101 protein-coding genes, 7 tRNA genes and 2 pseudogenes (2 of these 110 only partly in view) are annotated in these 115,343 nt (G+C 72.5%); 87 read left to right on the top strand and 23 right to left on the bottom strand.

Annotated elements, in window-relative coordinates; translation table 11 throughout:
* The 10 genes from AB0D49_RS10235 to AB0D49_RS10190 form a co-directional block, all read left to right on the top strand.
* Window positions 1–906, top strand: partial view of an aldo/keto reductase gene (locus AB0D49_RS10235; protein ID WP_362753856.1) — the 3' portion only. 66 nt of this gene lie to the left of the window's left edge; only the last 906 of its 972 coding nucleotides appear in the window; its start codon lies beyond the left edge, outside the window; it ends in the stop codon at window positions 904–906.
* 100 nt (window positions 907–1,006) lie between these two features.
* Window positions 1,007–1,558 carry a helix-turn-helix domain-containing protein gene (locus tag AB0D49_RS10230; protein ID WP_362753852.1) on the top strand — a complete coding sequence of 184 codons (552 nt, stop codon included), beginning with the start codon at window positions 1,007–1,009 and terminating at the stop codon, window positions 1,556–1,558.
* Complete coding sequence (locus AB0D49_RS10225) at window positions 1,555–3,084, top strand: MFS transporter (protein WP_362753849.1); 1,530 nt, start codon at window positions 1,555–1,557, stop codon at window positions 3,082–3,084. The genes AB0D49_RS10230 and AB0D49_RS10225 overlap by 4 nt, the downstream gene beginning before the upstream one ends.
* A gap of 312 nt (window positions 3,085–3,396) precedes the next feature.
* A complete protein-coding gene (locus AB0D49_RS10220) occupies window positions 3,397–3,693 on the top strand; it encodes a hypothetical protein (RefSeq protein ID WP_362753846.1) in 297 nt (98 codons plus the stop codon).
* Window positions 3,690–4,673 carry an AAA family ATPase gene (locus AB0D49_RS10215; RefSeq protein ID WP_362753843.1) on the top strand — a complete coding sequence of 328 codons (984 nt, stop codon included), beginning with the start codon at window positions 3,690–3,692 and terminating at the stop codon, window positions 4,671–4,673. Before AB0D49_RS10220 ends, AB0D49_RS10215 begins: the two co-directional genes overlap by 4 nt.
* On the top strand, window positions 4,670–5,581 hold the full coding sequence (locus tag AB0D49_RS10210) for a DUF58 domain-containing protein (RefSeq protein WP_362753840.1): 912 nt from the start codon (window positions 4,670–4,672) through the stop codon (window positions 5,579–5,581). The genes AB0D49_RS10215 and AB0D49_RS10210 overlap by 4 nt, the downstream gene beginning before the upstream one ends.
* Window positions 5,582–5,672: 91 nt before the next feature.
* Entirely contained in the window at window positions 5,673–6,623 is a 951-nt protein-coding gene (locus AB0D49_RS10205; protein WP_362753837.1) for a VWA domain-containing protein, read from the top strand.
* A 455-nt stretch (window positions 6,624–7,078) separates the two neighbouring features.
* Window positions 7,079–8,242 (top strand): trypsin-like peptidase domain-containing protein, encoded by a 1,164-nt coding sequence (locus tag AB0D49_RS10200; RefSeq protein WP_362753834.1) that lies wholly within the window; start codon window positions 7,079–7,081, stop codon window positions 8,240–8,242.
* Window positions 8,243–8,309: 67 nt separating this feature from the next.
* The gene (locus AB0D49_RS10195) at window positions 8,310–8,978 is read left to right on the top strand and encodes a response regulator transcription factor (protein WP_362753831.1); all 669 of its coding nucleotides are present in this window, start codon (window positions 8,310–8,312) and stop codon (window positions 8,976–8,978) included.
* Window positions 8,975–10,231 carry a HAMP domain-containing sensor histidine kinase gene (locus AB0D49_RS10190; RefSeq protein WP_362753828.1) on the top strand — a complete coding sequence of 419 codons (1,257 nt, stop codon included), beginning with the start codon at window positions 8,975–8,977 and terminating at the stop codon, window positions 10,229–10,231. The genes AB0D49_RS10195 and AB0D49_RS10190 overlap by 4 nt, the downstream gene beginning before the upstream one ends.
* Before the next feature lie 16 nt (window positions 10,232–10,247).
* Here the strand turns inward: AB0D49_RS10190 and AB0D49_RS10185 are convergent, their stop codons facing one another.
* Window positions 10,248–10,928 carry a lysophospholipid acyltransferase family protein gene (locus AB0D49_RS10185; RefSeq protein WP_362753825.1) on the bottom strand — a complete coding sequence of 227 codons (681 nt, stop codon included), beginning with the start codon at window positions 10,926–10,928 and terminating at the stop codon, window positions 10,248–10,250.
* Window positions 10,929–11,341: 413 nt separating this feature from the next.
* Between AB0D49_RS10185 and AB0D49_RS10180 the strand changes: the two genes are divergently transcribed.
* The 3 genes and pseudogenes from AB0D49_RS10180 (at window position 11,342) to AB0D49_RS10170 (ending at window position 13,204) form a co-directional block, all read left to right on the top strand.
* Complete coding sequence (locus AB0D49_RS10180; protein WP_362753823.1) at window positions 11,342–12,514, top strand: glycerophosphodiester phosphodiesterase; 1,173 nt, start codon at window positions 11,342–11,344, stop codon at window positions 12,512–12,514.
* A gap of 25 nt (window positions 12,515–12,539) precedes the next feature.
* Window positions 12,540–12,662, top strand: a pseudogene (locus AB0D49_RS10175) (sigma-70 family RNA polymerase sigma factor); the annotation flags it as partial.
* 44 nt (window positions 12,663–12,706) lie between these two features.
* The gene (locus tag AB0D49_RS10170) at window positions 12,707–13,204 is read left to right on the top strand and encodes a GNAT family N-acetyltransferase (protein WP_362753820.1); all 498 of its coding nucleotides are present in this window, start codon (window positions 12,707–12,709) and stop codon (window positions 13,202–13,204) included.
* A gap of 67 nt (window positions 13,205–13,271) precedes the next feature.
* On the opposite strand, the gene AB0D49_RS10165 is transcribed toward AB0D49_RS10170, so the two are convergent.
* Both AB0D49_RS10165 and AB0D49_RS10160 read right to left on the bottom strand, forming a co-directional pair.
* Window positions 13,272–13,706, bottom strand: coding sequence for a hypothetical protein (locus AB0D49_RS10165; protein ID WP_362753817.1), 435 nt, complete (start codon window positions 13,704–13,706; stop codon window positions 13,272–13,274).
* Window positions 13,687–14,046: a hypothetical protein gene (locus tag AB0D49_RS10160; RefSeq protein WP_362753814.1), complete on the bottom strand. Its 360-nt coding sequence runs from the start codon at window positions 14,044–14,046 to the stop codon at window positions 13,687–13,689. Before AB0D49_RS10160 ends, AB0D49_RS10165 begins: the two co-directional genes overlap by 20 nt.
* Window positions 14,047–14,717: 671 nt before the next feature.
* On the opposite strand from AB0D49_RS10160, the gene AB0D49_RS10155 reads away from it, so the two are divergent.
* The 9 genes from AB0D49_RS10155 (at window position 14,718) to AB0D49_RS10115 (ending at window position 27,038) form a co-directional block, all read left to right on the top strand.
* Window positions 14,718–15,767 (top strand): ATP-binding cassette domain-containing protein, encoded by a 1,050-nt coding sequence (locus AB0D49_RS10155; protein WP_362753810.1) that lies wholly within the window; start codon window positions 14,718–14,720, stop codon window positions 15,765–15,767.
* Window positions 15,764–16,501, top strand: a complete 738-nt coding sequence (locus AB0D49_RS10150; protein WP_362753807.1) for a methionine ABC transporter permease — start codon at window positions 15,764–15,766, stop codon at window positions 16,499–16,501. Before AB0D49_RS10155 ends, AB0D49_RS10150 begins: the two co-directional genes overlap by 4 nt.
* A gap of 90 nt (window positions 16,502–16,591) precedes the next feature.
* The gene (locus tag AB0D49_RS10145; protein WP_362753804.1) at window positions 16,592–17,428 is read left to right on the top strand and encodes a MetQ/NlpA family ABC transporter substrate-binding protein; all 837 of its coding nucleotides are present in this window, start codon (window positions 16,592–16,594) and stop codon (window positions 17,426–17,428) included.
* Between the two features lie 20 nt (window positions 17,429–17,448).
* On the top strand, window positions 17,449–18,285 hold the full coding sequence (locus tag AB0D49_RS10140) for a MetQ/NlpA family ABC transporter substrate-binding protein (protein WP_362753801.1): 837 nt from the start codon (window positions 17,449–17,451) through the stop codon (window positions 18,283–18,285).
* Window positions 18,286–18,443: 158 nt separating this feature from the next.
* On the top strand, window positions 18,444–19,082 hold the full coding sequence (locus AB0D49_RS10135) for a GNAT family N-acetyltransferase (RefSeq protein ID WP_362754576.1): 639 nt from the start codon (window positions 18,444–18,446) through the stop codon (window positions 19,080–19,082).
* Between the two features lie 154 nt (window positions 19,083–19,236).
* Window positions 19,237–20,445, top strand: coding sequence for a precorrin-6y C5,15-methyltransferase (decarboxylating) subunit CbiE (gene cbiE / locus AB0D49_RS10130; protein WP_362753798.1), 1,209 nt, complete (start codon window positions 19,237–19,239; stop codon window positions 20,443–20,445).
* Between the two features lie 393 nt (window positions 20,446–20,838).
* Window positions 20,839–24,738 (top strand): nicotinate-nucleotide--dimethylbenzimidazole phosphoribosyltransferase, encoded by a 3,900-nt coding sequence (gene cobT, locus AB0D49_RS10125; protein ID WP_362753795.1) that lies wholly within the window; start codon window positions 20,839–20,841, stop codon window positions 24,736–24,738.
* A 164-nt stretch (window positions 24,739–24,902) separates the two neighbouring features.
* Window positions 24,903–26,156, top strand: coding sequence for a uroporphyrinogen-III C-methyltransferase (gene cobA, locus AB0D49_RS10120; protein WP_362753792.1), 1,254 nt, complete (start codon window positions 24,903–24,905; stop codon window positions 26,154–26,156).
* Between the two features lie 63 nt (window positions 26,157–26,219).
* Entirely contained in the window at window positions 26,220–27,038 is an 819-nt protein-coding gene (locus tag AB0D49_RS10115) for an RNA methyltransferase (RefSeq protein ID WP_362753789.1), read from the top strand.
* Window positions 27,039–27,236: 198 nt separating this feature from the next.
* Here the strand turns inward: AB0D49_RS10115 and AB0D49_RS10110 are convergent, their stop codons facing one another.
* Window positions 27,237–28,553 (bottom strand): serine/threonine-protein kinase, encoded by a 1,317-nt coding sequence (locus tag AB0D49_RS10110; RefSeq protein ID WP_362754573.1) that lies wholly within the window; start codon window positions 28,551–28,553, stop codon window positions 27,237–27,239.
* Window positions 28,554–28,749: 196 nt separating this feature from the next.
* Between AB0D49_RS10110 and AB0D49_RS10105 the strand changes: the two genes are divergently transcribed.
* From AB0D49_RS10105 to AB0D49_RS10090, 4 genes are all read left to right on the top strand, one after another.
* Window positions 28,750–29,025: a hypothetical protein gene (locus tag AB0D49_RS10105; protein WP_362753786.1), complete on the top strand. Its 276-nt coding sequence runs from the start codon at window positions 28,750–28,752 to the stop codon at window positions 29,023–29,025.
* Between the two features lie 210 nt (window positions 29,026–29,235).
* Window positions 29,236–29,421 carry a hypothetical protein gene (locus AB0D49_RS10100; RefSeq protein ID WP_362753783.1) on the top strand — a complete coding sequence of 62 codons (186 nt, stop codon included), beginning with the start codon at window positions 29,236–29,238 and terminating at the stop codon, window positions 29,419–29,421.
* Window positions 29,422–29,653: 232 nt separating this feature from the next.
* A complete protein-coding gene (locus AB0D49_RS10095) occupies window positions 29,654–30,634 on the top strand; it encodes an aminoglycoside phosphotransferase family protein (RefSeq protein ID WP_362753780.1) in 981 nt (326 codons plus the stop codon).
* Window positions 30,635–30,714: 80 nt separating this feature from the next.
* Window positions 30,715–31,014 carry a zf-TFIIB domain-containing protein gene (locus AB0D49_RS10090; protein ID WP_362753777.1) on the top strand — a complete coding sequence of 100 codons (300 nt, stop codon included), beginning with the start codon at window positions 30,715–30,717 and terminating at the stop codon, window positions 31,012–31,014.
* A 64-nt stretch (window positions 31,015–31,078) separates the two neighbouring features.
* On the opposite strand, the gene AB0D49_RS10085 is transcribed toward AB0D49_RS10090, so the two are convergent.
* From AB0D49_RS10085 to AB0D49_RS10065, 5 genes are all read right to left on the bottom strand, one after another.
* A tRNA-Val gene (locus AB0D49_RS10085) sits at window positions 31,079–31,150 on the bottom strand.
* Between the two features lie 61 nt (window positions 31,151–31,211).
* Window positions 31,212–31,283: transfer RNA gene (locus tag AB0D49_RS10080), tRNA-Val, on the bottom strand.
* 23 nt (window positions 31,284–31,306) lie between these two features.
* Window positions 31,307–31,378, bottom strand: a tRNA-Val gene (locus tag AB0D49_RS10075).
* Between the two features lies 1 nt (window position 31,379).
* Window positions 31,380–31,453: transfer RNA gene (locus AB0D49_RS10070), tRNA-Cys, on the bottom strand.
* Window positions 31,454–31,490: 37 nt separating this feature from the next.
* A tRNA-Gly gene (locus AB0D49_RS10065) sits at window positions 31,491–31,563 on the bottom strand.
* A gap of 179 nt (window positions 31,564–31,742) precedes the next feature.
* Between AB0D49_RS10065 and AB0D49_RS10060 the strand changes: the two genes are divergently transcribed.
* The 3 genes from AB0D49_RS10060 to AB0D49_RS10050 all read left to right on the top strand — a co-directional run bounded on the left by AB0D49_RS10060 (window position 31,743) and on the right by AB0D49_RS10050 (window position 34,531).
* Entirely contained in the window at window positions 31,743–32,813 is a 1,071-nt protein-coding gene (locus AB0D49_RS10060; RefSeq protein WP_362753774.1) for a chorismate-binding protein, read from the top strand.
* A gap of 6 nt (window positions 32,814–32,819) precedes the next feature.
* A complete protein-coding gene (locus tag AB0D49_RS10055; protein WP_362753771.1) occupies window positions 32,820–33,641 on the top strand; it encodes an aminodeoxychorismate lyase in 822 nt (273 codons plus the stop codon).
* Window positions 33,642–33,706: 65 nt separating this feature from the next.
* Complete coding sequence (locus tag AB0D49_RS10050; protein WP_362753768.1) at window positions 33,707–34,531, top strand: GNAT family N-acetyltransferase; 825 nt, start codon at window positions 33,707–33,709, stop codon at window positions 34,529–34,531.
* Between the two features lie 9 nt (window positions 34,532–34,540).
* Here AB0D49_RS10050 and AB0D49_RS10045 read toward each other — a convergent pair whose 3' ends face one another.
* On the bottom strand, window positions 34,541–35,062 hold the full coding sequence (locus AB0D49_RS10045) for a DsbA family protein (RefSeq protein WP_362753764.1): 522 nt from the start codon (window positions 35,060–35,062) through the stop codon (window positions 34,541–34,543).
* A 210-nt stretch (window positions 35,063–35,272) separates the two neighbouring features.
* On the opposite strand from AB0D49_RS10045, the gene AB0D49_RS10040 reads away from it, so the two are divergent.
* Together AB0D49_RS10040 and AB0D49_RS10035 are read left to right on the top strand one after the other, a co-directional pair.
* A complete protein-coding gene (locus AB0D49_RS10040; RefSeq protein WP_362753761.1) occupies window positions 35,273–35,719 on the top strand; it encodes a hypothetical protein in 447 nt (148 codons plus the stop codon).
* Between the two features lie 611 nt (window positions 35,720–36,330).
* A complete protein-coding gene (locus AB0D49_RS10035) occupies window positions 36,331–36,483 on the top strand; it encodes a hypothetical protein (RefSeq protein ID WP_362753758.1) in 153 nt (50 codons plus the stop codon).
* Window positions 36,484–36,695: 212 nt separating this feature from the next.
* Here AB0D49_RS10035 and AB0D49_RS10030 read toward each other — a convergent pair whose 3' ends face one another.
* Window positions 36,696–37,256: a CGNR zinc finger domain-containing protein gene (locus AB0D49_RS10030; RefSeq protein WP_362753755.1), complete on the bottom strand. Its 561-nt coding sequence runs from the start codon at window positions 37,254–37,256 to the stop codon at window positions 36,696–36,698.
* A gap of 314 nt (window positions 37,257–37,570) precedes the next feature.
* Window positions 37,571–37,984 (bottom strand): SsgA family sporulation/cell division regulator, encoded by a 414-nt coding sequence (locus AB0D49_RS10025; RefSeq protein WP_004002642.1) that lies wholly within the window; start codon window positions 37,982–37,984, stop codon window positions 37,571–37,573.
* Between the two features lie 191 nt (window positions 37,985–38,175).
* On the opposite strand from AB0D49_RS10025, the gene AB0D49_RS10020 reads away from it, so the two are divergent.
* Window positions 38,176–38,640: a TIGR02611 family protein gene (locus tag AB0D49_RS10020; protein ID WP_362753752.1), complete on the top strand. Its 465-nt coding sequence runs from the start codon at window positions 38,176–38,178 to the stop codon at window positions 38,638–38,640.
* A 99-nt stretch (window positions 38,641–38,739) separates the two neighbouring features.
* A tRNA-Val gene (locus tag AB0D49_RS10015) sits at window positions 38,740–38,811 on the top strand.
* 277 nt (window positions 38,812–39,088) lie between these two features.
* On the opposite strand, the gene AB0D49_RS10010 is transcribed toward AB0D49_RS10015, so the two are convergent.
* Window positions 39,089–41,479 (bottom strand): hypothetical protein, encoded by a 2,391-nt coding sequence (locus AB0D49_RS10010; protein WP_362753749.1) that lies wholly within the window; start codon window positions 41,477–41,479, stop codon window positions 39,089–39,091.
* A gap of 214 nt (window positions 41,480–41,693) precedes the next feature.
* On the opposite strand from AB0D49_RS10010, the gene AB0D49_RS10005 reads away from it, so the two are divergent.
* Together AB0D49_RS10005 and AB0D49_RS10000 are read left to right on the top strand one after the other, a co-directional pair.
* A complete protein-coding gene (locus AB0D49_RS10005) occupies window positions 41,694–42,152 on the top strand; it encodes an SRPBCC family protein (protein ID WP_362754570.1) in 459 nt (152 codons plus the stop codon).
* Window positions 42,153–42,191: 39 nt separating this feature from the next.
* Window positions 42,192–42,263 (top strand) — tRNA-Val (locus AB0D49_RS10000).
* A gap of 69 nt (window positions 42,264–42,332) precedes the next feature.
* Here AB0D49_RS10000 and AB0D49_RS09995 read toward each other — a convergent pair.
* Window positions 42,333–43,058 (bottom strand): 3'-5' exonuclease, encoded by a 726-nt coding sequence (locus AB0D49_RS09995; RefSeq protein ID WP_362753746.1) that lies wholly within the window; start codon window positions 43,056–43,058, stop codon window positions 42,333–42,335.
* Window positions 43,059–43,300: 242 nt separating this feature from the next.
* On the opposite strand from AB0D49_RS09995, the gene AB0D49_RS09990 reads away from it, so the two are divergent.
* From AB0D49_RS09990 to thrS, 3 genes are all read left to right on the top strand, one after another.
* The gene (locus AB0D49_RS09990; RefSeq protein ID WP_362753744.1) at window positions 43,301–43,867 is read left to right on the top strand and encodes a DUF4365 domain-containing protein; all 567 of its coding nucleotides are present in this window, start codon (window positions 43,301–43,303) and stop codon (window positions 43,865–43,867) included.
* Entirely contained in the window at window positions 43,864–45,090 is a 1,227-nt protein-coding gene (locus AB0D49_RS09985; protein ID WP_362753741.1) for a hypothetical protein, read from the top strand. Before AB0D49_RS09990 ends, AB0D49_RS09985 begins: the two co-directional genes overlap by 4 nt.
* A gap of 425 nt (window positions 45,091–45,515) precedes the next feature.
* Window positions 45,516–47,492 (top strand): threonine--tRNA ligase, encoded by a 1,977-nt coding sequence (gene thrS, locus AB0D49_RS09980; RefSeq protein ID WP_362753738.1) that lies wholly within the window; start codon window positions 45,516–45,518, stop codon window positions 47,490–47,492.
* 128 nt (window positions 47,493–47,620) lie between these two features.
* Here thrS and AB0D49_RS09975 read toward each other — a convergent pair whose 3' ends face one another.
* The gene (locus tag AB0D49_RS09975; protein WP_362753735.1) at window positions 47,621–48,283 is read right to left on the bottom strand and encodes a potassium channel family protein; all 663 of its coding nucleotides are present in this window, start codon (window positions 48,281–48,283) and stop codon (window positions 47,621–47,623) included.
* An 85-nt stretch (window positions 48,284–48,368) separates the two neighbouring features.
* On the opposite strand from AB0D49_RS09975, the gene AB0D49_RS09970 reads away from it, so the two are divergent.
* Window positions 48,369–48,929, top strand: coding sequence for an HIT domain-containing protein (locus AB0D49_RS09970; RefSeq protein ID WP_362753732.1), 561 nt, complete (start codon window positions 48,369–48,371; stop codon window positions 48,927–48,929).
* Between the two features lie 71 nt (window positions 48,930–49,000).
* Here AB0D49_RS09970 and AB0D49_RS09965 read toward each other — a convergent pair whose 3' ends face one another.
* Both AB0D49_RS09965 and AB0D49_RS09960 read right to left on the bottom strand, forming a co-directional pair.
* The gene (locus AB0D49_RS09965; RefSeq protein WP_362753729.1) at window positions 49,001–50,656 is read right to left on the bottom strand and encodes a hypothetical protein; all 1,656 of its coding nucleotides are present in this window, start codon (window positions 50,654–50,656) and stop codon (window positions 49,001–49,003) included.
* A 221-nt stretch (window positions 50,657–50,877) separates the two neighbouring features.
* The gene (locus tag AB0D49_RS09960) at window positions 50,878–53,073 is read right to left on the bottom strand and encodes an elongation factor G-like protein EF-G2 (RefSeq protein ID WP_362753726.1); all 2,196 of its coding nucleotides are present in this window, start codon (window positions 53,071–53,073) and stop codon (window positions 50,878–50,880) included.
* Between the two features lie 223 nt (window positions 53,074–53,296).
* Between AB0D49_RS09960 and pgsA the strand changes: the two genes are divergently transcribed.
* The 15 genes and pseudogenes from pgsA to AB0D49_RS09885 all read left to right on the top strand — a co-directional run bounded on the left by pgsA (window position 53,297) and on the right by AB0D49_RS09885 (window position 70,330).
* On the top strand, window positions 53,297–54,058 hold the full coding sequence (pgsA, locus tag AB0D49_RS09955) for a phosphatidylinositol phosphate synthase (RefSeq protein ID WP_362754567.1): 762 nt from the start codon (window positions 53,297–53,299) through the stop codon (window positions 54,056–54,058).
* The gene (locus tag AB0D49_RS09950) at window positions 54,055–54,972 is read left to right on the top strand and encodes a phosphatidylinositol mannoside acyltransferase (RefSeq protein WP_362753723.1); all 918 of its coding nucleotides are present in this window, start codon (window positions 54,055–54,057) and stop codon (window positions 54,970–54,972) included. Before pgsA ends, AB0D49_RS09950 begins: the two co-directional genes overlap by 4 nt.
* Window positions 54,969–56,090 (top strand): annotated as a pseudogene (locus tag AB0D49_RS09945) (glycosyltransferase family 4 protein); the annotation flags it as partial. The gene AB0D49_RS09950 and the pseudogene AB0D49_RS09945, both read left to right, overlap by 4 nt.
* Before the next feature lie 174 nt (window positions 56,091–56,264).
* A complete protein-coding gene (locus AB0D49_RS09940) occupies window positions 56,265–56,807 on the top strand; it encodes a hypothetical protein (RefSeq protein ID WP_362753720.1) in 543 nt (180 codons plus the stop codon).
* A 602-nt stretch (window positions 56,808–57,409) separates the two neighbouring features.
* Window positions 57,410–58,258: a pyridoxal 5'-phosphate synthase lyase subunit PdxS gene (pdxS, locus tag AB0D49_RS09935; protein WP_232029896.1), complete on the top strand. Its 849-nt coding sequence runs from the start codon at window positions 57,410–57,412 to the stop codon at window positions 58,256–58,258.
* Window positions 58,259–58,264: 6 nt separating this feature from the next.
* Entirely contained in the window at window positions 58,265–58,870 is a 606-nt protein-coding gene (gene pdxT, locus AB0D49_RS09930) for a pyridoxal 5'-phosphate synthase glutaminase subunit PdxT (RefSeq protein ID WP_362753717.1), read from the top strand.
* A 47-nt stretch (window positions 58,871–58,917) separates the two neighbouring features.
* Window positions 58,918–59,670, top strand: a complete 753-nt coding sequence (locus tag AB0D49_RS09925; protein WP_362753714.1) for a YebC/PmpR family DNA-binding transcriptional regulator — start codon at window positions 58,918–58,920, stop codon at window positions 59,668–59,670.
* 147 nt (window positions 59,671–59,817) lie between these two features.
* The gene (gene ruvC, locus AB0D49_RS09920; protein WP_362754562.1) at window positions 59,818–60,387 is read left to right on the top strand and encodes a crossover junction endodeoxyribonuclease RuvC; all 570 of its coding nucleotides are present in this window, start codon (window positions 59,818–59,820) and stop codon (window positions 60,385–60,387) included.
* Entirely contained in the window at window positions 60,384–60,989 is a 606-nt protein-coding gene (gene ruvA, locus AB0D49_RS09915; protein WP_362753711.1) for a Holliday junction branch migration protein RuvA, read from the top strand. The genes ruvC and ruvA overlap by 4 nt, the downstream gene beginning before the upstream one ends.
* 1,001 nt (window positions 60,990–61,990) lie before the next feature.
* A complete protein-coding gene (gene ruvB / locus AB0D49_RS09910) occupies window positions 61,991–63,085 on the top strand; it encodes a Holliday junction branch migration DNA helicase RuvB (RefSeq protein ID WP_362753708.1) in 1,095 nt (364 codons plus the stop codon).
* A gap of 163 nt (window positions 63,086–63,248) precedes the next feature.
* On the top strand, window positions 63,249–63,743 hold the full coding sequence (yajC, locus tag AB0D49_RS09905; protein WP_362753704.1) for a preprotein translocase subunit YajC: 495 nt from the start codon (window positions 63,249–63,251) through the stop codon (window positions 63,741–63,743).
* A 132-nt stretch (window positions 63,744–63,875) separates the two neighbouring features.
* The gene (secD, locus tag AB0D49_RS09900) at window positions 63,876–65,663 is read left to right on the top strand and encodes a protein translocase subunit SecD (RefSeq protein WP_362753701.1); all 1,788 of its coding nucleotides are present in this window, start codon (window positions 63,876–63,878) and stop codon (window positions 65,661–65,663) included.
* Window position 65,664: 1 nt separating this feature from the next.
* On the top strand, window positions 65,665–66,783 hold the full coding sequence (gene secF / locus AB0D49_RS09895; RefSeq protein WP_362753698.1) for a protein translocase subunit SecF: 1,119 nt from the start codon (window positions 65,665–65,667) through the stop codon (window positions 66,781–66,783).
* The gene (locus AB0D49_RS09890) at window positions 66,780–67,319 is read left to right on the top strand and encodes an adenine phosphoribosyltransferase (protein ID WP_362753695.1); all 540 of its coding nucleotides are present in this window, start codon (window positions 66,780–66,782) and stop codon (window positions 67,317–67,319) included. The genes secF and AB0D49_RS09890 overlap by 4 nt, the downstream gene beginning before the upstream one ends.
* Window positions 67,320–67,765: 446 nt before the next feature.
* Window positions 67,766–70,330: a RelA/SpoT family protein gene (locus AB0D49_RS09885; protein WP_362753692.1), complete on the top strand. Its 2,565-nt coding sequence runs from the start codon at window positions 67,766–67,768 to the stop codon at window positions 70,328–70,330.
* A 220-nt stretch (window positions 70,331–70,550) separates the two neighbouring features.
* Here AB0D49_RS09885 and AB0D49_RS09880 read toward each other — a convergent pair whose 3' ends face one another.
* Entirely contained in the window at window positions 70,551–71,780 is a 1,230-nt protein-coding gene (locus tag AB0D49_RS09880) for a DUF349 domain-containing protein (RefSeq protein ID WP_362753689.1), read from the bottom strand.
* A gap of 143 nt (window positions 71,781–71,923) precedes the next feature.
* Window positions 71,924–72,760 carry a peptidylprolyl isomerase gene (locus AB0D49_RS09875; protein ID WP_362753686.1) on the bottom strand — a complete coding sequence of 279 codons (837 nt, stop codon included), beginning with the start codon at window positions 72,758–72,760 and terminating at the stop codon, window positions 71,924–71,926.
* A 203-nt stretch (window positions 72,761–72,963) separates the two neighbouring features.
* Here AB0D49_RS09875 and AB0D49_RS09870 point away from each other — a divergent pair, with 203 nt between their 5' ends.
* From AB0D49_RS09870 to rpsD, 5 genes are all read left to right on the top strand, one after another.
* Window positions 72,964–73,671 carry an MBL fold metallo-hydrolase gene (locus AB0D49_RS09870; RefSeq protein ID WP_362753683.1) on the top strand — a complete coding sequence of 236 codons (708 nt, stop codon included), beginning with the start codon at window positions 72,964–72,966 and terminating at the stop codon, window positions 73,669–73,671.
* A gap of 13 nt (window positions 73,672–73,684) precedes the next feature.
* Complete coding sequence (gene hisS, locus AB0D49_RS09865; protein WP_362753680.1) at window positions 73,685–74,947, top strand: histidine--tRNA ligase; 1,263 nt, start codon at window positions 73,685–73,687, stop codon at window positions 74,945–74,947.
* Window positions 74,948–75,214: 267 nt separating this feature from the next.
* Window positions 75,215–75,874 (top strand): vitamin K epoxide reductase family protein, encoded by a 660-nt coding sequence (locus tag AB0D49_RS09860; RefSeq protein WP_362753677.1) that lies wholly within the window; start codon window positions 75,215–75,217, stop codon window positions 75,872–75,874.
* A 56-nt stretch (window positions 75,875–75,930) separates the two neighbouring features.
* A complete protein-coding gene (locus AB0D49_RS09855; RefSeq protein WP_362753674.1) occupies window positions 75,931–77,286 on the top strand; it encodes a replication-associated recombination protein A in 1,356 nt (451 codons plus the stop codon).
* A 307-nt stretch (window positions 77,287–77,593) separates the two neighbouring features.
* Window positions 77,594–78,208 (top strand): 30S ribosomal protein S4, encoded by a 615-nt coding sequence (gene rpsD, locus AB0D49_RS09850; protein WP_355733093.1) that lies wholly within the window; start codon window positions 77,594–77,596, stop codon window positions 78,206–78,208.
* Window positions 78,209–78,233: 25 nt separating this feature from the next.
* Here rpsD and AB0D49_RS09845 read toward each other — a convergent pair whose 3' ends face one another.
* Window positions 78,234–80,381 (bottom strand): tetratricopeptide repeat protein, encoded by a 2,148-nt coding sequence (locus AB0D49_RS09845; RefSeq protein WP_362753671.1) that lies wholly within the window; start codon window positions 80,379–80,381, stop codon window positions 78,234–78,236.
* 254 nt (window positions 80,382–80,635) lie between these two features.
* Between AB0D49_RS09845 and AB0D49_RS09840 the strand changes: the two genes are divergently transcribed.
* The 13 genes from AB0D49_RS09840 (at window position 80,636) to nusB (ending at window position 94,171) form a co-directional block, all read left to right on the top strand.
* Entirely contained in the window at window positions 80,636–81,061 is a 426-nt protein-coding gene (locus AB0D49_RS09840; protein WP_362753668.1) for a DUF948 domain-containing protein, read from the top strand.
* Window positions 81,062–81,076: 15 nt separating this feature from the next.
* Complete coding sequence (locus tag AB0D49_RS09835; RefSeq protein WP_362753665.1) at window positions 81,077–81,442, top strand: hypothetical protein; 366 nt, start codon at window positions 81,077–81,079, stop codon at window positions 81,440–81,442.
* Window positions 81,442–84,114 carry an alanine--tRNA ligase gene (gene alaS, locus AB0D49_RS09830; RefSeq protein ID WP_362753662.1) on the top strand — a complete coding sequence of 891 codons (2,673 nt, stop codon included), beginning with the start codon at window positions 81,442–81,444 and terminating at the stop codon, window positions 84,112–84,114. The genes AB0D49_RS09835 and alaS overlap by 1 nt, the downstream gene beginning before the upstream one ends.
* Entirely contained in the window at window positions 84,114–84,578 is a 465-nt protein-coding gene (ruvX, locus tag AB0D49_RS09825; RefSeq protein ID WP_362753659.1) for a Holliday junction resolvase RuvX, read from the top strand. The genes alaS and ruvX overlap by 1 nt, the downstream gene beginning before the upstream one ends.
* 121 nt (window positions 84,579–84,699) lie before the next feature.
* Entirely contained in the window at window positions 84,700–86,394 is a 1,695-nt protein-coding gene (gene mltG / locus AB0D49_RS09820; protein ID WP_362753656.1) for an endolytic transglycosylase MltG, read from the top strand.
* A complete protein-coding gene (locus tag AB0D49_RS09815) occupies window positions 86,394–87,248 on the top strand; it encodes a shikimate dehydrogenase (protein ID WP_362753653.1) in 855 nt (284 codons plus the stop codon). The genes mltG and AB0D49_RS09815 overlap by 1 nt, the downstream gene beginning before the upstream one ends.
* Before the next feature lie 57 nt (window positions 87,249–87,305).
* Window positions 87,306–87,686, top strand: coding sequence for a hypothetical protein (locus tag AB0D49_RS09810; RefSeq protein ID WP_362753650.1), 381 nt, complete (start codon window positions 87,306–87,308; stop codon window positions 87,684–87,686).
* Window positions 87,687–87,867: 181 nt separating this feature from the next.
* Window positions 87,868–89,052: a chorismate synthase gene (aroC, locus tag AB0D49_RS09805; RefSeq protein ID WP_362753647.1), complete on the top strand. Its 1,185-nt coding sequence runs from the start codon at window positions 87,868–87,870 to the stop codon at window positions 89,050–89,052.
* On the top strand, window positions 89,049–90,692 hold the full coding sequence (aroB, locus tag AB0D49_RS09800) for a 3-dehydroquinate synthase (protein ID WP_362753644.1): 1,644 nt from the start codon (window positions 89,049–89,051) through the stop codon (window positions 90,690–90,692). The genes aroC and aroB overlap by 4 nt, the downstream gene beginning before the upstream one ends.
* 220 nt (window positions 90,693–90,912) lie before the next feature.
* Window positions 90,913–91,731 (top strand): AAA family ATPase, encoded by an 819-nt coding sequence (locus AB0D49_RS09795; RefSeq protein ID WP_362753641.1) that lies wholly within the window; start codon window positions 90,913–90,915, stop codon window positions 91,729–91,731.
* 281 nt (window positions 91,732–92,012) lie between these two features.
* A complete protein-coding gene (locus tag AB0D49_RS09790) occupies window positions 92,013–93,119 on the top strand; it encodes an aminopeptidase P family protein (RefSeq protein WP_362753638.1) in 1,107 nt (368 codons plus the stop codon).
* A 48-nt stretch (window positions 93,120–93,167) separates the two neighbouring features.
* Window positions 93,168–93,734, top strand: coding sequence for an elongation factor P (efp, locus tag AB0D49_RS09785; protein ID WP_362753635.1), 567 nt, complete (start codon window positions 93,168–93,170; stop codon window positions 93,732–93,734).
* A gap of 2 nt (window positions 93,735–93,736) precedes the next feature.
* A complete protein-coding gene (gene nusB / locus AB0D49_RS09780; protein WP_362753632.1) occupies window positions 93,737–94,171 on the top strand; it encodes a transcription antitermination factor NusB in 435 nt (144 codons plus the stop codon).
* Window positions 94,172–94,756: 585 nt separating this feature from the next.
* Here nusB and bldD read toward each other — a convergent pair.
* On the bottom strand, window positions 94,757–95,260 hold the full coding sequence (bldD, locus tag AB0D49_RS09775; protein ID WP_355733130.1) for a transcriptional regulator BldD: 504 nt from the start codon (window positions 95,258–95,260) through the stop codon (window positions 94,757–94,759).
* Window positions 95,261–95,559: 299 nt separating this feature from the next.
* Between bldD and pyrR the strand changes: the two genes are divergently transcribed.
* The 13 genes from pyrR to metK all read left to right on the top strand — a co-directional run bounded on the left by pyrR (window position 95,560) and on the right by metK (window position 110,133).
* A complete protein-coding gene (gene pyrR / locus AB0D49_RS09770) occupies window positions 95,560–96,207 on the top strand; it encodes a bifunctional pyr operon transcriptional regulator/uracil phosphoribosyltransferase PyrR (RefSeq protein ID WP_362753627.1) in 648 nt (215 codons plus the stop codon).
* Between the two features lie 104 nt (window positions 96,208–96,311).
* Window positions 96,312–97,325, top strand: a complete 1,014-nt coding sequence (locus AB0D49_RS09765; protein WP_362753624.1) for an aspartate carbamoyltransferase catalytic subunit — start codon at window positions 96,312–96,314, stop codon at window positions 97,323–97,325.
* 5 nt (window positions 97,326–97,330) lie between these two features.
* A complete protein-coding gene (locus AB0D49_RS09760) occupies window positions 97,331–98,617 on the top strand; it encodes a dihydroorotase (protein WP_362753621.1) in 1,287 nt (428 codons plus the stop codon).
* On the top strand, window positions 98,614–99,198 hold the full coding sequence (locus AB0D49_RS09755) for a hypothetical protein (protein ID WP_362753618.1): 585 nt from the start codon (window positions 98,614–98,616) through the stop codon (window positions 99,196–99,198). Before AB0D49_RS09760 ends, AB0D49_RS09755 begins: the two co-directional genes overlap by 4 nt.
* Window positions 99,195–100,352: a glutamine-hydrolyzing carbamoyl-phosphate synthase small subunit gene (gene carA / locus AB0D49_RS09750; protein ID WP_362753614.1), complete on the top strand. Its 1,158-nt coding sequence runs from the start codon at window positions 99,195–99,197 to the stop codon at window positions 100,350–100,352. Before AB0D49_RS09755 ends, carA begins: the two co-directional genes overlap by 4 nt.
* The gene (gene carB, locus AB0D49_RS09745; protein ID WP_362753610.1) at window positions 100,345–103,653 is read left to right on the top strand and encodes a carbamoyl-phosphate synthase large subunit; all 3,309 of its coding nucleotides are present in this window, start codon (window positions 100,345–100,347) and stop codon (window positions 103,651–103,653) included. The genes carA and carB overlap by 8 nt, the downstream gene beginning before the upstream one ends.
* A gap of 92 nt (window positions 103,654–103,745) precedes the next feature.
* The gene (locus AB0D49_RS09740; protein WP_362753608.1) at window positions 103,746–104,852 is read left to right on the top strand and encodes a quinone-dependent dihydroorotate dehydrogenase; all 1,107 of its coding nucleotides are present in this window, start codon (window positions 103,746–103,748) and stop codon (window positions 104,850–104,852) included.
* Window positions 104,849–105,751, top strand: coding sequence for an orotidine-5'-phosphate decarboxylase (gene pyrF, locus AB0D49_RS09735; protein ID WP_362753605.1), 903 nt, complete (start codon window positions 104,849–104,851; stop codon window positions 105,749–105,751). Before AB0D49_RS09740 ends, pyrF begins: the two co-directional genes overlap by 4 nt.
* 288 nt (window positions 105,752–106,039) lie before the next feature.
* On the top strand, window positions 106,040–106,363 hold the full coding sequence (locus AB0D49_RS09730; protein WP_003977346.1) for an integration host factor: 324 nt from the start codon (window positions 106,040–106,042) through the stop codon (window positions 106,361–106,363).
* Between the two features lie 37 nt (window positions 106,364–106,400).
* Window positions 106,401–106,958: a guanylate kinase gene (gene gmk, locus AB0D49_RS09725; protein WP_362753602.1), complete on the top strand. Its 558-nt coding sequence runs from the start codon at window positions 106,401–106,403 to the stop codon at window positions 106,956–106,958.
* 101 nt (window positions 106,959–107,059) lie between these two features.
* The gene (gene rpoZ, locus AB0D49_RS09720; RefSeq protein WP_003988945.1) at window positions 107,060–107,332 is read left to right on the top strand and encodes a DNA-directed RNA polymerase subunit omega; all 273 of its coding nucleotides are present in this window, start codon (window positions 107,060–107,062) and stop codon (window positions 107,330–107,332) included.
* A 148-nt stretch (window positions 107,333–107,480) separates the two neighbouring features.
* Entirely contained in the window at window positions 107,481–108,683 is a 1,203-nt protein-coding gene (gene coaBC / locus AB0D49_RS09715) for a bifunctional phosphopantothenoylcysteine decarboxylase/phosphopantothenate--cysteine ligase CoaBC (protein ID WP_362754559.1), read from the top strand.
* A gap of 241 nt (window positions 108,684–108,924) precedes the next feature.
* Window positions 108,925–110,133 (top strand): methionine adenosyltransferase, encoded by a 1,209-nt coding sequence (gene metK, locus AB0D49_RS09710; protein ID WP_362753599.1) that lies wholly within the window; start codon window positions 108,925–108,927, stop codon window positions 110,131–110,133.
* 316 nt (window positions 110,134–110,449) lie between these two features.
* On the opposite strand, the gene AB0D49_RS09705 is transcribed toward metK, so the two are convergent.
* Window positions 110,450–111,337, bottom strand: a complete 888-nt coding sequence (locus tag AB0D49_RS09705; protein WP_362753596.1) for a S1 RNA-binding domain-containing protein — start codon at window positions 111,335–111,337, stop codon at window positions 110,450–110,452.
* A gap of 76 nt (window positions 111,338–111,413) precedes the next feature.
* Here AB0D49_RS09705 and AB0D49_RS09700 point away from each other — a divergent pair, with 76 nt between their 5' ends.
* Window positions 111,414–113,579 (top strand): primosomal protein N', encoded by a 2,166-nt coding sequence (locus AB0D49_RS09700; protein WP_362753593.1) that lies wholly within the window; start codon window positions 111,414–111,416, stop codon window positions 113,577–113,579.
* A 532-nt stretch (window positions 113,580–114,111) separates the two neighbouring features.
* Here the strand turns inward: AB0D49_RS09700 and AB0D49_RS09695 are convergent.
* Complete coding sequence (locus tag AB0D49_RS09695; protein ID WP_362753590.1) at window positions 114,112–114,645, bottom strand: hypothetical protein; 534 nt, start codon at window positions 114,643–114,645, stop codon at window positions 114,112–114,114.
* A 300-nt stretch (window positions 114,646–114,945) separates the two neighbouring features.
* Here AB0D49_RS09695 and fmt point away from each other — a divergent pair, with 300 nt between their 5' ends.
* On the top strand, window positions 114,946–115,343 hold the start of the coding sequence (gene fmt / locus AB0D49_RS09690) for a methionyl-tRNA formyltransferase (protein WP_362753587.1). Its footprint extends 535 nt past the window's final position; the window shows 398 of its 933 coding nt (coding positions 1–398); it begins with the start codon at window positions 114,946–114,948; its stop codon lies beyond the right edge, outside the window.

The following is a 115,343-nucleotide window of genomic DNA, read 5'->3' as shown; positions in this document are numbered from 1 at the left end:
GTGGGCCGCCCCGGCTACCTCACCCTCGACCGCGAAGAAGCCCTCGGCGAGCACCGCAGCCCCGAAGACCTCCGCACCCGCGCCCACGACCTCCTCACCGCCGCCTACGCCCAAGGCGTCCGCTACTTCGACACGGCCCGCTCCTACGGCCGCGCAGAGGAGTTCCTCGCCGCCTGGCTCACCGCGAACCCGGGGATCGACGACGTCGTCATCGGCAGCAAATGGGGCTACACCTACACCGCCGACTGGTCCGTCGACGCCGAGCAGCACGAGGTCAAGGACCACTCCCTCGCCACCTACGAACGCCAGCGCCGCGAAACCGCCGCGCTGCTCGGCGACCGTCTCGACCTCTACCAGATCCACTCCGTGACCCCGGACAGCCCCGCGCTCACCGACAAGGCCCTGCACGCCGAGCTGGCGAAGGCCGCCGCCGAGGGCGTCACCGTCGGCTTCTCCACCAGCGGCCCCGCCCAGGCGGACGCCATCCGCGCCGCCCTCGCCGTCACGGTCGACGGCGAGCCCCTCTTCCGTACCGTCCAGTCGACGTACAACGCGCTGGAGACCTCCGCCGGGCCCGCGCTCGCGGAGGCGCACGACGCCGGTCTGACGGTGATCGTCAAGGAGGCGATGGCCAACGGCCGCCTCGCGGACCCGCACGCGCCGGACGCGCTGGCCGCCGTCGCCCGGGAGACCGGTCAGGGCGCCGACGCCGTCGCGCTCGCCCTGGTGCTGCGCGAGCCCTGGGCCGGAGTGGTGCTCTCCGGCGCCGCGACCGTCACCCAGCTCGCCGCCAATCTGCACGCGGCGGTCGTCGACCTGGACGACGATCAGCTGACCCGGCTCGGCGCGCTCGCCGAGGACCCCGGGACGTACTGGGACCACCGCGCCCACCTGCCCTGGCACTGACCCCTCTGACCTGCGCGTTCAGTCTTCTCACTCACCCGTGACATGAATCACGCACGCCCAGGGTGAGACATCACTGTCTCAAATGGGTTATCGTCGTCTCATGGCAGTCGATCGTGACCAGGTGCTGCGCTCCGCCGCGGCGCTGCTCACCCACAAATCCACCGCGACCATGGACGAGGTCGCCAAGGCGGCGGGCATCAGCCGCGCCACCCTGCACCGGCACTTCGCCGGGCGGGACGCCCTGATCCGGGCCCTGGAGGCGCTGGGCATCGCCGAGTGCGAGGCCGCCCTCGAACGGGCCCGGCTCGACGAGGGCGCCGCGGCCGGCGCCGTCCGCAGGCTCGTCCGTGAGATCGAGCCGTCCGCCGCCCTGCTCGCCTTCCTCTACACCGAGAACCAGCTGTTCGAGGGCGAGGAGCGGGACGCGGGCTGGCAGCGCCTGGACGACCGGATGACCGCGCTGTTCCGGCGCGGTCAGGACAGCGGTGAGTTCCGCATCGACCTGACCCCCGTCTGGCTCACCGAGGCGCTCTACGGCCTGGTGGGCGCCGCGGCCTGGGCCGTGCAGGACGGCCGGGTCGCCGCCAAGGACTTCGAGACCATGATCGTCGAGCTGCTGCTCGGCGGAGCGATACGGAGAGAGGAATCATGAGCAGCACCGTGCGGGTGGCGGCCCCGACCGAGGTGGTCAAGCGTCCCGGCCGCTGGCTGGCGCTGGCCGTCCTGGTCCTCGCCGTCCTGCTGGTGGCCGTCGACGCGACCGTCCTCGGCCTGGCCACGCCGTACATCAGCGAGGACCTCGACCCCACCGGGACCCAGCTGCTGTGGATCGGTGACGTCTACTCCTTCGTCATCGCCGGTCTGCTGGTCTCCATGGGCAGCCTCGGTGACCGGATCGGCCGCAAGCGCATCCTGCTGATCGGCGCGACCGCGTTCGGCGCGGTCTCCGTGCTCAACGCCTACGCGACGACGCCGGAGCTGATGATCGTGGCCCGTGCGCTGCTCGGTGTGGCGGTTGCCACGCTGATGCCGGCCACGCTGGCGCTGATCCGCAACCTCTTCCACGACCCGCGCGAGCGCAGCCTCGCCATCGGCATCTGGGGCGCCACCGCGTCCGCGGGTGCCGCGATAGGCCCGATCATGGGCGGCTTCCTGCTGGAGCACTTCTGGTGGGGCTCGGTCTTCCTGATCAACCTGCCCGTGATGGCGGTGCTCGTCGTGGTCGGCGCCAAGCTGCTGCCCGAGTCCCGCAACCCGCAGCGCGGTCCCTGGGACCTGATCAGCGTCCTGCTGTCGCTGGTCGGCATGATCGCCGTGGTGTACGCCATCAAGGAGGCGGCCAGCCATGGCTTCGCGTGGGCCACGCTCGGCGCGGCGGTCCTCGGCGCGGCGGCGCTGTACGGGTTCGTCCGCCGCCAGTTCACCCTTCCCGCGCCGCTGCTGGACGTCCGGCTGTTCCGCAACCGGGGCTTCAGCGGCGCCGTGCTCGCCGATCTGCTGACCATCCTCGGGCTGTCCGGGCTGGTGTTCTTCCTGTCCCAGTACTTCCAGCTGGTGCAGGGCAGGCGTCCGCTGGAGGCCGGGCTCGCCGAGCTGCCGGCCGCGATCGGCGCGGTGAGCGCGGGTCTGCTCGCCGGTGTGGCGGCCCGCCGCTTCTCGGTGCGGTCCGTGGTCACCGGCGGACTCGCCGCGGTCGGTCTGGCGCTGGGCGCGCTGACCTTCATGGACCAGTCCACCGGCTATCCGCTGCTCGGCGCCGCCCTGCTGGTCGTCGGCCTCGGCGCGGGCTTCGCGTTCACCGTCACGGCGGACGTCATCCTGGCCGCCGTACCGAAGGAGCAGGCGGGCGCCGCCTCGGCGGTCTCGGAGACGGCCTACGAACTCGGCGCCGCGCTCGGCATCGCCCTGCTCGGCTCCATCGTCACCGGCGTCTACCGGGGCTTCGCCGCCCCGCCGGGGACACCGCAGTCGGCCCATGAGTCGCTGGGCGGCGCGGTGGAGGCGGCGTCCGGGATGCCCGCCCAGCAGGGCGCGCAGATGCTGGACGCGGCCCGCGAGTCGTTCGTCAGCGGTCTGACCACGGCGGCGGGCATCGGCTCCGCGGTGCTGCTCGCCGCGGCGGTCGCGGCCTGGTTCCTGCTGCGCGGGCAGCGGCTGGAGAGCGCCGCCACGGCGTAGGGCTCCTCTGGGGGCGGCCTCTGCGGGGGCCGTCCCTTTGGAGCGGGTTCAGGGAGGCCGCCGCTTGGGGACCGTGGTCACGGAAGCCGCCTCGTGGGGGCCGCGTCCACGGGAAGCCGCCCGCTAGGGACTGCCTCCACGGGAAGCCGCCCTAAAGGGACCGCCTCCACGGAAGCCGCCCTATGGGCACCGCCTCCGCGTAGGGCGCCGATATGTAGGGGTCGCGTCTCCGCTTTAAGTCCCTTTTCGCGTCCACCTGATGGTCTTGACTCCGTCACCGTCGTCAGCACACGACAGAAGGAGTCACCGACCATGACCCGACGCATCCGCCTCCTGGTCACCCTGGGCGCCGTGCTCACCGCCGGTCTCTCCGCCGGCGGTGCCACCTGGGCCGGTCACGGCGAGCCCGCCGAGGACCGGATCAGCTATGTCATCCGGGAGACCGACGAGAACGCCGTCGGCACCGCCGCCGACGCGTACGACGACTGCCCGTGGTGGGACGGCCCCGGCTCGGCCACCGGCCCCTCCGGGACGCCGTCCGAAGCCCCGTCCGAAGCCCCGTCCGACACTCCGTCCGACGCCCCGGCCGACGTGGCCTCCACGCTGTGACCGTCTCCGAGGGCAAGCTCCTCGAAGAGGCGCTCTTCGAGGTCAAGCGGGTGATCGTGGGCCAGGACCGCATGGTGGAGCGGATGTTCACCGCGATCCTGGCCCGGGGCCACTGTCTGCTGGAGGGCGTCCCCGGCGTCGCCAAGACCCTCGCGGCCAAGACCCTCGCCCAGGTGGTCGGCGGACGCTTCGCCCGGGTCCAGTTCACCCCCGACCTGGTCCCCTCCGACATCACCGGCACCCGGATCTACCGCCCGTCACAGGAGACCTTCGACATCGAGCCCGGCCCCGTGATGGCCAATGTGGTGCTCGCCGACGAGATCAACCGCGCCCCCGCCAAGGTGCAGTCCGCCCTGCTGGAGGTCATGGGCGAACACCAGGTCTCGATCGGCGGCACCACCCTGTCGGTGCCCGAGCCGTTCCTCGTCCTCGCCACCCAGAACCCCATCGAGTCCGAGGGCGTCTACCAGCTCCCCGAGGCCCAGCGCGACCGGTTCCTGCTGAAGGTGGACGTCGAGGCGCCCAGCGAGTCCGAGGAACTCGCCATCCTCTACCGGATGAGCGTCGACCCGCCCCGCGCGCGTCCCGTCCTCACCCCGGAGACCCTGGTCGCCCTCCAGCGCGCCGCCGACGACGTCTTCGTCCACCACGCCGTCGCCGAGTACGCCGTACGGCTCGTCGTCGCCACCCGGGACCTCGCCGGGCCCGGCAGCAGGCTCGCGCACGGCGCCGGACCGCGCGCCACCCTCGGCCTGGTCGCCGCCGCCCGCGCCCTCGCCCTGCTGCGCGGCCGGGCCTACGTCCTGCCCGAGGACGTCCACGACCTCGCCCACGAGGTCGTCGCGCACCGGCTGGTGCTGTCCTTCGACGCGCTCGCCGACGGCGTCGACGCCGGACAGATCGTCGACGAGGTGCTCGCCGCCGTCGAACGGCCCCGCGTCAGCCCGCGCCGTGAGGTCGGGGAGGAGGCGGTCGCATGAGCGCGCCGACCCTGCGCGACCTCACCCCCGAACAGGCGCTCCGGCATCTGGAACTCCTCTTCACCCGCCGCCCCGACGGACTGCTCCAGGGCGACCACGCCTCCGCCGTCCCGGGACCCGGCAGCGAGACCGCCGAGACCAGGCCGTACCTCATCGGCGACGACGTGCGGATGATGGACTGGAACGCCACCGCCCGCACCACCGTCCCGCACGTCCGGCGCACCCTCGCCGACCGCGAACTGACCATCTGGCTCGTCCTCGACGCCTCCGCCAGCATGGACTTCGGCACCGCGCGGATGGAGAAGCGGGACCTCGCGGTCGGCGCCGCCGCGGCCGTCGCCTTCCTCACCGAACGCGCGGGCAACCGGCTCGGCGCCCAGCTCACCGGCCCCGACGGCATCCGCCGTATCCCGCCGCGCGGAGGCCGCCGCCATCTGCTGTCCATCCTGTACGCCGCGCTGGACCGGCCCCGGGTCGAACCCGGCGTCCCCGAGCACAGCCTCGGCGAGGCGCTGCACGCCCTGCGCGAACTGCCCGCGCGCGGCATGGTCGCGGTGGTCTCCGACTTCCTGGAGACCGGCTGGGAACAGCCGCTGCGGGTCGCCGCCCGCCGCCACCAGGTCCTCGCCATCGAGACCGTCGACCCGCGCGAGCTGGAACTGCCCGCCGTCGGTCTGCTCACCCTCGTCGACCCGGAGACCGGCCGCCGCCGCGAGGTCCCCACCCACTCCCGGCGGCTGCGTGAGCGCTACGCGCAGGCCGCGCTGGAGCAGCGGGCCCTCATCCGGCAGTCCATCCGCGCCTCGGGCGCCGCCCATCTGCGGCTGCGCACCGACCGCGACTGGGTACGGGACGTGGCCCGCCATGTCGAGGCCCAGCGCCGCAGGTCCGGCGGGGGCGCCGCGTGAGCGCCCGCGAGGAGACCCAGAAGCCCCATGAGCCTCCTGGAGGAGACCCCGCGAGCCTCCTGGCCCCCGCGAGCTGCCGGGAGGAGACCCCATGAGCCTGATATCGCCCGGCTGGCTGGCGCTGCTGCTGCCGCTGCTCGCCCTGATCGCCGCCTATGCGGTGGTGCAGCGCCGGCGCACCCGCTACGCCGTCCGGTTCACCAATCTCGATCTGCTGGACAAGGTCGCCCCCCACCGCCCCGGGCGGCGGCGCCACATCCCGGCCGCGGCCTTCTGCGCCGCGCTCGCCCTGCTGGTCGTGGGGTTCGCCCGGCCCACCACCGAGGTCCAGGTGCCCCGGGAGCGGGCCACCATCGTCATCGCCTTCGACGTCTCGGTCTCCATGGAGGCCACCGACATCGCCCCGAACCGCTTCGAGGCCGCCCGGGAGGCCGCCCTCGCGTTCGTGGACCAGCTCCCCGAGCGGTTCAACGCCGGGCTCGTCCCGTTCAGCGGCTCGGCGACCGTCGCGGTCGCGCCGACCACCGATCGGGCGGCGCTGCGCACCGCCATCGAGTGGCTCAGCACCGGCCAGGGCACCGCCATCGGCGACGCGGTGATCGCCGCCCGGGGCGCGATCCGGGCGCTGGACGCACGGGCCGAGACCGAGCCCCCGCCCGCCCACATCGTGCTGCTCTCCGACGGCTCCAGCACCACCGGCCGCTCGGTGGAGGAGGCCGCGCGGGAGGCCGCCGCCGAGCAGATCCCGGTCTCCACGATCGCCTACGGCACCGACGAGGGCACGATCACCCTCGACACCGGCGACACCGTCCCGGTCCCGGCCGACGGCCCCGCCCTGGAGGGCCTCGCCGAGGCCACCGGCGGCGACTTCCACGAGGCCGCCACCGGCGAGGAACTCCAGGCGGTCTACGAGGACATCGGCAGCTCCGTCGGCTACCGCACCGAGGAGCGCGAGATCTGGGCGTGGTTCGTGGCCGCGGGCCTGATCGCCGCGCTGGCCGCCGCCGCGACGTCCCTCCTCTGGTTCTCCCGACTGCCATGAACGCCGCCTACCTGCCGCCGCCGGCACCGGCTGGCATGAGCGCCCTTGACCGGCCGCCGCCGATACCGGCTGTCGTGAACGCCGCCTACCTGCCGCCGCCGACATCGGCTGCCGTGAACGCCCTTGACCGGCCGCCGCCGATACCGGCTGCCGTGAACGCCCTTGATCTGCCGCTGCCGGTACCGGCTGCCGTGAACGCCCTTGACCTGCCGCCGCCGACATCGGCTGCCGTGAACGCCCTTGACCTGTCGCTGCCGGTACCGGCTGTCGTGAACGCCGCCTACCTGCCGCCGCCGACACCGGCTGCCATGAGCGCCCCCGACCGGCCGCCGCCACCGACACCGGCCGCCGTGAACGCCCCCGACCCACCCCCGTCGACACCGGCTCCCCGCCGCCCCGACCGCCCCGACCGCCCCTTCTGGCTTGCCCATCACCCCCGCCCAAGGAGACAGCCCATGACCGACGACGGCCGGCCCGGCCCCGGCGACCGACTGGAGACGCCCGGACCGTACGGCGCCCGCCCCGTCCCGCCCGGCGTCCCGGCGGTCGACAACGGTCTGCTGCCCGCGCACCCCGTGGCCCGCGCCAACGGCTACCTCGGCGACCGGGGCGGCACCCTCCCCCCGCCCACCGACCCCGCCCCCGACCGGCAGGACACCCCGCCCCCGCCGTACACCGCCCCCGCCCCGCACGCCCCCGCCTCGCACGCCTCCTCCCCGCACGCCCCCCTCCCCGGTCTCGGCGCCCCCCGCGGCCCCGGCTTCCTCGCCGGGCGCCCGCCCGAGCCCCCGCCCCACGCCGCCGCACCCGAATCCCCGTCCCCGTTTCCGTCACCGAACCCCGCCCCCTACGCCACCTTCCGGCACCCCCAGCCCCGCCCGGCGCCGCGGCCCCCCGCCGGGCCCGGCTCGCGGTTCGCCGCCACCCTGGCCGTCCTGCTGGCCGCGGTCCTCGCGGGCGGGGCCGCCGGATACGGCGCCGCGGGCTTCGCCGGCGACGACCCCGCGGACGCGCCCGTCCAGGCGGGCGACCTGGAGGCGGTCGCCGCACGGGTGCTGCCCAGCGTGGTGTCGGTGGAGACGGACGATGGCCAGGGCTCCGGCTTCGTCTTCGACGACCGCGGCCGGGTCCTCACCAACGCCCATGTGGTGTCCGGCAGCTCCCGGGTCACCCTGGAGCTCCAGGACGGCCGCAGACTGGACGCCGAGGTGGTCGGCGAGGACCCCGCCAACGACGTGGCCGTGCTGGAGCCGGAGACCGCCCGGGGCCTCGCCGCCGCCGACCTGGCCACCGGAGTGCCGCCCGCCGTCGGGGACACCGTCCTCGCGATCGGCTCGCCGCTCGGCCTCAGCGGAACGGTGACCTCGGGTATCGTCAGCGCACTCGACCGGGACGTCCGGCTGGGCGACGGCGGCCGGCGCAGGGCGCTCCAGACCGACGCGTCGATCAACCCCGGCAACTCCGGCGGACCGCTGGTCGACGACGCGGGCCGGGTCATAGGGATCAATACGGCCATCGCCACGTTGAACCAGGAGACGGGCGGCTCCATAGGCATCGGCTTCGCGATTCCCGTGGCCGACGCCCTGGCCGCCGCCGAGACCATCATCGACGGGGGCTGACCATGACGCCGACCCTGACGTCGACCCCCACCACCCCCCACAGCACAGCGCCGCACCGGAGGCCGAGATGAGACTGCTCGTGGTCGAGGACGAGGAGGACCTGGTCGCCGCCCTGCGCGTCGGCCTGGTCCGCGCCGGATACGCCGTCGATGTCGCCCCCGACGTGGACACGGCCGGTGAGAAGCTCGCCGTCAACGACTACGACCTGGTGCTCCTCGACCTCAATCTGCCCGACGGCGACGGATTCGCCGTCTGCCGGTCCATCCGGGCCAGCCCCGGCGGCCCCCGCATCCTGATGCTCACCGCCCGTGACCGCCTCGCCGACCGGGTGCGCGGCCTGGACGAGGGCGCCGACGACTACCTGGTCAAGCCGTTCGCGCTGCCCGAGCTGCTCGCCCGGATCCGCGCCCTGCTGCGCCGCGAGGACGGCGGCACGGCGGTCGTCGAGGTCGGTGAGCTGCGCCTGGACACCGCGCGCTTCGAGGCGTACCGGGGACCGCGGCGGCTGCGGCTCACCCCGAAGGAGTTCGGCGTGCTGCACTATCTGATGACCCGCCCCGGCCAGGTCGTCCCCGCCGAGGAACTCCTGGAACACGTCTGGGACGAGCACGCGGACCCGTTCACCAACACCGTGCGGGTCACCGTCGGCTCCCTGCGCCGGAAGATCACCGGCGAGGACGAACCCCTGATCGAGACGGTGATCCGGCAGGGCTACCGGCTCAAGGACACACCATGAGATTCCTGCGCAGGCTCCGTGCCGTGGTCCGCGCCCTGGGCGCCCGGCTGCCGGCCTTCACCCACACCATCCGGTTCCGTCTGACGGTCCTGTACTCCGGGCTGATCTTCCTGCTCACCGCCCTGGTCCTCGGCGCGGCGTACGTCGCCGTCGAGCGCAGCGGCGAGGCCCACCCGGTCAGCAAGGAGTTCAGCTCGGCGAAGTACGTCAACGACGTGTACGTCGGCGAGGTCGACGTGGTGAAGGTCCAGGAGGTCGAGGCGGCCGTCAACTACGAGACGCTCGGCAATCTGCGCAACTTCTCGCTCGCCGTCCTGGTGCTGCTGGCCATCGCGAGCCCGCTGATCGGCTGGGTCCTCTCCGGCCGGGTGCTGCGCCCGGTGCGTTCGATCTCCCGTACGGCCGCCGACATACAGGCCACCGACCTGTCCCAGCGCATCCGGCTGACCGGCCCCAAGGACGAGCTGCGCGAGCTGGCCGACACCGTCGACCGGATGTTGGACCGGCTGGACGAGGCGTTCCGCGCCCAGCGCCAGCTGATCGACGACGCCTCGCACGAACTGCGCAGCCCGCTGGCGATCATCCGCGCCAATCTGGACGCCGTGCTCACCGCGGAGGAGTCGGACGAGGCGGAGCGGCGGGCCGCCGCCGACAGCGTCGACCGGGCCACGACCCGGATGACCCGCCTGGTCGAGGACCTCCTCGCCACCGCCCGGCGCAACGCGCCCGCCCTGTCGGACTGCGATGTCGATCTCGCCGCGGTCGCCCGTGAGGCGGCCGAGGAGTTCGCGCCGCTGGCCGCCGAACGCGGGCTGATCGTGCGGCGCAGACTGGCGGGCGCGCTGACCGTGATAGGCGATCACGACGCCCTGCGCCGCGCGGTCGGCAACCTGCTCTCCAACGCCGTACGGCTGTCCCCGCCCGCCACCCGCATCACGGTCGCGGCGGGCCGCGAGGGGGGCTGGGTGTGGACGGCGGTGCAGGACGAGGGCCCCGGCATCCTGGACCACGACCAGGCCCGGGTCTTCGACCGCTTCTGGCGGGCCAAGGAGGGCCCGGCCGACGCCCGTGACCGGCACGCCGGTCTTGGCCTCGCCATCGTCCGCCAGATCGTGGAGTCCCACGGTGGCCAGATCCGGCTCTTCTCCAAGGTGGGCGAGGGCTCGACGTTCGTCCTCTGGTTCCCCGCGCCCGGCGAGGAGACCCCCCAGAGCCCCCCGGAGGAGACCCCGTTCCCCGCCCCGCACCGCTAGGGCGGGGTGCCGGTGGCTACGCCGCGTCCTTCGCCTTGGTGGCGTACATGTCCACGTACTCCTGCCCCGACAGCCGCATGACCTCGGTCATCACGGAGTCCGTCACGGCCCGCAGCACATAACGGTCCCGGTCCATGCCCTCGTACCGGGAGAACTCCAGGGCCTCGCCGAACCGTACGGTCACCCGGACCCGGCCGATCCGCGGCATACCCGCACCGCCCGGCTGGATCTTGTCGGTGCCGATCATCGCGAACGGCACCACCGGCGCCCCCGTCATCAGCGTCAGCCGGGCGATCCCGGTCCGCCCCCGGTACAGCCGCCCGTCGGGGGAGCGGGTGCCCTCGGGATAGATGCCGAAGACCTTGCCCTCCTCCAGGATCCGGCGCCCGGTCATCAGCGCGGCGACCCCGCCCTTGCCGCCGTCCCGGTCCACCGGGATCATCCCGACACCGGTGAAGAACCACGCCATGGCCCGGCCCTTGAGCCCCTTGCCGGTGACGTACTCGTCCTTCCCGATGAAGAGCACCTGACGGTCGCAGACCAGCGGCAGGAGCATCGAGTCGATGAACGTGAGGTGGTTCCCGGCCAGAATGACCGGACCGTCGCCGGGGATGTGCTCCACTCCCTCCACCCGGGGGCGGAACATCAGGCGCATGATCGGTCCGAGCACTGCCTTGATGAGCGCGAAGCGGGACAACAGGCCCTCCGGTGTCAAGGGTTCGAAACGGGCGGTATGTGTCTGTGCAGGTGAGGACGATACTCGCGGTCCGACGCCGGACGCACATCGGGTTCACCGAGGTATTACGCCCCGTTGACCCACGTTCACCTGCGCGGCGGTTCCGCCCGACGCTTGTAACCCGCGCGTGACGATGTGACCGACGTCGCGGGGACCGCCCGCCGTACGCCTGCCCCCGGTCCGCCCCGCCAGTCCGACGGACCGTCATGAGGCCGTGGGCGCAGGTCGGCCACCGTCATCCATCGTCAGCCAGGTGTTCGGGTCGAGGCCCCCCTTCCGTCACGTCCACCGCTCTACGATCGGCGCGCACCACCCGGCGCCCGGCCGGAGGGACGCGCCCCCGGGGCGCGGAGCGGACGGCGAGGAGGCCGCTGATGGGATCGCAGGACCCGAACGAGCAGACGACGAACCAGGCGCACACGGGACGGCGGGCGCTGCTCGGGGCGGCCGTGCTCGGGGCCGGCGGAGCCGTCCTCGGGCTGCCCGGGACGGCGGGCGCGGACGCCCGGCAGACAGGCGGCGGCGTGAAGAACCTGCCCCGGCCCACGATCATCGGCCACCGCGGGGCCAGCGGCTACCGCCCCGAGCACACCCTCGGCGCCTACCAGCTGGCCCTGGACCTGGGCGCGGACATCGTGGAGGCCGGTGACCTGGTCCCCACCAGGGACGGCCATCTGGTGTGCCGTCATGAGCCGGAGATCGGCGGCACCACGGACGTGGCGCGCCACCCCGAGTTCGCCGACCGCAGGAAGACCAAGCTGCTGGACGGCGTCGCCACCACCGGCTGGTTCACCGAGGACTTCACCCTCGCCGAGCTGAAGACCCTGCGGGCCGTGGAGCGCATCCCGGCCAACCGCCCGCACAACACCCTCTACGACGGCCGCTGGGAGATCCCCACGTTCGAAGAGGTGCTGAAGTGGCAGGACGAGCAGACCCGCAGGCGTGGCAAGCAGGTCTGGATCTACCCCGAGCTGAAGCACCCCACCTACTTCCGCAAGCAGGGCCTCGCCCTGGAGGAGCGGGTCGCGAAGGTGCTGCGCAAGCACGGCCGCGCCAAGTGGAACGCGCCGGTCATCCTCCAGTCCTTCGAACCGACCAGCATCCAGCGCCTGAACAAGCTGGTCGACAACCCGCTGGTGGTGCTGCTCTCCGGCGCGAGCACCCGCCCGTACGACTTCGTCGACTCCGGTGACCCGCGCACCGTCGCCGACCTGGTCAAGCCCGCCGGGCTGCGGGAGATCGCCTCCTACGCGAACGGCATCGGCCCGACGCTGGACCTGGTCGTCCCGAAGGACGCGTCGGGCAATCTGACCCAGCCGTCCACGCTGGTCGCCGACGCGCACAAGGTGGGCCTGATCCTCCACCCGTACACCCTGCGCAACGAGAACCCGTTCCTGCCCCCGGCGTTCCGCAAGGGCACCGACGCCGACGGGTACGGCGATGTCCTCGGCCTCTACCAGGTGTACTTCGCCACCGGTATCGACGGGGTCTTCACCGACCAGCCGGACACCGGTCTGCTGGCCCGCGCGGACTTCACCGGCCACTGATCCCGCCGCCGACTCCCTCGCGTAGCGGGTGATCGCGGGGGAGTTGGGTATCTCACAGGGCGATCCCCGCCCGGAACATTCCAGATGCCCGGGATGTCTGCGCCGATTGCCCGCCCCGGAGGTTGCGGCCTGTGGAGCACGGGGATAGGAGTGAGGGACAACAGGCGACAGGTGAGCGGGAGGCATGCACACATGGGCATGAGCGTGGTCATCTCCGAGGCGGCGGAGCACGACGCCGAGCAGATCTTCAAGCTGCAGTACCTGTGCTTCCAGAGCGAGGCCGCGCTGTACGGCAACTACCGCATCGACCCGCTGGTCGAGACCCTCGACTCGGTCCGCGCGGAGATCGCCGACGACTGTGTGTACGTGGCCCGGCTCGGCGACGAGGTGATCGGCGCGGTGCGCGGCTCGGTCGCCGAGGACGGCTCCGCCGCCATCGGCCGCCTCTGTGTCCATCCCCGGCTCCAGGGCCACGGCATCGGCGCCCGGCTGCTCAGGGCCGCCGAGTCCGCCCTGGCCGACCGGCACGGCGCCAAGCGCTTCCGGCTGCACACCGGCCACCGCAGCGAGACCAACCTCCGGCTCTACCGCAAGGTCGGCTACGAGACGGTGGGCACCGAGCAGGGCAAGGACGGCGTCCCGATGATCGTCCTGGAGAAACCGGCCGAGGCGTTCGTCCAGACGGCCTGACGGGACGGGGGTGCCGGGGGCGCCGGGAGGTGGGTGACATGCGCGCGCTCGCCTCCGTGACCCCGGCTCAGCCGGTCCGCGCGCCCCGCGCCTTGCGCAGCCAGTACATCGCGGTCAGCGGCAGCAGCACCGGGATGAACAGATAGCCCATCCCGAAGTCCGACCACACCGTCGAGTCGGGGAACGCGGAGGGCTCGGCCAGCGTCCAGGCGCCCACGCCCAGCACCCCGGCCAGCTCCACCGCACAGCACACGAACGCCGCCCGCCGGGCCCGCTCACCGCCGCGCACCAGCGAGTACGTGATGAATCCGTACACCACCCCGGCGAGCGCGGACAGTGTGTACGCGAGCGGCGCCCGGTCGAACTGGGTGGCGATCTGCACGGCCGAGCGCGAGACCGCGCCGACGACCATCACCCCGTACAGCCACACCAGCAGGATGCCGGGCCCGCCGATCAGCCGGGTCCGGGGTGCCGTGGTCACCTCAGCCTCCCCAGATGTCATGGAGCCGCACCTCCAGAACGGCCAGGACCACACCGCCGGCGGCCACCGTCACCGACCCCCACTTGGTCCGCTCGGCCAGCGACATGAACCCGGCGGCCGGGACGCACGCGAACGCCCCGATCAGATACGCCACGAAGACGGTCGTGCTCTGCTCCGGCTGCTCGCCCCGCGCCAGCAGCACGATCCCCACGACCAGCTGGACCAGCGCCAGCACCGACACCACGGCCATCCCGATGAAGTGCCAGTCCTTCGTCGGCTGGTCCCGGTACGCCGCCCAGCCGCACCACGCGGCCAGCAGCAGCGCGGCGACCGCGGTCGCCAAGGTCAGGGCTACAAACATGCCGCCGACCCTATTACGCCCGCTGCCGCCGCCCCCGAGGGGGTTGCGGCAGCGGGCGGCACGCCAGGCCACGCGGTCCGCGCCGGGACGGCGGCCGTGGCGTTGGCCACAGCCCGTACCGCCGCGTCACCCGGACCCGAGCCGATGACCTGAGACCAACGCGGCCCATCGGCGCCCCATTTACGCAGGTCACAGCGGTGCGGGCGCAGCCCCGGGCCATCGGCCGCCACCGTCCCGACCGGTGTCCACGGCCGTCCAGTATCCGGACAGCGGTCACCGGTAAGGACCATTCGTCTGCTTTACTGCTCGCATGACCACGACGAGCAGCCGCATCCCCGCGACCGAGGCGCCCATGCCGCCCGGTGCTCGCTGTATGTGTCGAATGTGCGCCTTCTAGAGGGCCCCCGCACCACCCGCGTCTCGCGCCCCGAAGCGAGACCGCTCCGCTCCGCGCCCGTCCCGCCGCCCTGACCGGCGGCCCCCACGGGACCGGGGAGCGAGCACGCCCCGCGCACATGTTTCTCCCCGGAGCCTCCGGGTCCCGGCACGCCGCACCACGGCCTCCGGGCCCGCGGCCCGTCGCCACCGCGAGAACCGTGTCGCGTTCCCGACCATCTGCACCCGTGCCCGGCGCGTCCGCGCGCCCGCACTCGACAGTGACGGAAACCCCAGTGATCACGACAACGGACCTGACCAAGGTCTACCGCTCACGCGGCCGTGAGATCACCGCCCTGGACGGCGTCGATCTGCATGTGCGCGAAGGCGAGGTGTTCGGCGTCATCGGCCAGTCCGGCGCCGGAAAGTCCTCGCTCATCCGCTGCGTCAACCTCCTGGAGCGCCCCACCTCCGGCACGGTCACCGTGGCCGGTCAGGACCTCACCGCGCTGGCCGGGCGCGGCCCGCGGGCGGGCAAGGAGCTGCGGCGGGCGCGCAGCACCATCGGCATGGTCTTCCAGCACTTCAACCTGCTGTCCACCCGGACCGTGCAGGACAACGTGGAACTGCCCCTGGAGATCCTCGGCCAGTCGGGTCGCCAGCGCTCCGCCAAGGCGCGCGAACTCCTCGACCTGGTCGGCCTCGCCGACAAGGCCAAGTCCTACCCCGCCCAGCTCTCCGGCGGCCAGAAGCAGCGCGTCGGCATCGCCCGCGCCCTGGCCGGGGACCCCAAGGTGCTGCTCTCCGACGAGGCCACCAGCGCCCTCGACCCGGAGACCACCCGCTCCATCCTCCAGCTGCTGCGCGACCTCAACCGGCAGCTCGGGCTGACCGTGCTGCTCATCACGCACGAGATGGACGTGGTCAAGAGCGTCTGCGACTCGGCCGCCCTGATGGAGCAGGGCCGGATCGTGGAGTCCGGCACGGTCAGCGAACTGCTCGCCGCCCCCGGCTCGGAACTCGCCGCCGCGCTCTTCCCGGTCACCGGCGACGCCTCCGCCGACGACCGGACCGTCCTCGACATCACCTTCCACGGCGAGGCCGCCACCCAGCCGGTCATCTCCCAGCTCTCGCGGACCTACAACATCGACATCTCCATCCTCGGCGCCGCCATCGACACCGTCGGCGGCCTCCAGGTCGGCCGGATGCGCATCGAGCTGCCCGGCCGCTACGAGGACAACGTCGTCCCCATCGGCTTCCTGCGCGAGCAGGGACTCCAGATCGACCCCGTGACCGGCGACCCGGCCGGCGAGCGGCCCGCCCTGATCGAGGAAGGTGCCAAATGACCTGGTCCGAGATGTGGCCGCTGCTGGAACAGGCGTGTACGGAGACCCTGGTCATGGTCGGCTGGTCCACCGCGATCGCGGTCGCCCTGGGGCTGCCCCTGGGCGTGCTCCTGGTGCTCACCGACCGCGGCGGGCTGCTCCAGAGCACCCTGCTGAACAAGGTCATCGGGCAGGTCGTGAACATCGGCCGCTCGATGCCGTTCATCATCCTGATGGTCGCCCTGATGGGCTTCACCCGCTGGGTCACCGGCACCACCATCGGCAGCGAGGCGGCCATCGTCCCGCTCGCCATCGGCGGCATCCCGTTCTTCGCCAGGCTGGTCGAGACCGCCGTGCGCGAGGTCGACCACGGACTGGTCGAGGCCGTGCAGTCGATGGGCGGCAACACCTGGACCATCGTCCGCAAGGTGCTGGTCCCCGAGGCGCTGCCCTCGCTGATCGCCTCCACCACGACCACCGTGATCGCGCTCATCGGCTACTCCGCGATGGCCGGCACGGTCGGCGGCGGCGGCCTCGGCGACCTCGCCATCCGCTATGGCTACCAGCGCTTCGAGACCGGGCTGATGTGGATCACCGTGGCGGTCCTCGCCGTGGGGATCTCCCTGATCCAGTTCGCCGGTGACACCGCCGCCCGCTCCCTGCACCGGCGCGGCGGACGCTCCGGCCCGATGCCCCGCCTCGCCCTGCTGCGGGCGAAGGAGACCGGCACCGCGGAGATCGGCAAGGCCATCTGACGCGCTCTTCGGCCACCGGACGCCGCGTCACCCACCAGACTCCCCGCACACCACCGCGGGGCGCACCACCCCACAGGAAAGGCACTTTTCGTGCGTAACACCGCCAAGATCACCACCGCTGTCCTCGCCGTCGGAGCCCTCACCCTCGGGCTCTCCGCCTGCGGCTCGGAGGACGACTCCGCCTCCGCCGAGGCGAGCGGACCGCTCACCATCGCCGCCACCGCCACTCCGCAGGGCCAGATCCTCACCTACGTGAAGGACAACCTCGCCAAGGACGCCGGACTGGAACTGGAGGTCAAGGAGTTCACCGACTACGTGACCCCCAACACCGCCGTCCAGCAGGGCGAGGTCGACGCCAACTACTTCCAGCACCAGCCGTACCTGGACGACTTCAACAAGAAGAACGGCACCGACATCGTCGCCGTGCCCGGCGCCACCGTCCACCTGGAGCCGCTCGGCGTCTACTCCGACAGCGCCAAGAGCCTGGACGACCTCAAGAAGGGCGCCACGGTCGCCGTCCCCAACGACACGACCAACGAGGCCCGCGCGCTGAAGCTGCTGGAGGCCAACGGCCTCATCACCCTGAAGCCCGGCACCGGCTACGAGGCCACGCCCAAGGACATCGCGACCAACCCCAAGGAACTGAAGTTCAAGGAGCTGGAGGCGGCCCAGCTGCCGCGCTCCCTCGCCGATGTCGACGCGGCCGTGATCAACGGCAACTACGCCCTGGAGGCCGACCTCAGCCCCGCGAAGGACGCCCTGGTCGCCGAGTCCCCCACGGACAACCCGTACGGCAACTTCCTCGCCGTCAAGAAGGGCGACGAGAACGACCCGCGCATCCAGCGGCTCGCCAAGCTGCTCACCTCGCCCGAGGTCAAGAAGTTCATCGACGACACCTACGACGGCTCCGTCGTCGCCGCCTTCTGAGCACCGGCGGACACCGCACCATGAAGACCCGCCCCGCACTGCTCACCGCCGCCGCCGTCGCCCTGGCCCTCGGACTCACCGCGTGCGGCTCCGGCTCCGGCGCGGACTCCGGCACCGCCGACGACGGGGGCACCCTCGTCGTCGGCGCGACCGCCGTCCCGGCCGGTGAGGTCCTGACCCACATCAAGGACCACCTGGCCGCCGACGCCGGGCTCTCCCTGGAGATCCGCGAGTTCACCGACTACGTCGTGCCCAACACCGCCCTCCAGGAGGGCTCGCTGGACGCGAACCTGTACCAGAACAAGCCCTACCTGGACGACTTCAACCAGGCCAAGGGCACCGACCTGGTCCCGGTCGCCGACGCCTACCTGCCGCCCATGGGCGTGTACTCCAAGCAGGTCGAGGACGTCGGCGCGCTGCCCGACGGGGCCACCGTCGCCGTCCCCAACGACACCACCAACGAGGGCCGCGCCCTGCGTCTGCTGGCCGCCGAGGGCGTCATCACGCTCAAGGACGGGGCCGGTACGGACGCGTCCCCCGCGGACATCACGGCCAATCCGAAGAACCTGACCATCAAGGAACTGGAACCGGCCCAGCTGCCCCGCTCGCTGGACGACGTGGACGCCGCGGTCATCAACAACAACTTCGCGCAGGACGCCGGCCTCAGCCCGGCCAAGGACGCGATCCTGCTGGAGTCGGCGAAGGACAACCCCTACGCCAACATCCTCGCCGTCAAACGCGGCGACGAGGACGATCCCCGGGTCGCGAAGCTGGTGAAGCTGCTGGCCTCCGCCGAGGTGAAGAAGTTCATCGAGGACACCTACCAGGGCTCGGTCCTGCCGGTGACCACCGGCTGACCCCGTCCGCCGTCCGCACCACGGGGTGCGCCCCCCGCCACGGGGCGCACCCCGTGGTGCGTTCCGCTCCCGCGATGCTGCATGCTGGGCAGTTCAGCAGCGACCTGACGCAGGACCTGACGGTCGAGAAGGTCACACCGACGGTTACGGAGCGGCGCATGAAGAGCACCTTCCCCACCATCTCCATCAGCACGGAGCGGTTGGTGCTGCGTCCCCTGGAGGACGACGACGTGCCCGCGCTGACCGACATGATGAACGACGAGCAGGTCATCGCCTGGACCGATGTACGGCACCCGTTCTCCGAGGCCGACGCCCGCGCCTGGATCACCCGCGGCGCCCCCGCCGAACGGGCCGCCGGACACGGACTCGCCCTGGCCGTCACCGAGTTCCTCACCCAGCGGCTGGTCGGCGTCGTCCGCCTGGACAAGACGGACTGGCACGTCCGCTCCACCGAACTGATGTACGTCGTCGCCCCCTGGGCCCGCGGCGAGGGCTACGCCTGCGAGGCCGCCCTCGCCACCGCCCGCTGGCTCTTCCACGACCAGCGCTTCGAACGGATCGAACTGCGCACCGCCGCCGACAACACCGCCGCCCAGCAGGTCGCCCAGAAGATCGGCTCCATCAGCGAGGGCGTCCTGCGCGGCGCCTGCATAGCGCGGGTCCGCGCCGAGAACGGCACCTGGAGCGAGGCCCGCACCGACTACATCGTCTGGAGCCTCCTCCCGGAGGACCTGGAGGGCACCGGGGGACGGTACGCGGACACCGGCGGCTTCAGCTCGTACCCCGACTGGAACTGACCTCCGACCGGAACGCCGGCGCGCGCCGCGGCGGCGATCGGCCCCCACCGGACGCGCTGCCGCACTCCCCGCCGGCCCCGGGGTAGGCTCACGGGGCCCGCGCCCGGCGCGAGCACACCCCCCGACCTGTGTGAACCCCTGGAGACTGACGACCATGGCCGACCGGGTCACGGTGATCGGCTGGGACGGCTCGCCGCTGACCGCCGCCGCCCGCTCCGCCCTCGCCGCCGCCACTCTCGTGGCCGGTGCCGCCCACCACCTGGCCCTGCCCGAGCTGCCCGCCGCCGCCGAACGCGTCCGCCTCGGCAGCCTCCCCCTCGCCGCCCGCCGGATCGCCGCCCACCGCGGCACGGCGGTCGTCCTCGCCGACGGCGACCCCGGCTTCTTCGGCGTCGTCCGCACCCTCCGGGCGCCCGAGCACGGCCTGGAGGTCGAGGTCGTCCCCGCCGTCTCGTCCGTCGCCGCCGCGTTCGCCCGCGCCGGGATGCCCTGGGACGACGCCGAAGTGGTCGTCGCCCACCGCCGCACCCTGCGCCGCGCGGTCAATGTGTGCCGTGCCCACAGCAAGGTCGCCGTCCTCACCTCACCCGGCGCGGGCCCCGCCGAACTCGGCCTCCTGCTCGACGGCGTGCACCGCACCTTCGTGGTCTGCGAGGAACTCGGCACCGGCCGCGAACAGGTCTCCGTCGTCACCTCCGACAAGGCCGCCGACCACACCTGGCGCGACCCCAACGTGGTCATCGTCATCGGCGGACCCGTCGGCCCGGCCCCCGAGGACGGCGGCTGGATCGCGGGCCGCGACCCGGCCGCCGGACCCCGTGGCTGGACCCGCCCCGCCGAGGCGTACGGCGGTGAACTCGCCGAGGGCGAACGGGAGATGCTGCGCGCCGCCCAGCTCGCCCGTCTCGGCCCGCGCGTCGGCGACCTCGTCTGGGACATCGGCTGCGGCGCCGGGGCCTTCGCCACCGAGGCCGCCGCCGCGGGGGCCGCCGTCATCGCCGTCGACCGCGACCCCCGCGCCTGTGCCCGCGCCGACGCCGCCGCCCGGCGCTTCGGCGTCCACCTCCAGATCGTCCACGGCACCGCCCCGCACGCCCTGGAGACCCTCCCCGAACCCGATGTCGTCCGGGTCGGCGGCGGGGGAGCGGCGGTCGTCCAGGCCGTCGCCGACCGCCGCCCGCAGCGGATCGTCACCCACGCCGCGACCCGGGACGCCGCCGAGCGCATCGGCCGCGATCTGACCGAGCACGGCTACCGCGTCGAGTGCGCCCTGCTCCAGTCCGTCCAACTCGACACGCGCGCCTGGACGGAGACCGAACGCAGTGTCGCCTTCCTGATCAGCGGCGAGCTGGGCCGGGCCTGACGAAGGGCGGCAGAGCCGGACATAAGGGCGCCCGGAAAGGCTCCCGGTGATCCGCTTGTCGTACTGCGCGCGGTAGGCTGGCCGACCGTCGCACCGCAGCCGGACACCCGTCGAACCGTCGGTCAATGTCCGGAAAACCCGACCCTTTTGGGACGGGTGTGGTACGGCGGAGAGCGGGGGACGCGCAACGTGGCGTAGTCCACAGCGGGCCGTCATGGATCGAGCTGCCATGGCGGGTGATCGGCCGCGACAATGCCACCGTATGGCTTTGTCGTCTTTTCCGGCGGGTCGTTCGTGCCGCTCGGCACGCCCGCTCGTTCTTCACGGCGGGGCGGTCGGCGCGCCGTTCCGGGTGAGCTGGCAGGAGCACTAACCGATGGGCGAGGGGTACGCATGACCGACACCGGCCAGATCCCGGGCGAGGGGCTGCCGGAGTACGCGGGCACGGCGGAGCAGCCCCCCGTGTACGGCTACCTCTCCGAGAGCCCCGCCGAGGACGAGGACCTGCTGCTGCCGGGCGCCCAGGGCGCCTGGGGCAACGAGGTCGCGCCGCCCGCGCCCGAGCCGGTGGTCGAGGCCGTGCACCAGCCCGGCCCCCACGAGACCGCGGGCCGCGACAGCGGCCACGTCGATCTGTCCGGCGTCGACCTGACGGGCGCCCGTGTGGTGGGGGGGACCCCGCCGGGCGCGACGCCGCCGGGGGGGACGGTCATCGGGGGTGTGGTTGCGGGGGGGCCGGTTTCTGGTGGTCCGGTGACGGGTGGTGTGGCTCCTGGTGGTGCGGTTCCTGGTGGTCCGGTGACGAGTGGTGTGGTTCCGGGCGATGCGGTGACGGGCGGTGTGGTTCCGGGTGCCGCGGTTCCTGGTGGTCCGGTGACCGGTGGTCCTGTGCCGGGCGATCCGGTGTTGTCGACGGCTTCCGTGCCGGATTTCGCTGTGCCGCCGGGTGGTTCCGTGCCGGACGGCCCCGTGCCGGGAGGTACGCCCGCCGGGGGTACGCCGGTGGCCGGGGCGACCCCGGCCGCGGGTACGCCGGTGGGGGCCACGCCTCCTGGCGGCACCCCCGTCGCCACCGCGACCCCGCCCGCCGGTACGCCCGTCCCCGGGGCCACGCCCGCCGCCGGGACGCCGGTGGCGCCGCGCCGCCCGCTGCACCTCGGTCCGCCCACGCCCGACGCCTCCGCCAGCCCGGTCCGCTCCCTCGCCGACCGTGGCCCCGCGGGCGTACCGGCCCGCCGCCCCGCCACCCCGGCGACCGGCCCCGAGTACCTGGACGTCCCCCGCGAGGCGGCCCCGCAGAGCGCGGCGCCCTGGGGAGCGGCGGCACCGGTCGCCGTAGCCGCCCCGGCGCCCATCCCGGCGCCCGCCCCTGAACCCGTGGCGGCGACGGCCCCGACGCCCGCGCCGGAGCCCGAGGAGCCGATCGCTCCCCAGGCCGTCCCCGCCGCCGCGAACCCTGCGGAAACGGTTGGCCCGGCGGTCGTGGCGACACCGGAGCCGGTGGTGGAGGAAGAGGGGACGGTCCCTGCGGAGCCGGTCGCCGAGCCGATCGCCGGGCCCGCGGTGACAGCCACCGTCGCCGAGCCCGTCCCCGTCCCCGCTCCGGTTACCGTGCCGGAAGCACCGGCCGAGGAGCCCGCGCCCATCGCCGAAGCGGCAGCCGAGGCGCCCGCGCCGACCCCTCTGACGGAAGCGGCAGCCGAAGCACCCGCGCCGCCCCCCGCCGCCGAAGCGCCGGCCGAGACGCCCGCCCCCGTTCCCGTCCCCGCCCCGGCAGCCGAGGCGCCCGCGCCGGAGCCGACGCCCGCACCAGTGGCCGAAGACCCCGCTACCCAGCAGCCGGTGCCGGACGCCCCCGCCCTGGCCCCCATACAGACCACCCTCCCGGCGACTTCTGAGGCCCCGCCCGCACCCGCCCCGGACCCCGTCCAAGTCCCCCAACTCCCGCAACCCGTAGGGGAGTTCGTCCCCGTGGACGGCCAGGCGCCCACCACCCCGCACCTGACCCCCACTCCGCCGCACCCGCTCCCCGTACCGCCGGAAGCGGCGGTCGCCGTACCGTCCGAAGCCGTCCCCGTCCCGCCGGAGACCGTCCCGCCGGAGACCGCCCCGTCGGCCGCCCAGCCCCCGGCATCCGCGCCCCCGGCATCCGCGCCCCCGGCGTCAGCGCTTCCCGCTCCGCCGGAACCCGTCGTCCCCGCCCCCCGCGAGGCCGAGCAGGACCTCCCGGTGGTGGCGGAGCCGGACGCCGGACTCGTCCAGCACGCCGACGAGCTGGACACCCGCGCCGCCGACCAGGAGGACGAGGAGCCCGCCCCCGCCGTGGCGGAGACCCCGCCCGCGCAGCCCGTCGAAGCGGCACCGCAGGACCCGCCGAGCCCCGTGCCCCCGGCGACGACAGACCTACCGGAACCACCACAACCGCAGACAGCAGACGCACCACCCGTGACAGAAACGACCGCCGCACCACAACAGCCCGTACCCCCCGCCGAGACCCCCGAGCCCACCCCGCTCCCGCTCCCGGCGGAGCCCGCCGTGGAGTCCCCCGCCCCGGACCTCCCCCCGCCCGCGCCCGCCTACGACGACGCCGAGCGCGAGGCCGTGCTGAAGGTGATGCGGGAGCGCCGGGACATCCGCAACGGCTTCCGCGCGGACCCCATCCCGCACGAGGTGCTGCTCCGGGTCCTGGAGGCCGCGCACACCGCGCCCTCCGTGGGCCACTCGCAGCCCTGGGACTTCGTGGTGATCCGGTCCACCGAGACCCGCCGCGCGATGCACGAGCTGGCCACCCGCCAGCGCGACGCCTACGCCAAGTCGCTGCCGAAGGGCCGGGCGAAGCAGTTCAAGGAACTGAAGATCGAGGCGATCCTCGACACCCCGGTCAACATCGTCGTCACCGCCGATCCCACGCGCGGCGGGCGCCACACCCTCGGCCGCCACACCCAGCCGCAGATGGCCCCGTACTCCTCCGCGCTCGCCGTGGAGAACCTCTGGCTCGCCGCCCGCGCGGAGGGCCTCGGCGTCGGCTGGGTCTCCTTCTTCGACGAGCGCGAGATGGTCCGCGCCCTCGGCCTGCCCGAACACCTGGAGGTCGTGGCGTACCTGTGCGTGGGATACGTCGACGAGTTCCCGGACGAGCCCGAGCTGGCCCAGTCGGGCTGGTCCCGCCGCCGCCCGCTGTCCTGGGTGGTGCACGAGGAGACGTACGGCCGTCGCGCGCTGCCCGGTGAGCAGCCGCACGATCTGCTGGGCGAGACCGTCGCCCAGATCCGCCCGCTGGACGCCAAGGCGCTCGGCGAGGCGTGGGAGCGGCAGAAGCGGATGACGAAACCGGCCGGTGCGCTCGGAATGCTGGAGATCATCTCCGCCCAGCTCGCCGGGCTGTCCCGGCAGTGCCCGCCGCCGATCCCGGAGCCCGCGGCCGTCGCTATCTTCGCCGGTGACCACGGGGTGCACGCCCAGGGCGTGACACCGTGGCCGCAGGAGGTCACCGCCCAGATGGTGGCCAACTTCCTCGGCGGCGGCGCGGTCTGCAACGCGTTCGCGGCGCAGGTCGGCGCCGAGGTGTGCGTGGTGGACGTGGGCGTGGCCTGCGACCTTCCGGCGACGCCGGGGCTGCTGCCGCGCAAGGTCCGCGCGGGCACCGCCGACATGACCACCGGTCCGGCGATGACCCGCGAGGAGGTCAAGGCGGCCATCGAGGTGGGCATCGAGACCGCCCGCGATCTGGTCGCCGCCGGGAACAAGGCGCTGCTGACCGGCGAGATGGGCATCGCGAACACCACCGCGTCCGCCGCGCTGATCTCGGTCTTCACGGACACCGACCCCTCCGAGGTCACCGGCCGGGGCACCGGGATCAACGACGAGACCCTCGCCCGCAAGACGGAGGTGGTCCGCCGGGCCATCGAACTCCATCAGCCCGACCCGTCCGACCCCATCGGGGTGCTCGCGGCGGTCGGCGGTCTGGAGCACGCGGCGATGGTCGGTCTGCTGCTGGGCGGCGCGTCGCTGCGGACGCCGGTGATCCTGGACGGGGTGAGCGCGGGCGCGGCGGCCCTGGTCGCGCGGGCCATCGCCCCCGAGGTGCTGGCCGCCTGCATCGCCGGGCACCGCAGCGCGGAGCCGGGTCATGTGGCCGCCCTCAACAAGCTCGGTCTGCGTCCGCTGGTCGACCTGGACCTGCGCCTCGGCGAGGGCACGGGCGCGCTGCTGGCCCTCCCGATGGTCCAGAGCACGGCGCGGGCGATGCACGAGGTGGCGACCTTCGACTCGGCGGGAGTCACCGAGAAGTAGCCTCCCGGGGCCGGAGCCCCCGCCCGGCATAAGATCCGACCGTCACGGCGTCCCTGGGGACAGTCACTGTCCCCAGGGACTGTCCCCAGGAACGTCACGCCGCACCACGCCGTACCACCACGCCGCACCACCCCGCACCGCCGCCCGCGCAAGGAGCCCGACCCATGGCAGAACACCCCGCCTACCCGGTAGGACTCCGCCTGGCCGGCCGCGAGGTCGTCGTGCTCGGCGCGGGCCAGGTGGCCCAGCGCCGCCTGCCCGCCCTGGTCGCCGCGGGCGCCCGCGTCCTGCTGATCTCCCCGGAGGCCACCCCGTCCGTCGAGGCCATGGCCGACGCCGGGGAGATCACCTGGCAGCGACGCCGGTACGCGGACGGCGACCTCGCCGACGCCTGGTACGCCCTGATCGCCACCAGCGACCCCGCCGCCAACACCGCCGCCTCGGCCGAGGCGGAACGGCACCGGGTGTGGGCGGTCCGCGCGGACGACGCCGACCGGGCCACCGCCTGGACCCCGGCGACCGGGCACAGCGAGGGCGTGACGGTCGCGATCCTCACCACCGACTCCAGGTCCCGCGACCCCCGCCACACCGCCGCCGTCCGGGACGCGGTGGTCGAGGGCCTGCGCGACGGCACCCTCGTCGCCCCGCACCACCGCACCCGCGTCCCCGGAGTCGCCCTGGTCGGCGGCGGCCCCGGCGACCCGGACCTGATCACCGTGCGCGGCAGGCGGCTGCTCGCCGAGGCCGATGTCGTCGTCACCGACCGGCTCGGCCCCCGCGATCTGCTCGCCGAACTCCCGCCGCATGTGGAGGTGATCGACGCGGCGAAGATCCCCTACGGCCGCTTCATGGCCCAGGAGGCGATCAACAACACCCTGATCGAACACGCCCGCCGGGGCAGATCGGTGGTCCGCCTCAAGGGCGGCGACCCGTACGTGTACGGCCGGGGCATGGAGGAGGTGCGGGCGCTCGCCGAGGCCGGTGTCCCCTGCACGGTCGTCCCCGGGATCTCCTCCGCGATCTCGGTGCCCGGCGCGGCCGGTATCCCCGTCACCCACCGGGGCGTGGCCCATGAGTTCACCGTGGTCAGCGGCCATATCGCACCGGACGACCCGAACTGCCTGGTCGACTGGGCGTCCCTCGCCAAGCTCTTCGGCACACTGGTGGTCCTGATGGGCGTCGACAAGATCGGTGCGATCGCCGACACCCTGATGGCGCACGGCAAGTCCCCGGACACGCCGGTCGCCCTGGTCCAGGAGGGCACCACCGCCGCCCAGCGCCGGGTGGACACGACCCTCGCCGCGGTCGCGGAGACGGTCCGCGCGCACGAGGTGAAGCCCCCGACGGTGATCGTCATGGGCGCCGTCGTGAACGTCGGCCCGCCCCCGCCCCCCGCATCAGGGCCACTCCCCGAGTAACCCCCGGTAACACAACCGTCCCGAGCCGTTGGCACCGCACGTACGACAAGGCAGTATCACCCTGTGGCCGATCTCATCACCGTCGACGACCCCGACGACCCGCGCCTGAGCGACTACACGGGCCTGACCGACGTCGAACTGCGGCGCAAGCGCGAACCCGCCGAGGGCCTGTTCATCGCCGAGGGCGAGAAGGTGATCCGCCGCGCCAAGGACGCGGGCTACGAGATGCGCTCCATGCTGCTCTCCGCGAAGTGGGTCGACGTCATGCGCGATGTGATCGACGAACTGCCCGCCCCGGTCTACGCGGTCAGCCCCGAACTCGCCGAGCGGGTCACCGGCTACCACGTCCACCGCGGCGCCCTCGCCTCCATGCAGCGCAAGCCGCTCCCGACCGCCGCCGACCTGCTGCGCACGGCCCGCCGGGTGGTCGTCATGGAGTCGGTCAACGACCACACCAACATCGGCGCGATCTTCCGCTCCGCAGCGGCCCTCGGCATGGACGCGGTCCTGCTGTCCCCCGACTGCGCCGACCCCCTGTACCGCCGCAGCGTGAAGGTCTCCATGGGCGCGGTCTTCTCCGTCCCGTACGCCCGTCTCGGCACCTGGCCCAAGGGGCTGGACTCGGTCCGCGAGGCGGGCTTCACCCTGCTCGCCCTCACCCCCGACGAGAAGGCCAGCTCCCTCGACGAGGCGGCGCCGCACCGCATGGACCGGGTGGCCTTGATGCTGGGCGCCGAGGGCGACGGCCTCTCCACCCAGGCCCTGGTCGCCGCCGACGAATGGGTCCGCATCCCGATGGCCCACGGAGTCGACTCCCTCAACGTGGGCGCGGCGGCGGCGGTCGCCTTCTACGCGGTGGCGACGGGCCGCCCGAACCTCTGACCGGCACTGGACGGGCTCCCCGGGGCGGGCACGACCCAGGCGACCCCATCTATCGGCGACCACGTATGGCGACCATGAACGGCGACCCCCTACGACGGCCATGTATGGCGGCCACGTATGACGACCGCCTATAGGGGGCGTTCTCGCGAACGACGGCCCTAAGGGGGGCCCTCAGCGACGACCGCCCCCAGGCGCCCGTCAGCCCGAGAGCCCCTGCACCAGCGCGATCCCCAGCGCCACGATCAGCGTCACCACCACGAACACGAAGATCCGCTGACGCAGCAGCCGGGGGTTGGCGGGCCGCAGCCGGGTCGCCGTCCCGCGCGGGGGCTGCCGCCGCGGCGCGGGCCTGGTGCCGGACCCGGTGGAGTTCCGCGCGGCGGGCGTGGGCCTGGCTCCCTGCCGTGCGGTGCCCGTGCCGGTCCCGTTCGTCCGGGAGGCCCCGGTGCCGGTCCCGTTCGGCCGGGACGCGCCGCCGCCCCGCGAGGGCGCGTTGCCCCGCACGGGGCCCGCTCCGCGCGAAGGCATCCCCCCGCGCGGCGGGGGAGTGGTCCCCCGCTGCCCCGGAGCCGTCCCCTGGGGCCGCCGCTGCGTCCGCTGCGGCTCCGGGTAGGTGTCGGCGAGGCGCCCGGTGGGCCGGTCCGCCTCCGCGGCGCGCGGCGCGGGCGGACGGCCGTCGTACAGGTCCTGCGCCTCCCGCGCGGCGATCTCCTTGAGCCGCAGCGACAGATCCAGCGTGCTGGGCCGGTCCTCGGGGTCCTTCGCCAGACACGCCCGGACGAGCGGCGCCAGCGCGTCCGGGACGCCGTGCAGATGCGCCTCCTCATGCACGACCCGGTACAGCATCACCTCGGAACTGCCGTGCCCGAACGGCGAGTCCGCGGTCGAGGCGTACGCCAGCGTGGCGCCCAGCGAGAACACATCGGTCGCCGGGGTGACCAGCGCCCCGCGCACCTGCTCCGGGGCGAGGAAGCCGGGCGAGCCGACCGCCGTACCGACATGGGTGAGCGTGGACGCGCCGGTGGCCCAGGCGATCCCGAAGTCGATGATCCGGGGCCCCTTGGGCGACAGCAGGATGTTGGACGGCTTGAGGTCCCGGTGGACCACCCCGGCCTCGTGCACCGCGACCAGTCCCTCGGACAGCGCGGCGCCCACCATGGCGACCTCGGCCGCGCTGAGCGCGCCCTGGTCGGCCACCTTGTCGTGCAGCGAGGGGCCGGGCACGTACTGCGTGGCGAACCACGGGCGCTCCGCCTCCAGGTCCGCCGCCACCAGCCGCGCCGTACAGCCGCCGCGAATCCGCCGGGCGGCGGACACCTCCCGCGCGAACCGGGAGCGGAACTCCTGGTCCTCCGCCAGATCCGGCCGGATCACCTTCAGCGCGACCCGCTGGCCCTTCTTGTCCGAGCCCAGATAGACCACGCCCATGCCGCCCGCGCCGAGCCGTCTGTGGAGCTTGAACGAGCCGACCACGCGCGGGTCCTCGCGCCTCAGGCGCATCATCGCCATGTTCATCCCCGCTGCCCGGTCCGTATGACGAGCCACAGCTTACGTTTACCCGGCCGCCCGCGCGCAGAGGCCGCGCCCTCTGGGCCCGGCGGATTGTCAGTGCCGGGTGGGAGACTTGAAGCGTGGTCAGAGAGCGTGCAATCAGGGCGGCTTGGCCCCGCCCTCGATCCCAACGGACCGACGTCGAAGGGAGATTGGCCGCGTGAAGGGTGACCGGGTGGAGATAGTCGTGGACGCGGGGGACACGACCCGTACGTACGAGGTGGTGGCGAGCCGCGCCGGCCGCCGGGTGGAGACGGCGGTCCGCAGAGGCGTCGTCGAAGTGAGCGAAGTCACTCGCACCGGGGCCGTGGTGCGCACGGCCCGCTTCATGGCGACGCGGGTCCTGGCCCTCGTCGAGCAGCCGGTCCCCCGGGCGGACGGCTCGGAAAAGTCCGGACAGACCGGACGCCCCCTCCGGGAAGACCCGGAGACGTAGGCCGAGGCGTAGGACCTGTTCTCCACCCAGGGGAGTACGCACCTGCAAGGGGCTCATCCTCCGGGAGGCCCGCCAATCGGTACGAGGGCATGACGCCCACCGCTCGCCGCGCCCCTAGATTTGAGGTCAAGCGGCGGGTGGCAGCACTCGTCCCCCGAGGTCAGACACCCGCCGCTGCCAAACGACACTGATTCGGTCAGGAGAGGGACCATGGCCTACACGGCACCGCGGAGCATCGTCCGCGAACGTGAGCGACAGCACCGTACGGGCCGCCGCCACCCCCTGGTGGCGACGATCATGGCCCTTCCCCTGGCGGTCCTGCTCCTCGTCGTCTTCGACGGCTGGGAGACAGTGGCCACACAGGCGTCGTCCGTGGGCGTGATGCTGGGGCGCTGAGCGGCGACCCCAGGCCCGGAAGAGCGGTCCGGGCGGGGACATCCACCCATAACCCCGTGGGGACGGGGGTGCGGCGGACGGCATGATGCCGGCGTAGCTGGGGAGCTACGCCGGCATCGCTTTGCCCTTTTCCGGGCCGGAGCGCCAGGCGGTCCCGACCCGCCCCGCCACCCGGCGGACCCCTCCCGTACCCTCCACCCGAACCACCTCTCCCCATCCTCCGAAGGCCGCCGTGACCACCCTTCTCTCCGCGCTCACCGCGCAGGCCACCACCGCGGCGCACCCCCGCCCCGGCGCCCCCGGCGAGGCGCCCTGCGTCTGCGGCTCCGGCACCCTCGCCGACCGGCCCGACGCCACCGTCGTCCGGCACGCGGCCACCGTCGCGAAGGCGCACGCCCCCGGCAGCGACCCGGCCCGCCTCACCGCCCGGCTCGCCCTCGCGGCCCGCCTCCCGGGCGTCTTCGTCCCCCCGCTCCGCGCGGACCCGGTCCCCCTCCACGGTCGCCTGGTCACCTTCTGGCCCTACGGCACCCCCGTCGACCCGGACGACCCGGACGCCGCCCCCTGGGAAGCCGCCGCCGGCCTCCTCGCCGACCTCCACCGCACGCCCGCCCCAGATCCCGCGCTCCCCCCGATGCGCGGCCCGGAGAAGGCGGCCCGCGCCGTCGCCCGGCTCCGCGCCACCGGCACCGCGCACCCCGCCGCGGCCCCCGTGCTGCGCGCCTGGGCCACCCTCCCCGCCTGGGCCCGCGCCGACGCCCCCATGCCGTCCGGCGCCACCGCCGTCTGCCACGGCGATCTGCACCTCGGCCAACTCGTCCGCCACCCCGCCCCGGACGGCCCGTGGCGCCTCATAGACGTCGACGACCTCGGCGTCGGAGCCCCCGCCTGGGACCTCGCCCGCCCCGCCGCCTGGTACGCCTGCGGTCTGCTCGCCCCCGACGAGTGGACCCGTTTCCTCACCGCCTACCGCGCCGCCGGGGGCCCCGCCGTCCCGCCCACCGGCGACCCCTGGCCCGCCCTCGACGTCCCGGCCCGCGCGCTCACCGTCCAGACCGCCGCCACCACCCTCACCAAGGCCCTCGCCGCGCACCGCGCCCTGGACGAGGTCGAGCAGTCCGTGATCGACGCGGCGGCCCGCATAGCGGCCCTGCCCCAGCCCCAGCGATCCGCACGTACACCCGGGGAGTGGGAACGGACGCTCCCGAAGTAGGGTGCAACCGACCGCCGCCGGACAGTGTCTGTCCTGGCGAAACGTGAAGCAGGACCGACCGGCGAGGAGTTGAGCCAACGATGCAGTGTCCGAAGTGCCCTGGACAGATGCAGACGTACAACCGCAATGGCGTTCAGATCGAGCAGTGCAACAACTGTCGGGGGATCTTCCTGGACTACGGCGAGCTGGAAGCGCTGACCCGACTGGAGTCGCAGTGGGCCCAGCCCGGCCCGCCGCCCCCGCCGGCCGCCCCGCAGTACCCCGCCGCTCCCGCCCCGCCCGCCCCCGCCTGGGGCGCTCCGCACGGCGGCGGCCACGGCGGTCACTACGGCCACGGACACCGCCAGAAGAGCTTCGGCCGCATGTTGTTCTCCAGCTGACACGGACAGCGGAAACACGACGAAACCCCCGGCCGTACGCGACGGCCGGGGGCTCCGGACTGTGTGGACGATACTGGGATTGAACCAGTGACCTCTTCCGTGTCAGGGAAGCGCTCTCCCGCTGAGCTAATCGTCCTCGGGACCAGGACCGGAATCTCGTACGGAATCACCGTGCGAAACCGGTCATGGGCACTGCGTGCGCGATACTGGGATTGAACCAGTGACCTCTTCCGTGTCAGGGAAGCGCTCTCCCGCTGAGCTAATCGCGCGGGTCGAAGCCGAACGGCTTCAGTGGACGATACTGGGATTGAACCAGTGACCTCTTCCGTGTCAGGGAAGCGCTCTCCCGCTGAGCTAATCGTCCTTGGAGGTGGAGACGGGATTTGAACCCGTGTAGACGGCTTTGCAGGCCGTTGCCTCGCCTCTCGGCCACTCCACCAGGAGTGTAGGGGACCGCGAGGACCCCTGTTTCTGCGAGCGGACGACGAGGTTCGAACTCGCGACCTCAACCTTGGCAAGGTTGCGCTCTACCAACTGAGCTACGTCCGCCTGTCGTTTCGGTCGGCTTGCGCGTCCCGGGCGACGTGGTGAACTCTAGCGGATTCCGGGGCCAGTACAAAAACGCGTTTGTGCAGCGTGCTGCCCTGCGCCGATGCGCACACCGGCCATGACCACCTGCGACGGGACGGCCGGGCCGCCCGTCGGACACCCGTCCTAGACTCGGCGGCGTGCTCGACCTGTCTCCCCTCGCCCGCTTCGGTGACCGCCTCGCCACCGGTCTCCTCGATGTGACCAGCGATCCCGCGGCCCTGGACTCCCGTGGCTTCTGGGCCGTCTGTGCCGACTTCGAGGGCGGGCTGACCTGCGCCCGCTTCGCCGAGGTCCATGAGCGGCCGGTGCCCGCCCCGGTGCCGGGCGCCTGGCGGGGACCGGCCGTCACCGACTGGACGACCTCCCTCGACCAGGCCGCGTACATGACGGGCGTACGCCGGATACGCGCCCATATCGCTGCCGGTGAGGTGTATCAGGCCAATCTCTGCCGGGTGCTGACCGCCCCCGTCCCGCCCGGCGCCGACGTGGACGCCCTCACCGCGCTGCTCGCCCGGGGCAACCCGGCGCCGTACGCCGGAACGATTCGGCTGCCCGGTCACGGGGTGGAGGTGGCCACCGCCTCGCCCGAGCTGTTCCTGCGCCGGGACGGCCGGGTCGTCGACTCCGGGCCGATCAAGGGCACCGGACGGACCGAGGCGGACCTGCTGGAGAAGGACTTCGCGGAGAACGTGATGATCGTCGACCTGGTCCGCAACGACCTGGGCCGGGTGTGCGGGACCGGCAGCGTCACCGTCCCCGATCTGTGCGCCGTCGAGAAGCACCCGGGGCTGGTCCATCTGGTCTCCACCGTGCGCGGCGAGCTGCGCGACGGGGCGGGGTGGCCGGAACTGCTCGCCGCGGCCTTCCCGCCCGGGTCGGTCACCGGCGCCCCCAAGTCCAGCGCCCTGCGGATCATCGCCGATCTGGAGACGGCACCGCGCGGTCCGTACTGCGGGGGCGTCGGCTGGGTCGACGCCGATCGCGGGACGGGCGAGCTGGCCGTCGGCATCCGGACCTTCTGGATCGACCGCGCGGCCGGGCAACTGCGGTTCGGCACCGGCGCGGGCATCACCTGGGGCTCGGACCCCGAGGCGGAGTGGCGGGAGACCGAGCTGAAGGCGTCCCGCCTGCTCGCTGTAGCGTCGGGGACGTACGAGACGTACGAAGGGGGCGGCCCCGGACCGTCCCCGGCGAAGCAGACGAGGTAGGCACCAGTGAAGCTATGGCTCGACGGCGGACTCCAGGACGTCGACTCCGCCCGTGTCTCCGTCTTCGACCACGGGCTGACCGTGGGCGACGGCATCTTCGAGACGGTGAAGGCGGTCGACGGCACGCCCTTCGCGCTCACCCGGCACCTCGACCGGCTGAGCCGCTCCGCGCGGGGCCTCGGTCTGCCCGAGCCCGACCTCGACGAGGTCCGCCGGGCCTGCGCCGCCGTCCTCGCCGCCAACCCCATGCCGCTCGGCCGGCTGCGCATCACCTACACCGGCGGCCACGGCCCGCTCGGCTCCGACCGCGGCACCCATGGCCCGACCCTGGTCGTCGCCGTCGGCCCGACCACCCGCCGCCCGGACTCCACGGCCGCGATCACCGTCCCCTGGACCCGCAACGAGCGCGGCGCCCTGACCGGCCTGAAGACCACCTCGTACGCGGAGAACGTGGTCGCGCTGGCACGGGCGCAGGAACAGGGGGCCAGCGAGGCGCTGTTCGGGAACACGGTCGGGCAGTTGTGCGAGGGCACGGGGTCCAATGTGTTCGTGGTGCTCGACGGCCAGATCCACACCCCGCCGCTCGCCTCCGGCTGTCTCGCGGGCATCACCCGCGCGCTCGCCGTGGAGTGGACCGGCGCCAAGGAGGCCGATCTGCCGCTGGACGTGCTCGGCCGGGCCGACGAGGTCTTCCTCACCTCCACCCTGCGGGACGTCCAGGCCGTGCACCGGCTCGACGGCCGTGACCTGCCTGGCGTCACCGGCCCGGTGACCGCGAAGGCCATGCGGATCTTCGACGAGCGCGCCGGGGACGATCTCGACCCCTGAGCCGGTCCCGCGCGGGCGCCCGGAAAATCGTTCCGGTCGGGCCGTCGTGGTCGGGTAGAACACCCATGATGACCACCACCCTGCGGCCGACCGAGCCGCTCCAGCGCGCCACCGACGGGGCGCTCTCCCGCCGCTTCCAGGTGTGCGTGAACAGCCGCCCCGTCGGAACGCTGCACCTCGCCACCGACCCGGTCTTCGGCCCGGCGGTCGCCTCGATCGACGCCCTGCACATCGACGAGCCCGACCGCCGGCGCGGCCGGGGCACGGTCGGCGCGCTGGCCGCCGAGGAGGTCGCCCGTGGCTGGGGCTGCGGCCGGATCGAGATCACCGTGCCCGCCGACGGCCCCGCGCTGCGGATGGTCACCTCACTCGGCTACACCGTGCGCAACACCGGCATGGCCAAGGACCTCGGCCCGGACGCCCCCGCACTGCCGCCCGGCAGCACCGGACGGGCCATGACCGGGGACGACTACGACGCCTGGTACCGCACGGCCGTCGCCAAGTACGCCCGTGACTGGGCCGAGCGCGGGGTCCCCGTCGACCAGGCCGAGGCGAAGGCCCGCCGCGACCACGAGACCCTGCTCCCACGGGGCGCGCACACCCCGGACATGCTGCTCAGCGTCCTGGAACACGAGAACACCCCGGTCGGCACCCTCTGGCTGGCCCTCCAGCGGGAACGGGCGTTCGTGTACGACGTCGAGGCCGATCCGGCGTACCGGGGGCGCGGTCACGGCCGGTCCCTGATGCTGCTGGCCGAGGCCCAGGCAGTGGCGGCCGGCCGCCGCCGCGTCGCCCTCAATGTCTTCGCCGGGAACACCCCCGCCGAGCGGCTCTACGACTCGCTCGGGTACGTCCCGACCAGCTACAGCCTGTTCAAGCCGCTGCTCTGAGGGGCCTGGTCAGTCCTGCCCGGCGAGCAGCCGGTCGGCGATCTCCTCGACGCGCTCGCGCAGCCCGTCCTGGCTCTTGCCGCCGTCAAGCCGCTCCCCGCCGATGACATACGTGGGGGTGCCGGTCACGCCGATGGCCTTGCCCTCGGCCTGGTCGGCGTCCACGGTGAGGATGTGCCGCCCGTCGATCAGCGCGGTGTCGAACTCCTCGGCGTCCAGGCCCAGTTCCCCGGCCACCTCGACCAGCAGGGGTTCTCCCTTACGGCCCAGGTCCGCCGTCCGGCCGAGCACCGCCTCGACGTACGGCCGGCCCTGTCCCTGGGCGTACGCCTCCTCGGCGGCCTGCGCGGCGGCGAAGGCGTGTCGGTTCTTCTCCAGCGGGAAGTGCCGCAGCCGTACCTCCAGCCGGTCGCCGTAGCGGGCGCGCAGCGCGTGGAGGTCGGTCAGGGCGGTGTGGCAGTCCGGGCACTGGAGATCGCACCAGACGTCGAGGACGACGGGCGGGACGGGGGCGGGGGAGGAGTCGCTCATGGGGCCAGTCTCGCAGCCGGGGGCGGTGCCGCCCGCCTCGGGCGGGGCTCCGGGGACGGTCTCCCGGGGCGGCGGGAACGACCTTGGGAGGAGATCGAACCCGGAGATGTCCCTGATGTCCCGCTGGGGCATGGCCCGGGAGCGGGGGGACGGTGCAGGATGGAAGGGACGAAAACCCTTTCGCTCGAGTCGGCCTGCCTGGAGGACCGGATGATTGCCGAGACCGTCTGTTCCGCCGTCGCCGCGGCCGGACTGGGCATCGCCGCGATCACGGCGTACCGCAAGCGCTTCCTGGCGGCCACACGGATCGCCGCCTACTCGCTGGTGCCGCTGGGCCTGGTGATGACCGGTGTCGTCCAGTGGGCCGCGGACACCGCGTTCAGCCCGGTGGCCTGGGCCGGTTTCGGTGTGCTCGGCGCCGCCTGGGTGCTGTTCGCGAGCACCCGTGCCGTGGAGCGGCGCCGGGGCGGCACCCGCAAGGAGCGCAAGGCCGCCGCCGCCCAGGCCGCCCAGGCGGAGGCCGTCGCCCCGCGCGCCTCGGCGCCCTCCCTGGGGGCAGCGACCCGCCCGACCGCCCGCCCGAAGGGCACACAGCAGCCCACGTCGTCGGAGGACTTCAGCGACATCGAGGCGATCTTGAAGAAGCACGGGATCTGATCGGGGGAGTGGGGGAGCCGGGGGATCGGGGGAGTCGCGATCTTGTGGACCGCGGGAGCCTGATAGCGCGTGAGCGTGTGGCTGCGCCGGCCTGTGGGCGCGCGGCTCCAAGACCCTGGGCTTCTGCGATCCTGCGCCCGGTGGCCCGGTGGCCCGGTGGCCCGGTGGCCCGGTGGCCCGGTGGCCCGGTGGCCCGGGTAGGCCCGTGTCCTCCCCTCGTGACCCCGTGAGCGGCGGCTGAGGCGCCTGCGGTCTTCCGGGGACCCCGGCGACCAGCTCTGGCTCGCCGCCCCCTTGCGGTCCTGCAAGTGCTGCCCCCCGGTGTCCCCACTCTGGACACCGGTCCCCACCCTGGACACCGGTCTCCGCCCCGGACACCGGGCCTCCACGCTCCACACCGGGCCTCCGCCCTGGACGCCGTGCGCCCGCCCGGACGCCCCAGGTCCGCCCGCCCGTTCCCCCCTCACCCCCCCCTCACCCCCCGCCCTCACCCCCCGCGCCCGCCCCATAACCCGTCGTGGCCCTCCCTGTCACGGGTTCCGGCGAACTACCCCTTTCCTCGGGCGTGTTGGATGTGTCAAGGGTGCCTATTGCGCCATCATCACGGCGAGATGCTGGACACGACACAGAGCGAGGCCGCGCCACCTCAGGACGAGCCGCGCGGGTGCCTCTTCGCCCTTTCCCAGCCACCGTTGATGATCTTCCTGACGGTGATCGGGTGTCTGTTCCTCATGGCTGCGCTGCACGACCTGCTGTTGCTGTGAGCCGTACCCGTGGTCCTCGGCGTCACCCGCCGGGGGCCGCGACGGACGGCGCTCTCGACCCGTGTCGCCGGAATGATCTCCGGGGGACCGCCCGCCGGTCACGGTCCGCAGTCACCGCGCGGTCGCCCGACCGTTCGGTCGGGCGCGAGGCGGTGCATCTCGGCCACATCAGGTTGGCGAGATTTTTACCCGTCGTCCGTCGTCCGGACCGTTCAGCCCGTGGCCTCGCGGCGTCGCGCCCGGTAGGCGGCCACATGCAGCCGGTTGCCGCAGGTGCGGCTGTCGCAGTAGCGGCGGGAGCGATTGCGGGAGAGGTCCACGAAGGCGTGCCGGCAGTCCGGCGCCTCGCAGCGGCGCAGCCGCTCCCGCTCCCCGGCGACCACGAAGAAGGCCAGCGCCATGCCGCAGTCCGCCGCCAGGTGGTCGGCGACCGAGGCGCCGGGCGCGAAGTAGTGGACATGCCAGTCGTAGCCGTCGTGGTCGGTGAGGCGCGGTGTGGTGCCCGCGGCGGCGACCAGGTCGTTGATCATTCCGGCGGCCACCCGGGAGTCCGGTGCCGTGAGGATCGTGGTGAAGCGGCCCCGGATCTTGCGGACCGCGGCGAGGTCGAACTCCGAGAGCACACCGGTGTCGCTGATCTTGTGATTGCGCACGAACTCTTCGAGTGCGGCGAGGTCCGCCAGTCCGTCCGGGGTCTCGTCGTCCTCCGGGGCGGTGTTCACCAGATCCACCACGGTGTCGAGGGCGCACCGGGTGTCGTGGGTGATCAGCACGTTTCGCTCCCTGGCCTGGGGTCGGGCGGGCGCCCGCCGATGCTGGCCGATGGTAGTGGCTCCGTGGCCGAAGGCCAGTGGCCCGGCGCCACGCACGGCTTGGCCGTACAACGCCGGGGCGGCGGGATGCGTTCCCGGCCCCTGGCGGCACCGTGGGGAGCGGCGCGGACACGCACAGTGCACCGGCGCCGGGCCGCGGTGGTCCGCGGCGCCGGCGCCGGTGTATGCCCTATGCGGTTGTGGTGAGCGGTTGTCTTGGCCCGAGCCGTCTCCCCGAGTTGGACGGCGCCGGGCGGCTCTGTGGGGCTCCCGCCCTAGCTTTCCGCCAGGATGTGCGAGAGCTCCTGATCCAGATCGAAGTGCCGGTGTTCCGTGCCGGGCGGCACGGCGGCGTCGGTTCGCTTCAGGAACGACTCCAGGGCCCGCGCGGGGGCCTCCAGCAGGGCCTCGCCCTCGGGCGAGCTGAGGGCGATGCACACGACGCCCTGACCATGACTGCGCGACGGCCAGACGCGGACGTCGCCGGTGCCGGTGGGGCGATGCAGCCCCTCGGCGAGGAGGTCGCGGGCGAACACCCACTCGACGGTCTCCTCGGCTCCGGTGTGGAAGGTGGCGTGCACGGCGTAGGGGTCGGCCGTGTCGTACCGCAGGCCCGCGGGGACGGGCAGGGAGGACTCGCTCGACACAACGAGGCGCAGGTGCAGCTCGCAGCTGACCGTGGTGTTCATAAGCGCCAGGGCCTTTCGCTCAGTGTGCGCTCGGGGATTCGCACGTCGGCGAAATCGACATGCCACCTACGGTGCCGTTGTAAACCCCTCTGAGTGTTTTGCCTGTCTTTACGTAACTCTTCCGGCCGAGAACCTCTTGATGGGGTACGACCATTCCGGTGACCGGATTCGCTCGGGTAAGGTCTGGCTGTATGAATACGGGGCGTAACGAGCTGGGCGAGGTCGCCGTGGCCACTGACGACATCGGTACGGACCAGGCCGCGGACGGCGCGAAGGGGGAGCGCGCGCTGGGGTCGCGGGCGCCGGATTTCATCAAGGCGCGGCGGCTGCTGCACGTGAGCTGGCAGGTCGGGGTCTTCGTGGTGGGCCTCGCCGTGGTGGTCGCCGGCATCATCATGCTGCCGCTGCCGGGACCCGGCTGGGTGGTGATCTTCGGCGGCATGGCGATCTGGGCGACCGAGTTCGTCTGGGCCCAGCTGGTGCTGCGCTGGACGAAGCGCAAGGTGACCGAGGCCGCGCAGCGCGCCCTGGACCCCAAGGTCAGGCGCCGCAACATCATCCTCACCACGATCGGTCTGGTGATCATCGGGGTGCTGTGCGGGATCTATCTGTGGAAGTTCGGCTTCGTGATGCCCTGGAGCATCAAGAACCAGTGACCGGACGGGTCGGCCGCGGCGCCGGGGCGGAGTGGCGCCGGCCGGTCCCGCGGTGGTCACGGCCGGCGTCTGACATGGGGTAATGTTCGTCCTGCGTCCGGGCGATTAGCTCAGTGGGAGAGCGCTTCGTTCACACCGAAGAGGTCACTGGTTCGAACCCAGTATCGCCCACCCGGACCGACGGCCCGTCTGCGAGCAGCAGACGGGCCGTCGGTGTTTTCGCTGTCCCCCCGCGCTCGGGGCGGCCCCGCGCGGATGCCCCCACGGCAAGCGGATGGTGACGGTCCGTTACCTGATCAATGCCTTCCGCGTCCCACCCGGCTCTTATCTCTCATTTAGGAAGAAGGGTCTGAGCTGGGTGGTCGAAGGAAATCCCGGAACAATTCCCGGAACTCCACCGCATTTCCCCGGAACGGTCGGGAGGCGCATAGTCGCCGGTGATCGATGGCTAGTCCATCTTCCCCAGCACCTCCCGCACCTTGCGCACGTCCCGCAGGCGCTGTTCATAGGTGGAGCCCAGGGTGAGCAGCAGCAGACCGGCCAGCGCGGGCGGCACCCAGCGCGGCAGCAGCCCGGCCACCTGCACCAGATACGGGGCGAGTTCATGCAGCGTGACCAGCAGCAGCACCGAACCCCCCAGCACCAGCGGGGCCAGCAGCCGCGACCGCGCCCCGGCCAGGGTGAGGACCAGCGCCGCCCCGCCCAGCAGCAGCGGACGCAGCCAGTGCGTGTCCCCCCAGGCCATGACCAGGCTCGGCAGCAGCGTCACCGACAGCCCCGGACCGTACGCCACCCAGGACGAGGTCCGTGGATCGCTGTGCCGGAACAGCAGCCCGACCAGCAGCGCCGGGACGGTGAGCGGCAGGGTGTACGCCTCCGGGGTCTCCACCTCCCACGCCAGCAGCCGCACCCAGCTCGCCAGCACGAACAGCCCCGTCGCCAGCCAGCCCGCCACCCGGCGCCGCTCCGGACGCAGCGCCGTGCCCGCCGCGATCACCCCGCACAGCCCGATCACCAGGGCCAGCATGGGCGGGTCGGCCACCGCGTGCTCGATCGCGACCAGCGCGGCCGTGGCGCCCGCCAGTTCCAGGCCCAGCCGCGTGCCGCCCTCGGCGCGCGGGGCCAGCAGCGCCGCCGCCACCGGCACCAGCAGCACCAGGAGCGCCACCGAGGCCGGGGCCCACCACAGCGACGCGCCCACCGAGTCCGCCAGCGCCGTCGCCCACGCCAGGGCCAGCACCGCCGCGACCGTCCGGCGCACCCCGGCCGCCTCCAGCGCGACCGCCGTGAACAGGGCCGTCAGAAACGCCAGTACCGCGAGCGTGGCCGGTTCCGAGGCCAGCGCCAGCAGCGTGAGCACGCCCGCCGTGACCGCCGCCAGCACCAGCGGCACGAGCCGCCGCATCGCCAGCAGCCCCACCGTCACCGCACCGAGCAGCACCAGCGTCACCCCGTACGGCAGCTCCAGGATGTGCGGGGACACCATGACCGCCGCCCAGACCAGACCGAGCGCGCCCAGCAGCGCCTTCGGACGCCACGCCGGGTCACGGACCACCACCGCCGCCAGCGCGGCCACCATCAGCAGCACCACCGGCGCCGCCGCCGCGTCCGCCGGCCACACCGGCCGACCCTCGGCCGGGAACAGCGAACCGCTCGGCGCGCCCAGCCAGACGAACCCCAGCCAACGGGCCGGACCCAGCAGCGCCTCCATGAGGACCGGCGCCGTCCACAGCAGCGCCGCGCCCTGCACCCCCACCGACGCCCAGACCAGCCCCCGCCGTACCGGCTCCGGCAGACCCCCCGCCCGCCACGCGGCCAGCAGCGCCATCCCGCACACCAGATGGAGCGGCACGTTCCAGGTCTCCGGGAGCAGCACCCGGGGCAGCACCGCCACCGCCGGGACCGCCAGCACCCCGCCGGTGACCGCGAGACCCAGCGCCAGCCCCGGCACCGGCACCCGCCACGCCGCGGCCAGCGGGATCGCCGCCGCGAAGAGAAGGAGCGCCGCCGCACGGGCGGCGGCGCTCGGACCGGTGGCCGTCCACACCAGCCAGCCGGCCGTCAGCACGCCCCAGCCGCCCATCCCGTACGCCCCCACCGCGGCGGTGACGCGTACCGGCGGGGCGGTCTTCCAGAGCGCCACAACCGTGTCCAGCGCCGCCGTCACCAGCAGCGCCGTGATGATCCCGTACGGCAGCGCGTCCGCCGCCACCGCCCACAGCATCAGCGGGAGTTGCGCCGCGCACAACGCCGCCGGGAGCGGCAGCAGCAGCGGCGTACCGGTGAGCCGCGCGAGGCCCGTCCCGTACGCCGCCCAGCCCGCCGCCAGGACGGTCGCCGTTACCGCCGCGTACGCCGTGCCCGGGGTGTCCGCGAGCGCCACCTCGTGCAGCGCGTACGCGTCCAGCACCGTCAGCGCCAGGCCCAGGCCCGCCACCGTCTCGGCCGTCGCCCGCAGCCCCCGGCGCAGCAGCGCCACCGGCACCGCCAGCGCCGTCGCGGTGACCGCGGCCAGCACCAGCGCGCGCCCCGCGATCCCCAGATCACCCCAGCTGACCAGGGTGAACGCCACCGCGGCGAGGGTGAGCAGGATGCCGCCGAGCAGCAGTAGCAGGTTCTGGACGCCGGGCGTCGACGCCTCGGGGACCCGGGCGGCGGACAGGCCCGCCACCGGGGACGAAGGGGGCGGCACGGCCGCCGGGCCGGACCGCGGCGCGCCCTGGAGCTGCGCCACGAGCCAGGCGCGCCGTGCCAGCAGGTGGCTCCGGCGCGCGTCGAGCCAGGACAGCTCGGCGTCCAGGAGCCGCAACTCCTCGGCCGGTGGCGGAATCTGTGTCATGCCAGGGAGTGTGGCCGCCGTCACGTCGCCCGGCATGAGCGCACATACTCAGAACGTACTCAGATGGGCGGCTGCGGCGGACTCGCCCAATTACCGGATGGACCGGATGGGCTGCGTGGGCCGCATCGGCTGGATGGGCTGGGTGGGCCGCATGGACTGGATCGACCGGAAGGGCTGGATCGACCGGATGCGCTGGACGGACCGGATAGACCGGATGGGCTGGAGTCACTACCGCTTCCGCAGCCTCTGGGTCCTGCCCGCGCCGCCCGGCACGGTCTACGCCGTCCTGGAGCGAGCCGAGGAGTACCCGCGCTGGTGGCGCCAGGTGCGCGCCATCGACCGCTTCGACGCCACCTCGGGCCAGGTCACCATCCGCTCCTTCCTGCCGTACGACATGACCTTCACCGCGCGGGCCACCCGGCGGGACCCGGACGCCGGGGTGCTGGAGGTCGCGCTGTCCGGCGATGTCGAGGGCTGGGCGCGCTGGACCGTCACCGCCCACGGCACGGGCACCCTCGCCCGCTACGACCAGGAGGTCGAGGTGCGCAAGACGCTGCTGCGGCGGCTCGCCGTACCGGGCAGGCCCCTCTTCCGCGCCAACCACGCGCACATGATGCGCTCCGGGCGGCGCGGACTGCGCGCGCTGCTCGGGGAGCCCGGCCAAGCGGTTTGAAGGAAGCCCGCCGGGGCCTGTATGGTTCAGTCCGTTCCCGGGCGATTAGCTCAGTGGGAGAGCGCTTCGTTCACACCGAAGAGGTCACTGGTTCGAACCCAGTATCGCCCACCGGGAAAGGCCGGTCCGCCACAGCGGACCGGCTTTTTTTGTATCTTCCTTCTTGCTCGCGCCCTACGGTCAGGCCGCCGCCGGCAGCTCCGGGCGCATCGGCCACGCCGGGTCCACCGCCTCCTCGCTGCCGCTGCGCGCGAACCACGCCTGGAGCCCGCGCGCCTGAGCCGCGTGCCACACCGCCTGCAGGGTGTGCAGCTCCGCCGGGGACAGCCGCTCCAGCCGCCCCGCGAACCGCCGCCCTATCGCCCGGACGACGTCCAGGGACGCCTGGGCGTCCGCCGCCGCGTCATGGGCGCCGTCCAGCGTGACGCCGTAGTGCACGCACAGGTCCGTCAGGGTGCGGCGGCCCTTGCGGTAGCGGTCCAGATGCTTGTCCAGGACCCGTGGGTCGAGCACCAGCAGCGGGCTCGCCTCGAACCAGCGCGCGAGCGACGAGGCGCGGTGGCGGCGCAGCTCACGGTCCAGCAGGGTCAGATCGAACGGGGCGTTCATCACCACCAGCGGACGCCCCACGGTCGCCTGTTCGGCGAGCACAGTGGCTATCTCCTGCATCACCGGCGCAGGCCAGCGGCCGTTGCGCGCCAGGTGCTCCTCCGTCAGCCCGTGCACCGCCGTCGCGGCCTCGGGCACCGGCACGCCCGGATTCACCAGCCAGCGGCTCACCCGCGGCCGGCTCCCCGGACCGTCCTGGACGACGAGCGCGGCCGACACGATCCGGTCGGTCTCGACGTCCACGCCTGTCGTCTCCGTGTCGAATGCGGCCAGAGGGCCCTCGTACCAGCACGTCATACGAACACAACTCCTCGTTCACCCACGGCAGCTGACGCACCGTCTTCTGCCCGTTTGGTGATACCCGGGCTGTTTGCGCACTACGCCGGGCGGAGACAACAGAGAAGACAACAGGAGTACAGGTACGCGCAGTTCAGCGGCCTGGGGACACGCCCTGGCGCCGCAGTCGTCGAACCTGCCGCGGAGCCCGTCCATGTCGGCGCCGCGGAGCCCCTCCACACTTCCCGGAAGGCTGTCTGGTCATGGCGATAGCGCAGCCCGAGCGGGGCGGGCTGCTGCCCGAACGCACGGGCCCCCATCGCGGTTCACTCGCCACCACCGCCTGCATGGAGACCCTCCAGGTGGGATATCTCCACGCCGTCGCGGCGGCGGCCGGCTGCTCGCTCTCCCAGCCCTTCCCGGACAACGGCATCGACTGGCACGTCAGCCACAGCGCACCCGGGCACACCGTCGACGACGAGGTCACCATCAAGGTCCAGCTCAAGGCGACCTACCAGATCCCGCCCAACCCGTCCGGCCGCTCCTTCTCCTTCACCCTCGACAACGACCACCTCAGAAAGCTGGCCCGCACCCCGGTCTCGGTGCACAAGATCCTGGTCGTGATGCTCGTCCCGCGCTCCCCGGACGACTGGCTGCGCGCCAGCCACGACCGGCTCGACCTGCGCCACTGCTGCTACTGGGTCAACCTCGCCGGGCAGCCCGTCACGGGCCGGCACCGGACGACCGTACGGATACCGACCGCCAAGATCTTCGACGACCGGGCCCTGTGCGAGATCATGACGCGCGTCGGAACGGGAGGCAGACCATGACGCACCGCCCGCTCGACGACCCGCTCCGCCCCGTACGACCCCACCCCGCCGACCCGTCCTGGCACCGGACCCCCGAACCCGGCCAGGTCGACCCGGCCGTGCTCGGCGCCCTGCTGCGCCGGCACGGCTGGCAGCGGCGCGGCGGGGCCGCCGGACGCTACGGCCGCTGGACCCCGCCGGAACCCGGCGGCCGGACCACCAGCCTGCTCGTCCCGGAGACCCGTGCCTTCCCCGACAGCGACGACCTGCTCGGCGAGGCCCTCGTCGCGCTCGCCCGCAGCGCCTCGCCGTCCGCCCGCGAGATCCTCGTCGGGCTCAGCGTGCCCAGCGACGAGATCAGCTGGTGGCGGGACGTGCCCGCCGGACCCGCCGGAACCGGGCCCTGGACCGTCGAGGAACAGCTGCGCGGCGCCGCCCGCCAGATGCTGCTCGCCGCCGCCCTCGCCACCCGCGCCCGCGCCGGGTACTACGGCCACCGGCACCGGCGCCCCGCCGGAGCCCTGCTCGAACACGTCCTCGTCGGCTCGGCCGCCGGGGGCCGGGCCCTCACCGCCTTCGTGCCCGTCGACACCGGACGCCCCCTCGCCGAACGGCTCCACCAGGCCGTCTACGCGGTCCGTGAGGCCATCGACTACCAGCGGGCCACCGGCGGCATGGACGCCTTCGACGGCGCTGTCGGGGCCGGGGCCAGCCGGGAGCTGACCGAGGCGCTGATCGCGCTGGTCCGGGGCACCGAGGGCGCCCGGGTCGCCGTCGAGTGGGCGCCCGCCGCCGGGGCGCCCGAGGGGGCGGTGGCACCGGCCGAGGCGGTCGAGTTCTCGCCGGGCGACCTGCCGGCCCTGCGCGCGGCGGGCGCCCGCTATCTGCGCGCCGAGCCCTCCGTACCGGTCCGGATCACCGGCACGGTGGTGCGGCTGCGCAGACCACAGCCGCGCGGCGCGGGCACGGTACGGCTGCGGGTGCTGGCCGGGGCGGAGATCCCGCACGTCCGGCTGACCCTGGACGAGGAGGACTACCGCGTCGCCGGACACGCCCATCTGGTGGGACTGCCGATCCGGGTGCAGGGCCGTCTGGAGAGCCGGGGCGGCTTCCGCCGGCTGACCGGGGCGGGGGGTGTCGTACCGGTGCGGGTGGACGAGGAGGAGCGGGATCAGCTGATGAAGTCGTTGCAGGAGTTCGGGGACTTCTTCGAGGAGGCGTGCGGTGGGGAGGAGGGGGGCTGAGGGAGAGGGCTTAGGGGGGAGGGCGGTGGCTGGACGGGACGGGACGGGGCGGTCGGCGGGGCGTGTCGGCGGGCGGGGGACGGGGTGGCGCTCGGTGGAGCAGTCGGCGCTCGGCGGAGGGGGCGGCGCTTGGTGGAGCAGTCGGCGCTCGGTGGAGGGGCGGCGCTTGGAGGAGGGGGCGGCCTTGTGGACCGTCGGCCTCGTCGCGTCGGATGGCGGGGCGTGAGCCAGGTGCCGTCGCTCGGTCGGTGGTCGGTGGTCGGGACGGCCGTCGGCCGGTCGGCGGTGGGGCTGTCCGGTGGGTGAGCCCCCCGGGGCTTGCCCAAACCGTTTCGCGGAGGGCACCGGCGGCTCGGTAGGATCGATGGGCATTGCCCCACATGCCCTGCGCACGAGCGCGGGCCCCCGTCAGTCAGGAGAGACCGGTGTCAGACGTCCGTGTGATCATCCAACGCGATTCCGAGCGGGAAGAGCGCACGGTGACGACGGGCACGACGGCCGCCGACCTCTTCCCCGGTGAGCGCTCGGTCGTCGCCGCGCGCGTGGGCGGCGAGCTGAAGGACCTGGCGTACCCGCTGGACGAGGGCGACGTGGTCGAGCCCGTCGAGATCACCTCCGAGGACGGGCTGAACATCCTGCGCCACTCCACCGCGCATGTCATGGCGCAGGCCGTGCAGGAGCTGTTCCCCGAGGCCAAGCTCGGCATCGGCCCGCCCGTCAAGGACGGCTTCTACTACGACTTCGATGTCGAGAAGCCGTTCACGCCGGAGGATCTCAAGGCCGTCGAGAAGAAGATGCAGGAGATCCAGAAGCGCGGCCAGCGCTTCTCCCGCCGTGTCGTCACCGACCAGGCCGCCCGCGAGGAGCTGGCCGACGAGCCCTACAAGCTGGAGCTGATCGGCCTCAAGGGCTCCGCCTCCAGCGACGACGGGGCGGACGTCGAGGTCGGCGCCGGTGAGCTGACGATCTACGACAACCTGGACGCCAAGACCGGCGAGCTGTGCTGGAAGGACCTGTGCCGCGGCCCGCATCTGCCGTCCACCCGGCTGATCCCGGCGTTCAAGCTGATGCGCAACGCCGCCGCGTACTGGCGGGGCAGCGAGAAGAACCCCATGCTCCAGCGGATCTACGGCACCGCCTGGCCGTCCAAGGACGAGCTGAAGGCGTACCTCGACTTCCTCGCCGAGGCCGAGAAGCGCGACCACCGCAAGCTGGGCAGCGAGCTTGACCTGTTCTCCATCCCGGAGCAGATCGGCTCCGGCCTCGCCGTCTTCCACCCCAAGGGCGGCATCATCCGCCGGGTCATGGAGGACTACTCGCGCCGCCGCCACGAGGAGGAGGGCTACGAGTTCGTCTACACCCCGCACGCCACCAAGGGGAAGCTCTTCGAGACGTCCGGGCACCTGGACTGGTACGCCGACGGCATGTACCCGCCCATGCAGCTCGACGAGGGCGTGGACTACTACCTCAAGCCCATGAACTGCCCGATGCACAACCTGATCTTCGACGCCCGCGGCCGTTCCTACCGTGAACTGCCCCTGCGGCTCTTCGAGTTCGGGACGGTGTACCGGTACGAGAAGTCGGGTGTGGTGCACGGGCTGACCCGGGCACGCGGCTTCACCCAGGACGACGCGCACATCTACTGCACCCGTGAGCAGATGTCCGGCGAGCTGGACCGCACGCTCACCTTCGTGCTGGGGCTGCTGCGGGACTACGGGCTGACGGACTTCTATCTGGAGCTGTCCACCAAAGATCCCGAGAAGTTCGTCGGGTCCGACGAGGCGTGGGAAGAGGCCACCGAGACGCTGCGCCAGGTCGCCGAGAAGCAGGGGCTGCCGCTGGTCCCGGACCCGGGCGGCGCCGCGTTCTACGGGCCGAAGATCTCCGTCCAGACCAAGGACGCCATCGGCCGGACCTGGCAGATGTCGACCATCCAGCTCGACTTCAACCTGCCCGAGCGGTTCGACCTGGAGTACACCGCCGCCGACGGCACCAAGCAGCGGCCCGTGATGATCCACCGCGCGCTGTTCGGCTCCATCGAGCGGTTCTTCGCGGTGCTCCTGGAGCATTACGCGGGGGCGTTCCCGGCGTGGCTGGCGCCGGTGCAGGCGATCGGCATCCCGATCGGCGACGCACATGTGGAGTACCTGGAGAAGTTCGCCGCCGCCGCGAAGCGGCGGGGGCTGCGGGTCGAGGTCGACTCCTCGGCGGACCGGATGCAGAAGAAGATCCGCAACGCCCAGAAGGCCAAGGTGCCGTTCATGGTCATCGCGGGGGACGAGGACATGGCCAACGGGGCGGTGTCCTTCCGGTACCGGGACGGGTCGCAGGAGAACGGCATCCCGGTCGAGGAGGCCATCGAGAAGCTCGTCAAGGTCGTGGAGGAGCGGGCACAGGTCTGACGGCCGAGCGTGCAGAGAGGGCGCCAGGTCTGACGGCCGTGCGCACGGGAGAGGGCGCCAGGTCTGACGGTCGCGCGCGCAGCCGGGTCTGACGGCCGCGCCCCGCGTCGTACGGAGCCCCCGGGAGGTCAGCCTCCCGGGGGCTCCGTCTCGTCCGGTCTGGTGAACCGGTGGATCAGCCAGGACGAGAACGAACCCGTCACCGCCCCCAGCAGCGCCAGCCCGCAGGCCATCATCCCGACCGCGATCAGCCGTCCCAGGGGCGTGATCGGCACGATGTCGCCGTAGCCGACCGTGGCCAGCGTCGAGCAGGTCCACCACACCGCGTCACCGAAGGTCGTCATGGTCGCGCCCGGGGCGTAGCGCTCCTGGGAGTACACGGCGAGCGCGCCGGAGAAGCCGACGAGGACGGCGGACAGCCCGGCATAGACCATGACCCGGCCGTAGAGGGGGAGGCGGGGGCGGCCGTGGTGGCGCTGGACGGCGTCGTAGAAGCGGACGATCCGCAGCGGGCGCAGCAGTGGGAGCAGCAGGGTGACGGTGTCCAGGGGGTGGGTGCGGACGAAGCCCCAGCGGCGTCCGCTGAGCCGCCAGCGCACCGCGTAGTCCAGGAGGAACAGCGCCCAGGCCGCCAGCAGCACGGTCAGGCACAGGTCGTGCCAGCCGGAGGGCAGACCGGGGGCGAGCACAAGGGAGGCGTACGCGCCGAGGAAGCACAGGGCGGCCAGGGCGAGCGGGATCTCGGTCCGGTCCTCCCAGCGGGCGCCCGGCTCGCTGCTGACGTCGTCCATCGGGCCAGCTTGGGGCATCGGCGGGGCCTGGCCGGGGGCGGCTTTCCGCAGTCCCCGGCGACACGCCGCGAACGGGCGAAGCCATATGCTGCTGGGCATGACGAGTGAGCCGGAGCAGCAGATCGGGGTGGGGACGCAGGACGCGTTCCAGCGTCTGTGGACGCCCCACCGGATGGCGTACATCCAGGGCGAGAACAAGCCCACGTCGTCGGAGGCCGGGGACGGCTGCCCGTTCTGCGCGATCCCGGCGAAGTCGGACGAGGACGGGCTGATCGTCAAGCGGGGCGAGCAGGTGTACGCGGTGCTGAATCTCTACCCGTACAACGGCGGGCATCTGATGGCCGTGCCCTATCGGCATGTCGCCGACTACACCGAGCTGACCGCGGGGGAGACGGCGGAGCTGGCGGAGCTGACCAAGCAGGCGATGACGGCGCTGCGGGCGGCGTCCGGGGCGCACGGGTTCAACATCGGGATGAACCAGGGGAGTGTGGCGGGGGCCGGGATCGCCGCCCATCTGCATCAGCACATCGTGCCCCGCTGGGGCGGGGACACGAACTTCATGCCGGTCGTGGGGCACACGCGGGTGCTGCCGCAGCTCCTCGCGGACACCCGGGCGATGCTGGCGGAGGCGTGGCCTTCGGCGTAGGGCGGGTCGGGGGGGCTCCCGGCCGGGCTGTACGGCGTGCCGCACAGCCCGGTGGGCCGTACCGAGGGTGTTCACGCGTCGTACAGGTCGGCCTTCCGCGGGGACGCGTCCTGGACCGCGCCCGACAGGAACGACGAACGGGCGCCGAACTTCTCGGTGTTGACGCCGTTCTCCTTGAGCACCTTGATCGCGGCGGCGTGGACGACCCGCAGCACGGGTGTGGCGGCGCGCAGGGCGTCGTCGGCCATGAAGCGATGGCGCCAGGGCTGATCCGCCCACGCGTGCCGCAGACCGAACGGCTCGGGCAGGCCGACGGAGCCGCCCAGCCAGTTCAGCAGCGGCGGGTACCAGGTCAGCGGGGCGCGCACGGCGAGCCGTACCACCTCGTTGGTGCTGACCAGGGGGAGCTTGACCGTGCGGTTCTCCCAGGGCTTGAACGCCTTCTGGACGGACTTGGTGGGGGCCGAGGACTTGGTGGTGAACAGGGAGTTCACCGGGCCCAGGGCGTGGCCTGTGACCTCGATGCGCAGGGTCGCGTGGAGCACGGTGACGGTGATCATCATGGTGATGACCAGCTGGCCGTCCCACAGGGTCCACTGCACGCCCAGATAGTGCCGGTTGCCCGCGCCGAACTGCTGCTTGTTGCAGATCTCCTGTATCGCGTGCGGCTTGTACTGGAACGCCTCGATGTCGGTGCCCTCGGGGCGGGACACCGATCCGGCGTTCTCCCCGATCGGGGTCACGATCCAGTGGCGTATCGAGGGCGGGGTGAAGCCGCCGGTGTTGAGGGGGCCGCGCTCCAGCATCCGTAGCTGGTCGTGGATCGAGCGGATGACGTCCCAGCTGCGGAAGGGATGGATCTCGCGGTCCGGGTCGGCCGGGGTCAGCTCCTCGGCGAGCTGCCAGGCACCCCAGCGGGTGCCCATGCCGAGTATGCCCTTGGGCCCGGCGTAGAAGACGGAGTTGGACTGCTGCTCGGCGCTCAGCTTGGCCAGCGACTGGCGCAGCTGCTCGGCGGCGGTCTCCCCGGGGTTGCTGGGCACCGCCTCGGGCACCTTGGCGCCGACGCTGCCGCCGGAGAGCAGACTGTCCCAGCGCTCACGCAGGTCCTTGGCGGTGGATTCGCAGACCTGCTTGGCCCAGAACCAGCCGAGGACGGGCAGGGCGACCGCCGCGCGCGCGTACCAGGCCCAGAAGCCGGTCAGCGGCATCCGGATCAGGAAGATCACCGCGACCAGGCCGACGGCGACCAGCAGGGCCGTGGCGAGGGCGGAGGCCCGTTTGTCGTCGCGCTTGTCGATCATCGCGCGGAGCTGGAAGACGCCCAGCCACAGCAGCAGTCCGGGCAGGAACAGCACACCGCAGACCACCATGATCGCCGTGAGCTTGTTGTCGCGTTCGCGGCGGATGCGGTTGGCGGCCAGCGCGTGTTCCACGACGACCTGCGGCTCCGTGCCGAAGGACTGGATCAGCGCGTTGCGGCCCGAGCCCAGCATGCGGTCCACCAGCGCCCGGGAGAACGCCTCTCCGAGGTTCGGCCGGAAGATCGCCGCCCACTTGCGGCCCTCCTTGACCGACGACTTGTGCCAGTCGTTGTCGGCCTTCTTGATGTCGTCGACCGCGTTGTCGCGGTAGGCCATGGAGGCCAGCGCGTACGTCGGGGCCTGGCCGCCGTCGCCCGTGCGGGGCACCTGCGGTCCGAAGATGTCCGCGTAGCCGTTACTCATTCCCGCCCCGATCGCCGCAGAGTCGCTCCTGCCGCACTTCCCGACTTCCCTGCCCCGCACACCTGTTGGCCGGTCGTCCGTCCTGAACGGTGTCCCACCCGGCGTCCCACCTGATCACGTGATCAGCGTAGCCGCCGCCACCGACATCGGGCGGCGGACGGCCGAAGCCGCCCGCCGACGAGGGCCCCGCGACAAGGATCTCCGTGTCACAGGGACAACTCCTAGCCGTCGTGCTCCCGTTCCCGCAGGCGTTCGGCGACCTGTTCGGGCATCGGTTCGTGCCGGGCGTAGGCCCGCTGGAAGCGGGCGGTGCCGTGCGACAGGGAGCGCAGGTCGACGGCGTAGCGGCCGATCTCGATCTCCGGGACCTCGGCGCGGATCAGGGTGCGCCCGCCGCTGGTCTGCTCGGTGCCCAGCACCCGGCCGCGCCGCCCGGACAGATCGCTCATCACGGCGCCCACGTACGCGTCCCCGACCAGCACGGTCACCTCGGCGACCGGCTCCAGCAGATGGATACGGGTCTCCCCGGCGGCCTCGCGCAGGGCCAGCGCGCCCGCCGTCTGGAACGCGGCGTCGGAGGAGTCCACCGAGTGCGCCTTGCCGTCCAGCAGGGTCACCCGCACATCGACCAGCGGATGTCCCGAGGCCACGCCCTTGGCCGCCTGGCCGCGCACGCCCTTCTCGACGGACGGGATGAACTGCCGGGGCACGGCCCCGCCGACCACCTTGTCGACGAACTCGATGCCGGAGCCGTTCGGCAGCGGCTCCACCTCGATCTCACAGATCGCGTACTGTCCGTGCCCGCCGGACTGCTTGACGTGCCGGCCGCGTCCGGCGGCCTTGTCGGCGAAGGTCTCGCGCAGGGACACCTTGTGCGGGACGACGTCCACCTGGACGCCGTAGCGGCCACGCAGCCGTTCCAGGGCGACGTCGGCGTGCGCCTCGCCCAGGCACCACAGGACCACCTGGTGGGTGTGCTGGTTCTGCTCCAGACGCATGGTGGGGTCCTCGGCGACCAGCCGGGACAGCCCCTGGGACAGCTTGTCCTCGTCGGCCTTGCTGTGTGCCTCGATGGCCAGCGGCAGCAACGGGTCCGGCATCTCCCAGGGCACCATGAGCAGCGGGTCGTCCTTGGCGGACAGGGTGTCGCCGGTCTCCGCGCGGCTGAGCTTGGCGACCGCGGCCAGGTCCCCGGCGATGCAGTGCGTCAGGGCCCGCTGCTGCTTGCCGAAGGGGGCGGACAGCGCGCCGACGCGTTCGTCGACGTCATGGTCCTCATGTCCGCGGTCGGCGAGACCGTGCCCGGAGACGTGCACGGTGTCGTCGGCGCGCAGGGTGCCGGAGAAGACCCGGACCAGGGAGACCCGCCCCACGTACGGGTCGGACGACGTCTTGACCACCTCGGCGACCAGCGGCCCGCCCGGATCGCAGGGCTTCAGCTCGCGCGGCTCGCCGCCCACGGTGGTGACCAGCGGCGCGGTGCGCTCCAGAGGGGTCGGGAAGCCGCCGGTGACCAGTTCCAGCAGTTCGACGGTGCCCAGGCCCTGGCGGGCGCCCGGGGCGGCTGGGGCGGCGGCCAGCACGGGGAAGAAGATCCCGCGCGCGACGGCCCGCTCCAGGTCGTCGATGAGGGTCCCCACGTCGAGGGACTCGCCGCCGACGTACCGGTCCATCAGGGACTCGTCCTCGCTCTCCGCGATGATGCCCTCGATCAGCCGGTTCCTGGCCTCCTCGATCAGCGGCAGCCGGGCGGCGTCCGGCGGGGACTCCACCCGGGTGCCGGACGCGTAGTCGAACAGGGTCTGGGAGAGCAGCCCGATCAGCCCGGTCACCGGGGCGTGTCCATCGGGTCCGGCGGGGCCGCGCAGCGGCAGATAGAGCGGGAGCACGGCGTCGGGGTCGTCGCCGCCGAACGCCTCCGCGCAGATCCGGGTCATCTCCTCGAAGTCGGCCCGCGCGGATTCCAGGTGGGTGACGACGATCGCGCGGGGCATGCCGACCGCCGCGCACTCCTCCCACACCATGCGGGTCGCCCCGTCCACGCCGTCCGCCGCGGAGACCACGAAGAGGGCCGCGTCCGCGGCGCGCAGACCGGCCCTCAGCTCCCCGACGAAGTCGGCGTACCCGGGGGTGTCGAGGACGTTGACCTTGATGCCGTTCCATTCGACCGGCACCAGGGACAGCTGTACCGAGCGCTGCTGGCGGTGCTCGATCTCGTCGTAGTCGGAGACGGTGCCGCCGTCCTCCACGCGGCCCGCCCGGTTCACCGCTCCCGCGGTCAGCGCGAGAGCCTCCACCAGCGTCGTCTTGCCCGATCCGGAGTGGCCGACCAGCACCACGTTCCGTACGGACGTGGGATGGTCGGCCGCCCTAGCCCTGCCGGCGGCTCCGGGGTGTGCGTTCGCCTTGTCGCCCATGGCCTTGCCTCCCGTGCACGGTGAGGTCGGTGAGGCGCGGGCGCACCCGGGGGCCGCGGTGGCGGCTCCGGTGACGCCCGCGGTCCTTCGAGCTTTCCACTCCCGTCACGGTGCGTCCATACGGACGACGGGAACCCGACCTGTGCCCGGGGTCGCGTACGGCCGTCCGCGCGGTGCCGCCTCCACGGTGCCCGGCGGTCGTACAAGCGCCCGCGTGACTACGATGGGCCAGCCGGTGGCCAGCAGGGGCCGCGCGGCGACAGCGACCCTTTGGAAGGCCATGCTGAACAAGTACGCGCGTGCATTCTTCACGCGTGTCCTCACTCCGTTCGCCGCGTTTCTCATCCGGAGGGGCGTCAGTCCGGACACGGTGACGCTGATCGGCACCGCCGGGGTGGTCGCGGGCGCGCTGGTCTTCTACCCCCGGGGCGAGTTCTTCTGGGGCACGGTCGTGATCACGCTGTTCGTCTTCTCCGACCTGGTCGACGGCAACATGGCCCGCCAGCTCGGCCGCTCCAGCCGCTGGGGCGCGTTCCTGGACTCCACGCTCGACCGGGTCGCGGACGGCGCGATCTTCGGCGGTTTCGCCCTCTGGTACGCCGGTCAGGGCGACAACGACGTCCTGTGCGCGGTGTCCATCTTCTGCCTGGCCAGCGGCCAGGTGGTGTCGTACACCAAGGCGCGCGGTGAGTCGATCGGGCTGCCGGTCGCCGTCAACGGGCTGGTCGAGCGGGCCGAGCGGCTGGTGATCTCGCTGGTCGCGGCCGGGCTCGCGGGCTTCGACACCTTCGGGGTCCCCGGTATCCACTGGCTGCTGCCCATCGCGCTGTGGATCGTCGCCGTCGGCAGCCTGGTCACGCTGGTCCAGCGGGTCGTCACGGTCCGCCGGGAGGCGGCCGAGGCGGACGCCGCCGGGGCGCAGGACAATGGAGCCGCGGACGGCGATTCCCCGGCGAACGCGTCCCACGGGAGCGAGGCGAAATGAGCGCACGGGAGCGGCTGACCGACGCGCTGTACGGCGCCGGGTGGGCCGGTGTGAAGAAGCTCCCGGAACCGGTCGCCGCGCGGCTCGGCCGTTCCGTCGCCGACGCGGCCTGGAAGCGGCGCGGCAAGGGCGTGCTCCGGCTGGAGAGCAACTACGCGCGCGTGGTCCCGGACGCGGGTCCCGAGCGGTTGCGGGAGCTGTCCCGCGCGGGGATGCGCTCGTACCTCCGCTACTGGATGGAATCTTTCCGGTTGCCCGCGTGGAGCCCCGAGCGGATCAGCGGCGGCTTCGAGGCCAAGGACATCCACCACCTCACCGAGGGCCTCGCCGCAGGCAAGGGGGTCGTCCTCGCCCTGCCCCACCTGGCGAACTGGGACCTGGCCGGCGCCTGGGTCACCACCGAGCTGAGGACCCCCTTCACCACGGTGGCGGAACGGCTCAAGCCGGAGACGCTCTACGACCGCTTCGTCGCCTATCGCGAGGGACTCGGCATGGAGGTCCTGCCGCACAGCGGCGGCAGCGCCTTCGGCACCCTGGCCCGGCGGCTGCGCGACGGCGGTCTGGTCTGTCTGGTCGCCGACCGTGACCTGTCCGCCTCCGGCGTGGAGGTGAGCTTCTTCGGCGCCACCGCGCGGATGCCCGCAGGACCCGCCCTGCTGGCCCAGCAGACCGGCTGTCTGCTGCTGCCGGTGACCCTCTGGTACGACGACTCGCCCGTCATGCGCGGCCAGGTGCATCCCCCGGTCGAGGTACCCGAGTCAGGTACCCGCGCCGAGAAGACGTCTGTCATGACGCAGGCGCTGGCCGATGCCTTCGCCTCGGGGATCGCCGACCATCCGGAGGACTGGCACATGTTGCAGCGATTGTGGGTCGAGGATCTCGAACCCCGCGCACCCGGTGAGGAGCGCACGTGAGGATCGGCATCGTCTGCCCGTACTCGTGGGACGTTCCCGGCGGCGTCCAGTTCCACATCCGTGACCTGGCCGAGTACTTCATCCGCCAGGGCCACGACGTGTCGGTGCTGGCCCCGGCCGACGACGACACCCCGCTGCCGCCGTACGTCGTCTCCGCGGGCCGCGCGGTGCCGGTGCCCTACAACGGGTCGGTGGCCCGGCTGAACTTCGGGTTCCTGTCCGCCGCGCGGGTACGGCGCTGGCTGCACGACGGGTCCTTCGACGTGGTGCACATCCACGAGCCGACCTCGCCCTCCCTCGGTCTGCTCACCTGCTGGGCCGCGCAGGGACCCATCGTCGCCACGTTCCACACCTCCAACCCGCGCTCCCGCGCCATGATCGCCGCGTATGCCATCCTCCAGGCGGCGCTGGAGAAGATCAGCGCGCGGATCGCGGTCAGCGAGTACGCCCGCCGCACCCTGGTCGAGCACCTGGGCGGCGACGCCGTGGTCATCCCCAACGGGGTCGATGTCGACTTCTTCGCCCGCGCGGAGCCCCGTCCCCAGTGGCAGGGCGACACCATCGGCTTCATCGGGCGGATCGACGAGCCCCGCAAGGGACTGCCCGTCCTCATGCGGGCGCTGCCCCACATCCTCGCCGAGCGCCCGCAGACCCGGCTCCTGGTGGCCGGGCGCGGCGACGAGGAGCACGCGGTGGCGGAGCTGCCGAAGGAGCTGCGCTCGCGGGTCGAGTTCCTCGGCATGATCAGCGACGAGGACAAGGCCCGCTTCCTGCGCAGCGTCGACCTGTACGTGGCGCCCAACACCGGCGGGGAGAGCTTCGGGATCATCCTGGTCGAGGCGATGTCCGCCGGTGCTCCGGTGCTCGCCTCCGACCTGGCCGCCTTCGCCCAGGTCCTCGACCAGGGCGCCGCCGGTGAACTGTTCGTCAACGAGGACGCGGACGCCCTCGCCAAGACGGCCGTACGGCTGCTCGGCGACCCCCGGCGCCTGGCGGAGCTGCGGGACCGGGGCAGCGCCCACGTCCGCCGCTTCGACTGGTCCACGGTCGGCGCGGACATCATGTCCGTGTACGAGACGGTGACGGCGGGCGCCGCGGCGGTGGCGGCGGACGAACGGGCCCAGGAGGGGCGGGGCGGACGCGGCGGGCATGGGGGCGAGCGCGGTGGCTCCGGTGGTTCCAACGGGGACGGCGGCGGGCTGCGGGCGCGGCTGGGGCTCGCGCGGGACTGAGGCCGCCCTGCGCGGGACCTATGACCGGCCTACTCCGACGACCCCCTAAGGTGACCGTCCGTGACCGCAACCCTGATCTGGATTCTCGTCGCCCTCGTGGCGATCGGCCTCTACCTGAGCTGGACCGCCGGGCGACTGGACCGGCTGCACGCGCGGATCGACGCCACCCGCGCGGCGCTGGACGCCCAGTTGCTGCGCCGGGCCTCGGTCGCCCAGGAACTGGCCACCTCGGGAGTGCTGGACCCGGCCGCGTCCATCGTGCTCTACGAGGCCGCGCACGCCGCCCGGCAGGCCGAGGAGGAGCAGCGCGAGGTCGCCGAGAGCGAGCTGAGCCAGGCGCTGCGGGCCGTCTTCGCCGACCCCCACCAGGTCGAGGGCGTCCGCGAGGCGCCCGGCGGAGAGGCGGCGGCCCACGAACTGACGGAGGCGGTACGGCGGGTCCCCATGGCCCGGCGCTTCCACAACGACGCGGTCGGTGCGGCGCGGCGGCTGCGGGAGCACCGCAAGGTGCGCTGGTTCCGGCTGGCGGGCCACGCGCCCTTCCCGATGGCCTTCGAGATGGACGACGAGCCGCCGGGGGCGCTGGTGGAGCGGGCGGCTTGAGGGGCGCCGGGCCTCTTGAGGGGGCGGGCTGCTTGAGAGGGTGGGTCTCTTGAGGGGGCGGGCTGCTTGAGGGGGCCCGTCCGAGAGGGGCCGCCTGCCGGGAAGGGGCGCGGGCTGGCGCGGGCGTGCGCTGGAGCGGGCGCCCAGGAGCCTCGCCCCGGGGCTGAGCGGAGCGGGCGCTAAGACCCCCGTCCGATTGCCCTCCCCTTGGCGGGCGCCCAGGGACCCATTTCCCTGGCAGGTACACAAGCCCCTCAACTCCCCGGCCGGGGACCCAAGCCCTCCCATTCCCCAGGCGGGCCCCCAAGACCCCGGCCCGCACCCAGCGCATCCCCCGCGCCTATTGCCCCCATGCCAATCCCCCCCCATGCCAATCCCCGCCCACCCGCCACACCCGCCCCCACCAACCCCACCAAAACGATCCACCACCTCCCCATTGGCCCTTGCCGTGGCCTGGTCACCTCACGTTTCCTCGGTGCAGCACCGCCCCTGTTCACCGGTGCCGCACCCACCCTCTTCACCCAGTGAGGTCACCCGTGTCCACCACGCTTCCCGACTCCGCCCAGACCCCCGAGACCGGCACCGCGCGTGTGAAGCGCGGCATGGCCGAGCAGCTCAAGGGCGGTGTGATCATGGATGTCGTCACCCCGGAGCAGGCGAAGATCGCCGAGGACGCGGGCGCCGTCGCCGTCATGGCCCTGGAGCGTGTCCCGGCCGACATCCGCAAGGACGGCGGCGTGGCCCGCATGTCCGACCCGGACATGATCGAGGGCATCATCGAGGCCGTCTCCATCCCGGTCATGGCCAAGTCCCGGATCGGCCACTTCGTGGAGGCCCAGGTCCTCCAGTCGCTCGGTGTGGACTACATCGACGAGTCCGAGGTGCTCACCCCGGCCGACGAGGTCAACCACTCCGACAAGTGGGCGTTCACCACCCCCTTCGTCTGCGGTGCCACCAACCTCGGTGAGGCGCTGCGCCGGATCGCCGAGGGCGCCGCCATGATCCGCTCCAAGGGCGAGGCCGGTACCGGCAACGTCGTGGAGGCCGTCCGCCACCTGCGTCAGATCAAGAACGAGATCGCCCGGCTGCGCGGCTACGACAACAACGAGCTGTACGCCGCCGCCAAGGACCTGCGCGCCCCCTACGAGCTGGTCAAGGAGGTCGCGGAGCTGGGCAAGCTGCCGGTCGTGCTGTTCTCGGCGGGCGGGGTCGCCACCCCGGCCGACGCCGCGCTGATGCGCCAGCTCGGTGCCGAGGGCGTCTTCGTCGGCTCCGGCATCTTCAAGTCCGGCGACCCCGCCAAGCGCGCCGCCGCCATCGTGAAGGCGACCACCTTCTACGACGACCCGAAGATCATCGCGGACGCGTCCCGCAACCTCGGCGAGGCCATGGTCGGCATCAACTGCGACACCCTGCCCGAGGCCGAGCGCTACGCCAACCGCGGCTGGTAGGCACCGGTGAGCTGCCCTGTCGTAGGCGTCCTGGCACTCCAGGGCGACGTACGGGAGCACCTGGTCGCCCTGGCCGCGGCGGACGCCGTGGCCAGGCCGGTCCGGCGCCCCGAGGAACTCGCCGAGGTCGACGGGCTGGTGGTACCCGGCGGCGAGTCCACCACCATCTCCAAGCTGGCCGTCCTGTTCGGCCTCATGGAGCCGCTCCGCGCGCGGGTCCGCGCCGGAATGCCGGTCTACGGCACCTGCGCGGGCATGATCATGCTCGCCGACAAGATCCTCGACCCGCGCTCGGGCCAGGAGACCGTCGGCGGCATCGACATGATCGTGCGGCGCAACGCCTTCGGCCGGCAGAACGAGTCCTTCGAGGCCGCCGTCGAGGTCACGGGCGTCGCCGGGGGACCGGTGGAGGGCGTCTTCATCCGCGCCCCATGGGTCGAGTCGGTCGGCGCCGCGGTGGAGGTGCTCGCCACGTACGACGGACATGTGGTCGCGGTTCGCCAGGGCAACGCCCTTGCCACGTCGTTCCACCCGGAACTGACCGGCGACCACCGGATGCACGCGCTCTTTGTCGACATGGTGCGCGAAGAGCGGGCGGTGGAGTCCTTGTAGGATCTCAGGCGTCCTACAGAGATGGGTTACGCGAAGGAGACAGGCAGATGTCCGGCCACTCTAAATGGGCCACGACGAAGCACAAGAAGGCCGTGATCGACGCCAAGCGCGGCAAGCTCTTCGCGAAGCTGATCAAGAACATCGAGGTCGCGGCGCGCATGGGCGGCGCGGACCTCGAAGGCAATCCGACGCTCTACGACGCGGTCCAGAAGGCCAAGAAGCAGTCCGTCCCGAACAAGAACATCGACTCCGCGATCAAGCGCGGCGGTGGTCTTGAGGCCGGTGGCGCCGAGTACGAGACGATCATGTACGAGGGCTACGGCCCCAGCGGTGTCGCGGTGCTCATCGAGTGCCTCACCGACAACCGCAACCGCGCCGCCTCCGAGGTCCGGGTCGCCATGACCCGCAACGGCGGCTCCATGGCCGACCCCGGCTCGGTGTCGTACCTCTTCCACCGCAAGGGCGTGATCATCGTCCCCAAGGCAGGGCTGACCGAGGACGACGTCCTCGGCGCCGTGCTGGACGCGGGCGCGGAGGAGGTCAACGACCTCGGCGAGTCCTTCGAGGTGATCAGCGAGGCCACCGACCTGGTCGCGGCCCGCACCGCGCTCCAGCAGGCCGGGATCGACTACGACTCGGCCGAGGCCAACTTCGTCCCGACCATGCAGGTCGAGCTGGACGAAGACGGCGCCAGGAAGATCTTCAAGCTGATCGACGCCCTGGAGGACAGCGACGACGTGCAGAACGTCTTCGCCAACTTCGACGTCAGCGACGAGGTCATGGAGAAGGTCGACGCGTAGCGCGCGCGGCGGGCCGTACGGGCTCAACGGGCCGACGGGGCAACCCCGTCGGCCCGTCGCTTTGCCGGGAGTCGCTCAGGGGCGATGTCAGTGGCAGCGGATAGCCTGCACGAACAGTCGAACGAGCGGGACGAGGGGGAGGGGCCGGTGCGGGTACTCGGGGTGGACCCCGGTCTGACGCGCTGCGGGGTCGGGGTCGTCGAGGGCGTCGCGGGCCGCCCGCTGACCATGCTCGGCGTCGGGGTCGTCCGCACCCCGGCGGACGCGGACCTCGGCCACCGCCTGGTCGCCGTGGAACGGGGCATCGAGGAGTGGCTTGACCGCCACCGCCCCGAGTTCGTCGCCGTGGAGCGTGTCTTCAGCCAGCACAACGTGCGGACGGTGATGGGCACGGCCCAGGCCAGCGCCGTCGCCATGCTGTGCGCCGCCCGCCGCGGCATCCCGGTCGCCCTGCACACCCCCAGCGAGGTCAAGGCCGCCGTCACCGGCTCAGGACGCGCCGACAAGGCCCAGGTCGGCGCCATGGTCACCCGGCTGCTCCGGCTCGACGCCCCGCCGAAACCGGCCGACGCCGCCGACGCCCTGGCCCTCGCCATCTGCCACATCTGGCGCGCGCCCGCGCAGAACCGGCTGCAACAGGCCGTGGACCGGCACACCGCGCGCGGCCCCCGCGTCCCGCCCGCCCAGCACCCCGCCCCGAAAGGCCGTACGGCATGATCGCCTTCGTCAGCGGCACGGTCGCCGCACTCGCCCCGGACGCCGCCGTGATCGAGGTGGGCGGGGTCGGCATGGCCGTCCAGTGCACCCCGAACACCCTGTCCACGCTCCGCCTCGGCCGCCCCGCCAAGCTGCACACCTCCCTGGTCGTCCGCGAGGACTCCCTGACCCTGTACGGCTTCGTGGACGACGACGAGCGCCAGGTCTTCGCCCTGCTCCAGACGGCGAGCGGGGTCGGTCCGCGGCTGGCCCAGGCGATGCTGGCCGTGCACACCCCGGACGCCCTGCGCCGGGCGGTCGCCACGGCCGACGAGAAGGCGCTCACGGCCGTGCCCGGCATCGGCAAGAAGGGCGCCCAGAAGCTGCTGCTGGAGCTGAAGGACCGGCTCGGCGAGCCGATCGGCGCCCCCGTGGTCGGCGCCCCCGTCAGCACCGGCTGGCGGGACCAGTTGCACGCCGCCCTGATCGGCCTCGGGTACGCCACACGCGAGGCCGACGAGGCGGTCGCCGCGGTGACGCCCCAGGCGGAGGCCGCCCAGGGCACGCCCCAGGTGGGGCACCTGCTGAAGGCGGCCCTCCAGACCCTGAACCGAACACGCTGAGCCGGGGACACCGGGTGAGGGTCATGGGGCGGGGGTGTCCGACGTCGCCGGGGGGAGCCTCGGCGACCGTTCCGGGGCGGGCGGCGGACGGGGCCGGTTCCGGGCCGGTGCCCGCGGTGCTCGCCGGCCTTGGCCGCGACGGTTCGGGGTCCGGTCCTGTCGTACCGGGCTGTGACCGCGCGGGTTCCGGGTCCGTGACCCGGCCGTACGGCTGCCGCGACTGTCCGGGTTCGGGGTCCGTGATCCCGCCGTATGGCTGCCGTGACTGTGCGGGTTCGGGGTCCGTGACCCGGCCGTATGGCTGCCGCGACTGTCTGGGTTCGGGGTCCGTGATCCCGCCGTATGCCTGCCGTGACCGTGCGGGTTCCGGGCGCCCGACCCCGCCGTATGGCTGCCGTGACCGTGCGGGTTCGGGGTCCGTGAGCCCGCCGTACAGCTGCCCGGAACCAGCGCGGTCCGGGCGCCCGACCCCGCCGTACAGCCGCCACGACCGCGCTGCTTCCGAGCGCCCCACCCCGCCGTACCGCTGCCCCGACCGTGCCGGTTCCGGGTCGGCGACCCCGCCGTACCGCCGCCCCGACCATGCCGTTCCCGCTCCCGCAGGCCCCCGACCATGCCACACCCTGCCCCCGATCACACCGGACCCCGCCCCGCAGGCGCCCCGGCACACACCACGCCGCCCACCCGAGGCACGTACCCCCGCCATACAGCCCGCTGCCCCGGAGCCGTACCCCGCCCCCGACCGGCCGCCCCGCCGCCAGCGGTGCCGCGCACCCCACCCCGCCCCATTCCCGCCGTCCCCCGGCGTGATCCTCCGCGCACCCCGCCCGCCGTCACCCGGCGCAAGCCCCCGCGCACCCCACCCGCCCCCGCCCCGGCGTGAGCCCCCGCGCACCCCACCCGCCCCCGTCCCGGCGTGAGCCACCTCGTACCCCACCCGCCGTCCTGAGCCCCCCGATCGCCACCCCGGCCGACCGTCCGCCACCCCAAGGAGACCCGCAGTGAACTGGGACGACCCGACCGACAGCCCCGCCGCCGAGCCGCTCCCCGGTGCCGACGCGGAGCGACTGGTCGGCTCGGCCGCCGACCGTGAGGACCAGGCGGTCGAGGCCGCGCTGCGCCCCAAGGACCTGGACGAGTTCATCGGCCAGGAGAAGGTCCGCGAGCAGCTCGACCTGGTGCTGCGCGCCGCCCGCGCGCGCGGCGCCACCGCCGACCACGTCCTGCTCTCCGGCGCCCCCGGCCTCGGCAAGACCACCCTCTCCATGATCATCGCGGCCGAGATGGGCGCCCCCATCCGCATCACCTCCGGGCCCGCCATCCAGCACGCCGGGGACCTGGCCGCGATCCTCTCCTCGCTCCAGGAGGGCGAGGTGCTCTTCCTGGACGAGATCCACCGCATGTCCCGCCCCGCCGAGGAGATGCTGTACATGGCGATGGAGGACTTCCGGGTCGACGTGATCGTCGGCAAGGGCCCCGGCGCCACCGCCATCCCCCTGGAACTGCCCCCCTTCACCCTGGTCGGCGCCACGACCCGGGCCGGACTGCTGCCGCCCCCGCTGCGCGACCGCTTCGGCTTCACCGCGCACATGGAGTTCTACGAGCCCGCCGAGCTGGAGCGGGTCGTCCACCGCTCCGCCCATCTCCTGGACGTCGAGATCGACACCGAGGGCGCCGCCGAGATCGCCGGCCGCTCCCGTGGCACGCCCCGGATCGCCAACCGGCTGCTGCGCCGGGTCAGGGACTACGCGCAGGTCAAGGCCGACGGGAACATCACCAGAGAGATCGCGGGCGCCGCCCTCAAGGTGTACGAGGTGGACGCGCGGGGCCTCGACCGGCTCGACCGGGCCGTCCTGGAGGCCCTGCTGAAGCTGTTCGCGGGCGGACCGGTCGGGCTGTCGACGCTCGCCGTGGCCGTGGGGGAGGAGCGGGAGACGGTCGAGGAGGTCGCCGAACCGTTCCTGGTCAGGGAGGGGCTCCTCGCGCGCACTCCCCGTGGCCGGGTGGCCACTCCGGCGGCCTGGGCGCACCTCGGTCTCACCCCGCCCCGCACTGGGCCTGCGGGAAACGGACAACAGGACCTGTTCAGGACGTGACGGCGAGGTTCTGGCCTGCACAGGAACCCCGGTGCCATGCTGAGCGTTGTTCCCTGCGCGCGGACTCGCTTAGACTCCGCCGATGCCGCCCTTGTCGGCGGCTGACAATCCCCCAACCATCAGGCCGCTTCCCACCGCGGTCGTGTGAAGGAAGTTCCGACCCGTGAGTCTCGTGACCCTCCTCCCGTTCATCGTGCTCATCGGGGCCATGTTCCTGATGACCCGGTCGGCGAAGAAGAAGCAGCAGCAAGCCGCCGACATGCGGAACCAGATGCAGCCGGGCTCCGGCGTCCGCACCATCGGGGGCATGTACGCGACGGTGAAGGAAGTCAGCGAGGACACGGTCCTCCTCGACGCCGGGCCGGGCGTCGACCTGCTCTTCGCCAAGAACTCGATCGGCGCCGTGCTGTCGGACGACGAGTACAACCGCATCGTCCACGGCATCGAGCACGACCTGAAGTCCGACTCCGACACCGTCCCGGACGACGCCTCGGCGCTGACCGACACCGACCAGCCCGCCGACGCCGCCTCCTCCGACGACAAGCCGGTCGACCTCGGCAAGCAGGACGCCGCCGACGAGCCCTCCGACGCCGCCTCCGCCGGGGCGAAGAAGGACGACGAGCCGAAGAAGACCGACGGCGACTCCGACGCGAAGTAGTCGTGCCCCGGGGCGTGCGGGCCAGGCCCTCACGCCCCGGAGTGCGCCCAGCTCGCACGGGACCCCGACACCATGTCATGGCCGTCCGCCCGCCGACCCGGAGCGCGGCGGCCCGAGAGGGAGTACGAGAAGGTGGCAGCACCTAAAAAGGGCCGCAACGCGAGCGCCCAGAGCAAGCCGGGGCGCTCGCTGGTCCTGATCCTGATCGCCATCGTGGCGCTCACGGGAGGCATGTTCGCCTCCGGACACACCACTCCGCGTCTCGGCATCGACCTCGCCGGCGGCACCAGCATCACGCTCACGGCGGTCAACGAACCCGGCCAGCCCAACGCGATCAACAAGACCAACATGGCCACCGCGGTCGACATCATGGAGCGCCGGGTCAACGGCCTCGGTGTCTCCGAGGCCGAGGTCCAGACGCAGGGCGATCGCAACATCATCGTCAACGTCCCCAAGGGCACCAACTCCGAGCAGGCCCGGGAGCAGGTCGGCACCACGGCCAAGCTGTTCTTCCGCCCGGTCCTCCAGCGCGAGGCCGCGGTCGACCCCGCCGCCACCCCGAGCCCCAGCGCCAGCGGCAGCCCCTCCGGCTCGCCGTCGCCGAGCGCGTCCACCTCGGCCTCCAGCGGCGACGAGTCGGCCAGCCCCTCGGCCGACTCCTCCGCGAGCCCCTCGTCCTCGGCCACCTCGCAGGGCCGCGCCGTCACCGACGCCCTCAAGGCCGACGAGACGCCGTCCGCCAGCGCCTCCTCGTCCGCCAGTGACGCCGCCAGCCCCTCGCCCTCCGCGAGCGAGAGCGCCGCCACCGACGCCGACACCAAGCTCCAGGCCGAGTACGCCGCGCTGAACTGCGCCGACCCCGACCAGCGCACCGAGGCCGGCCAGGGCGCCAAGCCCGAGCAGTCCACGGTCGCCTGCGGCCAGGACGGCGGCGTCTGGAACAAGTTCCTGCTCGGCCCGGTCGGTGTCGACGGCACCGAGATCGACAAGGCCGAGGCGATCTTCGACACCCAGAGCGCGGCGGGCTGGAAGGTGGTGATGGACTTCAACTCCGCGGGAGCCAAGAAGTTCGCCGACATCACCGGCACGCTCGCCAGCCAGACATCGCCGATGAACGAGTTCGCGATCGTCCTGGACGACGAGGTCGTCTCCCACCCCTATGTGAGCACCGCGATCACCGGCGGCAACGCCGAGATCTCCGGCAGCTTCACCCAGGAGCAGGCCGAGAGCCTCTCCAACATGCTCTCCTACGGTGCGCTCCCGCTCTCCTTCAAGGAGTCCAGCGTGACCACCGTGACCGCCGCGCTCGGCAGCGAGCAGCTGCACGCCGGTCTGATCGCGGGCGCCATCGGTCTGGCCCTGGTCGTGATCTACCTGGTCGCCTACTACCGCGGCCTGGCGCTGGTCGCCCTCGCCTCGCTGCTGATCTCCGCCGCCCTGACCTACGTGATCATGTCGCTGCTCGGCCCGGCCATCGGCTTCGCGCTGAACCTGCCCGCGGTCTGCGGTGCCATCGTCGCCATCGGCATCACGGCGGACTCGTTCATCGTCTACTTCGAACGGGTCCGGGACGAGATCCGCGAGGGCCGCTCCCTGCGCCCCGCCGTGGAGCGGGCCTGGCCGCGCGCCCGGCGCACCATCCTGGTCTCCGACTTCGTGTCGTTCCTGGCCGCCGCCGTGCTCTTCGTGGTCACCGTCGGCAAGGTCCAGGGCTTCGCGTTCACGCTCGGTCTGACCACGCTGCTCGATGTCGTCGTGGTGTTCCTCTTCACCAAGCCGCTGCTGACGCTGCTCGCCAAGACGAAGTTCTTCGGGAAGGGCCACAGCTGGTCCGGTCTCGACCCGAAGCGCCTCGGCGTCCAGCCCCCGCTGCGCCGCACCCGCCGCCCCGTCGCCCCCGTCGAACCGAAGGAGGCGTGAGATGTCGAAGCTCGGCACCCTCGGCGCCCGGCTCCACCGCGGCGAGGTCGGATACGACTTCGTCAAGAACCGCAAGCTCTGGTACGGGATCTCCATCCTGATCACCATCACGGCGATCGTCGGCCTCGCGGTGCGCGGGCTGAACATGGGCATCGAGTTCCAGGGCGGCGCGGTCTTCACCACCCCGAAGACCAGCGCCTCGATCGCCCAGGCCGAGACCTACGCCGAGGAGGCGGCCGGGCACCAGGCCGTCGTGCAGGAACTCGGCTCGGGCGGACTGCGCATCCAGATCTCCGGCGTGGACACCGCCAAGTCGGACCAGATCAAGCAGGACCTCGCACAGAACCTGAAGGTCGACGCGGAGGCCATCAACGCCGATCTGGTCGGTCCCAGCTGGGGCGAGCAGATCGCCAACAAGGCATGGCAGGGCCTGGCGATCTTCCTGGTCCTGGTGGTGATCTATCTGGCCATCGCCTTCGAGTGGAGAATGGCGATCGCCGCGTTCATCGCGCTGATCCACGACATCACCATCACCGTCGGTATCTACGCCCTGGTCGGCTTCGAGGTCACCCCGGGCACGGTGATCGGTCTGCTGACCATCCTCGGCTATTCCCTGTACGACACGGTGGTGGTCTTCGACTCCCTCAAGGAACAGACGAAGGACATCACCAAACAGACCCGCTTCACCTACAGCGACATCGCCAACCTCTCGATCAACAGCACCCTGGTCCGCTCCATCAACACCACGGTGGTCGCGCTGCTGCCGGTGGCGGGCCTGCTGTTCATCGGCGGCGGTGTGCTCGGCGCGGGCACGCTCAACGACATCTCGCTGTCGCTGTTCGTCGGCCTCGCGGCCGGTGCGTACTCCTCGATCTTCATCGCCACCCCGCTGGTCGCCGACCTCAAGGAGCTGGAGCCGCAGATGAAGGCCCTGCGCAAGCGGGTCCTCGCCAAGCGTGCCCAGACCGCCGAGGAGGGCGCCCAGCCCGCGCCCCGCACCGGCGGCGGCGAGGAGACCTTCGACGACCTGCCCGAGGACGTGGCAGCCGCCGTCGTGGGCCCGCGCAACCAGCCGGCGCGCAACCGGGGCCGAGGCCGTCCGTCGGGCAAGCGCCGATGACGGACATCAGGGAGCTGCTCCTCAGCCGTATCCGGGACGTCGCCGACTATCCGGAGCCGGGCGTGACCTTCAAGGACATCACGCCGCTGCTGGCGGACCCGGCCGCGTTCGGCGCGCTGACCGACGCGCTCGCCGACGTCGTCGTCCGCCAGGGCGCCACCAAGGTGGTGGGGCTGGAGGCACGCGGGTTCATCCTGGGCGCCCCGGTCGCCGTCCGCGCGGGCGTCGGCTTCATCCCGGTCCGCAAGGCGGGCAAGCTCCCCGGAGCCACCCTGAGCCAGGCGTACGACCTGGAGTACGGCTCGGCGGAGATCGAGGTGCACGCCGAGGACCTCACCGCGGGCGACCGGGTCCTGGTCGTGGACGACGTCCTGGCCACCGGGGGCACCGCGGAGGCGTCGCTGAAGCTGATCCGCCGGGCGGGCGCCGAGGTCGCGGGCGTCGCCGTCCTCATGGAGCTGTCCTTCCTCGACGGCCGCAGCCGCCTGGAGCGCTCCCTCGGGGACATCCCGCTGGAGGCACTGCTCACCATCTGAGCGGGACGGCCACCGCCGACCGGACGCGACCGGCGTCCCACGGGACGCGACCGCCGACCGGCAGGACCTTTTCCGGGCGCCCCGGGCTTCGGCCCGGGGCGCCCGTCTGTGTCCCTGGGGCGGGCGGCCTGCAAGGAGCCCCGCCTCTGTCCCTGGGGGGCGGCCCCATAAGGAGCCCCGTCCGTGTCCGTGGGAGAGGCCCACAAGGAGCCCCGCCCATGTCCCCGGAGGCGGCTCATAGGAGCCCCGCCCGCGCCCCCGGGACCGCCCCGCAGGGCCCCCGCCCGTTTCCCCCGCCGACCCACAGGGAATCAAACCTCCCCTCACCGGTGTTTTCCGGCCAAAGGTCCGCAGATCGTCCTGAAGGCGATGTCGAAGCCCAGGATCGCTACCATGGGGTCTCCGGAGCCTGACCGGGGGACCCGGATCGCGCACGAGGAGCCCTCTTGCCAGACGAGGCCCAGCACCTGACCGCCGCCAAGCCCGAGCCCGGCTCGGAGCCCGCGGCCCAGCCCGCGCCGCACGCGAAGAACACGCAGCACACGCAGGACGAGCCGCGCGGGTCGGTCGAGCATGCCCAGTCGGCCCCCGTGGAGCGGCCCGCCGAGGCCGCGCGTCCCAAGCCGGCCCCGCCCGAGCGTTCCCCCGCGATCCGCCCCACCCCGCCGCCCCCGGTCCCCGTCTCCACCCAGCAGCCCGCCGCCCGCTCCGGCTCCTCCAACCGGGTCCGGGCCCGGCTCGCCCGCCTCGGCGTCCAGCGCTCCAACCCGTACAACCCGGTCCTGGAGCCGCTGCTGCGGATAGTGCGCAGCAACGATCCGAAGATCGAGACCGCCACGCTCCGCCAGATCGAGAAGGCGTACCAGGTCGCCGAGCGCTGGCACCGCGGCCAGAAGCGCAAGAGCGGCGACCCCTACATCACCCACCCGCTCGCCGTCACCACCATCCTCGCCGAGCTGGGCATGGACCCCGCCACGCTGATGGCCGGACTGCTGCACGACACGGTCGAGGACACCGAGTACGGCCTCGAGCAGCTCCGCCGGGACTTCGGCGACCAGGTCGCCCTGCTGGTCGACGGCGTCACCAAACTGGACAAGGTCAAGTTCGGTGAGGCGGCCCAGGCCGAGACCGTACGCAAGATGGTCGTCGCCATGGCCAAGGACCCCCGCGTCCTGGTCATCAAGCTCGCCGACCGGCTGCACAACATGCGCACCATGCGCTACCTCAAGCGCGAGAAGCAGGAGAAGAAGGCGCGCGAGACCCTGGAGATCTACGCGCCGCTCGCCCACCGCCTGGGCATGAACACCATCAAGTGGGAACTGGAGGACCTCGCCTTCGCGATCCTCTACCCCAAGATGTACGACGAGATCGTCCGGCTGGTCGCCGAGCGGGCACCCAAGCGGGACGAGTACCTCGCCATAGTGACCGACGAGGTCCAGCAGGACCTGCGCTCGGCCCGTATCAAGGCCACCGTCACCGGCCGCCCCAAGCACTACTACAGCGTCTACCAGAAGATGATCGTCCGCGGCCGGGACTTCGCGGAGATCTACGACCTGGTCGGCATCCGTGTCCTGGTGGACACCGTCCGCGACTGCTACGCGGCCCTGGGCACCGTCCACGCGCGCTGGAACCCCGTCCCGGGGCGCTTCAAGGACTACATCGCGATGCCCAAGTTCAACATGTACCAGTCACTGCACACCACGGTCATCGGCCCCAACGGCAAGCCCGTCGAACTCCAGATCCGCACCTTCGACATGCACCGCCGCGCCGAGTACGGCATCGCCGCGCACTGGAAGTACAAGCAGGAGGCCGTCGCCGGTGCCTCCAAGGTGCGCACCGATGTGCCCAAGGCCGGCAAGGGCAAGGACGACCATCTCAACGACATGGCGTGGCTGCGCCAGCTCCTCGACTGGCAGAAGGAGACGGAGGACCCGGGCGAGTTCCTGGAGTCCCTGCGCTTCGACCTGTCCCGCAACGAGGTCTTCGTCTTCACCCCCAAGGGCGATGTCATAGCGCTCCCCGCGGGCGCGACCCCGGTGGACTTCGCGTACGCCGTCCACACCGAGGTCGGCCACCGCACCATAGGGGCCCGGGTCAACGGCCGGCTCGTCCCGCTGGAGTCCACCCTCGACAACGGCGACCTGGTGGAGGTCTTCACCTCCAAGGCGTCCGGCGCGGGCCCCTCCCGCGACTGGCTGGGCTTCGTGAAGTCGCCGCGCGCCCGCAACAAGATCCGCGCCTGGTTCTCCAAGGAGCGCCGCGACGAGGCGATCGAGCAGGGCAAGGACGCCATCGTCCGCGCCATGCGCAAGCAGAACCTGCCGATCCAGCGCATCCTGACCGGTGACTCCCTGGTCACTCTCGCGCACGAGATGCGCTACCCCGACATCTCCGCGCTGTACGCGGCGATCGGCGAGGGACATGTCTCGGCGCAGAACATCGTGCAGAAGCTCGTGCAGTCCTTCGGCGGCGAGGAGGCGGCCACCGAGGAGATCGACGAGTCCGTACCGCCCGTCCGGGGCCGCAGTCGCAAGCGCCGCTCCAGCGCCGACCCGGGCGTGGTCGTCAAGGGCGTCGACGACGTCTGGGTCAAGCTGGCCCGCTGCTGCACCCCGGTGCCGGGCGACCCGATCATCGGGTTCGTCACCCGGGGCAGTGGTGTCTCGGTCCACCGCAGCGACTGCGTCAACGTGGACTCACTGTCCCGCGAGCCCGAACGCATCCTGGAGGTCGAGTGGGCGCCCACCCAGTCCTCGGTCTTCCTGGTCGCCATCCAGGTCGAGGCGCTGGACCGCTCCCGGCTGCTCTCGGACGTCACCCGGGTGCTCTCCGACCAGCACGTCAATATCCTCTCGGCGGCCGTCCAGACCTCCCGCGACCGGGTCGCCACCTCCCGCTTCACCTTCGAGATGGGCGACCCCAAGCACCTGGGCCACGTCCTGAAGGCGGTCAGGGGCGTGGAGGGCGTGTACGACGTGTACCGGGTGACATCGGCGCGCAGCCGGTCGTAGGACGAGGCCCCCAGAGGCACCTCAGAGGGGCACCTCAGAGGCACCCCAGAGGCACCCCTGAGGCATCCCAGAGGCATCTAGGGGCATCCCAGAAGCACCTCAAGAGGCGCCTGCGGGGGGCACCAGCCCCCGCCCGGCCCAACAGAAAGGGGCTCCCGAGGGAGCCCCTTTCCCGTGCCCGCGGCAGCCGACGGTCAACAGCCGACCGGCGCCCGACGGCTCAGCCGCCGAACTCCTGAAGCCCCTTCAGCGCCTGGTCCAGCAGCGCCTGCCGGCCCTCCAGCTCCTTCTGGAGCTTGTCGGCCCTGGCGTCATTGCCCTGGGCGCGCGCCTGCTCGATCTGCTTGCCGAGCTTGTCGACGGCCGCCTGGAGCTGACCGGTGAGTCCCGCGGCCCGCGCACGGGCCTCCGGGTTGGTCCGGCGCCACTCGGCCTCCTCGGCCTCCTGGATCGCCCGCTCCACCGCGTGCATCCGGCCCTCGACCTTCGGGCGGGCGTCGCGCGGGACGTGCCCGATGGCCTCCCACCGCTCGTTGAGCTGGCGGAACGCGGCGCGCGCGGCCTTCAGATCGGTGACCGGGAGGATCTTCTCGGCCTCACCGGCCAGCTCCTCCTTGAGCTTGAGGTTCTCCGACTGCTCCGCGTCCCGCTCGGCGAACAGCGAGCTGCGGGCGGCGAAGAAGACGTCCTGGGCGCCGCGGAAGCGGTTCCACAGGTCGTCCTCGTGCTCGCGCTGGGCGCGGCCCGCCGCCTTCCACTCCGCCATCAGCTCGCGGTAGCGGGCGGCCGTGGGACCCCAGTCCGTGGAGTCGGACAGCGCCTCCGCCTCGGTGACCAGCCGCTCCTTGGTCTTGCGGGCGTCCTCGCGCTGCGCGTCGAGCTGCGCGAAGTGCGCCTTGCGCCGCTTGGAGAACGCGGAGCGGGCGTGCGAGAAGCGGTGCCACAGCTCGTCGTCCGACTTGCGGTCGAGCCGGGGCAGGCCCTTCCAGGTGTCCACCAGCGCCCGCAGCCGCTCACCAGCGGACCGCCACTGGTCGGACTGCGCCAGCTGCTCGGCCTCGGTGACCAGGGCCTCCTTGGCGTCCCGGGCCTCGTCCGCCTGCTTGGCGCGCTGGGCCTTGCGCTCCTCGCGCCGGGCCTCCACCTGCCCCACGAGCGTGTCCAGCCGGGTCCGCAGCGCGTCCAGATCGCCCACCGCGTGGTGCGCGTCCACCTGCTCGCGCAGATGGTCGATGGCGGTCTGGGCGTCCTTCGCGGACAGGTCGGTGGTCTTCACCCGCTTTTCGAGGAGGCCGATCTCGACCACCAGGCCCTCGTACTTGCGCTCGAAGTAGGCCAGTGCCTCATCGGGGGAGCCGGCCTGCCAGGAGCCGACGACCTGCTCGCCGTCGGCCGTACGCACGTACACGGTCCCCGTCTCGTCGACGCGGCCCCACGGGTCGCTGCTCACAGCGCCTCCTCCACATGATGCCCCGAGGGGCTTCGGCGCCCCCGGGCATCGTCCACAGTTTCGTCACCGCCAACATAGGCGACCGGCGGGTTGCCTGTCCGCATCCAGCGCGAGCGAAATTCCGCAGTTCGCCGCCCTGCGGGTCAGGACTTCTCGACCGTCGCCTTGTCGATCACGACGGTCGCGTTGGGCGCCCCGTCACCCATGCCGGTGTTCTCCCCGGCGTCGGCGATCTTCTTCAGCACGGCCATCCCGGCCTCGGAGACCGTACCGAAGGGCGTGTAGTCCGGCGGCAGCGGACTGTCCTGGTAGACCAGGAAGAACTGGCTGCCGCCGCTGTCCCGGCCCTCGTTCGTCTGCGCGTTGTACTGGTTGGCCATCGCGACCGTGCCCGCCGGGTACACCTGGCCCTCCAGCACCTTGTCCTTGAGGTTCTCGTCCGGGATGGTGTAGCCCGGCCCGCCGGTGCCGTCGCCCTTGGGGTCGCCGCACTGGAGGACGTAGATCCCGCTGCTGGTCAGGCGGTGGCAGGTGGTGTGGTCGAAGTAGCCCTCACCGGCCAGGAACGAGAACGAGTTCACCGTGCGCGGCGCCGCCGACGCCTTCAGCGCGATGTCGATGTCCCCGCAGGTCGTCGCCAGCGTCATGGTGTACTTCGCCGACTTGTCGATGGACACCGCGGGCTCCTTGTCCCACGTCTTGGTCGCCACCTCGCCCGCCGCCGGCTTCTCGCACGGGTCGGGCGCCGGGCTGCTCGGCGACGCGCTCGGCGTCGAGTCCGTCGCCGCGCTCGCGCTGTCGTCGCCCTTGAAGGCGTCCGTCGTCCACAGCACGAGGCCGCCGATCAGAACGACACCGACCGCCGACGCGATCACCGCGTTGCGGGTGCGCGACTTGCGGCGGGCGTCGGTACGCCGCTGCTGCTGCCGCAAGAACTTCTCCCGGGCGAGCTGACGCCGCCGCTGCTCCTGGCTGACCACCGGGTTTACTCCTCATGCGTCTCGTACGTCGGCCGCGGGGCGGACGCGTCGGGTGAGCCGACCGCCTGCGTGTGCCCCGTACCGTATATGGGTTACCTGAGGATCTGGCAGCGCCGGTAGGCTCTGACGGCGGGCGCAGCCGGTGTCCGGCCGCCCGCGGAGACGCGAAACCGCTGCCCGAACCGACACAACGAAGGACGATCGTGCTCATTGCCGGGTTCCCCGCCGGGGCCTGGGGGACGAACTGTTATCTCGTCGCCCCCGCCGCCGGAGAGGAGTGCGTGATCATCGATCCGGGCCACCAGGCCGCCCCCGGGGTCGAGGAGGCCCTGCGCAAGCACCGGCTCAAGCCCGTCGCGGTCGTCCTCACCCATGGCCACATCGACCATGTGGCGTCGGTCGTCCCGGTGTGCGGCGCGCATGACGTGCCCGCCTGGATCCACCCCGCCGACCGGTACATGATGAGCGACCCCGAGAAGGCGCTCGGCCGCTCCATCGGTATGCCGCTGATGGGTGAGCTGACCGTCGGCGAGCCGGACGACGTGCGGGAGCTGTCCGACGGCGCCGCGCTGGACCTCGCGGGACTGGAGTTCTCCGTCGCGCACGCGCCGGGCCATACCAAGGGGTCGGTGACCTTCCGGATGCCCGAGACCGCCGACGTCCCGTCGGTGTTCTTCGCCGGGGATCTGCTGTTCGCCGGCTCCATCGGACGCACCGACCTGCCCGGCGGTGACATGGCCGAGATGCTCGACTCGCTGGCCCGTGTGTGCCTGCCGCTCGACGACTCGACCGTGGTGCTGTCCGGACACGGCGCCCAGACGACCATCGGCCAGGAGCGCGCCACCAACCCGTATCTGCGGCAGGTGGCCGCCGGCCTCGGGAGCGCCGACGCTCCCCGACGAGGAATGTGACGAGAGACCTTCCGTGAGTACCTTCCAGGCCCCCAAGGGCACCTACGACCTGATCCCGCCGCGCTCGGCGGTCTTCCTCGCGGTCCGCGAGGCGATCGCGGCCCCGCTGCGCGACGCGGGCTACGGCTATATCGAGACGCCCGGCTTCGAGAGCGTCGAACTGTTCGCGCGCGGGGTGGGCGAGTCCACCGACATCGTCACCAAGGAGATGTACGCCTTCGAGACCAAGGGCGGCGACCGCCTCGCCCTGCGCCCCGAAGGCACCGCCTCCGTACTGCGCGCCGCGCTGGAGGCCAATCTGCACCGCGCGGGCAACCTCCCCGTCAAGCTCTGGTACTCGGGCTCCTACTACCGCTACGAGCAGCCCCAGGCGGGCCGCTACCGGCACTTCTCGCAGGTCGGCGCCGAGGCGATCGGCGCGGAGGACCCGGCGCTCGACGCCGAGCTGATCATCCTGGCCGACCAGGCGTACCGCTCGCTGGGCCTGAGGACCTTCCGCATCCTGCTCAACAGCCTCGGCGACCAGGAGTGCCGCCCCGTCTACCGGGCCGCCCTCCAGGACTTCCTGCGCGGTCTCGACCTGGACGAGGACACCCTGCGCCGGGCGGAGATCAACCCGCTGCGGGTCCTCGACGACAAGCGCGCCGAGGTGCAGAAGCAGCTCACCGGCGCCCCGCTGCTGCGCGACTACCTCTGCGACGCCTGCAAGGCGTATCACGAGGAGGTCCGTGAGCTGATCACCGCGGCGGGCGTCGCCTTCGAGGACGACCCGCGGCTGGTGCGCGGCCTGGACTACTACACCCGCACCACCTTCGAGTTCGTCCACGACGGACTCGGCGCCCAGTCCGCGGTCGGCGGCGGCGGACGCTACGACGGCCTCTCGGAGATGATCGGCGGCCCCGCGCTGCCGTCCGTCGGCTGGGCCCTCGGCGTCGACCGCACGGTCCTCGCCCTGGAGGCGGAGGGCGTCGCCCTCGACCTCCCGGCGCCGACCAGCGTCTACGCCGTACCGCTCGGCGAGGAGGCCCGGCGGGTGCTGTTCGCCAAGGTCACCGAGTTGCGCAAGGCGGGCGTCGCGGCCGACTTCGCGTTCGGCGGCCGGGGTCTGAAGGGCGCCATGAAGAACGCCAACCGCAGCGGCGCCCGCTATGCCGTCGTGGCCGGTGAGCGGGACCTCGCCGAGGGCGTCGTCCAGCTCAAGGACATGGAGTCCGGCGAACAGACGGCGATCGGGGTGGGCGAGATCGTCGCGGAGCTGGAGTCCCGGCTCGGCTGAGCGGAACTGGAGTCCCGGCTCGGCTGAGCCGCCACCGACGACCGGGCAGGGGCGCCCCCCGCGTGCCCCTGCCCGCACCGCCCCCCAGGGACGTCCGTCAGCCGTGCCGCCAGGGCCGTCCGGCCCGAATACCTGTCCGGAAGGCACCGCTCACGAGGGACCATGGGCCTTTCTCACCTCGTCACGACCCTGCCCGTACACGCCGGTGCGGCACAATGGCGATGCCCGAAGCACTCCCCACCCCCCACCAGTGACGGAATCGGCGTGATGAGCAAGACGACACTCAACGACGTCTCCACCGAGCCCGGACCGACGGCCTCCGCACCGGCCGGGACCGGCGCGGTCGGCGCCGGCCGGGCCTTCGCGCTCATGCTGGTGATCACGGGCGCCGCCGGGCTGCTGGCCGCCTGGGTGATCACGCTCGACAAGTTCAAGATCCTCGAAGCGAAGGTCGCGGGCGAGACCTATGTCCCGGGGTGCAGCGTCAACCCCGTCGTCTCCTGCGGCTCCATCATGGAGAGCGACCAGGCGTCCGCGTTCGGCTTCCCCAACCCGATGCTCGGACTCGCCGCGTACGCCGTCGTCATCTGTGTCGGCGTCACGCTGCTGACCCGGGTCAGTTTCCCGCGCTGGTACTGGCTCACCTTCAACGCGGGCACGCTGTTCGGCGTCGGCTTCTGCACCTGGCTCCAGTTCCAGTCCCTGTACCGGATCAACGCGCTGTGCCTGTGGTGCTCGCTGGCCTGGGTCGCCACGATCGTCATGTTCTGGTATGTCACCTCCTTCAACGTCCGCAACGGCTTCCTGCCGGCCCCGGGCCCGGTCAAGCGCTTCCTGGCCGAGTTCACCTGGGTCCTGCCGGTCACCCATGTCGGTGTGATCGCCATGCTGATCCTGACCCGCTGGGGCGCGGACCTCTGGGCCTGAGCCCGGTCCTGGGGGACGCCCCCGCCGTTGTCAGTGCCGTGATTTAGGGTTTCAGCGTGGAGCCCGATCTGTTCACCGCCGCCGCCGAAGAACGCCAGGAGAAGGACCCGTCCGCGAGTCCGCTGGCGGTGCGGATGCGTCCGCGCACGCTCGACGAGGTCGTCGGGCAGCAGCATCTCCTCAAGCCCGGATCTCCGCTGCGGCGGCTGGTGGGGGAGGGCGCCGGAGGTCCCGCGGGACCGTCCTCGGTGATCCTCTGGGGCCCGCCCGGCACCGGTAAGACGACCCTCGCGTATGTGGTCTCCAAGGCCACCAACAAGCGGTTCGTGGAGCTGTCCGCGATCACCGCCGGGGTCAAGGAGGTCCGCGCGGTCATCGACGGGGCGCGGCGGGCCACCGGCGGCTTCGGCAAGGAGACCGTCCTCTTCCTCGACGAGATCCACCGCTTCAGCAAGGCCCAGCAGGACTCCCTGCTGCCCGCCGTGGAGAACCGCTGGATCACCCTGATCGCCGCCACCACCGAGAACCCCTACTTCTCGGTGATCTCCCCGCTGCTCTCCCGCTCCCTGCTGCTCACCCTGGAACCCCTCACGGACGACGACCTGCGCGCACTGCTGCGCCGGGCGCTCACCGCCGAGCGCGGACTGAAGGCGTCCGTCACGCTCCCCGAGGACACCGAGGGTCATCTGCTGCGGATCGCGGGCGGTGACGCCCGCCGGGCGCTGACCGCGCTGGAGGCCGCCGCGGGCGCCGCCCTCGACAAGGGCGAGACGGAGATCGGCCTCACCACCCTGGAGGAGACCGTCGACCGGGCGGCCGTCAAATACGACCGCGACGGCGACCAGCACTACGACGTGGCGAGCGCCCTGATCAAGTCCATCCGCGGCTCCGACGTCGACGCGGCGCTGCACTACCTGGCCCGGATGATCGAGGCGGGCGAGGACCCCCGGTTCATCGCCCGCCGACTGATGATCTCGGCGAGCGAGGACATCGGCCTCGCCGACCCCACCGCGCTGCCCCTCGCCGTGGCCGCCGCCCAGGCCGTCGCCATGATCGGCTTCCCGGAGGCCGCCCTCACCCTCAGCCACACCACCATCGCCCTCGCCCTGGCCCCCAAGTCCAACGCCGCGACCACCGCCATCGGCGCCGCCCTGGAGGACGTCCGCAAGGGACTGGCGGGCCCCGTGCCGCCGCATCTGCGGGACGGGCATTACAAGGGCGCCGAAAAGCTCGGCCACGCCCAGGGTTACGTGTACCCGCACGACCTGCCCCAGGGCATCGCCGAGCAGCAGTACGCCCCGGACGCCCTCAAGGACCGCGCGTACTACACCCCGACCCGGCACGGAGCGGAGGCGCGGTACGCCGACGCCGTCGAATGGACCCGGAAGCACCTCGGTCGCAAGCCCTCCTGAGCAGCCTGTAGACTCGCCCGAGTGCTGCGTCCCGCGCTGTCAGAGCGGGACATCCAGCCGGAACCCCCAGCGGGTTCCAGGAGCGTCGCGCACCGTCGAACGGTGTCGCGGGCAGCCCACCACCCCCCCCGTCGTACCGATGTGTACGGCAGGACACGGCCGGTGGGCCACTCGCGTGCTGCACGTATGTGCCCAGACCAGGGGAGCGGCTGCCCACCCGGCCCGGCAACGGACCAGGCGGGTTTCCCCGGCTGCGGATGCGACCTCCCGCCCCTCCTGACAAGCCGAACCAAGGAAATGAGAGACAGTGGCGAACCAGTCCCGCCCCAAGGTCAAGAAGTCGCGTGCCCTCGGCATCGCGCTGACCCCCAAGGCCGTCAAGTACTTCGAGGCCCGCCCCTACCCGCCGGGCGAGCACGGCCGTGGCCGCAAGCAGAACTCGGACTACAAGGTCCGTCTGCTGGAGAAGCAGCGGCTGCGCGCGCAGTACGACATCTCCGAGCGTCAGCTGGTCCGCGCCTACGACCGCGCGTCCAAGGTCCAGGGCAAGACCGGTGAGGCCCTGATCGTGGAGCTGGAGAAGCGCCTCGACGCGCTGGTCCTGCGCTCGGGCATCGCCCGCACGATCTACCAGGCCCGCCAGATGGTCGTCCACGGCCACATCCAGGTCAACGGCAAGAAGGTCGACAAGCCGTCCTTCGTCGTGCGCCCGGACGACGTCGTGCAGGTCCGCGACCGCAGCAAGGACAAGACGCTGTTCCAGATCTCCCGCGAAGGCGGCTTCGCCCCCGACGGCGAGACCCCGCGCTACCTCCAGGTGAACCTCAAGGCCCTGGCGTTCCGCCTGGACCGCGACCCGAACCGCAAGGAGATCCCGGTGATCTGCGACGAGCAGCTCGTCGTCGAGTACTACGCCCGCTGATCCGGACGTAGCACCACCCCGCGCGTCAGCCCGCCGTCTCCCCGCCCTTCCGGGTGGGCGAGGCGGCGGGCTTGTGCGTACCCGGCTCCGTGCGCCCCGTGTGCCGGACCGTGCCGCGCGGCGGTCCCGGCAGCTCCGGTGAGCGGGCCGGGCAGCGCTCCAGCGCCCGGGACACCGCCGTCTCCCGGTCCAGCCGCTCCCCGGCGCGCACACACTCCTCGTAGCGCTCGTCGCCCAGCCGGGCCCGCGCCATCGCCTCGCACCGCTCGTGCGCGCGGCCGTAGTGCGCCGAGCCGAACAGCGGCAGCCCCACCGACGGCCACATCCGGGCCGCCGCCCCCTGGAGCACCGCCGCCTCCGCCGCGTCCCCCTCGGCGGCCGTGACCAGCGCCAGCAGCTCCACCGCCAGCACCGAGCCGAGCAGATCATGGAAGGCGTACGCGGCGGTGAGCGCGTCCGCCAGCAGGGTCCGCGCCTCGGCGAGATCGCCGTCGGCCCAGGCCGCGTACCCGAGGACGTACAGCGCGTACGCCCGGGTCCAGCGCTCCCCGTGGTCCTCGCAGACCCGGCGGACGTCCTCGCACAGCCGGACCGCCTCGGCCGGGTCGCCCTGGAAGGCCCGGGTCATCGCCAGCTCGACCTGGCCCATCAGCACATTGCTGTTCAGCTCGCCGATCTCCTGGTAGCGCTCCAGCGCCGAGCGCAGCAGCGTTTCTGCGCGGGGCATGTCGTCGCAGACCAGCGCCAGACAGCCGGTGCGGTGCTCGGCGTACGCCACCGCCGTGGCGCTGCCCAGCCGCTCGGCGTCCTCCCGGCACTCCGCCAGCGCGGCCAGCGCGGGCACCCGGTCGCCCTGGAGGACCGCCACATAGCCGAGCACCCACAGCGCCTTCAGCCGGGACTGCTCGTGCCCCGGCTCCTCCACCGGCAGCTCCACGCTCCGCTCCAGCCAGCGCCGCCCCTCCGCCAGCCGTCCGCAGCCGACCCAGTAGAACCAGAGCGCGCCGGACAGATACAGCGCCAGATGCGCGTCCTCCGGCTCGGTCAGACAGTGCTCCAGCGCCCGGCGCAGATTCGGCAGGTCCGCGTCCACCCGGGCCGCCACCTCGCTCTGCCGCGCGGAGAACCAGTCCAGCTCGCACCAGGTGGCCAGACCCAGGTACCAGTCGCGGTGGCGGCGCCGCATCCTGGGCGCGTCGCCCGCCGCCGCCAGCCACTGGGCGCCGTACGCACGGATCGTGTCGAGCATCCGGTAGCGGGTTCCCGCCGGGGTCTCCTCCCGGCTCACCACGGACTGCGCGAGCAACTGGGTCAGCACGTCGAGGACGTCGTCGGCGTGCAGGCCGTCGCCGCTGCACACGTATTCGACCGCTTCCAGGTCGAAGGGGCCCGCGAACACCGACAGCCGTGACCACAGCAGCCGCTCGCCGGGCGCGCACAGCTCATGGCTCCAGCCGATCGCCGTGCGCAGCGTCCGGTGCCGGGGCGGAGTGTCCCGCCCGCCCCCGGTCAGCAGCCGGAACCGGTCGTCCAGCCGCTCCAGCAGCCGGTGCGGCGCCAGCACCCCCAGCCGGCCCGCCGCCAGCTCGATCGCGAGCGGAATCCCCTCCAGCCGTCGGCACAGCTCCCGCAGCGCCTGCTCGTCGTCCGCCACCGCCCCCGACTGCGCGGCCCGCGCCCGCAGCAGCTCCAGCGCCTCGTCCTCGGTCAGCGGCGCCACCGGGAACCGCCGCTCGCCCGCGACCCCCAGCGCCCGGCGGCCCACCGCCAGCACCCGCAGCCCCGGCAGCCGCCGCAGCAGTTCGCCGGTCAGCTCGGCACAGGCGTCCACCAGATGCTCGAACCCGTCCAGCGCCAGCAGCAGGCGGCGGTCCGCGAGTTGGGCGAGCAGGGTCTCGCGCGGCAGCCGCGTGGTGTGGTCGGTCAGCCCGAGCGCCTCCACCACCGCGTACTCCACGAACTCCGGGTCGCGCACGGCCGCCAGATCGACCCGCCACACCCCGTCCCGGGGCACCGCGCGGGTCGCCGCTCGGGCCGCGAGCCGGGACTTGCCGATACCGCCGGGACCGGTCACCGTGACCAGCCGCGCTTCCCCGAGCGCCCGTGCCAGCCCGGCGAGTTCGGCCGAGCGGCCCACGAACGCGTCGAGTTCCAGGGGAAGATTGCCGGGCACACCGCCTGTGCCGTGCCCGCTGTCTCCCCTGTCTCCGTCGTCTCCGCCGTCCACTCGGTCACCGGTGGCCTGATCTGATCGCATAAGACACGGAGGGTACTGAAACGTAATCACTGCGTACAATCGGTTCCGCTGATCGCGCGCGTTCCGCTGCGCGCCGGGCGGTAATCGGGTACGGAGCCGCAGCCCCGGCGCGATAGGCTCGGTGCACAACTTTCTCGATGTTCAGGAACGTTTCAGGGAGCGGGTGCGCAGTGTCCGGTGGAGAGGTGGCCGGAATCCTGGTGGCCGTCTTCTGGGCGATCCTGGTCTCCTTCCTCGCGGTGGCACTGGCGAGGCTGGCCCAGACGCTCAAGGCGACCACCAAACTCGTCGCGGACGTGACCGACCAGGCCGTCCCGCTGCTGGCGGACGCCTCGGCGGCGGTGCGTTCGGCACAGACCCAGATCCAGCGGGTCGACGCGATCGCCTCGGACGTCCAGGAGGTCACGTCGAACGCGTCGGCGCTCTCCTCCACCGTCGCCTCCACCTTCGGCGGCCCCCTGGTGAAGGTGGCCGCGTTCGGGTACGGAGTGCGTCGCGCCCTCGGCGGTCGCAAGGAGGAGGCGCCCGCGGCGCCCGCCCGGCGGTCCGTGATCGTGGGCCGCACCCTCCCCGGTGCCCGACGCAAGCGGAAGTAAGGACGAGACCGAGCGATGTTCCGCCGTACGTTCTGGTTCACCACCGGTGTCGCCGCCGGAGTGTGGGCCACCACCAAGGTCAACCGCAAGCTGAAGCAGCTGACTCCGGAGAGCCTCGCCGCCGGCGCGGCGCACAAGGCGCTGGAGACCGGCCAGCGGATGCGGGACCGGGCCGTCGGCTTCGCGCTGGACGTCCGCGACAACATGGCCCAGCGCGAGGCGGAGCTGACCGACGCGCTCGGCATCGACGCGGACCCCGCGCTCCCCGCGCCCCGGACCAGCCCCGCCATCGAGAACACCCACAGCACCCAGAACCACGGAACCACCCCGAAGTACATCGAAGCCCCGATGCACTCGTACAACCGGAATGAGGACCACTGATGGAGTCGGCTGAGATCCGCCGTCGCTGGCTGAGCTTCTTCGAGGAGCGCGGGCACACCGTCGTCCCTTCGGCGTCGCTCATCGCGGACGACCCGACTCTGCTCCTCGTCCCGGCCGGCATGGTGCCCTTCAAGCCCTACTTCCTGGGCGAGGTCAAGCCGCCCTACGCCCGCGCCACCAGCGTCCAGAAGTGCGTGCGCACCCCGGACATCGAAGAGGTCGGCAAGACCACCCGGCACGGCACGTTCTTCCAGATGTGCGGCAACTTCTCGTTCGGCGACTACTTCAAGGAAGGCGCCATCACCTACGCCTGGGAGCTGCTCACCAGCCCCCAGGACAAGGGCGGTTACGGCCTGGAGCCGGAGAAGCTCTGGATCACCGTCTACCAGGACGACGACGAAGCCGAGCGGATCTGGCGGGATGTCGTCGGGGTGCCCGCCGAGCGCATCCAGCGCCTGGGCAAGAAGGACAACTACTGGTCCATGGGCGTCCCCGGACCCTGCGGCCCCTGTTCCGAGATCAACTACGACCGCGGCCCCGAGTTCGGCGCCGAGGGCGGCCCCGCCGTCAACGACGAGCGGTACGTGGAGATCTGGAACCTGGTCTTCATGCAGTACGAGCGCGGCGAGGGCACCTCCAAGGAGGACTTCGAGATCCTCGGCGAGCTGCCCAGCAAGAACATCGACACCGGACTCGGTCTCGAACGGCTCGCCATGATCCTCCAGGGCGTGCAGAACATGTACGAGATCGACACGTCCATGGCCGTGATCGACAAGGCCACCGGACTCACCGGTGTCCGCTACGGCGACGCCCACGCCTCCGACGTCTCGCTGCGTGTGGTCACCGACCATATGCGCACCTCGGTGATGCTCATCGGCGACGGCGTGACCCCGGGCAACGAGGGCCGCGGCTATGTGCTGCGCCGCATCATGCGCCGCGCCATCCGCAACATGCGTCTGCTCGGCGCCACCGGCCCGGTCGTCAAGGACCTGGTCGACACGGTCATCGCCATGATGGGCCAGCAGTACCCCGAGCTGATCACCGACCGCGAGCGGATCGAGAAGGTCGCCGTCGCCGAGGAGAACGCCTTCCTCAAGACGCTCAAGGCCGGCACCAACATCCTGGACACCGCCGTCACCGAGACCAAGTCCGCCGGGGGCACGGTCCTCGCCGGTGACAAGGCGTTCCTGCTCCACGACACCTGGGGCTTCCCCATCGACCTCACCCTGGAGATGGCCGCCGAACAGGGCCTGTCCGTGGACGAGGACGGCTTCCGCCGGCTGATGAAGGAACAGCGCGAGCGGGCCAAGGCCGACGCCCAGGCCAAGAAGACCGGCCACGCCAACCTGGGCGCCTACCGCGAGATCGCCGACAGCGCCGGGGCCACCGAGTTCATCGGCTACACCGACACCCACGGCGAGTCCACGGTCGTCGGCATCCTGGTCGACGGGGTCTCCTCGCCCGCCGCCACCGAGGGCGACGAGGTCGAGATCGTCCTCGACCGCACCCCGTTCTACGCCGAGGGCGGCGGGCAGATCGGCGACACCGGCCGGATCAAGGTCGACACCGGTGCCGTGGTCGAGATCCGCGACTGCCAGAAGCCGGTCCCCGGGGTGTACGTCCACAAGGGCGTCGTCCAGGTGGGCGAGGTCACCGTCGGGGCCAAGGCCGAGGCCGTGATCGACGTCCGCCGCCGGACCGCCATCGCCCGCGCCCACTCCGCCACCCACCTCACCCACCAGGCGCTGCGCGACGCCCTGGGCCCGACCGCCGCCCAGGCCGGTTCCGAGAACCAGCCCGGCCGCTTCCGCTTCGACTTCGGCTCGCCCTCCGCCGTCCCCACGGCCGTGATGACCGATGTGGAGCAGCGGATCAACGAGGTGCTCTCCCGCGACCTCGATGTCACCGCCGAGGTCATGGGCATCGACGACGCCAGGAAGCAGGGCGCCATCGCCGAGTTCGGCGAGAAGTACGGCGAGCGGGTGCGGGTCGTCACCATCGGCGACTTCTCCAAGGAGCTGTGCGGCGGCACGCACGTCCACAACACCGCCCAGCTCGGCCTGGTCAAGCTGCTCGGCGAGTCGTCCATCGGCTCGGGCGTGCGCCGGATCGAAGCGCTGGTCGGCGTGGACGCCTACAACTTCCTGGCCCGTGAGCACACCGTGGTCAACCAGCTCACCGAACTGCTCAAGGGCCGTCCCGAGGACCTGCCCGAGAAGGTGTCCGGGATGCTCGGCCGGCTCAAGGACGCCGAGAAGGAGATCGAGAAGTTCCGCGCCGAGAAGGTGCTCCAGGCCGCCGCCGGACTCGCCGACTCCGCCCGGGACGTGCACGGCGTGGCCGTGGTCACCGGCCAGGTCCCGGACGGCACCGGCGCCGACGATCTGCGCAAGCTGGTCCTCGACGTGCGGGGCCGTATCCAGGGCGGCCGGGCCGCCGTGGTCGCCCTGTTCACCACGGCGAACGGCAAGCCCCTCACCGTGATCGCCACCAACGAGGCCGCCCGTGAGCGCGGTCTCAAGGCCGGTGACCTGGTCCGTACGGCCGCCAAGACGCTGGGCGGCGGTGGCGGCGGCAAGCCGGACGTGGCCCAGGGCGGTGGCCAGAACCCGGCCGCCATCGGAGAGGCCGCCGACGCCGTGGAGCGGCTCGTCGCGGAGACCGCGAAGTAATGCGCCGCGGACGCCGCCTCGCCGTGGACGTGGGGGACGCCCGGATCGGGGTCGCCTCGTGCGATCCCGACGGGATTCTCGCCACACCGGTCGAGACCGTGCCCGGCCGGGACGTCCCGGCGGCGCACCGCAGGCTGAGGCAGCTGGTCGAGGAGTACGAGCCGATCGAGGTGGTGGTCGGACTCCCGCGCTCCCTGAAGGGCGGCGAGGGTCCGGCCGCGGTCAAGGTCCGCGGCTTCGCCCAGGAACTGGCCCGGGGCATCGCCCCGGTGCCGGTCCGGCTGGTCGACGAGCGGATGACCACGGTCACGGCGGGCCAGGGGCTGCGCGCCTCGGGCGTGAAGGCCAAGAAGGGCCGCTCGGTCATCGACCAGGCCGCCGCTGTGATCATCCTCCAGCAGGCCCTGGAATCCGAACGGGTGTCAGGCACGGCCCCCGGCGAGGGCGTCGAAGTGGTCATCTGATCGCGATACGGTAACGTTCCGCGCGGACGGCGGCATTCGAACAGCCTCCGTACAATAAGAGGCGGAACGGGAACCGGGGCCTTGGCACCGCGCCCCACCGCCTCGCGGCTCTAGGGGATCGATGACCGAGTATGGCCGGGGCCCAGGCTCCGAACCGTGGCATCCCGAGGACCCGTTGTACGGGGACGGCGGATGGACAGGGCAGCAGCAGGCCCCTGTGGCGCAGCAGCCTGCCCACGGCGGCCACCCGTACCCGCCCCAGCAGCCGCAGCAGGGCTACGGCGGCGAGTGGAGCGACGGCTCGTACGGCTACGACCCGCAGCAGGGCCAGCCGCAGATGCCGTACCCGGACCCGTACGGCCAGCAGCAGCCCGCACCGCAGTACGGCGCCGGTCAGCCCTATGGCGGTCCCCCGTACGACAGCGGCTGGAGCAATGGCCAGCAGGTGCCCTACCCCGGCACGGCGGACCCGGTCGACCCCTACGGACAGCAGGCAGCCGCCGGGTACGGCGGCGGTGAGCAGGCCGACTTCTACAACACACCGGACGCCTATCCGCCGCCCGAGCCACCGCACCGGCGACGCGCCGAGCCGGACCCGGGACCGGGCTGGGACCCGGAGCCGGACCCGGAGGAGGCGGCGTTCTTCGCGGACGACGACGACACCGACGACAGCACCCGCGACCCCGGTGACCGGGGCGGACGCGGTGAGCGGCGCGGCCGGGGCGGCAAGCCGAAGAAGAGCCGCAACGGCTGTGCGTGTCTGGTGGTCGCCCTGGTCTTCGGCGGCGGTCTCGCGGGCGTGGGCTACTTCGGTTACCAGTTCTACCAGGACCGTTTCGGCGCGGCCCCGGACTTCGCGGGCGCCGGGAACGGCGAGCAGGTCACCGTCACCATCCCCGAGGGGGCCGGTGGCTATGTGATCGGGCAGGAGCTGAAGAAGGCCGGGGTCGTCAAGAGCGTCGACGCCTTCGTGGCCGCCCAGCAGAGCAACCCCGACGGCAAGTCGATCCAGGACGGTGTCTACACGCTCCAGCGGGAGATGTCCGCCGACAGCGCCCTGAAGCTGATGCTCTCCCCGGAGAGCCGCAGCAACCTGATCATCGCCGAGGGCAAGCGCAACGCGGAGATCTACACACTGATCGACAAACGGCTCGAGGTCGACGACGGCACCACCGCCGGGGTCGCCAAGAGCAACTGGAAGGAACTGGGTCTGCCGGACTGGGCCGTCGGCCACAAGAACGTCAAGGACCCGCTGGAAGGCTTCCTCTACCCCTCCAGCTATCCGGTCGCCAAGGGCCAGAAGCCCGAGGACGTCCTCAAGCTGATGGTGGCGCGTGCCACCGACAACTACGAGGAACTGGGGCTGGAGAAGAAGGCCGCGAGCGTCGGGCTGGACAACGCCTGGGAGCTGGTCACGGTCGCCAGCCTGGTCCAGGCGGAGGGCAAGACCCACGACGACTTCCGCAAGATGGCCGAAGTCGTCTACAACCGCCTCAAGACCGACAACACCGAGACGAACCAGGAACTTCAGTTCGACTCGACCTTCAACTACCTCAAGGGTCAGAGCAAGATCGACATCTCCGAGTCGGAGATCAACAGCAACCCCGACCCGTACAACACGTACACCAACCGGGGCCTGCCGCCCGGACCGATCGGCAACCCCGGCGAGGACGCGATCCAGGCGGCGCTGAACCCGACCGAGGACGGCTGGATGTACTTCGTCGCCACCGACGGCATGAACCAGACGGAGTTCGCCAAGACGATCGAGGAGCACCAGGAACTCGTCGACAAGTTCAACGCGTCCCGGGGCAACTGATGGCGGCACCGGACCGGACCGGGGCGGACGGGCCGCGGTGCCGCGCCGCCGTCCTGGGCTCCCCGATCGCCCACTCCCTCTCCCCGGTGCTCCACCGGGCCGCGTACAGCGCGCTCGGTCTCGACGACTGGACGTACGGCCGCTTCGAGATCGACGAGGCTGCGCTGCCCCGCTTCATCGACGGCCTCGGTCCCGAGTGGGCCGGGCTGTCGCTGACCATGCCGCTGAAGCGGGCGGTGATCCCGCTGCTCGACACGGTCAGCGAGACGGCCGCCTCGGTCGACGCGGTCAACACCGTCGTCCTCACCCCCGACGGACGCCGGAGCGGCGACAACACCGACATCCCCGGGATGCTCGCCGCCCTGCGGGAACACGGCATCGACAAGGTCGACTCCGCCGCCGTCCTCGGCGCCGGTGCCACCGCCTCCTCCGCCCTCGCCGCGCTCTCCCGGATCTGCACCGGCGAGATCGCCGTCTATGTGCGCAGTGCCGCTCGCGCCGCCGAGATGCGCGAGTGGGCCGACCGGCTCGGCGTCGAGGTACGCACCGAGGACTGGGACCGGGCGGCCGACGCCCTGCGCGCCCCGCTGGTCGTCGCCACCACCCCGGCGGGCGCCACCGACGCCCTCGCCGCCGCCGTCCCCGAGCGCCCGGCCGCCCTCTTCGACGTCCTGTACGAGCCCTGGCCCACCACCCTCGCCGCCCGCTGGTCGGCGTACGGGGGCGCGGTGCTCAGCGGGCTCGATCTGCTGGTGCATCAGGCGGTGCTCCAGGTGGAGCAGATGACGGGCCGCTCCCCGGCCCCGCTCGGCGCGATGCGGCGGGCGGGCGAACAGGCGCTCGCCGAACGCTAGTATCCCGCTGGGCCGCGCAGGGGGCGCGGTCGTAAGGGGGGCTACGTTTCCATGTCCATGTCCGCTGGAGTGCCCCTGGCCGGGGGCAAGAGCGAGATCTTCGAAGCCGCGCTGTGGTTCCTGCCCGACTGGGCCCAGAACGGCGTGCTCGTCCTGATCGTGCTGCTCGTCCTGGTGTCCTGGGGGCTGAAGATCCGGCACAGGATCGCCCTGCGGCGGGCCCGGCGGGCGGCGTCCGCGGCACCCGTCGTGACCCAGCACGGGGACGGCGGCAGCGGCGCGGACTTCCTCGGCCCGTACGCCCCGCAGACCTCCACCGAACCCCGGGGCGCCGACTACCTCGGCCCGTATGCGCCGCAGCCCCCGACCGGACCGCAGGGCGCCGACTTCCTCGGCTCGTACGCCCCGCCCGGCCACCGCCGGGACGGTGTCGGGTGATCCACGGCACGATTCCGTTCTGACGTACTCACGTCCGCCTGATGGACCTACGACCGGTTTCGCCAGTTGGACGTGGGAGGATCGGAGAAGGCGGTCCCGGGCCGCGCACCGGGTCGCCGTCGCCGTGCGCGAGGACGCGCGTACGCAGGGCAGTACCCGGCGCGAAGACTGAGGAGCACCGTTGAGCAGGTTGCGCTGGCTGACCGCGGGGGAGTCCCACGGCCCCGCACTCGTCGCGACGCTGGAGGGTCTGCCCGCCGGCGTACCGATCACCACCGAGATGGTGGCGGACCACCTCGCGCGGCGCCGGCTCGGCTATGGACGCGGCGCGCGGATGAAGTTCGAGCGCGACGAGATCACCTTCCTCGGCGGCGTCCGGCACGGACTGACCCTGGGCTCCCCGGTCGCGATCATGGTCGGCAACACCGAGTGGCCCAAGTGGGACCAGGTGATGGCCGCCGACCCGGTCGACCCCGAGATCCTCGCCGGACTCGCCCGCAACGCCCCGCTCACCCGCCCCCGCCCCGGCCACGCCGATCTCGCGGGGATGCAGAAGTACGGCTTCGACGAGGCCCGGCCGATCCTGGAGCGGGCCTCCGCGCGGGAGACCGCGGCCCGGGTGGCGCTGGGCGCGGTCGCCCGGTCGTACCTGAAGGAGACGACCGGCGTCGAGATCGTCAGCCATGTCGTCGAACTGGCCTCGGCGAAGGCGCCCAAGGGCGTGTACCCGACGCCCGCCGACGTGGAGCGGCTGGACGCCGATCCGGTGCGCTGTCTGGACGCCGACGCGTCGAAGGCGATGGTCGCCGAGATCGACCAGGCCCACAAGGACGGCGACACCCTCGGCGGCGTCGTGGAGATCCTCGCCTACCACGTCCCCGTCGGCCTCGGCTCGCACGTCCACTGGGACCGCAAGCTGGACGCCCGGCTGGCCGCCGCCCTGATGGGCATCCAGGCCATCAAGGGCGTCGAACTCGGCGACGGCTTCGACCTCGCCCGGGTCCCCGGCTCCCAGGCGCACGACGAGATCGAGAACGGACCCGAGGGCCTGCGCCGGGTCTCCGGCCGCTCCGGCGGCACCGAGGGCGGACTGTCCACCGGCGAACTGCTGCGGGTGCGTGCCGCCATGAAGCCCATCGCCACCGTGCCGCGCGCCCTGCGCACCGTCGACGTCACCACCGGCGAGCCCGCCCAGGCCCACCACCAGCGCTCCGACGTCTCCGCCGTCCCGGCGGCCGGGATCGTCGCCGAGGCCATGGTCGCGCTGGTCCTCGCCGACGCGGTCGCCGAGAAGTTCGGCGGCGACAGCGTCCCCGAGACCCGCCGCAACGTGACCTCGTACCTCGACGCGCTGGCCATCCGGTGACCGCCCCGCTCGTCGTGCTGATCGGCCCCATGGGGGTCGGCAAGTCCACCGTCGGCGCGCTGCTCGCCGAGCGGCTCGGCGTGACGCTGCGGGACACCGACGCGGACATCGTGGCCGCCGAGGGCCGGGAGATCACCGACATCTTCGTCGAGGACGGCGAGAGCGCCTTCCGTGTCCTGGAGAAGGCGGCCGTGCGCCGCGCCCTCACCGAGCACCGGGGCGTCCTGGCGCTCGGCGGCGGCGCGATCCTCGACCCGGACACCCGCGACGACCTCGCCGGACTCCCCGTCGTCTATCTCTCCATGGACATCGAGGAAGCCGTCCGCCGCACCGGCCTGAACGCTGCCCGCCCCCTCCTCGCCCTCAACCCGCGCAAGCAGTGGAGGGAACTGATGGAGGCCAGACGCCATCTGTACGAAGGGGTCGCCCGCTCGGTGGTGGCCACCGACGGCCGTACGCCCGAAGAGGTCGCCCAGGACGTGCTGGACGTGCTGGAACTGAAGACCGCGAACCCCGGGGACACCCCGGACGCCCGGCAGGAGGACACCGTGACAGCGTCGGTGACGCGCATCCAGGTCGGCGGCACGGCCGGCAGCGAGCCGTACGAGGTCCTGGTGGGCCGTCAGCTCCTCGGTGAGCTGGGCGGGCTGATCGGTGAGCAGGCCAAGCGGGTCGCCGTACTGCACCCCGAGGCGCTGGCCGAGACCGGGGACGCGCTGCGCGCGGACCTCGCCGGACAGGGCTACGACGCCATCGCGATCCAGGTGCCGAACGCCGAGGAGGCCAAGACCGCCGAGGTCGCCGCCTACTGCTGGAAGGCGCTCGGCCAGTCCGGCTTCACCCGCACCGACGTCATCGTCGGCGTGGGCGGCGGCGCCACCACCGACCTGGCCGGGTTCGTCGCCGCGACCTGGCTGCGCGGGGTGCGCTGGATCGCCGTACCGACCACCGTGCTCGGCATGGTCGACGCGGCGGTCGGCGGGAAGACCGGTATCAACACCGCCGAGGGCAAGAACCTGGTGGGCTCCTTCCACCCGCCCGCCGGGGTGCTCTGCGACCTCGCCGCACTCGACTCCCTGCCGGTCAACGACTACGTCTCCGGGCTCGCCGAGATCATCAAGGCCGGGTTCATCGCCGACCCGGTGATCCTCCAGCTGATCGAGTCCGACCCGGAGGGCGCCCGCACCCCGGCCGGACCGCACACCGCCGAGCTGATCGAACGGTCCATCAAGGTCAAGGCCGAGGTGGTCTCCTCGGACCTCAAGGAGTCCGGCCTCCGCGAGATCCTCAACTACGGCCACACCCTCGCGCACGCCATCGAGAAGAACGAGCGCTACCAGTGGCGGCACGGCGCCGCGGTCGCTGTCGGGATGCACTTCGCCGCCGAACTGGGCCGGGTCGCCGGACGCCTCGACGACGCCACGGCCGACCGGCACCGCACCATCCTCGAAGCCGTCGGCCTGCCCCTGCACTACCGCTACGACCAGTGGCCCAAGCTGCTGGAGACCATGAAGGTCGACAAGAAGTCCCGCGGCGACCTGCTCCGCTTCATCGTGCTGGACGGCCTCGCCAAACCGACCGTCCTGGAAGGACCCGACCCGGCCGTACTGCTCGCCGCGTACGGCGAGGTGGGGGAGTAGGTCCGGCAGTTCCTCCCGTCCGTCGAACCCCGCGGCGACGGGCACCCGGGGCCGTTCCCGGCCGTTCACCACAGGACGGCCGGGGACGGTACCGTTCGGTAGCGGCGGGGTCCGTGCCCCGTCGCCGGCACCCATTCGCCCTGTCGCGCGTGGGCCACGGGACGGCATCGACCGCCCGCAGGCGACACGCGCCGAGAACGACGAGACGGAGTGGCACCGGATGCAGCACGCAGGGGGGTCCCCGCTGCCGCCCCACCGGCCGGGACAGACCCCGTCGCCCGCCTGGTCACCCACCGACCACCAGCACCACCCGGCTCCACCGCCGCACCCCGCGCCCGGCTACCCCGGCGCGCCGATGCCGCCCACCCCGCACCACCCCCCGCAGAACCCGGAGACCACCGGCCAGGTGACCCTGCCGCCCGGCGCCCCGTTCTCCGCCCCCGCCCCGCCGCCCGCCATGACGGCCGCCCCCGACGCCGCCGCGACCACCCTCGCCGTGCTGCTGATCGGCCCCGCGGGCGCCGGGAAGACCAGCGTCGCCAAGTACTGGGCCGACCACCGCCGGGTCCCCACCGCCCACATCAGCCTGGACGACGTCCGCGAATGGGTCCGCTCGGGCTTCGCCGACCCCCAGTCCGGCTGGAACGACCACTCCGAGGCCCAGTACCGCCTGGCCCGCCGCACCTGCGGCTTCGCCGCGCGCAACTTCCTGGCCAACGGGATCTCCTGCATCCTCGACGACGCCGTCTTCCCCGACCGCCCGGTCGTCGGCCTCGGCGGCTGGAAACGCCATGTCGGCCCCGGCCTCCTCCCGGTCGTCCTGCTCCCCGGCCTGGAGATCGTCCTGGAGCGCAACGCCCAGCGCTCCGGCAACCGCCGCCTCGGCGACGAGGAGGTGGCCCGCATCCACGGCCGTATGGCCGGCTGGTACGGCTCGGGCCTCCCGATCATCGACAACTCCCACCTGGACGTCCCCGGCACGGCCCACGTCCTCAACGAAACCCTGACCAGATCAATAACCAGCCCCCCGAACTGGTAGCGGTCTCCACAAACGCCGGACGCCTGGGACGCCGGGTAGGGGCGCTGGGGGTACCCCCTCTGGGGGAGGAACTGCGCGCCCAGCCACCGACTACCCGCACCCGCCACCGCATGCCACCCGCAGGGGGCACTGCTAGATATCGGGGCGGCGCCCAACGCCGAGAAGGGGCGCGGGGAACTGCGCGCTCGACCACACACCACCCGCACTCACCCACCCAGACCAGCCCCCCCATCGGCGCACCCCAACCGGCACAAACCCGACAACCCCCCTACGCTCGACACATGTCAGAGGTGTACGCGACCCGCCGCGCCAGACTGAGGGCCCACAGCACAGCCAGCGGCAGCGCCACCGCGCTGGTCACCCGCCCCCCCAACGTCCGCTACCTCGCAGGCGCCGCCCCCCACGGCGCCGCCCTTCTGCTCGGCGGCCCCGAGGACGTGCTGATCTGCGCCACCCCGCCCGACGAGCAGTCCGGCGACGGCCGCCCCGACGACACCCTGCGCCTGCACCTCCTGGACGGCCCCACCGGCGACCCCGCCGTCGCCGCCGCCGGTCTCGCCGCCGCACAGGGCGCCGACTCCCTCGCCGTCGAGGAGCACCACCTCACCGTCGCCCGGCACCGCGCCCTGCACTCCGTCGCCCCCTCCCTCCGGCTCACCGACATCGGCGGAGCCGTCGAGCAACTGCGGGTGATCAAGGACGAGGAGGAGATCTCCTGCCTCCGTATCGGCGCCGAGATCGCCGACCAGGCCCTCGGCGAACTGCTGGAGTCGATCCTCGTCGGCCGCACCGAACGCCATCTCGCCCTCGAACTCGAACGCCGGCTGGTCGACCACGGCGCCGACGGCCCCGCCTTCGACACCTCCGTCGCCACCGGCCCGCACGCCGGTCGCCGCGGCCACCGCCCGACCGACCGCCGCGTCGAGGAGGGCGACTTCCTCTCCGTCTGCCTCGGCGCCACCTACCGCGGCTACCGCTGCGAGATCGGCCGCACCTTCGTCATCGGCACCTCGCCCGCCGACTGGCAGATCGAGCTGTACGACCTGGTCTTCGCGGCCCAGCGCGCCGGACGCGAGTCCCTCGTGCCGGGCGCCGCCTACCGGGACGTGGACCGCGCGGCCCGGCACGTCCTGGACTCCGCGGGCTACGGCGCGGGCCTGCCCGCACTCACCGGACACGGCGTCGGACTCGAAATCGACGAGGACCCGCAGATCGCTCCGGCGGCCATGGGTAAACTGGACGCTTGCGTGCCGGTCACCGTCGAACCGGGGGTCCACCTCCCGGGCCGGGGCGGCGTCCGGATCGATGACACGCTCGTCGTCCGCCCCGAGGCGGACGGCGGCCCCGAGCTACTCACCATCACGACCAAGGAGCTGCTCGCGTTGTAGGCGCGTGCCCCGGGGTCGTCCACGTCAGTCCAGGAGATTGAAGCAACCGTGGCTTCCACGAACGACCTCAAGAACGGCATGGTGCTCAGGCTCGACGGCGGCCAGCTGTGGTCCGTAGTCGAGTTCCAGCACGTCAAGCCCGGCAAGGGCCCCGCTTTCGTGCGCACCAAGCTCAAGAACGTGCTGTCCGGCAAGGTGGTCGACAAGACCTTCAACGCCGGCGTCAAGGTCGAGACGGCCACTGTCGACAAGCGCGACATGCAGTTCTCCTACATGGACGGCGACTACTTCGTCTTCATGGACATGCAGACCTACGACCAGCTGCACATCGACCGCAAGACGGTCGCGGACGCCGCCAACTTCCTGATCGAGGGCTTCACGGCGACCGTGGCGCAGAACGAGGGCAATGTGCTCTTCGTGGAGCTGCCCGCCGCTGTCGAGCTGAACATCTCGGAGACCGAGCCGGGCGTCCAGGGCGACCGCTCCACCGGCGGCACCAAGCCCGCCACGCTGGAGACGGGCTACGAGATCCAGGTCCCGCTGTTCATCACCACCGGCGAGAAGATCAAGGTCGACACCCGCTCCGGCGACTACCTCGGCCGGGTGAACAGCTAACCGTGGCTGCCCGCAACACGGCCCGCAAGCGCGCCTTCCAGATCCTCTTCGAGGGCGACCAGCGCGGTGCCGATGTCCTGACGGTCCTCGCGGACTGGATCCGGCACTCCCGTACCGATCCCCGGCAGCCGCCGGTCAGCGAGTACACCATGGAGCTGGTCGAGGGCTACGCGGAGCACGCCCGGCGGATCGACGAGCTGATCGCGCAGTACGCCGTCGGCTGGACGCTGGACCGGATGCCGGTCGTGGACCGCAACATCCTGCGCCTGGGCGCGTACGAGCTGATCTGGGTCGACGCCACGCCGGACGCGGTGGTGCTGGACGAGATGGTGCAGCTGGCGAAGGAGTTCTCCACGGACGACTCGCCGGCCTTCGTGAACGGGCTGCTCGGCCGCTTCAAGGAGCTGAAGCCCTCGCTCCGCCGAGAAGGCGCGTAGCCACGATCCCCGGTGGAGCGCCGCCCCACCGGGGAGACACGGGGCGGACACCACGGGTCCCGCTGGCGGGCGGTGAGCCTTACTGGGGCCCGGGAAGCGCTACGGGGCTGCCGGGTCGGTGACGCCTCACGGGGCCACCAGGGCCGGTGAAGCCCGACCGGGCTACTCGGGTCCGTGAAGCCCTGCGGGGCTAGCGGGGTCTGTGTCGCCCCACGGGGCTACCGGAGACTGTGGTCCCGACGGGTCTACCGGAGCCCGTGATCCCGACGTGGCTACCGAGGCCCGTGAAGCCCGACGGGGCTGCTGGAGCCCGGAAGCCCCCGGGGCCGTACACGAGGTCCGTACGACCCCGCCGCCCCAGTCGGCCCGCCGCACGGCGCCCGGTGGCTCTCAGCCGCCCCAGCCGCCCTCAGCCGTCCCGTCCGCACCCTCCCGCCCCCTCCGTCCCCCGAGCCGCAGAAGGGCCCCCAGCGCACCGCTGGGGGCCCTTCTCGCGCCGCCCGTACGGGGGCGGCTTCCGCCCGTGAACATGGCGACGGCACGTTTCTGCTGGGCTGGCTGGGCGGGCCGGACCGGATGGCCCGGTCAGCTCTCCTCGACGTGCGAGACCGCCCGACGGGCGTCCGCGTCCAGCACGCCCCAGCTGATCAGCTGCTCGGTGAGGACCGAGGGGGACTGGTCGTAGATCACGGCGAGTGTGCGCAGGTCGTCCTGGCGGATCGAGAGCACCTTGCCGTTGTAGTCGCCGCGCTGGGACTGGATCGTCGCCGCGTAGCGCTGGAGGGGGCCCGCCTTCTCGGCGGGGACCGTGGCCAGCCGCTCCAGGTCGAGGACCAGCTTCGGCGGGGGCTCGGCGGCGCCGCCCGGGGTGGTGCCCGGCAGCAGCTCCTGGACCGGAACGCCGTAGAAATCCGCCAGCTCGGCGAGGCGCTGCACGGTCACCGCGCGGTCACCGCGCTCGTACGAACCGACCACCACGGCCTTCCAGCGGCCCTGGGACTTCTCCTCGACACCGTGGAGGGAAAGGCCCTGCTGGGTGCGGATGGCCCGGAGCTTGGCCCCGAGCTGTTTGGCGTATTCGCTGGACATATAGCTCCCCGGCACTGGGTCGACGCGGTCGGCTCGGGTGCCGGGCCGCGCGGCTGGTAACTCACTGTGAGGTTACGCAGCGTTACTCTGCTGCGTCAAGCCGAATGGGCCGCACCGACTCTTCCGTGGTAGTGGCAGCCGATTGCGCCAAACGGGTGATCCGGCGTCCGTCGTCAGGGTGATCCGGAGTGACTCAGGGGTGTGCCGGACCGTTCCGTACGGCCTGCTACGGTGGACGGCGCACATCCCGACGTCCTTTAAGGTCCGTCCCGTGAGGCGGAGAAGGAGGTCCGTTTCGTATGGACAGACACGACAGACACGACGGGCACGACGGTCATGACCCGCTCGCCGGGCAGGACCAGCACGACACACCGCCGGACGCTCCCGCGTCCGCCCCGCGGGCCGTGCTCGAAGGCCCGGACATCGCCCGGGTCCTGACCCGTATCGCCCATGAGATCGTCGAACGCGCCAAGGGCGCCGACGACGTGGTGCTCCTCGGCATCCCGACCCGCGGTGTCCATCTCGCCCGCAGGCTCGCCGCCAAGCTCGAAGAGATCACCGAGCGCAAGGTCCCCTGCGGTTCGCTGGACATCACCATGTACCGCGACGATCTGCGGATGCACCCCCCGCGCGCGCTGGCCCGCACCGAGATCCCCGGTGACGGACTCGACGGCCGGCTGGTCGTGCTGGTGGACGACGTGCTGTTCTCCGGCCGCACCATCCGCGCCGCCCTCGACGCCCTGAACGACATCGGGCGCCCCCGTGCCGTACAGCTCGCGGTGCTGGTCGACCGCGGTCACCGGGAACTGCCCATCCGCGCCGACTACGTCGGCAAGAACCTCCCCACGTCGTTGCGGGAGACGGTCAAGGTCCAGCTCGCCGAGGAGGACGGTCGCGACACCGTGCTGCTCGGCGTCCAGCAGGCCACCCCGGGCGAACGCCGGTAGCGGACGGCGGCGTACGGCACCTGGGACGGGTCGTACGTCTCCCTCCGGCGCGCCCGCGCCGCCCGAAATCTCCTGATACTGAACTGCCTTACGGAGCCTGAAAGATGCAGCGTCATCTCATCTCGGCCGCCGATCTGACCCGTGACGACGCCGTGCTGATCCTCGACACCGCCGAGGAGATGGCCCGGGTCGCGGACCGGCCGATCAAGAAGCTGCCGACCCTGCGGGGTCGGACCGTCGTCAATCTCTTCTTCGAGGACTCGACCCGCACCCGGATCTCGTTCGAGGCCGCGGAGAAGCGGCTGTCCGCCGATGTCATCAACTTCACCGCCAAGGGGTCGAGCGTCTCCAAGGGCGAGTCCCTCAAGGACACCGCCCAGACGCTGGAGGCGATGGGCACCGACGCCGTCGTCATCCGGCACGGCGCCTCGGGAGCCCCGTACCGGCTCGCGAACTCCGGGTGGATCGACGCGGCCGTGATCAACGCCGGGGACGGCACCCACCAGCACCCCACCCAGGCCCTGCTGGACGCCTTCACCATGCGGCGCCGGCTGGTCGGCCGGGACGCCGGGATCGGCCAGGACCTCGCCGGGCGGCGGATCACCGTCGTCGGCGACATCCTGCACAGCCGGGTCGCCCGTTCCAACGTCGATCTGCTGCACACCCTGGGCGCGCACGTCACGCTGGTCGCCCCGCCCACCCTGGTGCCGGTCGGTGTCGAGACCTGGCCCTGCGAGGTGTCCTACGACCTCGACGCCACGCTGCCCAAGTCCGACGCGGTGATGATGCTGCGGGTCCAGCGCGAGCGGATGAACGCCGCCTTCTTCCCGACCGAGCGCGAGTACTCGCGCCGCTACGGGCTGGACGGCGACCGTATGGCACGGATGCCCGAGCACGCCGTGGTGATGCACCCCGGTCCCATGGTCCGCGGTATGGAGATCACCGCCGAGGTCGCCGACTCGCCGCGCTGCACCGCCATCGAGCAGGTCGCAAACGGAGTGTCCATCCGGATGGCCGTCCTGTATCTGCTGCTCGGGGGCAACGAGCCCGCCGTCACCCCCGCCCCGCGCGCAGCGGAAAGCGCCCCCGCCACCGCCCCCGCCTTCGAGGAGAAGTAAGAGCCATGAGCAAGATCCTGATCCGTGGTGCGAAGGTGCTCGGCGGCGAGCCCCAGGACGTGCTGATCGACGGGCCGGTGATCGCCGCGGTGGGCACCGGGCTGTCGGCGGACGACGCGGAGGTCGTGGAGGCGGACGGCAAGGTGCTGCTGCCGGGCCTGGTCGATCTGCACACCCATCTGCGCGAGCCGGGCCGCGAGGACTCCGAGACCGTGCTCACCGGCACCCGCGCGGCGGCCTCCGGCGGCTTCACCGCCGTGTTCGCCATGGCCAACACCTTCCCGGTGGCCGACACCGCCGGTGTCGTCGAGCAGGTCTACCGGCTCGGCCAGGAGCACGGCTACTGCGACGTCCAGCCGATCGGCGCGGTCACCGTCGGCCTGGAGGGCAGGAAGCTCGCCGAACTGGGCGCCATGCACGAGTCGGCCGCCGGTGTCACGGTCTTCTCCGACGACGGCAAGTGCGTCCACGACGCCGTGATCATGCGCCGCGCCCTGGAGTACGTGAAGGCGTTCGGCGGGATCGTCGCCCAGCACGCCCAGGAGCCGCGGCTGACCGAGGGCGCCGAGATGAACGAGGGGACCGTCTCCGCGGAGCTGGGCCTCGGGGGCTGGCCCGCGGTGGCCGAAGAATCGATCATCGCCCGGGATGTCCTGCTCGCCGAGCACGTCGGCTCCCGCGTCCACATCTGCCATCTGTCCACCGCCGGGTCCGTGGAGATCGTCCGCTGGGCCAAGTCCCGCGGCATCGACGTGACCGCCGAGGTCACCCCGCACCATCTGCTGCTCACCGACGAGCTGGTGCGCACCTACGACCCGGTCTACAAGGTCAACCCGCCGCTGCGCACCGAGCGGGACGTCCACGCCCTGCGCGCGGCCCTCGCCGACGGCACCATCGACATCGTCGCCACCGACCACGCCCCGCACCCGCACGAGGACAAGGACTGCGAGTGGGCCGCCGCCGCCATGGGGATGGTGGGCCTGGAGACCGCGCTGTCAGTGGTGCAGGAGACCATGGTGGACACGGGCCTCATGGACTGGGCCGGCGTCGCCGACCGGATGTCCGCCAAGCCCGCGCAGATCGGACAGGCCACCGGACACGGCCGTCCCGTCTCGGCTGGTGAGCCCGCCAACCTCACCCTCGTCGACACGGAATACCGTGGCCGGGTGGACCCCGCGGGCTTCGCCTCGCGCAGCCGCAACACCCCCTACCAGGGGCGTGAGCTGCCGGGCCGTGTCACCCACACCTGGCTCCGGGGCAAGGCGACGCTCGTCGACGGGAAGCTCACGTGACCACTCTGCATGTACTCGCCGCGGACCTGCACACCCTGGCCGCCTCCGGCCAGAAGTCGGCCGAGGTGACCGACTGGGCCGCCCGGATCGGCTGGGTCGTCGGCCTGGGCCTGTTCGTCGCGCTGGTCTACTGGCTGATGCGCGAGGGCTGGAAGTGGCGCGGCACCCTCCAGGGCGACCTCCCGGAGCTGCCCACCGCGCCGGACGACCCCGGACCGGCGAGACTGACGATGACCGGCCGCTACCACGGCTCCACCACCGCCGGGCAGTGGCTCGACCGGATCGTCGCCCAGGGGCTCGGCTCCCGCAGTCGCGCCGAGCTGACCCTGACCGACGCGGGACTGGCCGTCGTCCGCACCGGCGCGCCGGACTTCTTCGTCCCGGCCGGGCAGCTGCGCGAGGCCCGGCTCGACAAGGGCATCGCGGGCAAGGTGCTCACCGAGGGCGGTCTGCTGATCGTCACCTGGGAGCACGGCGAGCGGCTGATCGACTCCGGGTTCCGCTCCGACACGGCGGCCGAGCACGGCGGGTGGGCCGACACGCTGAACACCATGATCAAGAAGACGGAAGGCGCACGATGACAACCTCCACCAGGGGAGCCGCCAGGGTTCCCGCCGTACTCGTCCTGGAGGACGGCCGGATCTTCCGCGGCCGTGCCTACGGGGCCGTGGGGGTGACCTTCGGCGAGGCCGTCTTCTCCACCGGCATGACCGGCTACCAGGAGACCCTCACCGACCCGTCGTACCACCGCCAGGTCGTCGTCATGACCGCCCCGCACGTCGGGAACACCGGGGTCAACGACGAGGACCCCGAGTCGCGCCGGATCTGGGTCTCCGGGTATGTGGTGCGCGACCCCGCGCGGGTGCCGTCCAACTGGCGGTCCCGCCGTTCCCTGGACGAGGAGCTGACCGCGCAGGGCGTCGTCGGGATCTCCGGCATCGACACCCGCGCCCTGACCCGGCATCTGCGTGAGCGCGGCGCCATGCGCGTCGGCATCTTCTCCGGCAACGCGCTGCCCGACGAGGGCACCATGCTCGCCGAGGTCCGCCAGGCCCCCGAGATGACCGGCGCCGACCTCTCCGCCGAGGTCGCCACCGAGCAGACGTACGTCGTCCCCGCGGTCGGCGAGAAGAAGTTCACGGTCGCCGCGATCGACCTCGGCATCAAGGGCATGACCCCGCAGCGGATGGCCGAGCGCGGTATCGAGGTCCATGTGCTGCCCGCCACGGCGAGCGTCGACGACGTGTACGCGGTCCGGCCCGACGGCGTGTTCTTCTCCAACGGACCCGGCGACCCGGCCACCGCCGACCACGCGGTCGCCGTCATGCGGGCCGTCCTGGAGCGCGGTACGCCACTGTTCGGCATCTGTTTCGGCAACCAGATCCTGGGCCGCGCCCTCGGCTTCGGCACCTACAAGCTGAAGTACGGCCACCGCGGCATCAACCAGCCGGTCCAGGACCGTACGACCGGCAAGGTCGAGGTCACCGCGCACAACCATGGCTTCGCCGTCGACGCCCCCCTCGACCGGATCTCCGAGACGCCCTACGGACGCGCCGAGGTCTCCCATGTCTGTCTCAACGACGACGTGGTGGAGGGCCTGAGGCTGCTCGACCGCCCAGCCTTCAGCGTCCAGTACCACCCCGAGGCGGCGGCCGGTCCGCACGACGCGGCCTATCTGTTCGACCGCTTCACCGCTTTGATGAACACCGCTTCGATGGAGGGCCAGCGTGCCTAAGCGCACCGATATCCAGTCCGTCCTGGTCATCGGCTCCGGCCCGATCGTCATCGGCCAGGCAGCCGAGTTCGACTACTCCGGCACCCAGGCGTGCCGCGTCCTGAAGGCCGAGGGCCTCCGGGTCGTCCTGGTCAACTCCAACCCGGCCACGATCATGACCGACCCGGAGATCGCCGACGCCACCTACGTCGAGCCGATCACCCCCGAGTTCGTCGAGAAGATCATCGCCAAGGAGCGGCCCGACGCCCTGCTGCCCACCCTGGGCGGCCAGACGGCCCTGAACACCGCCATCGCGCTGCATGACAACGGGGTCCTCACCAAGTACGGCGTCGAGCTGATCGGCGCGAACGTCGAGGCGATCCACAAGGGCGAGGACCGCGACCAGTTCAAGCTGGTCGTGGAGGCCGTCCGGGCCGCCATCGGACACGGCGAGTCCGCCCGCTCGGTGATCTGCCACTCCATGGACGACGTCCTCGCGGGCGTCGACACCCTCGGCGGCTACCCGGTCGTGGTCCGCCCGTCCTTCACCATGGGCGGCGCCGGCTCCGGCTTCGCCCACGACGAGGACGAACTGCGCCGGATCGCCGGCCAGGGCCTGACCCTCTCACCGACCACCGAGGTGCTCCTGGAGGAGTCCATCCTCGGCTGGAAGGAGTACGAGCTGGAGCTGATGCGCGACAAGCACGACAACGTCGTGGTCGTCTGCTCCATCGAGAACTTCGACCCCATGGGCGTGCACACCGGCGACTCCATCACCGTCGCCCCCGCCATGACCCTCACCGACCGCGAGTACCAGATCCTGCGGGACATCGGCATCGCCGTGATCCGCGAGGTCGGCGTCGACACCGGCGGCTGCAACATCCAGTTCGCGGTGGACCCCGAGGACGGCCGGGTCATCGTCATCGAGATGAACCCGCGCGTGTCGCGGTCCTCGGCGCTCGCCTCCAAGGCGACCGGCTTCCCCATCGCGAAGATCGCCGCGAAGCTCGCCGTCGGCTACACCCTGGACGAGATCCCCAACGACATCACGCAGGAGACCCCGGCCTCCTTCGAGCCCACCCTCGACTATGTCGTCGTCAAGGCCCCGCGCTTCGCGTTCGAGAAGTTCCCGAGCGCCGACGCCACCCTGACGACCACCATGAAGTCGGTCGGCGAGGCCATGGCCATCGGCCGCAACTTCACCGAGGCGTTCCAGAAGGCGCTGCGCTCGCTGGAGAAGAAGGGCAGCCAGTTCGCCTTCACCGGCCCGACCGGCGACAAGACCGCCCTGCTGGCCGAGTCCGTCAAGCCCACCGACGGCCGGATCAACACCGTCATGGCGGCCATCCGCGCGGGCGCCACGCCCGAGGAGGTCTTCGAGGCCACCCGGATCGACCCCTGGTTCGTCGACCAGCTCTTCCTGATCAAGGAGATCGCCGACGAACTCGCCGACGCGCCCGAGCTGACCGCCGACCTGCTCGCCGAGGCCAAGCGGCACGGCTTCTCCGACCAGCAGATCGGCGAGATCCGCGGGCTGCGCGAGGACGTGGTCCGCGAGGTCCGGCACGCGCTCGGTATCCGCCCGGTCTACAAGACGGTCGACACCTGCGCCGCCGAGTTCGCCGCGCGGACGCCGTACTTCTACTCCTCCTACGACGAGGAGACCGAGGTCGCGCCGCGCGAGAAGCCCGCCGTGATCATCCTCGGCTCCGGCCCCAACCGCATCGGCCAGGGCATCGAGTTCGACTACTCCTGCGTCCACGCCTCCTTCGCGCTCAGCGACGCCGGGTACGAGACGGTGATGGTCAACTGCAACCCGGAGACCGTCTCCACCGACTACGACACCTCCGACCGGCTCTACTTCGAGCCGCTCACCCTGGAGGACGTCCTGGAGATCGTCCACGCGGAGGCGCAGGCCGGGCCGATCGCGGGCGTGATCGTCCAGCTCGGCGGCCAGACCCCGCTGGGCCTGTCCCAGGCGCTCAAGGACAACGGCGTCCCGATCGTGGGCACCTCCCCGGAGGCGATCCACGCCGCCGAGGACCGCGGCGCCTTCGGCCGGGTCCTCGCCGAGGCCGGACTGCCCGCCCCCAAGCACGGCACGGCCACCACCTTCGCCGAGGCCAAGGCCATCGCCGACGAGATCGGCTACCCGGTCCTCGTCCGCCCCTCCTACGTACTCGGCGGACGCGGCATGGAGATCGTCTACGACGAGACCCGGCTGGAGTCCTACATCGCCGAGTCCACCGAGATCAGCCCCTCCCGGCCGGTCCTCGTGGACCGCTTCCTGGACGACGCCATCGAGATCGACGTCGACGCCCTCTACGACGGTGCGGAGCTGTACCTCGGCGGGGTCATGGAGCACATCGAGGAGGCCGGTATCCACTCCGGCGACTCCGCGTGCGCGCTGCCCCCGATCACCCTGGGCGGCTTCGACATCAAGCGGCTGCGCACCTCCACGGAGGCCATCGCCCGCGGCGTCGGCGTCCGGGGCCTGATCAACATCCAGTTCGCGATGGCCGGGGACATCCTCTACGTCCTGGAGGCCAACCCGCGCGCGTCCCGCACGGTCCCCTTCACCTCCAAGGCGACCGCCGTCCCGCTGGCCAAGGCCGCCGCCCGGATCTCGCTGGGCGCCACGATCGCGGAACTCCGCGCCGAGGGCCTGCTCCCGGCCGAGGGCGACGGCGGCGAGCTGCCGCTCGACGCGCCGATCTCGGTCAAGGAGGCCGTGATGCCGTGGTCCCGCTTCCGGGACATCCACGGCCGCGGTGTCGACACGGTCCTCGGCCCGGAGATGCGCTCCACCGGCGAGGTCATGGGCATCGACTCGGTCTTCGGCACGGCCTACGCCAAGTCCCAGGCCGGTGCCTATGGACCGCTGCCCACCAAGGGCCGCGCCTTCATCTCGGTCGCCAACCGCGACAAGCGCTCGATGATCTTCCCGGCCCGCGAGCTGGTCGCCCACGGCTTCGAGCTGCTGGCCACCTCCGGCACCGCCGAGGTCCTCAAGCGCAACGGGCTGAACGCCACGGTCGTGCGCAAGCAGTCCGAGGGCCCCGGACCCGACGGCGAGCGGACCATCGTCCAGCTCATCCACGACGGCGAGGTCGACCTCATCGTCAACACCCCGTACGGCACCGGCGGCCGGCTCGACGGCTACGAGATCCGCACCGCGGCCGTCGCCCGCTCGGTGCCCTGTCTCACCACCGTGCAGGCGCTCGCCGCCGCCGTCCAGGGCATCGACGCGCTCCACGGAGGCGGGGTCGGAGTCCGCTCCCTCCAGGAACACGCCGACCATCTGACCGCGGCCCGCGACTAGCAGCCCCGAGGGGGACACCGGACACGGTGTCCCCCTCTTGCTGAGCCCCCGTCCAGCCGAGGCCTGTCGCCGAGAACCCCGCCGAGGACACCATGTACACGATCTTCTTCCACCTCTTCTTCCGCCGGATGGACCCGGAGCGCGCCCACCACCTCGCGTTCCGCTGGATCCGGCTCGCCGCCCGTATCCCCGTGCTGCGCACCTTCGCCGCCGCCGCGCTGGCCCCCCGGTACGAGGAACTGCGCACCGAGGCGTTCGGGCTGCGTATGCACGGCCCCTTCGGGCTCGCCGCCGGGTTCGACAAGAACGCCGCCGCGATCGACGGACTGGCCATGCTCGGCTTCGACCATGTCGAGATCGGCACGGTCACCGGCGAACCGCAGCCCGGCAACCCGCGCACCCGGATGTTCCGGCTGCTGTCCGACCGGGCCCTGATCAACCGGATGGGCTTCAACAACGACGGCTCGCTCGCCGTCGCCGCCCGCCTGGCCTCCCGCACACCCGTCTTCCGCACGGTCGTCGGCGTCAACATCGGCAAGACCAAGGCGGTGCCCGAGACCGAGGCGGTCGCCGACTACGTGAAGTCCGCCGAGCGCCTCGCCCCGTACGCCGACTACCTGGTCGTGAACGTCTCCTCGCCCAACACGCCCGGACTGCGCGACCTCCAGGCCACCGAGGCGCTGCGCCCGCTGCTCACCGCCGTGCGCGAGGCCGCCGACCGGACCGTGACCGACCGCCGGGTCCCGCTGCTGGTGAAGATCGCGCCGGACCTCGCCGACGCCGACGTGGACGCCGTCGCCGACCTGGCCGTCGAACTGGGCCTGGACGGCATCATCGCCACCAACACCACCATCGCCCGCGACGGCCTCGGCCTGACCTCCCCGCCCGCCCTGACCGCCGAGACCGGCGGCCTGTCCGGCGCCCCGCTCAAGGCCCGCTCCCTGGCGGTCCTGCGGCGGCTCTACGCCCGCGTCGGCGACCGGATCACCCTGGTCGGCGTCGGCGGCATCGAGAACGCCGAGGACGCCTGGCAGCGCATCCTGGCCGGCGCCACCCTCGTCCAGGGCTACAGCGCCCTGGTCTACGAGGGCCCCTTCTACGCCCGCGCCCTCCACAAGGGCCTCGCCGCCCGGCTGCGGACCAGCCCGTACGCCACCCTCGCCGACGCGGTCGGCGCCGATGTCAGGAGCACCGTATGAGCGCCCCGAGCGCCAGGCCGTTCGGCGCCCGTCTGCGCCGCGCCATGGACGAGCGCGGCCCGCTGTGCGTAGGCGTCGACCCGCACGCCTCGCTGCTGGCCGACTGGGGTCTGAACGACGACGTGGCCGGTCTGGAGCGGTTCAGCCGGACGGTCGTGGAGGCCACCGCCGACCGGGTCGCCGTGCTCAAGCCGCAGAGCGCGTTCTTCGAGCGGTTCGGCTCGCGCGGGGTCGCCGTCCTGGAGCGCACGGTGGCCGACGCCCGCGCGGCGGGCGCCCTGGTGCTGATGGACGCCAAGCGCGGCGACATCGGCTCCACCATGGCCGCGTACGCGCAGACCTTCCTGCACCCGGACGCGCCGCTGTTCTCGGACGCGCTGACCGTCTCGCCGTTCCTCGGCTACGGCTCGCTCGCCCCGGCGGTGGCGCTGGCCCGCGAGAGCGGCTCGGGTCTGTTCGTGCTGGCGCTGACCTCCAACCCGGAGGGCGGCGAGGTGCAGCGCGCGGTCCGCGCGGACGGCCGGGACGTGGCCACCACGATGCTGGCCCACCTGGCGGCCGAGAACGCGGCCGAGAACGCGGCCGAGAACGCGGCCGAGAACGCCGCCGAGAACGCCGGGGCGGAGCCGCTCGGCTCCTTCGGCGCGGTGGTCGGTGCGACCCTGGGCGACCTCTCCTCGTACGACCTCGCCATCGGGGGGCCGCTGCTCGCGCCCGGGATCGGGGCGCAGGGGGCGACGGCGGCGGATCTGCCCCGGGTGTTCGGCGCGGCGGTGCGCGATGTGCTCCCGAATGTGAGCCGGGGCGTGCTCCGGCACGGGCCGGACACGGCCGCGCTCCGGGCGGCGGCGGACCGCTTCACGGACGAGATCCGGGCTGCTCTGTCCGCCTCCGACTAAACGTCCGATGACTTGCCCAGGGGCTCTTGAGGCTGGATACATCCTCAAATCCGGGGCAATATGTCCAGAAGATCCCGTCCTGACGGAGGCTGACCAGGACTTTTCCGCTGTTCTCGCTGACTCTGGCGGACATGACCGCTAGTCTCCGACCAGTGGGGGCACCTCCCACGCCCTCCAGGCAGTGGGGGAGAACGGGCAGCGTGTTGCTCGTAGCTCCCCAGGTGTGGGGCGACTAGGTTCCCCTCACCGGTCCGTATCCGACAGTTCGACATCCGAGGTGACGTAGGCGTGGCTCTTCCGCCCCTTACCCCCGAACAGCGCGCAGCCGCGCTCGAAAAGGCCGCCGCGGCTCGCCGGGAGCGGGCCGAGGTCAAGAATCGACTCAAGCACTCCGGCGCCTCCCTGCACGAGGTCATCAAGCAGGGCCAGGAGAACGACGTCATCGGCAAGATGAAGGTCTCCGCTCTCCTGGAGTCGCTCCCCGGCGTGGGCAAGGTCCGCGCCAAGCAGATCATGGAGCGCCTCGGCATCTCCGAGAGCCGTCGTGTACGCGGCCTCGGCTCCAACCAGATCGCTTCGCTGGAGCGCGAGTTCGGCAGCACCGGCAGCTGAGTCCGGAACACTCCGGGTTTGCTGGAATAATCGCTGCATGAGTGAACGTCCGCGGCTGACCGTGCTCTCCGGCCCCTCCGGGGTCGGCAAGAGCACGGTCGTCGCCCATATGCGCAAGGAACACCCCGAGGTCTGGCTCTCGGTGTCGGCGACGACCCGCAGGCCACGCCCCGGTGAGAAGCACGGTGTCCACTACTTCTTCGTCACCGACGAGGAGATGGACAAGCTGATCGCCAACGGTGAACTGCTGGAGTGGGCCGAATTCGCCGGAAACCGGTACGGCACTCCGCGCACGGCCGTGCACGAGCGTCTGGAGACGGGCGAGCCCGTCCTGCTGGAGATCGATCTCCAGGGCGCCCGGCAGGTCCGCGGCTCCATGCCGGAGGCCCAGCTGGTGTTCCTGGCTCCCCCCAGCTGGGAGGAGCTGGTGCGCAGACTCACCGGGCGGGGCACCGAGCCGCCCGAGGTGATCGAGCGCCGGCTGGACGCCGCCACGACCGAACTGGCGGCCGAGCCGGAGTTCGACACCACCCTGGTCAACACCTCCGTCGAGGATGTGGCGCGCGAGCTGCTAGCCTTGATGGATGTCGTGTGATCACAGGTGTGATCACCGCCGAGACCCTCACCGTGACAGCGGCCCAGCCGCCGGTCCCGGCCGAGCGTCCCGCAATGTCTCCCACCATCGGAAGGTAGAGCGTGTCCTCTTCCATCTCCGCGCCCGAGGGCATCATCAACCCGCCGATCGACGAGCTGCTTGAGGCCACGGACTCCAAGTACAGCCTCGTGATCTACGCGGCCAAGCGCGCCCGCCAGATCAACGCGTACTACTCGCAGCTCGGCGAGGGCCTCCTGGAGTACGTCGGTCCCCTCGTGGACACCCATGTGCACGAGAAGCCCCTGTCGATCGCGCTGCGCGAGATCAACGCGGGACTGCTGACGTCCGAGGCCGTCGAAGGCCCGGCGCAGTAATATTTTCCGCTTACGGCGGAGTTGTCCACAGGCCCGGCGACACATCGCCGGGCCTGTGGTGTGTCATAGAACGCGTACGGGACGGGTGAGCGCACCAGACGCACCCGTGAAGGCACGTGAGCGCGAGCCAGGGGAGTGACGAGTGACGGTGGACAAGCCGAAGGTCGTACTGGGAGTCGGCGGCGGGATCGCCGCCTACAAGGCGTGCGAGCTGCTGCGCCGGCTGACCGAGTCCGGACATGACGTGCGGGTGGTGCCCACCGACGCGGCACTGCACTTCGTGGGCGCCCCCACCTGGTCCGCGCTCTCCGGCCACCCCGTCTCCACGGAGGTCTGGGACGACGTCCACGAGGTGCCGCACGTCCGGATCGGCCAGGGCGCCGACCTGGTCGTGGTCGCCCCCGCCACCGCCGACCTGCTCGCCAAGGCGGCCCACGGCCTCGCCGACGACCTGCTCACCAACACCCTGCTCACCGCCCGCTGCCCGGTCGTCTTCGCCCCCGCGATGCACACCGAGATGTGGGAACACCCGGCCACCCAGGAGAACGTGGCGACCCTGCGCCGCCGCGGCGCCGTCGTCGTCGAACCCGCCGTCGGCCGGCTCACCGGCGTCGACACCGGCAAGGGCAGGCTGCCCGACCCCACCGAGATCTTCGAGGTCTGCCGCCGGGTCCTCGCCCGGGGCGTGCGCGAGCCCGACCTCGCAGGGCGCCACCTGGTCATCAGCGCCGGAGGCACCCGGGAGCCGCTCGACCCGGTCCGCTTCCTCGGCAACCGCTCCTCCGGGAAACAGGGCTACGCCCTCGCCCGCACCGCCGCCGCGCGCGGCGCCCGGGTCACCCTGATCGCCGCCAACGCCGCCCTGCCCGACCCGGCGGGCGTGGACCTGGTCCGGGTCGGCACGGCCGTGCAGCTGCGCGAGGCCGTCCTCAAGGCCGCCGCCGACGCCGACGCGGTCGTGATGGCCGCCGCCGTCGCCGATTTCCGGCCCGCCGTCTACGCCGCCGGGAAGATCAAGAAGCGCGACGGCCAGGAGCCCGACCCCATCACGCTGGTACGGAATCCGGACATCCTCGCGGAGGTCTCCGCCGATCGGCCCCGGCCCGGACAGGTGATCGTGGGCTTCGCCGCCGAGACCGACGACGTGCTCGCCAACGGCCGCGCCAAGCTCGCCCGCAAGGGCTGCGACCTGCTGGTCGTGAACGAGGTGGGGGAGCGCAGGACCTTCGGCGCCGAGGAGAACGAGGCGGTCGTCCTGGGCGCCGACGGCACCGAGACCCCCGTGCCGTACGGGCCCAAGGAAGCCCTGGCCGAAATCGTGTGGGACCTCGTCGCCGCGAGACTCACCTGACCCGGCGCGCCGCGCCACGCGGGACCCGCGCCCCCGCACATTCAGGCGCGGCGACCCTGGCCAATGCCGCCCGGCATTGGGCAGAATGCCCGTGCCGCAGGTCACAGCAGGTCCCGAGAGGCGAGACAGCTGGGCCGGATGCGGAGCGCGACCGATAAACTGTTCTCGGACGCGGCCGGGCGCAGCCCCCGACCTGTCCGCCCATGATCAGCCAGCAGCCGCTGCAACCACAGGGAGCGTTGTGTCCCGTCGCCTGTTCACCTCGGAGTCCGTGACCGAAGGTCACCCCGACAAGATCGCTGACCAGATCAGTGACACCATTCTCGACGCCCTGCTGCGCGAGGACCCCACGTCCCGCGTCGCCGTCGAGACCCTGATCACGACCGGTCTGGTGCATGTGGCCGGTGAGGTCACCACCAAGGCGTACGCGCCGATCCCGCAGCTGGTGCGGGAGAAGATCCTGGAGATCGGCTACGACTCCTCCAAGAAGGGCTTCGACGGCGCGTCCTGCGGCGTCTCCGTGTCCATCGGCGCGCAGTCCCCGGACATCGCGCAGGGCGTGGACACGGCGTACGAGTCCCGGGTCGAGGGCGACGACGACGAGCTGGACAAGCAGGGCGCGGGCGACCAGGGCCTGATGTTCGGCTACGCCTCCGACGAGACGCCGACGCTGATGCCGCTGCCGGTCTTCCTGGCCCACCGGCTCTCCAAGCGGCTCTCCGACGTCCGCAAGAACGGCACGATCCCCTACCTGCGCCCCGACGGCAAGACGCAGGTCACCATCGAGTACGACGGCGACAAGGCGGTCCGCCTCGACACCGTCGTCGTCTCCTCGCAGCACGCCTCCGACATCGACCTGGAGTCGCTGCTCGCCCCCGACATCCGCGAGTTCGTGGTGGAGCCGGAGCTGAAGGCGCTCCTGGACGAGGGCATCAAGCTGGACACCGACGGCTACCGGCTGCTGGTCAACCCCACCGGCCGCTTCGAGATCGGCGGCCCGATGGGCGACGCCGGACTCACCGGCCGGAAGATCATCATCGACACCTACGGCGGCATGGCCCGCCACGGCGGCGGCGCCTTCTCGGGCAAGGACCCGTCCAAGGTCGACCGCTCCGCCGCGTACGCCATGCGCTGGGTCGCGAAGAACGTGGTGGCCGCCGGGCTCGCCTCGCGCTGCGAGGTCCAGGTCGCCTACGCCATCGGCAAGGCCGAGCCGGTGGGCCTGTTCGTGGAGACCTTCGGGACGCACAAGGTCGACCCGGAGAAGATCGAGAAGGCCATCGACGACGTCTTCGACCTGCGTCCGGCCGCGATCATCCGCGACCTCGACCTGCTCCGCCCGATCTACGCCCAGACCGCGGCGTACGGCCACTTCGGCCGTGAGCTGCCGGAGTTCACCTGGGAGCGGACGGACCGGGTGGAGGCGCTGCGGGCGGCTGCCGGGCTGTAGCTCTTCGCTGTTCGTGCGGGCCCGGTCTCCTGCGGGAGGCCGGGCCTTCGCGCGTCCGTCGGCCGGGCGGTGGGTGGGATGGCGGGCTGGTGAGCTTGTGTCGGTGACGGCCGGGTCGATCTGGCGGGGGCGGTGTTGGCGGTTGCCGGGTCGATCGGGCGGTGGGCCGGTGTCGGTGACAGTCGTATTGACCGGTCGGTGGACCCGTGTCTGCCGTAGCCGTATCCAGCGGTCGGGGGGTGTGGGCGGTAGCCGTGTCCGCTGGGCGGTGGGCCGGTATCGGTGGTAGCCGTGTCCGCTGGGCGGTGGGCCGGTGTCAGGCGCAGCCGGATCGAGCGGGCGGTGGACCCGTGTCGGCCGGCGCCGCGCCGGGCGGTCGGTCGGCCGGGGTCAGGCGTAGCCGCCGCCGCGCGCGGTCCGCCTCCAGGACGCGCACGGACAGCACCTCGCCCTCCCCGGGCGTCCGCCCCGCCAGCTCCGCCGTGTGGACCAGCCCCTCCACGGCCTCCGCGACCCGGACGAACACCCCGAGCGGGATCACCTTGGTCACCGGACCGCTCACCGTGTCCCCGGCGGCCAGGTCCAGGGCGTCCCACGGGTCGGGCTGGAGGGCCTTGAGGGACAGGACGACCTCGCCATTGCGGGAGTCCGCGTGGATCACCTCGCCGGTCACCCGCAGACCCGGCTGGACCACGTCCCCGGGATGGTCGATGCGGGACCAGGTCAGATCGGGGACGCGGACGAAACCCGTGCCCGGGTAGACCGGGTGCGGGGGCGCCCCGTCCAGCCGGACGAAGACACCGAAGGTGTGGACGGCGGCCACGGTCCCGGCGACGACGTCCCCGGGGCGGACCGCGAGCAGATGCCGCCGCAGAGCCGGGTCCTCGCACGCCTGGGCCGACAGCACGACCCTGCCCCTGCGGTCGTCGACGCGCTGGATCTCCGCCCGTACCCGCTGCCCGACCGTCATGACCTCGTCCGGGCGTTCGAACGTAGTCCAGGACAGCAGATGCCGGGGGATACGGCCGCTCGGCGCGCCAGAGGCGTCCCCGTCCAGCCGGACGACGACCTCGTCGCCGTCGAAGCCGGTCACCGTCCCTGTCACCTCCTCGCCGTGGGGGAGGGCGGCGAGGCGGGCGCGGAGGTCCTCCAGGGTCTGCCGGGGGTCGTGCGGGGGCTGCGGTGTCGGCGGCTGCTCGGTCATGGGGGCAGCCTAGGCGGGGAGCGGCGGGTGGTCGGCGGACCGGTCGTTGTCGGTGCCGTTTGGTAAGAATGCAAGGGTGAGCAGCGAGAACGGGGCCGGGGACGGCGGGGGCGCGGGGGTGCCGCCGCCGGAGCAGCTCGCGCTGATCCGGGAGAGCGTGCGGCAGGCCAAGGCGCCCCGCGCCAAGCCCCGCACCTGGCGGGGGGCCGCGCTGGCGGAGGAGCTGCCGGTGGCGCGGGTGCTGGTGGACAAGGGCGTGCTCCATCTCGACCGGTACTTCGACTACGCCGTGCCGAAGGAACTGGACGCGGACGCCCAGCCGGGCGTGCGGGTGCGGGTCCGGTTCGGCGCCGGGCGGCACCGGGTGCGGGAGGGACGGCGTGAGGGCGGCGGACTGATCGACGGGTTCCTGGTCGAGCGGCTGCCCGAGAGCGACTACGCCGGCCCGCTGGCGGCGCTGGCCCAGGTCGTGTCGCCCGAGCCGGTGCTCGACGCGGAACTCCTCGGGCTGGCCCGCGCGGTCGCCGACCGGTACGCCGGGAGCCTCGCCGATGTGCTCCAGCTCGCCGTGCCCCCGCGCAACGCACGGGCCGAGGGGCGGCCCTCCCCGCAGCCGCTGCCACCGCCCACCGCCCCGGACGCCGGGTCCTGGGCCCGCTATGAGAACGGGGCGGCCCTGATCGACGCGCTGGCCTCCGGCGGAGCACCGCGAGCGGTGTGGAACGCGCTGCCGGGACCCGAGTGGAGCGCGGAACTGGCCCGTGCCGTCGCCGCCACGCTCGCCTCGGGGCGCGGCGCGCTGGTCGTCGTCCCGGACGGCCGGGCCGTCGCGCGGGTCGACGCGGCCCTGACCGCGCTCCTCGGCGAGGGGCGGCACGCGGTGCTGACAGCCGACGCCGGGCCCGAGAAGCGGTACCGGCAGTGGCTGGCCGTACGGCGGGGGTCCGTACGCGCCGTGGTGGGGACCCGGGCCGCCATGTTCGCCCCGGTGCGGGACCTCGGACTGGTCGCGATCTGGGACGACGGGGACGACAGCCACAGCGAGCCGCACGCCCCGCAGCCGCACGCCCGCGAGGTGCTGCTGCTGCGCGCCGCGCAGGACAAGTGCGCCTTCCTGCTGGGCGGCTGGAGCTGCACGGTGGAGGCCGCGCAGCTGGTGGAGAGCGGCTGGGCGCGGCCGGTCGTGGCGTCCCGGGAGCGGGTGCGGGCGACGGCGCCCCTGGTGCGGACCGTGGGGGACGGGGACCTCGCGCGGGACGAGGCGGCGCGTGCCGCGCGGCTGCCGTCGCTCGCCTGGCAGACCGTCAGGGACGGGCTGCGCGACGGGCCGGTGCTGGTGCAGGTGCCCCGGCGGGGGTACGTCCCCCGGATGGCGTGCGCCCAGTGCCGGGCGCCCGCGCGCTGCCGCCACTGCTCCGGACCGCTGGAGGCACGCTCCGAGGGCGCGCTCGCGTGCGGCTGGTGCGGGCGGGCGGAGAACGCCTGGCACTGCCCGGAGTGCGGGTCGTTCCGGCTGCGGGCCCAGGTGGTCGGGGCCCGCCGGACGGCCGAGGAACTGGGGCGGGCCTTCCCGGCGGTACCGGTACGGACGTCCGGGCGCGAGCATGTGCTCGACACGGTTCCGGCGGCGCCCGCGCTGGTGGTGAGCACTCCCGGCGCCGAGCCGGTGGCCGAGGGCGGCTATGCCGCCGCGCTGCTGCTGGACGGGTGGGCGATGGTCGGACGGCCCGATCTGCGGGCCGGTGAGGACGCGCTGCGGCGCTGGATCGCCGCCGCCGCCCTGGTCCGCGACCAGCGGTCCGGCGGTCTGGTCGTGGTGGTCGCCGAGCCGACACTGCGGCCGGTGCAGGCGCTGGTCCGCTGGGACCCGGTGGGACACGCCGTGCGGGAACTGGCCGAGCGCGCCGAGCTGGGGTTCCCGCCGGTCTCCCGGATGGCGGCGGTGTCCGGACCGCCCGAGGCGGTCGCCGGGTTCCTGGCGGCGGCGCGGCTGCCGCCGGGCGCGGAGGTCCTGGGGCCGGTGCCGCTGCCGGTCACCCCGCCGGGGCGGCCCCGGCGGACCGGCGCGCCACCCCCGGGCGAGTCCTGGGAGCGGGCGCTGGTCCGGGTCGCCCCGGGCGGCGGCGCGGCCCTCGCCGCCGCGCTGAAGGCGGCCCAGGCGGCCCGGATGGCCCGCGGCGGAGGGGGCGCGGGGGACGGGGGCGCGGTGTGGGTACGGGTCGATCCACCGGACATCGGGTGACGTGACGTGACGTGGGGGCGGGGGCGGGGCGGGGCGTGGTGGGGACGCGGGCGGCGGGGGACGTGGTGGTGACGCCCTCGGGTCCCGGACATGCGGGACCATCCCGGGCGGACGGGACTGCCTCAGATGTACGGGACCGCCCCGGGTGGGCAGGATCACCCCGGACCTACATGGCTGCCCTGGACGGACATGACCGTCCCAGGCGGGCTGGATCGACCCGGGCATGCCCGGCCGCCCCGGACGGACGCGACCGCCCCAAGCGGTCAGGATCGACCCGGGCGTACTCGACCGCCCGGACGGACGGGGCCGCCCCGGGTGGGCAGGGTCACCCCGGACCTACACGGCCGCCCTAGACGGACATGACCGCTCCACGCGGGCTGGATCGACCCGGGCATGCCCGACCGCCCCGGACGGACGGGACCGCCCCGGGTGGGCGGGGTCACCCCGGACCTGCGCGACCGTCCCGGACACGCACGACCGCCCTCCCGGATCGTGCCGGGAGGGCGGGAGGACGGTCAGGGGTGGTGGGGGGTCAGCCGTTCCGGGGGCCCGGGAAGGCTGTGGGGCGGGGGTCGTCGCGCAACACCGGGCTGCCCGCCGTCGGCTGGGTCGGCATCGCCCGAGCGGCGGGCACGGTCGGCAGGGTGCCCGGCACGTTGACGGTCCGGGCGGCCGACGGGTCCGTGGCCCGCTCGGCCTCGGCCGCGGCCTGGGTCGTGGCCCGGCGCGACCCGTAGCGGCGGTGCACCGCCTGCTTGGTGACCCCGAGGGCGGAGCCCACCGCGTCCCAGGAGAAGCCGAGCGAGCGGTCGAAGTCGACCGCGGCGGTGACCAGGGTCTCGACGCTGTCCCGCAGTTCCTGGGCGAGCCGGACGGTCGGGGCGGGGGCGCGCCCGTAGACGACGAAGCCCGTGGAGGGACCGGAGCGGCGGGGGCGGTAGACGTTGCCCAGCTGGGCGGTGAGCGTGCGCAACGCGTCCACCTGCCGGCGGACCCGCTCGATGTCCCGCACCAGCAAGTGCAGGCTGGCCCGAGCCTGGGCGTCGTGGGTTGCGTGGTCGGCCATGAACAAGCCTCTCGAACCGGCGTTGAGGAGAAAGGATCGGGCCGCGACCGCGGCCCGTTGGTCAACTCTTTCTTGACCAACGCGTCTTCCCGCCACGGGTCACGCTCCAGGGGCGTAAGGGCATATGCGTACGCCCCCGATGACACCGCGTGCGCGGGCGCGGTCCGCTCCGGCGTCGTGCGGGGCCGCCCCATAGACTGGTGCGCTGCCCGCCCCCCGACCGGGGCGCGCGGCCGTTACCCGCCTTGTCTGTTCCTGCCTGTCCCCGCCTGTTCCCGCCCGAGAGGCCCGATCGCACCCATGAAGCTGGTCTTCGCCGGTACCCCCGAAGTCGCCGTTCCCGCGCTGGACGCCCTGCTCGCCGCCGGGCGGCACGAGGTGGCCGCCGTCGTCACCCGTCCGGACGCGCCCGCCGGGCGGGGCCGCAGGCTGGTCGCCTCCCCGGTGGCCGAGCGGGCGGAGGAGGCCGGGATCGAGGTGCTGAAGCCGGTGAAGCCGCGCGACCCCGACTTCCTGGAGCGGCTGCGCGCCATCGCCCCCGACTGCTGCCCCGTCGTCGCCTACGGGGCGCTGCTGCCCAAGGTCGCGCTCGACGTGCCCGCGCACGGCTGGGTCAATCTGCATTTCTCGCTGCTGCCCGCCTGGCGCGGCGCCGCGCCCGTGCAGCACGCCGTCATGGCCGGTGACGAGATCACCGG

The organism is Streptomyces sp. NPDC048290 (assembly GCF_040652095.1).
Lineage (GTDB): Bacteria > Actinomycetota > Actinomycetes > Streptomycetales > Streptomycetaceae > Streptomyces.
The sequence above is the reverse complement of the archived record's forward strand: the minus strand, read 5'-3'. Positions and strand labels throughout refer to the sequence as shown.

Bases quoted from the DNA above. Each gene is read 5' to 3' on its own strand.
- AB0D49_RS09975 (WP_362753735.1), bottom strand. From the start codon at position 48,283: ATGGACGACGTCAGCAGCGAGCCGGGCGCCCGCTGGGAGGACCGGACC.
- AB0D49_RS10100 (WP_362753783.1), top strand. From the start codon at position 29,236: ATGGCCTACACGGCACCGCGGAGCATCGTCCGCGAACGTGAGCGACAG.
- AB0D49_RS09695 (WP_362753590.1), bottom strand. From the start codon at position 114,645: ATGGCCGACCACGCAACCCACGACGCCCAGGCTCGGGCCAGCCTGCAC.
- mltG (WP_362753656.1), top strand. From the start codon at position 84,700: ATGACCGAGTATGGCCGGGGCCCAGGCTCCGAACCGTGGCATCCCGAG.
- cbiE (WP_362753798.1), top strand. From the start codon at position 19,237: ATGGCCGACCGGGTCACGGTGATCGGCTGGGACGGCTCGCCGCTGACC.
- AB0D49_RS10135 (WP_362754576.1), top strand. From the start codon at position 18,444: ATGAAGAGCACCTTCCCCACCATCTCCATCAGCACGGAGCGGTTGGTG.
- AB0D49_RS10045 (WP_362753764.1), bottom strand. From the start codon at position 35,062: ATGAGCGACTCCTCCCCCGCCCCCGTCCCGCCCGTCGTCCTCGACGTC.
- AB0D49_RS09705 (WP_362753596.1), bottom strand. From the start codon at position 111,337: ATGACCGAGCAGCCGCCGACACCGCAGCCCCCGCACGACCCCCGGCAG.
- AB0D49_RS10090 (WP_362753777.1), top strand. From the start codon at position 30,715: ATGCAGTGTCCGAAGTGCCCTGGACAGATGCAGACGTACAACCGCAAT.
- AB0D49_RS10170 (WP_362753820.1), top strand. From the start codon at position 12,707: ATGGGCATGAGCGTGGTCATCTCCGAGGCGGCGGAGCACGACGCCGAG.
- bldD (WP_355733130.1), bottom strand. From the start codon at position 95,260: ATGTCCAGCGAATACGCCAAACAGCTCGGGGCCAAGCTCCGGGCCATC.
- ruvX (WP_362753659.1), top strand. From the start codon at position 84,114: ATGCGCCGCGGACGCCGCCTCGCCGTGGACGTGGGGGACGCCCGGATC.
- AB0D49_RS10205 (WP_362753837.1), top strand. From the start codon at position 5,673: ATGAGCCTGATATCGCCCGGCTGGCTGGCGCTGCTGCTGCCGCTGCTC.
- AB0D49_RS10225 (WP_362753849.1), top strand. From the start codon at position 1,555: ATGAGCAGCACCGTGCGGGTGGCGGCCCCGACCGAGGTGGTCAAGCGT.
- AB0D49_RS10025 (WP_004002642.1), bottom strand. From the start codon at position 37,984: ATGAACACCACGGTCAGCTGCGAGCTGCACCTGCGCCTCGTTGTGTCG.
- AB0D49_RS10005 (WP_362754570.1), top strand. From the start codon at position 41,694: ATGGGCTGGAGTCACTACCGCTTCCGCAGCCTCTGGGTCCTGCCCGCG.
- AB0D49_RS09960 (WP_362753726.1), bottom strand. From the start codon at position 53,073: ATGGGCGACAAGGCGAACGCACACCCCGGAGCCGCCGGCAGGGCTAGG.
- AB0D49_RS10180 (WP_362753823.1), top strand. From the start codon at position 11,342: ATGGGATCGCAGGACCCGAACGAGCAGACGACGAACCAGGCGCACACG.
- AB0D49_RS10150 (WP_362753807.1), top strand. From the start codon at position 15,764: ATGACCTGGTCCGAGATGTGGCCGCTGCTGGAACAGGCGTGTACGGAG.
- pyrF (WP_362753605.1), top strand. From the start codon at position 104,849: ATGAGCGCCCCGAGCGCCAGGCCGTTCGGCGCCCGTCTGCGCCGCGCC.
- cobA (WP_362753792.1), top strand. From the start codon at position 24,903: ATGGCAGAACACCCCGCCTACCCGGTAGGACTCCGCCTGGCCGGCCGC.
- AB0D49_RS10110 (WP_362754573.1), bottom strand. From the start codon at position 28,553: ATGAACATGGCGATGATGCGCCTGAGGCGCGAGGACCCGCGCGTGGTC.
- AB0D49_RS10190 (WP_362753828.1), top strand. From the start codon at position 8,975: ATGAGATTCCTGCGCAGGCTCCGTGCCGTGGTCCGCGCCCTGGGCGCC.
- alaS (WP_362753662.1), top strand. From the start codon at position 81,442: ATGGAGTCGGCTGAGATCCGCCGTCGCTGGCTGAGCTTCTTCGAGGAG.
- AB0D49_RS09890 (WP_362753695.1), top strand. From the start codon at position 66,780: ATGACGGACATCAGGGAGCTGCTCCTCAGCCGTATCCGGGACGTCGCC.
- AB0D49_RS10050 (WP_362753768.1), top strand. From the start codon at position 33,707: ATGATGACCACCACCCTGCGGCCGACCGAGCCGCTCCAGCGCGCCACC.
- AB0D49_RS09985 (WP_362753741.1), top strand. From the start codon at position 43,864: ATGACGCACCGCCCGCTCGACGACCCGCTCCGCCCCGTACGACCCCAC.
- AB0D49_RS10210 (WP_362753840.1), top strand. From the start codon at position 4,670: ATGAGCGCGCCGACCCTGCGCGACCTCACCCCCGAACAGGCGCTCCGG.
- AB0D49_RS10035 (WP_362753758.1), top strand. From the start codon at position 36,331: ATGCTGGACACGACACAGAGCGAGGCCGCGCCACCTCAGGACGAGCCG.
- AB0D49_RS10220 (WP_362753846.1), top strand. From the start codon at position 3,397: ATGACCCGACGCATCCGCCTCCTGGTCACCCTGGGCGCCGTGCTCACC.
- AB0D49_RS09760 (WP_362753621.1), top strand. From the start codon at position 97,331: ATGAGCAAGATCCTGATCCGTGGTGCGAAGGTGCTCGGCGGCGAGCCC.
- gmk (WP_362753602.1), top strand. From the start codon at position 106,401: ATGAGTGAACGTCCGCGGCTGACCGTGCTCTCCGGCCCCTCCGGGGTC.
- AB0D49_RS10200 (WP_362753834.1), top strand. From the start codon at position 7,079: ATGACCGACGACGGCCGGCCCGGCCCCGGCGACCGACTGGAGACGCCC.
- AB0D49_RS09860 (WP_362753677.1), top strand. From the start codon at position 75,215: ATGAGCAAGACGACACTCAACGACGTCTCCACCGAGCCCGGACCGACG.
- AB0D49_RS09925 (WP_362753714.1), top strand. From the start codon at position 58,918: ATGTCCGGCCACTCTAAATGGGCCACGACGAAGCACAAGAAGGCCGTG.
- AB0D49_RS09965 (WP_362753729.1), bottom strand. From the start codon at position 50,656: ATGAGTAACGGCTACGCGGACATCTTCGGACCGCAGGTGCCCCGCACG.
- carA (WP_362753614.1), top strand. From the start codon at position 99,195: ATGACAACCTCCACCAGGGGAGCCGCCAGGGTTCCCGCCGTACTCGTC.
- pyrR (WP_362753627.1), top strand. From the start codon at position 95,560: ATGGACAGACACGACAGACACGACGGGCACGACGGTCATGACCCGCTC.
- AB0D49_RS09765 (WP_362753624.1), top strand. From the start codon at position 96,312: ATGCAGCGTCATCTCATCTCGGCCGCCGATCTGACCCGTGACGACGCC.
- AB0D49_RS09815 (WP_362753653.1), top strand. From the start codon at position 86,394: ATGGCGGCACCGGACCGGACCGGGGCGGACGGGCCGCGGTGCCGCGCC.
- AB0D49_RS10160 (WP_362753814.1), bottom strand. From the start codon at position 14,046: ATGTTTGTAGCCCTGACCTTGGCGACCGCGGTCGCCGCGCTGCTGCTG.
- cobT (WP_362753795.1), top strand. From the start codon at position 20,839: ATGACCGACACCGGCCAGATCCCGGGCGAGGGGCTGCCGGAGTACGCG.
- AB0D49_RS09950 (WP_362753723.1), top strand. From the start codon at position 54,055: ATGAGCGCACGGGAGCGGCTGACCGACGCGCTGTACGGCGCCGGGTGG.
- AB0D49_RS09740 (WP_362753608.1), top strand. From the start codon at position 103,746: ATGTACACGATCTTCTTCCACCTCTTCTTCCGCCGGATGGACCCGGAG.
- AB0D49_RS09835 (WP_362753665.1), top strand. From the start codon at position 81,077: ATGTTCCGCCGTACGTTCTGGTTCACCACCGGTGTCGCCGCCGGAGTG.
- ruvA (WP_362753711.1), top strand. From the start codon at position 60,384: ATGATCGCCTTCGTCAGCGGCACGGTCGCCGCACTCGCCCCGGACGCC.
- AB0D49_RS10140 (WP_362753801.1), top strand. From the start codon at position 17,449: ATGAAGACCCGCCCCGCACTGCTCACCGCCGCCGCCGTCGCCCTGGCC.
- AB0D49_RS10165 (WP_362753817.1), bottom strand. From the start codon at position 13,706: ATGACATCTGGGGAGGCTGAGGTGACCACGGCACCCCGGACCCGGCTG.
- secF (WP_362753698.1), top strand. From the start codon at position 65,665: ATGTCGAAGCTCGGCACCCTCGGCGCCCGGCTCCACCGCGGCGAGGTC.
- AB0D49_RS09970 (WP_362753732.1), top strand. From the start codon at position 48,369: ATGCTGCTGGGCATGACGAGTGAGCCGGAGCAGCAGATCGGGGTGGGG.
- AB0D49_RS10010 (WP_362753749.1), bottom strand. From the start codon at position 41,479: ATGACACAGATTCCGCCACCGGCCGAGGAGTTGCGGCTCCTGGACGCC.
- AB0D49_RS10230 (WP_362753852.1), top strand. From the start codon at position 1,007: ATGGCAGTCGATCGTGACCAGGTGCTGCGCTCCGCCGCGGCGCTGCTC.
- AB0D49_RS09810 (WP_362753650.1), top strand. From the start codon at position 87,306: ATGTCCGCTGGAGTGCCCCTGGCCGGGGGCAAGAGCGAGATCTTCGAA.
- AB0D49_RS10040 (WP_362753761.1), top strand. From the start codon at position 35,273: ATGATTGCCGAGACCGTCTGTTCCGCCGTCGCCGCGGCCGGACTGGGC.
- AB0D49_RS10020 (WP_362753752.1), top strand. From the start codon at position 38,176: ATGAATACGGGGCGTAACGAGCTGGGCGAGGTCGCCGTGGCCACTGAC.
- AB0D49_RS09790 (WP_362753638.1), top strand. From the start codon at position 92,013: ATGTCAGAGGTGTACGCGACCCGCCGCGCCAGACTGAGGGCCCACAGC.
- AB0D49_RS09990 (WP_362753744.1), top strand. From the start codon at position 43,301: ATGGCGATAGCGCAGCCCGAGCGGGGCGGGCTGCTGCCCGAACGCACG.
- pdxS (WP_232029896.1), top strand. From the start codon at position 57,410: ATGGCCGAGCAGCTCAAGGGCGGTGTGATCATGGATGTCGTCACCCCG.
- pgsA (WP_362754567.1), top strand. From the start codon at position 53,297: ATGGGCCAGCCGGTGGCCAGCAGGGGCCGCGCGGCGACAGCGACCCTT.
- AB0D49_RS10195 (WP_362753831.1), top strand. From the start codon at position 8,310: ATGAGACTGCTCGTGGTCGAGGACGAGGAGGACCTGGTCGCCGCCCTG.
- AB0D49_RS09995 (WP_362753746.1), bottom strand. From the start codon at position 43,058: ATGACGTGCTGGTACGAGGGCCCTCTGGCCGCATTCGACACGGAGACG.
- AB0D49_RS09795 (WP_362753641.1), top strand. From the start codon at position 90,913: ATGCAGCACGCAGGGGGGTCCCCGCTGCCGCCCCACCGGCCGGGACAG.